This window comes from Azotobacter chroococcum (assembly GCF_002220155.1).
GTDB lineage: Bacteria > Pseudomonadota > Gammaproteobacteria > Pseudomonadales > Pseudomonadaceae > Azotobacter > Azotobacter chroococcum.
The window spans coordinates 675,791-791,133 of record NZ_CP011835.1; the positions used below are offsets into that span (position 1 = coordinate 675,791).

The 115,343-nt window shown below is 67.8% G+C and carries 94 protein-coding genes and 2 pseudogenes (2 of these 96 running past the window's edge); 57 read left to right on the plus strand and 39 right to left on the minus strand.

Features of this window, described 5'->3' with window-relative positions:
- Both thiI and typA read left to right on the plus strand, forming a co-directional pair.
- Positions 1-88: the 3' end of a tRNA uracil 4-sulfurtransferase ThiI gene (gene thiI / locus ACG10_RS03185; RefSeq protein WP_089167098.1), read on the plus strand. Its footprint begins 1,367 nt before the window's first position; only the last 88 of its 1,455 coding nucleotides appear in the window; the start codon falls outside the window, past its left edge; the stop codon is at positions 86-88.
- A gap of 143 nt (positions 89-231) precedes the next feature.
- Positions 232-2,052, plus strand: coding sequence for a translational GTPase TypA (gene typA / locus ACG10_RS03190; RefSeq protein ID WP_089167099.1), 1,821 nt, complete (start codon positions 232-234; stop codon positions 2,050-2,052).
- A 148-nt stretch (positions 2,053-2,200) separates the two neighbouring features.
- Here typA and ACG10_RS03195 read toward each other — a convergent pair whose 3' ends face one another.
- The 3 genes from ACG10_RS03195 to glpK form a co-directional block, all read right to left on the minus strand.
- On the minus strand, positions 2,201-2,638 hold the full coding sequence (locus ACG10_RS03195; protein WP_089167100.1) for a cache domain-containing protein: 438 nt from the start codon (positions 2,636-2,638) through the stop codon (positions 2,201-2,203).
- Positions 2,639-2,802: 164 nt separating this feature from the next.
- Complete coding sequence (gene glpD, locus ACG10_RS03200) at positions 2,803-4,335, minus strand: glycerol-3-phosphate dehydrogenase (protein ID WP_039801761.1); 1,533 nt, start codon at positions 4,333-4,335, stop codon at positions 2,803-2,805.
- Positions 4,336-4,352: 17 nt separating this feature from the next.
- Positions 4,353-5,867, minus strand: coding sequence for a glycerol kinase GlpK (gene glpK / locus ACG10_RS03205; RefSeq protein ID WP_089167101.1), 1,515 nt, complete (start codon positions 5,865-5,867; stop codon positions 4,353-4,355).
- A gap of 132 nt (positions 5,868-5,999) precedes the next feature.
- On the opposite strand from glpK, the pseudogene ACG10_RS03210 reads away from it, so the two are divergent.
- Positions 6,000-6,308 (plus strand): annotated as a pseudogene (locus ACG10_RS03210) (transposase); the annotation flags it as partial.
- Between the two features lie 58 nt (positions 6,309-6,366).
- Positions 6,367-7,502, plus strand: a protein-coding gene (locus ACG10_RS03215; RefSeq protein ID WP_232487178.1) for an IS630 family transposase whose coding sequence is annotated in 2 segments (ribosomal slippage) — positions 6,367-6,796 and positions 6,796-7,502 — 1,137 coding nt in all. Because the reading frame shifts where the segments join, the coding sequence is not laid out codon by codon here.
- 4 nt (positions 7,503-7,506) lie between these two features.
- Here ACG10_RS03215 and ACG10_RS03220 read toward each other — a convergent pair.
- On the minus strand, positions 7,507-7,824 hold the full coding sequence (locus tag ACG10_RS03220) for a hypothetical protein (RefSeq protein ID WP_089167102.1): 318 nt from the start codon (positions 7,822-7,824) through the stop codon (positions 7,507-7,509).
- Positions 7,825-8,147: 323 nt separating this feature from the next.
- On the opposite strand from ACG10_RS03220, the gene ACG10_RS03225 reads away from it, so the two are divergent.
- Both ACG10_RS03225 and ACG10_RS03230 read left to right on the plus strand, forming a co-directional pair.
- Positions 8,148-9,746 carry a choice-of-anchor I family protein gene (locus tag ACG10_RS03225; protein ID WP_089167103.1) on the plus strand — a complete coding sequence of 533 codons (1,599 nt, stop codon included), beginning with the start codon at positions 8,148-8,150 and terminating at the stop codon, positions 9,744-9,746.
- Positions 9,747-9,898: 152 nt separating this feature from the next.
- Complete coding sequence (locus ACG10_RS03230; protein WP_157731369.1) at positions 9,899-10,237, plus strand: hypothetical protein; 339 nt, start codon at positions 9,899-9,901, stop codon at positions 10,235-10,237.
- Between the two features lie 155 nt (positions 10,238-10,392).
- On the opposite strand, the gene ACG10_RS03235 is transcribed toward ACG10_RS03230, so the two are convergent.
- Positions 10,393-11,760, minus strand: coding sequence for an IS1182 family transposase (locus tag ACG10_RS03235; protein WP_089167105.1), 1,368 nt, complete (start codon positions 11,758-11,760; stop codon positions 10,393-10,395).
- A gap of 64 nt (positions 11,761-11,824) precedes the next feature.
- Complete coding sequence (locus ACG10_RS03240; protein WP_039801775.1) at positions 11,825-12,229, minus strand: YkgJ family cysteine cluster protein; 405 nt, start codon at positions 12,227-12,229, stop codon at positions 11,825-11,827.
- Between the two features lie 156 nt (positions 12,230-12,385).
- Here ACG10_RS03240 and ACG10_RS03245 point away from each other — a divergent pair, with 156 nt between their 5' ends.
- The 5 genes from ACG10_RS03245 (at position 12,386) to ACG10_RS03265 (ending at position 17,308) form a co-directional block, all read left to right on the plus strand.
- A complete protein-coding gene (locus tag ACG10_RS03245; RefSeq protein ID WP_089167106.1) occupies positions 12,386-14,833 on the plus strand; it encodes a glycogen/starch/alpha-glucan phosphorylase in 2,448 nt (815 codons plus the stop codon).
- A 124-nt stretch (positions 14,834-14,957) separates the two neighbouring features.
- Entirely contained in the window at positions 14,958-15,968 is a 1,011-nt protein-coding gene (locus tag ACG10_RS03250) for a class 1 fructose-bisphosphatase (RefSeq protein WP_089167107.1), read from the plus strand.
- 148 nt (positions 15,969-16,116) lie between these two features.
- Positions 16,117-16,371 (plus strand): outer membrane protein assembly factor BamE domain-containing protein, encoded by a 255-nt coding sequence (gene bamE, locus ACG10_RS03255; RefSeq protein WP_039801782.1) that lies wholly within the window; start codon positions 16,117-16,119, stop codon positions 16,369-16,371.
- Positions 16,368-16,946, plus strand: coding sequence for a lipocalin family protein (locus ACG10_RS03260; RefSeq protein ID WP_039801784.1), 579 nt, complete (start codon positions 16,368-16,370; stop codon positions 16,944-16,946). The genes bamE and ACG10_RS03260 overlap by 4 nt, the downstream gene beginning before the upstream one ends.
- Before the next feature lie 17 nt (positions 16,947-16,963).
- A complete protein-coding gene (locus ACG10_RS03265) occupies positions 16,964-17,308 on the plus strand; it encodes a cupin domain-containing protein (protein ID WP_089167108.1) in 345 nt (114 codons plus the stop codon).
- Here ACG10_RS03265 and ACG10_RS03270 read toward each other — a convergent pair.
- The 3 genes from ACG10_RS03270 to ACG10_RS03280 all read right to left on the minus strand — a co-directional run bounded on the left by ACG10_RS03270 (position 17,292) and on the right by ACG10_RS03280 (position 19,472).
- Complete coding sequence (locus ACG10_RS03270; protein WP_198319007.1) at positions 17,292-17,741, minus strand: thioesterase family protein; 450 nt, start codon at positions 17,739-17,741, stop codon at positions 17,292-17,294. The two genes, ACG10_RS03265 and ACG10_RS03270, sit on opposite strands and share 17 nt — an antisense overlap.
- 35 nt (positions 17,742-17,776) lie before the next feature.
- A complete protein-coding gene (locus ACG10_RS03275) occupies positions 17,777-18,766 on the minus strand; it encodes a ketopantoate reductase family protein (RefSeq protein WP_089167109.1) in 990 nt (329 codons plus the stop codon).
- A gap of 97 nt (positions 18,767-18,863) precedes the next feature.
- A complete protein-coding gene (locus ACG10_RS03280) occupies positions 18,864-19,472 on the minus strand; it encodes a DUF2238 domain-containing protein (RefSeq protein WP_089167110.1) in 609 nt (202 codons plus the stop codon).
- Positions 19,473-19,761: 289 nt separating this feature from the next.
- On the opposite strand from ACG10_RS03280, the gene pip reads away from it, so the two are divergent.
- Both pip and dtd read left to right on the plus strand, forming a co-directional pair.
- Positions 19,762-20,727 (plus strand): prolyl aminopeptidase, encoded by a 966-nt coding sequence (gene pip / locus ACG10_RS03285; protein WP_089167111.1) that lies wholly within the window; start codon positions 19,762-19,764, stop codon positions 20,725-20,727.
- The gene (gene dtd / locus ACG10_RS03290) at positions 20,727-21,164 is read left to right on the plus strand and encodes a D-aminoacyl-tRNA deacylase (protein WP_089167112.1); all 438 of its coding nucleotides are present in this window, start codon (positions 20,727-20,729) and stop codon (positions 21,162-21,164) included. Before pip ends, dtd begins: the two co-directional genes overlap by 1 nt.
- Here dtd and ACG10_RS03295 read toward each other — a convergent pair.
- Positions 21,127-21,582, minus strand: a complete 456-nt coding sequence (locus ACG10_RS03295) for a UPF0158 family protein (RefSeq protein WP_039801800.1) — start codon at positions 21,580-21,582, stop codon at positions 21,127-21,129. The genes dtd and ACG10_RS03295 overlap by 38 nt on opposite strands.
- Positions 21,583-21,758: 176 nt before the next feature.
- On the opposite strand from ACG10_RS03295, the pseudogene ACG10_RS23530 reads away from it, so the two are divergent.
- From ACG10_RS23530 to mdoH (ACG10_RS03315), 5 genes and pseudogenes are all read left to right on the plus strand, one after another.
- Positions 21,759-21,920 (plus strand): annotated as a pseudogene (locus tag ACG10_RS23530) (TerC family protein); the annotation flags it as partial.
- Positions 21,921-22,097: 177 nt separating this feature from the next.
- A complete protein-coding gene (locus ACG10_RS03300) occupies positions 22,098-23,672 on the plus strand; it encodes a glucan biosynthesis protein G (protein ID WP_269768808.1) in 1,575 nt (524 codons plus the stop codon).
- Positions 23,665-26,232: a glucans biosynthesis glucosyltransferase MdoH gene (mdoH, locus tag ACG10_RS03305; protein ID WP_089167113.1), complete on the plus strand. Its 2,568-nt coding sequence runs from the start codon at positions 23,665-23,667 to the stop codon at positions 26,230-26,232. Before ACG10_RS03300 ends, mdoH (ACG10_RS03305) begins: the two co-directional genes overlap by 8 nt.
- A gap of 334 nt (positions 26,233-26,566) precedes the next feature.
- Positions 26,567-28,120: a glucan biosynthesis protein G gene (locus ACG10_RS03310; protein ID WP_089167114.1), complete on the plus strand. Its 1,554-nt coding sequence runs from the start codon at positions 26,567-26,569 to the stop codon at positions 28,118-28,120.
- The gene (mdoH, locus tag ACG10_RS03315; protein WP_089167115.1) at positions 28,107-30,704 is read left to right on the plus strand and encodes a glucans biosynthesis glucosyltransferase MdoH; all 2,598 of its coding nucleotides are present in this window, start codon (positions 28,107-28,109) and stop codon (positions 30,702-30,704) included. Before ACG10_RS03310 ends, mdoH (ACG10_RS03315) begins: the two co-directional genes overlap by 14 nt.
- Positions 30,705-30,793: 89 nt before the next feature.
- On the opposite strand, the gene ACG10_RS03320 is transcribed toward mdoH (ACG10_RS03315), so the two are convergent.
- The 15 genes from ACG10_RS03320 to ACG10_RS03390 form a co-directional block, all read right to left on the minus strand.
- Positions 30,794-31,501, minus strand: a complete 708-nt coding sequence (locus ACG10_RS03320) for a 16S rRNA (uracil(1498)-N(3))-methyltransferase (protein ID WP_089167116.1) — start codon at positions 31,499-31,501, stop codon at positions 30,794-30,796.
- Positions 31,498-32,265, minus strand: coding sequence for a twin-arginine translocase subunit TatC (tatC, locus tag ACG10_RS03325; RefSeq protein ID WP_089167117.1), 768 nt, complete (start codon positions 32,263-32,265; stop codon positions 31,498-31,500). Before tatC ends, ACG10_RS03320 begins: the two co-directional genes overlap by 4 nt.
- Positions 32,262-32,603: a Sec-independent protein translocase protein TatB gene (gene tatB, locus ACG10_RS03330; RefSeq protein ID WP_039801819.1), complete on the minus strand. Its 342-nt coding sequence runs from the start codon at positions 32,601-32,603 to the stop codon at positions 32,262-32,264. Before tatB ends, tatC begins: the two co-directional genes overlap by 4 nt.
- A 2-nt stretch (positions 32,604-32,605) precedes the next feature.
- Positions 32,606-32,839: a twin-arginine translocase TatA/TatE family subunit gene (gene tatA, locus ACG10_RS03335; protein ID WP_039801821.1), complete on the minus strand. Its 234-nt coding sequence runs from the start codon at positions 32,837-32,839 to the stop codon at positions 32,606-32,608.
- Between the two features lie 50 nt (positions 32,840-32,889).
- Positions 32,890-33,222, minus strand: a complete 333-nt coding sequence (locus ACG10_RS03340) for a phosphoribosyl-ATP diphosphatase (RefSeq protein WP_039801825.1) — start codon at positions 33,220-33,222, stop codon at positions 32,890-32,892.
- Positions 33,215-33,616 carry a phosphoribosyl-AMP cyclohydrolase gene (gene hisI, locus ACG10_RS03345; protein ID WP_089167118.1) on the minus strand — a complete coding sequence of 134 codons (402 nt, stop codon included), beginning with the start codon at positions 33,614-33,616 and terminating at the stop codon, positions 33,215-33,217. The genes ACG10_RS03340 and hisI overlap by 8 nt, the downstream gene beginning before the upstream one ends.
- Positions 33,617-33,656: 40 nt before the next feature.
- A complete protein-coding gene (ubiB, locus tag ACG10_RS03350) occupies positions 33,657-35,264 on the minus strand; it encodes a ubiquinone biosynthesis regulatory protein kinase UbiB (protein WP_089167119.1) in 1,608 nt (535 codons plus the stop codon).
- The gene (locus tag ACG10_RS03355; RefSeq protein WP_089167120.1) at positions 35,261-35,884 is read right to left on the minus strand and encodes a ubiquinone biosynthesis accessory factor UbiJ; all 624 of its coding nucleotides are present in this window, start codon (positions 35,882-35,884) and stop codon (positions 35,261-35,263) included. The genes ubiB and ACG10_RS03355 overlap by 4 nt, the downstream gene beginning before the upstream one ends.
- Positions 35,884-36,654: a bifunctional demethylmenaquinone methyltransferase/2-methoxy-6-polyprenyl-1,4-benzoquinol methylase UbiE gene (gene ubiE / locus ACG10_RS03360; RefSeq protein WP_089167121.1), complete on the minus strand. Its 771-nt coding sequence runs from the start codon at positions 36,652-36,654 to the stop codon at positions 35,884-35,886. Before ubiE ends, ACG10_RS03355 begins: the two co-directional genes overlap by 1 nt.
- Positions 36,655-36,799: 145 nt before the next feature.
- On the minus strand, positions 36,800-37,174 hold the full coding sequence (locus ACG10_RS03365; RefSeq protein ID WP_089167122.1) for a gamma-butyrobetaine hydroxylase-like domain-containing protein: 375 nt from the start codon (positions 37,172-37,174) through the stop codon (positions 36,800-36,802).
- 83 nt (positions 37,175-37,257) lie between these two features.
- Complete coding sequence (gene hslU / locus ACG10_RS03370) at positions 37,258-38,598, minus strand: ATP-dependent protease ATPase subunit HslU (RefSeq protein ID WP_039801838.1); 1,341 nt, start codon at positions 38,596-38,598, stop codon at positions 37,258-37,260.
- 101 nt (positions 38,599-38,699) lie between these two features.
- Positions 38,700-39,227 (minus strand): ATP-dependent protease subunit HslV, encoded by a 528-nt coding sequence (gene hslV, locus ACG10_RS03375; protein WP_039801840.1) that lies wholly within the window; start codon positions 39,225-39,227, stop codon positions 38,700-38,702.
- A gap of 114 nt (positions 39,228-39,341) precedes the next feature.
- On the minus strand, positions 39,342-40,181 hold the full coding sequence (locus ACG10_RS03380) for an SPOR domain-containing protein (RefSeq protein WP_089167123.1): 840 nt from the start codon (positions 40,179-40,181) through the stop codon (positions 39,342-39,344).
- A gap of 22 nt (positions 40,182-40,203) precedes the next feature.
- Positions 40,204-41,943 (minus strand): arginine--tRNA ligase, encoded by a 1,740-nt coding sequence (gene argS, locus ACG10_RS03385; RefSeq protein ID WP_089167124.1) that lies wholly within the window; start codon positions 41,941-41,943, stop codon positions 40,204-40,206.
- A 151-nt stretch (positions 41,944-42,094) separates the two neighbouring features.
- Positions 42,095-44,314 carry a primosomal protein N' gene (locus ACG10_RS03390; protein WP_089167125.1) on the minus strand — a complete coding sequence of 740 codons (2,220 nt, stop codon included), beginning with the start codon at positions 44,312-44,314 and terminating at the stop codon, positions 42,095-42,097.
- Between the two features lie 174 nt (positions 44,315-44,488).
- Between ACG10_RS03390 and rpmE the strand changes: the two genes are divergently transcribed.
- From rpmE to ACG10_RS03410, 4 genes are all read left to right on the plus strand, one after another.
- Complete coding sequence (rpmE, locus tag ACG10_RS03395; RefSeq protein ID WP_039801850.1) at positions 44,489-44,701, plus strand: 50S ribosomal protein L31; 213 nt, start codon at positions 44,489-44,491, stop codon at positions 44,699-44,701.
- Between the two features lie 23 nt (positions 44,702-44,724).
- Positions 44,725-45,525, plus strand: a complete 801-nt coding sequence (locus tag ACG10_RS03400; RefSeq protein WP_198319008.1) for a thermonuclease family protein — start codon at positions 44,725-44,727, stop codon at positions 45,523-45,525.
- Entirely contained in the window at positions 45,522-46,955 is a 1,434-nt protein-coding gene (locus ACG10_RS03405) for a M48 family metalloprotease (RefSeq protein WP_089167126.1), read from the plus strand. Before ACG10_RS03400 ends, ACG10_RS03405 begins: the two co-directional genes overlap by 4 nt.
- 100 nt (positions 46,956-47,055) lie before the next feature.
- A complete protein-coding gene (locus tag ACG10_RS03410) occupies positions 47,056-48,324 on the plus strand; it encodes a malic enzyme-like NAD(P)-binding protein (protein ID WP_089167127.1) in 1,269 nt (422 codons plus the stop codon).
- A 59-nt stretch (positions 48,325-48,383) separates the two neighbouring features.
- Here the strand turns inward: ACG10_RS03410 and ACG10_RS03415 are convergent, their stop codons facing one another.
- A complete protein-coding gene (locus ACG10_RS03415) occupies positions 48,384-50,849 on the minus strand; it encodes a penicillin-binding protein 1A (protein WP_198319009.1) in 2,466 nt (821 codons plus the stop codon).
- Between the two features lie 180 nt (positions 50,850-51,029).
- Here ACG10_RS03415 and ACG10_RS03420 point away from each other — a divergent pair, with 180 nt between their 5' ends.
- From ACG10_RS03420 to hemE, 11 genes are all read left to right on the plus strand, one after another.
- A complete protein-coding gene (locus tag ACG10_RS03420; protein ID WP_089167129.1) occupies positions 51,030-52,094 on the plus strand; it encodes a pilus assembly protein PilM in 1,065 nt (354 codons plus the stop codon).
- Entirely contained in the window at positions 52,095-52,751 is a 657-nt protein-coding gene (locus tag ACG10_RS03425; RefSeq protein WP_089167130.1) for a PilN domain-containing protein, read from the plus strand.
- Entirely contained in the window at positions 52,748-53,371 is a 624-nt protein-coding gene (gene pilO, locus ACG10_RS03430; protein WP_089167131.1) for a type 4a pilus biogenesis protein PilO, read from the plus strand. Before ACG10_RS03425 ends, pilO begins: the two co-directional genes overlap by 4 nt.
- Complete coding sequence (pilP, locus tag ACG10_RS03435; RefSeq protein ID WP_089167132.1) at positions 53,368-53,892, plus strand: type 4a pilus biogenesis lipoprotein PilP; 525 nt, start codon at positions 53,368-53,370, stop codon at positions 53,890-53,892. Before pilO ends, pilP begins: the two co-directional genes overlap by 4 nt.
- A gap of 53 nt (positions 53,893-53,945) precedes the next feature.
- Positions 53,946-56,063, plus strand: coding sequence for a type IV pilus secretin PilQ family protein (gene pilQ, locus ACG10_RS03440; protein WP_198319010.1), 2,118 nt, complete (start codon positions 53,946-53,948; stop codon positions 56,061-56,063).
- A gap of 4 nt (positions 56,064-56,067) precedes the next feature.
- Positions 56,068-56,586, plus strand: a complete 519-nt coding sequence (gene aroK, locus ACG10_RS03445; RefSeq protein ID WP_089167134.1) for a shikimate kinase AroK — start codon at positions 56,068-56,070, stop codon at positions 56,584-56,586.
- Positions 56,587-56,637: 51 nt separating this feature from the next.
- Complete coding sequence (gene aroB / locus ACG10_RS03450; RefSeq protein ID WP_089167135.1) at positions 56,638-57,741, plus strand: 3-dehydroquinate synthase; 1,104 nt, start codon at positions 56,638-56,640, stop codon at positions 57,739-57,741.
- 7 nt (positions 57,742-57,748) lie between these two features.
- Complete coding sequence (locus ACG10_RS03455; protein WP_089167136.1) at positions 57,749-59,413, plus strand: AAA family ATPase; 1,665 nt, start codon at positions 57,749-57,751, stop codon at positions 59,411-59,413.
- Positions 59,414-59,611: 198 nt separating this feature from the next.
- Entirely contained in the window at positions 59,612-64,057 is a 4,446-nt protein-coding gene (gltB, locus tag ACG10_RS03460; protein WP_089167137.1) for a glutamate synthase large subunit, read from the plus strand.
- A 108-nt stretch (positions 64,058-64,165) separates the two neighbouring features.
- Positions 64,166-65,587 (plus strand): FAD-dependent oxidoreductase, encoded by a 1,422-nt coding sequence (locus ACG10_RS03465; RefSeq protein ID WP_089167138.1) that lies wholly within the window; start codon positions 64,166-64,168, stop codon positions 65,585-65,587.
- Positions 65,588-65,698: 111 nt separating this feature from the next.
- A complete protein-coding gene (hemE, locus tag ACG10_RS03470; protein WP_089167139.1) occupies positions 65,699-66,766 on the plus strand; it encodes a uroporphyrinogen decarboxylase in 1,068 nt (355 codons plus the stop codon).
- A gap of 130 nt (positions 66,767-66,896) precedes the next feature.
- Here hemE and ACG10_RS03475 read toward each other — a convergent pair whose 3' ends face one another.
- Positions 66,897-68,138: an MFS transporter gene (locus ACG10_RS03475; RefSeq protein WP_089167140.1), complete on the minus strand. Its 1,242-nt coding sequence runs from the start codon at positions 68,136-68,138 to the stop codon at positions 66,897-66,899.
- Positions 68,139-68,269: 131 nt separating this feature from the next.
- Between ACG10_RS03475 and ACG10_RS03480 the strand changes: the two genes are divergently transcribed.
- Both ACG10_RS03480 and ACG10_RS03485 read left to right on the plus strand, forming a co-directional pair.
- Positions 68,270-69,193: a LysR family transcriptional regulator gene (locus ACG10_RS03480; RefSeq protein ID WP_039801879.1), complete on the plus strand. Its 924-nt coding sequence runs from the start codon at positions 68,270-68,272 to the stop codon at positions 69,191-69,193.
- 69 nt (positions 69,194-69,262) lie between these two features.
- Entirely contained in the window at positions 69,263-70,033 is a 771-nt protein-coding gene (locus ACG10_RS03485; RefSeq protein WP_039801881.1) for a ParA family protein, read from the plus strand.
- 25 nt (positions 70,034-70,058) lie between these two features.
- Here ACG10_RS03485 and ACG10_RS03490 read toward each other — a convergent pair whose 3' ends face one another.
- From ACG10_RS03490 to ACG10_RS03500, 3 genes are all read right to left on the minus strand, one after another.
- Positions 70,059-70,874 (minus strand): universal stress protein, encoded by an 816-nt coding sequence (locus ACG10_RS03490; RefSeq protein ID WP_089167141.1) that lies wholly within the window; start codon positions 70,872-70,874, stop codon positions 70,059-70,061.
- A 102-nt stretch (positions 70,875-70,976) separates the two neighbouring features.
- Positions 70,977-71,411 (minus strand): thioredoxin TrxC, encoded by a 435-nt coding sequence (trxC, locus tag ACG10_RS03495; protein WP_089167142.1) that lies wholly within the window; start codon positions 71,409-71,411, stop codon positions 70,977-70,979.
- A gap of 103 nt (positions 71,412-71,514) precedes the next feature.
- Positions 71,515-72,492 (minus strand): sulfite exporter TauE/SafE family protein, encoded by a 978-nt coding sequence (locus tag ACG10_RS03500; protein WP_089167143.1) that lies wholly within the window; start codon positions 72,490-72,492, stop codon positions 71,515-71,517.
- A 192-nt stretch (positions 72,493-72,684) separates the two neighbouring features.
- Between ACG10_RS03500 and ACG10_RS03505 the strand changes: the two genes are divergently transcribed.
- A complete protein-coding gene (locus ACG10_RS03505; RefSeq protein WP_039801886.1) occupies positions 72,685-73,011 on the plus strand; it encodes a DnaJ family domain-containing protein in 327 nt (108 codons plus the stop codon).
- A gap of 10 nt (positions 73,012-73,021) precedes the next feature.
- Here the strand turns inward: ACG10_RS03505 and selO are convergent, their stop codons facing one another.
- The 5 genes from selO to ACG10_RS03530 form a co-directional block, all read right to left on the minus strand.
- A complete protein-coding gene (gene selO / locus ACG10_RS03510; protein ID WP_089167144.1) occupies positions 73,022-74,485 on the minus strand; it encodes a protein adenylyltransferase SelO in 1,464 nt (487 codons plus the stop codon).
- Positions 74,486-74,544: 59 nt separating this feature from the next.
- Complete coding sequence (gene mscK, locus ACG10_RS03515) at positions 74,545-77,901, minus strand: mechanosensitive channel MscK (RefSeq protein ID WP_089167145.1); 3,357 nt, start codon at positions 77,899-77,901, stop codon at positions 74,545-74,547.
- A gap of 82 nt (positions 77,902-77,983) precedes the next feature.
- Positions 77,984-79,732: a potassium/proton antiporter gene (locus ACG10_RS03520; RefSeq protein ID WP_089167146.1), complete on the minus strand. Its 1,749-nt coding sequence runs from the start codon at positions 79,730-79,732 to the stop codon at positions 77,984-77,986.
- 231 nt (positions 79,733-79,963) lie between these two features.
- On the minus strand, positions 79,964-80,179 hold the full coding sequence (locus ACG10_RS03525; protein ID WP_089167147.1) for a 2-hydroxymuconate tautomerase family protein: 216 nt from the start codon (positions 80,177-80,179) through the stop codon (positions 79,964-79,966).
- A complete protein-coding gene (locus ACG10_RS03530; RefSeq protein ID WP_089167148.1) occupies positions 80,167-81,372 on the minus strand; it encodes a YbfB/YjiJ family MFS transporter in 1,206 nt (401 codons plus the stop codon). Before ACG10_RS03530 ends, ACG10_RS03525 begins: the two co-directional genes overlap by 13 nt.
- A gap of 109 nt (positions 81,373-81,481) precedes the next feature.
- On the opposite strand from ACG10_RS03530, the gene ACG10_RS03535 reads away from it, so the two are divergent.
- Together ACG10_RS03535 and ACG10_RS03540 are read left to right on the plus strand one after the other, a co-directional pair.
- Positions 81,482-82,357 (plus strand): LysR substrate-binding domain-containing protein, encoded by an 876-nt coding sequence (locus ACG10_RS03535; protein ID WP_089167149.1) that lies wholly within the window; start codon positions 81,482-81,484, stop codon positions 82,355-82,357.
- A gap of 48 nt (positions 82,358-82,405) precedes the next feature.
- Positions 82,406-83,299, plus strand: coding sequence for a 23S rRNA (adenine(2030)-N(6))-methyltransferase RlmJ (locus tag ACG10_RS03540; RefSeq protein WP_089167150.1), 894 nt, complete (start codon positions 82,406-82,408; stop codon positions 83,297-83,299).
- 40 nt (positions 83,300-83,339) lie between these two features.
- On the opposite strand, the gene msrA is transcribed toward ACG10_RS03540, so the two are convergent.
- The 3 genes from msrA to aceE form a co-directional block, all read right to left on the minus strand.
- Complete coding sequence (gene msrA / locus ACG10_RS03545; RefSeq protein WP_089167151.1) at positions 83,340-83,990, minus strand: peptide-methionine (S)-S-oxide reductase MsrA; 651 nt, start codon at positions 83,988-83,990, stop codon at positions 83,340-83,342.
- A 128-nt stretch (positions 83,991-84,118) separates the two neighbouring features.
- Complete coding sequence (gene aceF / locus ACG10_RS03550) at positions 84,119-85,744, minus strand: dihydrolipoyllysine-residue acetyltransferase (protein WP_089167152.1); 1,626 nt, start codon at positions 85,742-85,744, stop codon at positions 84,119-84,121.
- An 11-nt stretch (positions 85,745-85,755) separates the two neighbouring features.
- The gene (aceE, locus tag ACG10_RS03555; RefSeq protein ID WP_089169784.1) at positions 85,756-88,404 is read right to left on the minus strand and encodes a pyruvate dehydrogenase (acetyl-transferring), homodimeric type; all 2,649 of its coding nucleotides are present in this window, start codon (positions 88,402-88,404) and stop codon (positions 85,756-85,758) included.
- Positions 88,405-88,643: 239 nt separating this feature from the next.
- On the opposite strand from aceE, the gene glnE reads away from it, so the two are divergent.
- The 14 genes from glnE to ACG10_RS03625 all read left to right on the plus strand — a co-directional run bounded on the left by glnE (position 88,644) and on the right by ACG10_RS03625 (position 107,206).
- A complete protein-coding gene (gene glnE, locus ACG10_RS03560; RefSeq protein WP_089167153.1) occupies positions 88,644-91,586 on the plus strand; it encodes a bifunctional [glutamate--ammonia ligase]-adenylyl-L-tyrosine phosphorylase/[glutamate--ammonia-ligase] adenylyltransferase in 2,943 nt (980 codons plus the stop codon).
- A gap of 101 nt (positions 91,587-91,687) precedes the next feature.
- Positions 91,688-92,611 carry a branched-chain amino acid transaminase gene (locus ACG10_RS03565; RefSeq protein ID WP_039801907.1) on the plus strand — a complete coding sequence of 308 codons (924 nt, stop codon included), beginning with the start codon at positions 91,688-91,690 and terminating at the stop codon, positions 92,609-92,611.
- Between the two features lie 167 nt (positions 92,612-92,778).
- Entirely contained in the window at positions 92,779-93,828 is a 1,050-nt protein-coding gene (gene waaF, locus ACG10_RS03570) for a lipopolysaccharide heptosyltransferase II (protein ID WP_089167154.1), read from the plus strand.
- Complete coding sequence (waaC, locus tag ACG10_RS03575; RefSeq protein ID WP_089167155.1) at positions 93,829-94,890, plus strand: lipopolysaccharide heptosyltransferase I; 1,062 nt, start codon at positions 93,829-93,831, stop codon at positions 94,888-94,890. It begins immediately after the preceding gene.
- A 70-nt stretch (positions 94,891-94,960) separates the two neighbouring features.
- Positions 94,961-96,085, plus strand: coding sequence for a glycosyltransferase family 4 protein (locus tag ACG10_RS03580; RefSeq protein WP_089167156.1), 1,125 nt, complete (start codon positions 94,961-94,963; stop codon positions 96,083-96,085).
- 91 nt (positions 96,086-96,176) lie between these two features.
- Positions 96,177-96,992: a lipopolysaccharide core heptose(I) kinase RfaP gene (rfaP, locus tag ACG10_RS03585; RefSeq protein WP_089167157.1), complete on the plus strand. Its 816-nt coding sequence runs from the start codon at positions 96,177-96,179 to the stop codon at positions 96,990-96,992.
- Entirely contained in the window at positions 96,989-97,726 is a 738-nt protein-coding gene (locus ACG10_RS03590; RefSeq protein WP_089167158.1) for a lipopolysaccharide kinase InaA family protein, read from the plus strand. The genes rfaP and ACG10_RS03590 overlap by 4 nt, the downstream gene beginning before the upstream one ends.
- A 76-nt stretch (positions 97,727-97,802) precedes the next feature.
- Positions 97,803-99,260: a lipopolysaccharide kinase InaA family protein gene (locus ACG10_RS03595; RefSeq protein WP_089167159.1), complete on the plus strand. Its 1,458-nt coding sequence runs from the start codon at positions 97,803-97,805 to the stop codon at positions 99,258-99,260.
- Positions 99,261-99,274: 14 nt separating this feature from the next.
- A complete protein-coding gene (locus tag ACG10_RS03600; RefSeq protein ID WP_089167160.1) occupies positions 99,275-101,029 on the plus strand; it encodes a carbamoyltransferase family protein in 1,755 nt (584 codons plus the stop codon).
- The gene (locus ACG10_RS03605; RefSeq protein WP_089167161.1) at positions 101,016-102,143 is read left to right on the plus strand and encodes a glycosyltransferase; all 1,128 of its coding nucleotides are present in this window, start codon (positions 101,016-101,018) and stop codon (positions 102,141-102,143) included. Before ACG10_RS03600 ends, ACG10_RS03605 begins: the two co-directional genes overlap by 14 nt.
- Before the next feature lie 4 nt (positions 102,144-102,147).
- Complete coding sequence (locus tag ACG10_RS03610; RefSeq protein ID WP_089167162.1) at positions 102,148-103,431, plus strand: capsule biosynthesis protein; 1,284 nt, start codon at positions 102,148-102,150, stop codon at positions 103,429-103,431.
- Between the two features lie 70 nt (positions 103,432-103,501).
- Entirely contained in the window at positions 103,502-104,605 is a 1,104-nt protein-coding gene (locus ACG10_RS03615; protein ID WP_089167163.1) for a capsular polysaccharide export protein, LipB/KpsS family, read from the plus strand.
- Positions 104,606-104,843: 238 nt separating this feature from the next.
- Positions 104,844-105,812 (plus strand): glycosyltransferase family 8 protein, encoded by a 969-nt coding sequence (locus ACG10_RS03620; RefSeq protein ID WP_232487179.1) that lies wholly within the window; start codon positions 104,844-104,846, stop codon positions 105,810-105,812.
- Positions 105,813-106,045: 233 nt separating this feature from the next.
- On the plus strand, positions 106,046-107,206 hold the full coding sequence (locus tag ACG10_RS03625; protein ID WP_232487180.1) for an O-antigen ligase family protein: 1,161 nt from the start codon (positions 106,046-106,048) through the stop codon (positions 107,204-107,206).
- Between the two features lie 31 nt (positions 107,207-107,237).
- Here the strand turns inward: ACG10_RS03625 and ACG10_RS03630 are convergent, their stop codons facing one another.
- Positions 107,238-107,888 (minus strand): protein kinase family protein, encoded by a 651-nt coding sequence (locus tag ACG10_RS03630; protein WP_089167166.1) that lies wholly within the window; start codon positions 107,886-107,888, stop codon positions 107,238-107,240.
- A 33-nt stretch (positions 107,889-107,921) separates the two neighbouring features.
- On the opposite strand from ACG10_RS03630, the gene msbA reads away from it, so the two are divergent.
- From msbA to ACG10_RS03655, 5 genes are all read left to right on the plus strand, one after another.
- A complete protein-coding gene (gene msbA, locus ACG10_RS03635) occupies positions 107,922-109,712 on the plus strand; it encodes a lipid A export permease/ATP-binding protein MsbA (protein ID WP_089167167.1) in 1,791 nt (596 codons plus the stop codon).
- The gene (locus ACG10_RS03640; RefSeq protein ID WP_089167168.1) at positions 109,712-110,608 is read left to right on the plus strand and encodes a GNAT family N-acetyltransferase; all 897 of its coding nucleotides are present in this window, start codon (positions 109,712-109,714) and stop codon (positions 110,606-110,608) included. The genes msbA and ACG10_RS03640 overlap by 1 nt, the downstream gene beginning before the upstream one ends.
- 4 nt (positions 110,609-110,612) lie before the next feature.
- Entirely contained in the window at positions 110,613-112,070 is a 1,458-nt protein-coding gene (locus ACG10_RS03645) for a PIG-L deacetylase family protein (protein ID WP_089167169.1), read from the plus strand.
- A gap of 34 nt (positions 112,071-112,104) precedes the next feature.
- The gene (gene hldE / locus ACG10_RS03650; RefSeq protein ID WP_089167170.1) at positions 112,105-113,529 is read left to right on the plus strand and encodes a bifunctional D-glycero-beta-D-manno-heptose-7-phosphate kinase/D-glycero-beta-D-manno-heptose 1-phosphate adenylyltransferase HldE; all 1,425 of its coding nucleotides are present in this window, start codon (positions 112,105-112,107) and stop codon (positions 113,527-113,529) included.
- Between the two features lie 93 nt (positions 113,530-113,622).
- Positions 113,623-115,343, plus strand: the 5' portion of a protein-coding gene (locus ACG10_RS03655) for an acyltransferase family protein (protein WP_232487181.1). 307 nt of this gene lie beyond the right edge of the window; only the first 1,721 of its 2,028 coding nucleotides appear in the window; the start codon lies at positions 113,623-113,625; the stop codon falls past the right edge of the window.

A 115,343-nucleotide genomic window follows, 5' to 3' on the forward strand; every position in this document is an offset into this window, starting at 1 on the left:
TTGCGACAAGGGTGTCATGAGCCGCCTGCATGCTCATCATCTGCTGAGTGAGGGGCATGCCAATGTGCGCGTTTATCGTCCGGCTTAAACAGCCCGGGCTGCTGGGTGGCAGCATTCGCCACCGCCCTCCCGACCGATAGCGGTCCGAGACGTCGTGGCCGGGCAGCCCGGCCAGCTTTCCTTCTTCCAGCTTCCAGCCTTCAGCTCGAAGCTTTCATAGAGATAGAACCTGTGATCGAAAATCTCCGCAACATCGCCATCATCGCCCACGTCGACCATGGCAAGACCACCCTCGTCGACAAGCTGCTCAAGCTCTCCGGCACCCTGGATCGCAAGGAAGCCGAAAGCGAGCGGGTGATGGACTCCAACGACCAGGAAAAAGAGCGCGGCATCACCATCCTGGCGAAGAACACCGCCATCGAGTGGAACGGCCACCACATCAACATCGTCGACACCCCCGGGCACGCCGACTTTGGCGGCGAGGTCGAGCGCGTGATGTCGATGGTCGACTCCGTGCTGCTGGTGGTCGACGCCCAGGACGGCCCGATGCCGCAGACCCGCTTCGTGACCCAGAAGGCGTTCAAGGCCGGTCTGCGTCCGATCGTCGTGGTCAACAAGATCGACCGTCCCGGCGCGCGTCCGGACTGGGTCATCGACCAGATCTTCGACCTCTTCGACAACCTCGGCGCCACCGAGGAGCAGCTCGACTTCCCGATCGTCTACGCCAGCGCCCTCAACGGCATCGCCGGCATGGATCACGAGAAGATGGACGACAACATGGATGCGCTGTTCCAGGCGATCCTCGACCACGTGCCGGCGCCCAAGGTGGACGTCGACGGTCCGTTCCAGATGCAGATCTCCCAGCTGGACTACAACAGCTTTCTCGGCGTGATCGGCATCGGCCGCATCGCCCGTGGCAAGATCAAGTCCAACACCCCGGTGGTGTCCATCGACGCCGTCGGCAACAAGCGCAACGGCCGCATCCTCAAGATCATGGGCCACCACGGTCTGCAGCGTGTCGAAGTGCCGGAAGCCCAGGCCGGCGACATCGTCTGCATCAGCGGTTTCGATCAGCTGTTCATCTCCGACACCCTGTGCGACCCGACCGCCGTCGAAGCCCTGCCGCCGCTGTCCGTCGACGAGCCGACCGTGAGCATGACCTTCCAGGTCAACGATTCGCCGTTCTGCGGCCGCGAAGGCAAGTTCGTCACCAGCCGCAACATCAAGGAGCGCCTGGAGAAGGAACTGCTGCACAACGTCGCCCTGCGCGTTCAGGACGGCGACAGCGCCGACAAGTTCAAGGTCTCCGGCCGCGGCGAGCTGCACCTCTCGGTGCTGATCGAGACCATGCGTCGCGAAGGCTTCGAACTGGCCATCTCCCGTCCGGAAGTGATCATCAAGGAAGTCGACGGCGAGAAGCAGGAGCCGTACGAGAACGTCACCATCGACATCGAGGAAGTCCACCAGGGTCCGGTGATGGAGCAGATGGGCCTGCGCAAGGGCGACCTGTCGAACATGGTGCCGGACGGCAAGGGCCGCATCCGCCTGGAATACACCGTTCCGGCGCGCGGCCTGATCGGCTTCCGCAACTCGTTCCTGACCATGACCTCGGGCAGCGGCATCCTCACCAGCACCTTTAGCCACTACGGCCCGCTCAAGCAGGGCGAAGTCGCCCACCGCCAGAACGGCGTGCTGGTCTCCATGGCCACCGGCAAGGCGCTGACCTACTCGCTGGAAACCCTGCAGGACCGCGGCAAGCTGTTCCTCGAGCCGGGCCAGGAAATCTACGAAGGCCAGCTGGCCGGCATCCACAGCCGCGACAACGATCTGGTGATCAACCCCACCAAGGGCAAGAAGCTCGACAACATGCGCGCTTCCGGCAAGGACGAGACCATCCAGCTGGTGCCGCCGATCAAGTTCACCCTGGAACAGGCGCTGGAATTCATCGACGACGACGAACTGGTCGAAGTGACGCCGAAGTCGATCCGCCTGCGCAAGAAGGTGCTGAACGAGAACGACCGCAAGCGTTACGAGCGCAGCAGCAAGATCTGATGCGCTGAGTGACCTGCAATGAAAAGCCCCGCCGGAGTGATCCGGCGGGGCTTTTTGCTTTTGGGTCATCCGCCTCCGACACCTGTTCGTGCATGCCGGATCAAGCGGCATGCAGGTTTGCGACAGGCGCGACGGCGAGGGCGGGGCCCTACTTGTAATAGCCGACCACGCACACCTGGTCGTCGGCCTTGGTCACGAAGGTGACTTTCTCGACCGGCGTATCGGTGCCCGGCCGCGGCCACATGTAGGCCACTTCGCTGATCTTGCCCGCTTCGGCCGTGGCGTAGATTTCCTCGCCCAGGGGCTTGCCCGCCTTGTCTTTCAGATCCTTCAGGCTCTGGCCGGTCAGCGTGGGATGCGCGGTGAAGTTGCCGTCCGGGCCACCGCAATAGGGATAGAGGTCGCGATCCTTGAAGCCGTCTTCGCCCTTGGTGAACTTCTCCAGGGCGGAGGCCTTGTCGGTCTCGACCGCCGCCACGGCCTTTTCGAGCATGGCCTTGGCTTCCTCGGCGGTGCCGAACTCGCCGGCCTGGGCGGTCAGGTGGATACCCGCAGTGCACAGCATTACCAGCAGGGTCTTGCGCATGAATGTCTTACGCCTCTTGTTCTTGTTATTTCATGGTTGTTTGAAGGCCACCGGGCGGCGACCTCGGCTCGATCCTAAGCCAGCCGGACGAGACCGATAAACTGCGACCATGGTCGTGCTGACGCTGCCGGCGGGGGTGTGCCTTGGCGTGTGGTCGTGCGGGCTCAGAGCGCCAGGACGCAGGTCTCCGACTGCCGGGTGGCGGTGTCCAGATAGCTGCGCAGCCGGTCCTGCTCCTCCTCGCTCAGGAACAGGCCGAGCTTGCTGCGCCGCCAGAGGATGTCCTCGGCCTCCCGTGCCCATTCCTGCCGGCACAGGTAGTCAACCTCGCGGGCATGCAGGGTGGCGCCGAAGTGTTCGCCGAGATCGGCGGGCTCCTCGACGCCCTCGAGCAGGCGCCAGGCGCGGCTGCCGTAGCTGCCGGCCCAGCGCCGGGCGAGTTTCGGGGCGAGCCAGGCGTGGCGCTGGCGCAACTGCTCGGCCAGGGTGCGGCTGTCGCTCATCTCTTCGCCGCCCGGCAGCGGCGCTGCGGCGGTCCAGCATGGGCCCATCTGCGGGAAGAAGGGCGCCAGCCGCTCCAGGGCCGCCTCGGCCAGCTTGCGGTAGGTGGTGAGCTTGCCACCGAACACCGACAGCAGCGGCGGCTCGCCCGGGCTGGCCGACAGCTCCAGGGTGTAGTCGCGGGTCACCGCCGAAGGATCGGTGGATTCGTCGTTGCACAGCGGCCGCACGCCGGAATAGCTGTGCAGGATGCTGGCCCGGCTCAGCTGGTGCTTGAAGTGGCGGTTAACCACCGCGAGCAGGTAGTCGGTTTCCTCCGTGCTGATCCGCACCTGCGCCGGATCGTCCCGGTATTCGCGGTCGGTGGTGCCGATCAAGGTGAAGTGCTCCAGATAGGGGATGGCGAAGACGATGCGCCGGTCCTCGTTCTGCAGGATGTAGGCATGCTCGCCCTCGTACAGCCGCGGCACGATCAGGTGGCTGCCCTGGATCAGGCGGATGCCGTAGGGGGCCTTCTGCTGCAGGCCGCTTTCGATGAAGCGCGCCACCCAGGGGCCGGCCGCGTTCACCAGCGCCCTGGCGCGGACCGAGAAGCTGCTGCCGTCGGCGCGCTCCAGCTGCAGGTTCCAGTGATCCTGGTGACGGCTGGCGGAGAGGCAGCGGGTGCGGGTCTGCACCTGGGCGCCGTGCTCGCGGGCGGCCATTGCATTGAGCACCACCAGGCGGGCGTCGTCGACCCAGCAGTCGGAATACTCGAAGCCGCGGCGGATCTCCGCCTTGAGCGGGCTGCGGGCGTCGAAGCGCAGGCCGCGCGAGCCCGGCAGCTTCTTGCGCTGGCCCAGGTGATCGTAGAGGAACAGGCCGGCGCGGATCATCCAGGCCGGGCGCAGGTGCGGACGGTGCGGCAGCACGAAGCGCAGCGGCTTGACGATGTGCGGGGCCTTGGCCAGCAGCACCTCGCGTTCGGCCAGCGCTTCGCGGACCAGACGGAATTCGTGGTGCTCGAGGTAGCGCAGGCCGCCATGGATCAGCTTGCTGCTGGCGGACGAGGTGTGCCGGGCGAGATCGTCCTGCTCGCAGAGAAACACCGACAGACCGCGGCCGGCCGCATCGGCGGCGATGCCCGCACCGTTGATGCCGCCGCCGATCACGGCGACATCGTAGTGCTCGGCATTGGAGGTATCGGAAGGGCTCATGCGGGGTGCCTCCGTGCTCAGTCGTCCTCGGTCCAGCGCCGGGTGCGCGCCACCGCCTTCTTCCAGCCGGCACTCAGCGCCCGGCGCTTCTCGTCGGGGCAGTCCGGCTCGAACACCCGCTCGATCCGCGCCTTGTCGCGCAGCTCGTCGAGGCCGCTCCAGAAGCCGGTGGCCAGGCCGGCCAGGTAGGCGGCGCCGAGCGCGGTGACTTCCTTCACCGCCGGGCGCTCGACCGGCGTGCCGAGCAGGTCGGCCTGGAACTGCATGAGGAAGTTGTTGCGCACCGCGCCGCCGTCCACGCGCAGCGACCTGAGCCGCTCGCCGGCATCGCGCTGCATGGCGTCGAGCACGTCGCAGGCCTGGAAGGCGATGGATTCGAGCGCCGCGCGGATCAGGTGGTCGGCCTTCACCCCGCGGGTCAGGCCGAACAGCGCGCCGCGCGCGTAGGGGTCCCAGTAGGGCGCGCCCAGGCCGGTGAAGGCCGGCACCAGGTAGACGCCGTTGCTGTCCTCGACCTTGGTGGCGAAGTATTCGGAGTCGAACGAGTCGTCGATCAGCCTGAGCTCGTCGCGCAACCACTGCACGGTGGAGCCGGCGTTGAAGATCGCCCCCTCCAGCGCATAGGCGACTTCCCCGCGCGGCCCGCAGGCGATGGTGGTGAGCAGTCCGTGGGCCGAGCGCACGGCCCTGGCGCCGGTGTTTATCAACAGGAAGCAGCCGGTGCCGTAGGTGTTCTTGCCCTGGCCGGGCTCCACGCACATGTGCCCGAACAGCGCGGCCTGCTGGTCCCCGGCGATGCCGGCGATCGGGATGCCGCCGTGCGCGTCGCCGCCGGCGATGCAGGCGTGGCCGTAGACCTCGGAAGAGGAGCGCACCTGCGGCAGCATTTCGCGCGGGATGTCCAGGGCCTCGAGCAGGCGCGTATCCCAGTCCAGCGCATGGATGTCGAAGAGCATGGTACGCGCGGCGTTGGTGTAGTCGGTGACGTGCACCCGGCCCTGGGTCATCTTCCAGACCAGCCAGGAGTCGATGGTGCCGAACAGCAGCTCGCCGCGCCGCGCCCGCTCGCGGCTGCCCTCGACGTGGTCGAGGAGCCACTTGATCTTGGTGGCGGAGAAATACGGGTCGATGACCAGACCGGTACGTTCCCGGACATATTCCTCCAAGCCGTCGCGCTTGAGCTCTTCGCAGATCGACGCGCTGCGCCGGCACTGCCAGACGATGGCGTTGTGGATCGGCCGGCCGCTCTGCTTGTCCCAGACCACCGTGGTCTCGCGCTGGTTGGTGATGCCGATGGCGGCCACCTGCCGCTGCTCGATCCCGGCCTGGGCCAGGGCCTCCACCAGGGTGGCGCTCTGCGTGGCCCAGATCTCCATGGGATCGTGCTCGACCCAGCCCGACTGCGGGTAGAGCTGCGTGAACTCGCGCTGCGCCACGCTGACGACATTGGCGTCGCGGTCGAGCACGATGGCCCGCGAACTGGTGGTGCCCTGGTCCAGGGCGACGATGTACTGCTTGTCGGTGCGGGGCATGACGCTGGCCCTCTGGAATGCGGGGTGGCCTCGGCCGCTTCGGTGCCGGCGGTCAGGTAGCGGGCAGCGCTGCGGTCGGGGGCATTAGGGAAAGGGTAGTTCGCGTCTGCGGGGTGGGGGGAAGTCGTTGAACGAGCCCCCGAGCTGATTGCTCAGCTGCCGTCCGCCGAGGTAATCGTGGCCGACAAGGGCCATGATAGTGAGCGCATCCGCGAACAGATCGAGGCGCAGGGCGCTCGATCGGTCATTCCCAGAAAACGCAACTCGATCAAGGGCAATGCCGATCTGGACCGGGGGCTGTATCGCTACCGGCATCTGGTCGAGAATGCCTTTGCGAGGCTGAAGCATTACCGTGCCGTGGCGTTCCGCTACGACCAGCTGAAGCGAAATTACGAGAGCATGGTAGCCATGGCTTGCGGATTCCTGTTGCTGCCCATGTAAAACGTCAACACCCCTAGTGTTATGACACAGCTAAATCTGCGTCATGCATAATGTCGGCATGGAACATTACAGAATCATCCTCAGTCCTCAAGAAAGAGCGCGGTTGCAAGAGCTGACAAGCAAAGGCAGGACCGCGGCAAGCCAAGTCATCAACGCCCTGATCCTGCTGGCCTGCGACCGCTCGCAAGACCAGGGGCCGCGCAAGACCAGTGCACAGATCGCCCAGATGCTGGGCGTGAGCCAACGCAAGATCGACAACCTCAAGCGGCGTTGCGTGCAGGAAGGTCTGGAGTCGGTGCTGGTGAGAAAGAAACCCCGGCGCGAATACGCCCGCAAGATCGACGGCGAACTCGAGGCACGCCTGATCGCCCTGAGCTGCAGACCTGCTCCCGAAGGTCATGCGCGCTGGACGCTCAAACTGCTGGCCGAGCGTGCGGTGGAGTTGGAATATGTGGACTCGCTGTCGTCGGAGACGGTGCGACGTGCCCTAAAAAAAACGAACTCAAGCCGTGGCGCAAGGTTGGCTGGGTGATCCCGCCAAAGGCCAGCGGGGAATTCGTGGCGGCCATGGAGCAGGTGCTGGATGTCTACAGTCGACCCTATGACGAAGGCCATCCGGTGGTCTGCATGGACGAAACGCCGCGGCAACTGATCCGCCAGGTGCGCGAGCCCCTCGAGACGGTACCGGGGCATCCCGGGCGCGAGGACTACGAGTACGAGCGCGCTGGCACCTGCAACGTCTTCGTAGCCTGTGAGCCGCTGGCCGGGCGGCGCATCGCCAAGGTCACCGAGTACAAGAAAAGGCAGGACTGGGCGCTGTTCCTGCAGGACATCGCCCAAGCCTGGTCCGGGGCCGAGCGCATCACGCTGGTGATGGACAACCTCAACACCCACAGTGCCGCCTCGCTGTACGAGACCTTTATGCCCGAGCAGGCCAAGGCCCTGAGAGATCGCTTCGAGTTCGTCTACACCCCCAAGCATGGCAGTTGGCTGAACATGGCCGAAATCGAGATCAACGTACTCGCCGGCCAGTGCCTGGACAGGCGCATCGACTCCCTCGAGCGGATGCGCAAGGAGGTCGCCGCATGGCAGCAACGCCGCAACCAGCTCGATGCCAAGATCAACTGGCAGTTCACCACCCAAGATGCGAGGGTCAAGCTACGCAGCCTATATCCGCAGATTGAAGTGTGTTGAGACACTAGTGGAAGTGGCGTTCGAAAAAGCGCGGGCTGCCGACCTTCAGCCGCTCCCGGTAGGCCGCGTCGATCAGGCCGCTGGCGAGGTCGCAATCCGCGATGCCGGCTGTGCCGATTTGCTCGATCTGCTCGGCCAGCCACGCCAGGATCTCCTCGCGCGCCAGGAGCGTCGGGCCGAAGGCTTCTTCGAGCCGGTCGGCCAGATTGGTGAGCCGGTAGAGCCGATAGATCTCTGTCGCAAGCTCTGCCGTTGCCCCTTGCATGACCTGGGCTTCTCGATAGTCGGCCAGCAGAGCGGCCAAGTCGTTTTCATCGTCCATTTTCCTGCTCCAACCTCAAGCGAGGTGATGGTTTCTGGCGGAATGGGGCGGTTTTCAAAGGGAGTGTTTCTCGCCGTCCGGACTGCTGGATCTCTGTCTGAGATGGCACTGCCAATGCAGTATGGGTGAAAAAGTCTGTACTGTTTTCACGAAATTTTCACAAGATATTATGCGGCATTCTCCTGCCTGGTCCGATGTGCCCGTGCTTTGAGGCCGAAGCGTCCACCCCACGCTGTCAACATGGCGGGCCGGCCGCCGTCCTGTCATGCGCCGGCAACCTCCCCGACCCATGCTGCGGCTTCCGTTCAGACAGGGAGTCGTACATGAAGTCGAAGATGCTTGCCGCCGTGCTGCTGGCGGTCGGGCTGGCCGGGCCGGTGCTTGCCGAGGTCCAGCCGCCGTTCATCCTCAGGCTGTCGCCCTTGGGGACTTTCCATTCCGGGCTGTTCGACCAGGCCGCCGCGGAGATCGTCGCCCACGATCCGCTCGGCCAGCGGCTGTTCGTGGTCAATGCCGCCAGCGGGCGGGTGGATGTGCTGGATATCCGCGATCCGGCGGCGCCGGCGCTGCTCTCCAGCATCGACCTGTCGGCCCACGGCGCGGCGGTGAACAGCGTCGCGCTGCACGGCGAACTGGTGGCGGCGGCGGTGGAGGCGCGCAGCAAGACCGATCCGGGCAAGGCGGTGTTCATGGACCGCGACGGCCGGGTGCTGGCCGCGGTCGAGGTAGGCGCGCTGCCGGACATGCTGACCTTCACCCCGGACGGCCGCCATGTGCTGGTGGCCAACGAGGGCGAGCCGAGCGACGACTACGGGATCGACCCCGAAGGCTCGGTGAGCATCATCGACCTGCCCGGCGACATCGCCCGGCTGACCCAGGACCAGGTGCGCAGCGCCGATTTCCGGCGCTTCGACAATGCCGAGCTGGACCCCTCGGTCCGCGTCTTCGGTCCCCATGCCAGCGTGGCCGAGGATCTGGAGCCGGAATACATCGCCGTGTCCCGGGATTCGCGGACGGCCTGGGTGAGCCTGCAGGAGGGCAACGCCGTCGCCGTGCTGGACATCCGCAGCGGCACCTTCAGCGCGCTGCACGGCCTTGGCTTCAAGGACCACAGTCTGCCCGGCAACGAGCTCGATGCCGGCGACCGCGACGGCAGGATCGACATCCGCAACTGGCCGGTGCTGGGCATGTACCAGCCGGACGCCATCGCCCGCTACGAGCACCGCGGACGCACCTACCTGGTGACCGCCAACGAGGGCGACGCCCGCGACTACGACGGCTACAGCGAGGTGGCGCGCCTCGGCAGTTCCGCCTATCCGCTGGACCCAGAGCGCTTTCCCGAGGCCGAGAGCCTCAAGCAGAACGCCAGCCTGGGCCGCCTGAACGTGTCCAGGGCCAGCGGTCTGAACCCGCAGACCGGGCGCTACGAGCGCATCCACGCCTTCGGCGGGCGCTCCTTCTCGATCTGGAGCGAGAACCTGGAGCAGGTCTGGGACAGCGGCGCCGACTTCGAGCGGATCACCGCCGAGGCCAATCCCGAGTTCTTCAACTCGAACCATACCGAGAACGGCCTCGACACCCGCAGCGACGACAAGGGCCCCGAGCCCGAGGGCCTGACCCTGGCCAGCCTGTGGGGACGGACCTATGCCTTCGTCGGCCTGGAGCGGGCCGGCGGGGTGATGGTCTACGACATCGACGATCCGCACGCGCCGGCCTTCGTGCAGTACCTCAACCGCCGCGACTTCCAGGCCGCGCCGGGCACGCCCGAGGCCGGCGACCTGGGGCCCGAGGGGCTGACGGTGATCGAGGCGGGCGCCAGCCCGATCCCCGGCGTGCCGCTGCTGGTGGTGGCCAACGAGGTCAGCGGCAGCACCACGCTGTTTCGCATCGACCGCGAGCCGCTGGGTGTGGCCGGGCGCTGAGCCGTCGCCCGGGTCGTTCGACGCCGGCGTGGAGGAAGTCGTTTCTTTAGCAAAATGCCATTATTTTGTAGCTATTTGCCAGTAGATTGCTGTCATTCTGCGGTCATCTTGTCTGCGCATGCTGCCGTCCAACTTCATGCAGAGAGCCGTCCATGAAACCGTCCATGCTTGCCGCCGCCGTGCTGGTGTTCGGCCTGGCCGCCCACCAGGCCATTGCCGGGAATCAATCGTCCCCGGGTTTCGAGATGCCGCTTGGGGAGATGTTCGCAGAAAGCCTGCCGCACGGGCCGGGCCGCAGCCCGGAGCGCGAGCCGCGGCGGGCAGGCGGCGCGGAGGAGGCCGGCGAGCCGGCAAGCCCGCTGTTCCAGGCCATCTACAGCGTCGGTGGACAGGCCTTGCCGGCCTGGAGCCAGGATCAGCGGTTGTTCGAGGGCAGTCCCGCCGACTCCGGGGCCGGCAGCGTCGCGGCCAGGCCGGCCTTCTTCTTCTGAACTTAGGGTCTGTTGACGTTTTGGCGTGAGCCGCCAGAACGTCAACAGACCCTAGCAGCCTGTCGGACTTGAGCGCCGCAGGCAGATAGAGCATCGGCTTTGCCAGAAATCAGGCAGTTTTGACCGACTTTCCCGGATTTAGGTCTGTTTTTTGCCTAATTCCCGATCTGTAGGCGCAATACGGCCATGCGCTTCAGGTTCCACGCCAGGCACACCAGAGCCCATTCACCGCTGACCTTGTCCAGACCGCGCAGCGAGAATTGCCGGAAGCCCAGCACCGCTTTGATGATGCCGAACACCGGTTCCACCGTTTGCTTGCGCAACGCATACAGCGCGCGGCCCGCTTGTGTTTGCAGCTTGTGTGTCATGCGCTGCGCCGGGCTCGCGTCGGCGGCCAGGGCCGGCGGTTCGGTGAAGCGGGCGCAAGGCGACGGGTGATGCTCCTCCCGCTTGACCGCCATCAGCGGCTCGATGCCACTCGCGGTGCAGGCGCTGGCATTGGCGGCACTGTAGTAGCCGCTGTCGGTCAGCAAGTGCTCGGGATTACCCAGGGCTTTGGGCAATTCGGCCAGTTGCGCCAGCATCGGCACGACTTGTTCCTTGTCGTTGCAGGCCTGGGTGACGGCCGACGCCACCACCCGCATGTTGGTCGTATCCACCGCCGCTTGGGCGTTGTAGGCCTGTTCGAAGCCGCCGCCCGACACGGGCATGATGCACGAGTCCGCATCGGTCAGATTGACCTGGTCTTTGGCCGTTGGCCCCGCGACCGGCGGCTTGGGCGGTTTGCCGCCCGGTTTTTTGCCGCGGGCTGCAGCCTTGGCCTCCCGCTGCGCCAGCTTGGCTTGATACTCGGTGTGTTCCCTGGCGAAGCGTACCTTGGCACGGGCTTCGATCTTGGCTTTCGCCTCGGCCATGGCCGCCAGGCGGGCTTCACGGCGGGCGATTTCCTCCGGCAGGCTCATGCCGCCCGGCATCGCCGACTGATCCGCCTGCTCGGCTAGATCGAGCAGCGAGCGCACTTCGGCCTTGAGCTGGCTTTCGAGCTGTTCGATATGGCCATGGGACAGCGCGCTGTGCCGCGAGGCGTTGGCGTGGATCCTGGTGCCGTCCAGGCTGATCGTACCCAAGCTGAGCAGGTGCATTTCCTGCGCCATCTGCAGCACCTGCACAAACAGACCGGCCAGTTCGTCAAGAAAGCGGCGGCGGAAGCTGGCCAGCGTATCGTGATCTGGGTAGGCGCCGGCGGCGATGAAGCGAAAGGCCACCGAGTCGTGGGTGGCGCGCTCGATCTTGCGGCTGGAAAACACGCCGGTGGCGTAGCCATAGATCAGCAGCGCCAACAGCATCGACGGGTGGTAGGCGGCGCTGCCGCGTCCGGCATAGGCCTTGGCCATGACACTGACATCAAGCCCCTCCACCACCTCCACGATGAAGCGTGCCAGATGATTCTCCGGCAGCCAGTCCTCGATGGAAGGCGGTAGCAAGTAGCTGGTGTGACGATCAACTGGGCGGAAACGGCTCATGCTGGGGCTCGCGGAAGGTCGGCAGCCATGATCGCAGAAAACCATGGGAAAGCCCGACAGGCTGCTAGCCCGGCTGCTTCGGCCGCCAGGCGCAGTAGCCCGGGCGCGGGCCGATCTGCGGGTGGTTGCGGCAGGTATCCGGACGCTGCTCGTAGCGGGTGCATAGGCGCGTGCGCGCATCGAGGTAGAGGCAGTCGCCGTTGCTGCGGCGGGCGAGGGTGAAGACTTCGTGCTTGTGGTTGAAGTGCTCGACGACGCCGGCCTTCATCAGCCGGCGGGCGACCTGCTTGGCCGGCTCGTCCTGCTCGAAGGCGTCGGCCAGGCCCAGGCGGATCAGGTCGGCCAGGCGCACCTCCACCGGCAGGGTGCAGCAGGTGGAGTGGCAGTCGCGGCACAGGCTCTGGCGGTACTTGACCCAGGTTTCCAGGCGGTCGGGGTCGGCGGCGGCGAGGATCGGTGGCTTTTTCATCGGTTCGGGGCATCGGCAAGGGGGGCGCGATGATAGCGGCAAATCCGCCTGGCGGCTTCGCTCGCTTTGTGCATGCTTGATCGGAGGGGCGTAGCGGATTGCGCCGTCGAGACTCGAGCCATTGTTCCGTCATTGCCGCCCAGCGAGGTTGCCGTCATGCCCGAGGTGTCGCCTGTTCCCGAAGAAGTCGCCGCGTTCCGCGCGCGTATCGTCGACAAGCTGAGGTATGCGGTGGGCAAGGACCCCGAGCACGCCGTCGGTTTCGACTGGTTCGAGGCCGTCGCCCTGGCCGCCCGCGACCATCTGGTGGAAACCTGGATGGACCACGCCAGCCGCACCTATCGCCAGGGCCGCAAGCGCGTCTACTACCTGTCCCTGGAGTTTCTCGTCGGCCGTCTCCTGCAGGCCACCCTGAACAACCTGGGCCTGCTCGAGGTCGCCCGCGCCGCGCTGGCCGAACTGGACGTCGATCTGGAGCGCATCCGCGAACTGGAGCCGGATGCGGCGCTGGGCAACGGCGGCCTCGGCCGGCTGGCGGCCTGCTTCATGGAAAGCATGGCGACCCTCGGCATCCCCGCCTACGGCTACGGCATCCGCTACGACTACGGGCTGTTCCGCCAGACCATCGTCGATGGCTGGCAGCAGGAGCAGACCGAGACCTGGCTGGAGTTCGGCAACCCCTGGGAGTTCGAGCGGCCCGAGGTCAGCTACCGGATCTGCTTCGGCGGCAGCGTGGTCTGCCGGGACGGCGAAAGCGGCCGGCAGTGCCATGTCTGGCAGCCGGGCGAGGAGATGCGCGCCATTGCCTACGACACGCCGATCGTCGGCTGGCGCCGGCACAGCGTGAACACCCTGCGCCTGTGGCGCGGGCGGGCGGAGACCGACCTGCACCTGGAACGCTTCAACGCCGGCGACCACCTCGGCGCGGTGGCCGAGTCGGTGCGCGCCGAGAGCATCTCGCGGGTGCTCTATCCGGCCGACGACACCCCGGCCGGCCAGGAACTGCGCCTGCGCCAGGAGTACTTCTTCGTCTCCGCCTCGCTGCAGGACCTGCTGCGCCGCCACCTCAAGCAGCGCGGCAGCCTGCTCGACCTGCCCGAGTACGCGGCCATCCAGCTCAACGACACCCACCCGTCGATCGCCGTGGCCGAGCTGATGCGCCTGCTGCTCGACGTCCACGGCCTGGACTGGGACAAGGCCTGGGAGCTGACCGTGGCGACCCTCTCCTACACCAACCACACGCTGCTGCCCGAGGCCCTGGAAAGCTGGCCGGTGGCGCTGATGGAGCGCCTGCTGCCGCGCCACATGCAGATCATCTACCTGATCAACGCCCAGCACATCGACCACCTGCGCGCCCAGGGCATGCACGACTTCGACCTGCTGCGGGCGGTGTCGCTGATCGAGGAGGAGCACGGCCGGCGGGTGCGCATGGGCAACCTGGCGTTCCTCGGCTCGCACAGCGTCAACGGCGTCTCGGCGCTGCACACCGAGCTGATGCGCAAGACCGTGTTCGCCCAGCTGCACCGTCTCTATCCGGAGCGGATCAGCAACAAGACCAACGGCATCACCTTCCGCCGCTGGCTCTACCAGAGCAATCCGCGACTCACCGCGCTGCTGGTCGATGCGCTCGGCGAGCCGCTGCTCGACGATCCCGAGCACCTGCTCGGCGGACTCGAGGCGCAGGCCGGGCAGAGCGCCTTCCATCAGCACTTCCGCACCCTGCGCCGGCACAACAAGGAGGTCCTCACCGCTCTGGTGCAGGACCGCCTGGGCATCGCCCTCGATCCCGAGGCGCTGTTTGACGTGCAGGTCAAGCGCATCCACGAGTACAAGCGGCAGTTGCTCAACCTGCTGCACTGCGTGGCGCTCTACCAGGCGATCCGCGACGAGCCGGGGGTGGACTGGGGGCCGCGGGTGAAGATTCTCGCCGGCAAGGCGGCGGCCAGCTATTACCAGGCCAAGCTGATCATCAAGCTGGCCAACGACATCGCCCGCACGGTGAACGGCGACCCGACGGTGCGCGGCCGTCTCAAGGTGGTGTTCCTGCCCAACTACAACGTCAGCCTGGCCGAGGCCATCATCCCCGCGGCGGACCTCTCCGAGCAGATCTCCACCGCCGGCATGGAGGCCTCCGGGACCAGCAACATGAAGTTCGCCCTCAACGGCGCGCTGACCATCGGCACCCTGGACGGCGCCAACGTGGAGATGAGCGAGCGGATCGGCAGCGAGCACATGTTCATCTTCGGCCTCGGCGCGCAGCAGGTGGAGGCGCGTCGGCGCTCCGGCGAGGTCGGCGGCGCGGCCGCCGTGGCCGCCTCGCCGCGGCTCTCCGAGGTGCTCACGGCGATCCGCAGCGGGGTCTTCTCGCCGGACGATCCGGGGCGCTACGCGGGGCTGGTCGACGGCCTGCTGCAGCACGACAACTTCATGGTCTGCGCCGACTTCGAGGCCTACTGGCAGGCCCAGCTCGAGGTCGACGCGCGCTGGCGCACGCCGGGCCAGTGGTGGCGCTCGGCGGTGCTGAACACCGCGCGGATGGGCTGGTTCTCCTCCGACCGCACCATCCGCGAATACGCCCGCGAGATCTGGCGGCTGCCGGAGTGATCCGGCCCGGCGCCGGAGGCGCAAGCGAAGCGCTGAACCTGCGCCGGCCGGTCCGGTCTGAGGGAGGCATCGCCCACCCAGTCGCGCTAAGATGCGCAGACTTTCCACCCCTGGAGCCATTTCCATGTCCCGTGTAACCCTGAGCCGCTACCTGATCGAGCAGACTCGCAGTCACAACACCCCGGCCGACCTGCGCTTCCTCATCGAGGTGGTGGCGCGTGCCTGCAAGGAAATCAGCCATGCGGTATCCAAAGGCGCGCTGGGCGGGGTGCTCGGCAGCATGGGTACCGAGAACGTGCAGGGCGAGGTGCAGAAGAAGCTCGACGTGATGTCCAACGAGATCCTGCTGGAGGCCAACGAGTGGGGCGGCCACCTGGCCGGCATGGCCTCCGAGGAGATGGACAACGCCTACCAGATCCCCGGCAAGTACCCGAAGGGCGCCTACCTGCTGGTATTCGACCCGCTGGACGGCTCCAGCAACATCGACGTCAACGTCTCGGTCGGCACCATCTTCTCCGTGCTGCGCTGCCCGGACCAGTACCTGAGCCAGAACGACAGCCTCGACGAGCAGGCCTTCCTCCAGCCGGGCACCAGGCAGGTGGCCGCCGGCTACGCCATCTACGGCCCGCAGACCATGCTCATGCTGACCCTCGGCAACGGCGTCAAGGGCTTCACCCTGGACCGCGAGCTGGGCGGCTTCGTGCTCACCCACGACAATCTGCGCGTGCCGGAGACCACCGCCGAGTTCGCCATCAACATGTCCAACCAGCGCCACTGGGAGCCGCCGGTCCAGCGTTACGTGGACGAACTGCTGGCCGGCAAGACCGGCCCGCTGGACAAGAACTACAACATGCGCTGGATCGCCTCGATGGTCGCCGACGTGCACCGCATCCTCACCCGCGGCGGCATCTTCATGTACCCGCGCGACGCCCGCGAGCCGGAGAAGCCCGGCAAGCTGCGCCTGATGTACGAGGCCAACCCGATGTCCTTCATCATCGAGCAGGCCGGCGGCGCCGCGACCAACGGCACCCAGCGCATCCTCGACCTCCAGCCCGAGTCCCTGCACCAGCGGGTGGCAGTGTTCCTCGGCTCGAAGGACGAGGTCGAGCGCATCACCCGCTATCATCAGGAGTGATCTTTGCCGCTGCCGTCGCCGGTCGGTGACGGCAGCGCTCCCGTCGTGGCCGGGGCGGCATTTCGCGCCGGCTTCCACGAAACGCCGATGTCATCCAGGGCGCTATCATGTCAGGCTTGTCGTTTCTCCCTTGCCAGGATGTCCATCGATGTTGCGCCGTTTCGCCCTGCTGTCCTTTTTCCTCCTCTTGGCCGCCTGCAACGACCGGCTCAGCCAGGAGAACTATGCCAGGCTCAAGCCCGGCATGACCCGTCCCGAAGTCGAGCAACTGCTCGGCAAACCCACCGAGTGCTCCGGGGCCTTCGGCTTCTCCAGCTGCACCTGGGGTGACCAGCAGAAATTCATCAGCATCCAGTACGGCGGCGACAAGGTGCTGCTGTTCTCCGGGCAGGGCCTGCGGTGAAACCGGCCGGGCCGTGGCGTGCGCTCGGCCTGGCCGGGCTCGGCCTGCTGCTCGGCGGCTGCGCCTTCTGGGGACGCGAGCCGCCGGCCACCGCCGGTGCGCTGGACCTCGAACGCTACCAGGGCACCTGGTACGAGCAGGCGCGCCTGCCGGTACCGTTCCAGAGCCGCTGCCTGCAATCCGAGGCGCATTACCGCCTGCTGCCCTCCGGCGGGCTGGCGGTGCTCAATCGCTGTCGCACGGCCGCTGGCGAATGGCTGGAGGCCAGCGGCACGGCCAGTCCGCTGGACAGGGGCCGCACCGACCGGCTCTGGGTGCGTTTCCACAACGTCTTCGGCTACGGTTTCCCGGTGCTGGCCGAGGGCGACTACTGGGTGCTGTACGTCGACCCGGACTACCGTCTCGCCCTGGTCGGCAGCCCCGACCGCGAATTCCTCTGGATACTCTCCCGCGAAACCACCATCGCCCCGCAGGAGCGTGAGCGCCTGCTGAGGCTGGCCCGCGAGCGGGGCTACGACCTCGAACTGCTGATCTGGCGGCCCGAAGACGAAGAGCCTTCGGTCGTCGCCCCCTGACGCCGCCAGGAGTCCTCATGCCGTCCCTTCAGAACCTCTTCCGGCCGCTGCCCGACGCCTCGGCGGGCGAATGCTTCGACGACCTGCTCAGCCTGCCCGGCTGCCGGGTCGAGCGCATCGTCTCCCAGGGGCAGGCCAGCCCGCCGGGTTTCTGGTACGACCAGGACTGGGACGAGTGGGTGCTGCTGCTGGCCGGCAGCGCGCTGCTGCGTCTGGAGAGCGAGCCGCAGCCCGTCGCCCTGGCGGTGGGCGACCACCTGCTGATTCCGGCCGGCGAGCGCCATCGCGTCGAGGCCACCGATCCGGCCGGCCCGACGGTCTGGCTGGCGGTGCATGTACCGGGCGCTACGGCAGGCGGTTGACCTCCGGGAAGCGCGCGGCGAAGGCCTCGGGGATCGGCACCACCTTGCCGGCGCCATAGTCGAAGAACACGAAGCCGTACTTGGCCAGGGCGATCAGGGCGCCGTCGGCCGGGCGGCTGACGCGGAACACGATGTCGCCGCCGTACTTGTTGAAGTCCGCCAGGCCGACCTCGAAGCGCAGCCGGTCGCGGGCATGGGCCTCGGCCTTGTAGAGGGTGGCGAGGTCGGTGACGATGATCCCGGGGCCGCTGGTTTCGGCGCCGCTGTCGTCGATGCCGTGGGCGAACAGGAAGCGCGAGCGCGCTTCGGAGAGCATCGAGACCAGCGCGTCGTTGCCCAGGTGGCGGGCGCCGTTGATGTCGCTGCCGCGCACGCTCATCTCGGTGCGGTAGCAGAAGCAGTGTGCGGGAAATTCCAGGTGCAGTCGGGCCATGGAGTGTTCTCGGGTCGGTGGATGGGTATTCGTGTCTAGCGGGGGCGTCCCCGGCTGCTGCAGAAGCGCGCCAGGGCGATGATCTCGCGGCTGCGCGGCAGCGCAATGTCCAGCTTGGCGGCCAGCTCGAGCACGGCGTCGCCGATGGCGGCCAGCTCCAGCGGGCGTCCCCGCGCATGGTCCTGCAGCATCGAGGTGCGCACCGCGCCCATGGCGGCGCCGCGGGCGAGAAAGCCCGGCGGGTCGAGCTCGACCCGTGCGCCGTAGGCGGCGGCGAGCAGCAGCCCCTCGTGCAGCAGATCGCAGACCAGCTCGTGCAGGTCGGGGCTGCTATAGACCTCTTCCAGGGTGGCGCCGCTGATCACCGACAGCGGGTTGGAGGTGAGGTTGGCGATGAGCTTGGTCCACAGCGCATCGCGGATGCGTTCGCTGGCGCGGGCCTCGATGCCGGCCGCCTCGATCAGCGCGCGCAGGCGCTCCAGGCGCTCGCTCGGGCGGTTGTCCGGCTCGCCGAAGACCATCCGCAGCGGGTTGCTGGTCACGGCCACGCCGGGCGCCGGCGACTCGACGGTGATGAACGCCACGCAGCCGATCAGCTGCGGCGGGGCCAGGCGCGCGGCGAGCCGTCCGCCGGGGTCGACCGCCTCGACGTGCTGCCCGGCGAAGCGTCCGCGCTCGCCGAGGAAGTACCACCAGGGCACGCCGTTGATCACCGGCACCACCAGGGTGTCGGCGCCGAGCAGCGGCTCGATGGCCGGCAGCAGCGCCGGCAGGTCGTGGGACTTGGTGCAGAGAAACAGCAGGTCCTGCGCGCCGAGCTCCGCGCCGTGGTCGCTGGCCGTCACCCTGGCGCAGTGGCTGCCCTGCCGGTCGGTCAGGCGCACGCCGTCGCGGCGCAGCGCCTCCAGGGTCGCGCCGCGGGCCAGCAGGCTGACGGCCCGGCCGCTGCAGGCCAGGCGTGCGGCCAGCGTGCAGCCGATGGCGCCGGCGCCGGCGATGCCGATGCGCGGGAAAGAAGCCTCCATGTTCCCCTCCTGTGGCGACGGCGCTGCCCGGGGCAACGCCATGAGTCCGCCTTGCCTCAAGCGTAGCCGTCAGCGGCGCTGGGGGAGAAGCCCCTCTTCAGGCTATCGTGCCCCGGCTTCGCCCGAACGGCCGGCGCAGCCCCAGCGCGGCGAGCGCGCCCAGCGTGGCCAGCCCGGCGTCCTTCTGGGCGTCCCATTCGTCGCCCTGGGTGCCGAGGAAGGCCGTGCCCAGTTCCGGGCTGACGATCAGCGTCGCGAGCATTTCCAGCTGCTCGTAGAGGCTGCTCATGGCCATCACCAGGCACAGGGCGAGGCCGTCCAGCCAGAGCCCGCGCAGGCCGGCGCGGCGCGCCAGCAACTCGCGCAACGGGCAGGCCAGCAGCAGGCCGAAGGCGCCGTGCACCACCCGGTCGTAGGGATTGCGGCCGAGCCCCAGGCTGTCGCGCAGCCAGTCGCCCAGTGGCGTTTCCGCGTAGGTGTAGTGGGCGCCGTAGAGGTGCATCGCGATGAACAGGGTGAACAGCCAGTAGGCGCCGAGGGAAAAGGCGAAGCGCCGGTGGGTGGCGAGCAGCAGGCCGGCGAAGAAGAACACCAGCAGGTTTTCCAGCAGCCAGTCCGAGCGGCTCAGCGGCTCGATGGCCGCCCACAGCCAGACCAGGGCGAGCAGGCCGGACATCAGGGCCAGCTGGCGCGGTGCTGTGTTCATCGACGGGCTCCTGCGGCGGGCGGGGCGGCCGAGCCGAGGCCGCCGGCGCTGCCGTGCAGGCTGGACAGGGCGTCGCGGATGCCGAGTTGGGCGATGTGCACGGCTGTTTTTCCCGGGCGGCCGTCGAAGCGACGCCTGGGATCAACCTTAGGCAGGGGCACGGCGCTCCGCAAAAGGCGTAGCGGCTGCCGGGAAATTTCGGCCGATCCGGCGCATACCCGCGCCCTTTTCGAGGCTATGATGCCGGCTACCCCGGGACGGATGGTCCTGTTCAGCCTTGGAGCAGAGCATGCAAACCTTGTATCCAGAGATCAAACCCTACGCCCGTTACCAGCTGGCGGTGGACCATCCCCATGAGCTGTATGTCGATGAGAGCGGCTCGCCGGACGGTCTGCCGGTGGTGTTCATCCACGGCGGTCCGGGCGCGGGCTGCGACAGCATGAGCCGGCGCTTCTTCGATCCCAACCTGTACCGCATCGTCACCTTCGACCAGCGCGGCTGCGGGCGCTCGACGCCCTACGCGAGCCTGGAGAACAACACCACCTGGGATCTGGTGGCGGACCTGGAGCGCATCCGTGAGCACCTGGGCATCGAGCAGTGGGTGCTGTTCGGCGGCTCCTGGGGCTCGACCCTGGCGCTGGCCTACGCCCAGACCCATCCGGAGCGGGTGATGGCGCTGATCCTGCGCGGGATCTTCCTGTGCCGTCCGCAGGACTTCCACTGGTTCTACCAGGAGGGCGCCAGCCGGCTGTTCCCGGACTACTGGCAGGACTACCTGGCGCCGATCCCGGTGGAGGAGCGCGGCGAGATGATGCAGGCCTACTACAAGCGCCTCACCGGGAGCGACGAGATCGCCCAGATGCAGGCGGCCAAGGCCTGGTCGGCCTGGGAGGGGCGCACCGCCACCCTGCGGCCGAATCCGGACGTGGTCGAGCGTTTCCACGAGCATGCCCTGTCGATCGCCCGCATCGAGTGCCACTACTTCGTCAACGATGCCTTCCTGGAGCCCGGCCAGCTGCTGCGCGACATGCCGAAGATCGCCCACCTGCCCGGGGTGATCGTGCATGGCCGCTACGATGCGGTCTGTCCGCTGGACAACGCCTGGGCGCTGCACCGCGCCTGGCCGAACAGCGAGCTGCAGATCGTCCGCGACGCCGGTCACGCGGCCGGCGAGCCGGGCATCACCGATGCCCTGGTGCGCGCCGCCGACGAGCTGGCCCAGCGTCTGCTCGGCGTGTCGCCCGAGGAGGCCTGATGAAGGCGCTGATCCAGCGGGTCGCGGCGGCCCGGGTGACGGTCGGCGGCGATACGCTCGGCGCCATCGGCCCGGGTCTGCTGGCGCTGGTCGGCATCGAACCGCAGGATGATGGGCAAAGCGTCGAGCGGATGCTGCACAGGCTGCTCAACTACCGGGTGTTCGCCGACGCCGAGGGGCGCATGAACCTGTCCCTGGCCCAGGTCGGCGGCGGCCTGCTGCTGGTCTCGCAGTTCACCCTCGCCGCCGATACCAGCAGTGGCCTGCGCCCGAGCTTCTCCAGTGCCGCGCCGCCGGCCCAGGGCCAGGCGCTGTTCGAGGCGCTGCTGGCGCTGGCCCGCGAGCGCCACCCGCAGGTCGCCAGCGGGCGCTTCGGCGCCCACATGCAGGTCGAACTGGTCAACGACGGCCCAGTGACCTTCCTGCTCGAGGCCTGAGTTCGCTCGCCGGCTCCAGACCGTTGTCCTCCAGCCACTCCAGGGCGTACTCGCGCAGCCGCCGCTGGCGGTAGAGGTGCCAGGCCTCGCGCATCCGCGGGAAGTGCTCCAGACCGTAGTCGAAGGTGCGCAGCGGCCGGCGCCCGCTCAGGGCGCGGCTGAGCAGCGGGTGCGCATGCGGGTCGGGCTGGGTGTAGAGGAACTCCTCGCGCATCGCCAGGCTCTTCGCGCCGGCGAGGGGCTCGATGGGCAGGTAGCGCTCGGGCTGTACGTGGTACTTCTCGGCGCTGCCCGGCAGCGGCGCCGCGGGGCCGACCGCGAGGATCTCGCCGGTGTCCAGGTCCAGGTAGTGATCGACGGCTTCGTCGCCTTCCAGGGCATTTTCCAGTCGCTCGAGGTCGATGGTCAGGGGAAGCATGGCGATCTCCGGCTGAGGGGGACGAAACCTCAGCTTAACGGTTGCCGGGCCGGGGGCGGCAAGGCCCGACGGGCGGCCGGCCACGCCGGTGTCTGTCTGTAGTTGCAGTTGCGCTCCTTCGCCTGATTTCGCCTTGCCCGGCCATCGCTCGCAACGTTTGCGCACAGCTTTCCCGGGTGCGCGTCCCGCACTTCGCCCGCGCCGCGATGATCCACCGCTTCGGCTACCTCAAGTACTCGCTGGCGCTGGTGTTCATCGGCGGGAAGATCTCCCAGCCGGTGATCCTCGGGCTGCGGCTCGGCGGAGTGCTGGTTTCCCTGGCGAAGACGGCCCGCTAACGGGCTGTCGGAACGGTATTTCTGCAAGGCGCTCAGGCTGTGCGTTCGCCTGCCGGGCAGACAAGCGGTTGCAGCAAGGCGGAACTCATCTCCTGGCACCCTGGTCCCACTCCCTACTGTCCGGTGCTGTCCTTGCAGGCAGCGTCTTCGTTTTTGTACTGGATAACAGGAGGATTCGTGGCTTTTCGCGCTGTTCTATCTGCATCACGCAACCACTGTTTGCATGGCCTGGTGTTGGCCGGGGCTCTCATCCTGACGCTGGAGCCCGCCCCGGTCTGGGCCTTCGGCTTCGACGACGTGGCCGAGAAGGCAAAGGGCCTGGCCGCGGAAAAGTTCGTCGCTCCCGCCAGCAACCTGCCTGCCGAGTTCGGCGAGATGAAGTTCGCCGACTACCAGCAGATCCGCTTCCGCCAGGACAAGGCCTACTGGTCGGACAAGAAGACGCCCTTCAAGCTGAGCTTTTACCACCAGGGCATGCACTTCAATACGCCGGTGAAGATTAACGAAGTCGCCGGCAACAGGGTCGCGGAAATCCCCTATGACCCCACGCGCTTCGACTTCGGCGGCCTGAAATTCGATCGCAACGCCACCAAGAATCTCGGCTACGCCGGCTTCCGCGTGCTCTATCCGATCAACGGTGCGGGCAAGCGCGACGAGATCACCACCTTCCTCGGCGCCAGCTATTTCCGCGTGGTCGGCAAGGGCCAGGCCTACGGCCTGTCCGCCCGTGGCCTGGCGATCGACACGGCGCAGCCGGCGGGCGAGGAATTTCCGCGCTTTCGCGAGTTCTGGATCGAGCAGCCGAAACCGCAGGACAAGCATCTGACGATCTTCGCCCTGCTCGACTCGCCGCGCGCCACCGGCGCCTACCGCTTCGTGCTGCACCCGGGCCGCGACGCGGTGGTCGACGTCCAGTCGCGGTTGTTCCTGCGCGACAAGGTCGGCAAGCTGGGCCTGGCGCCGCTGACCAGCATGTTCCTGTTCGGCGGCAACCAGCCTCCCGCACAGCCCAACTACCGTCCGGAGCTGCACGACTCCAGCGGTCTGCAGATCCATGCCGGCGATGACGAATGGATCTGGCGCCCGCTGAACAATCCGAAGCACCTGTCGGTGAGCAGCTACCGCGTGGAGAACCCGAAGGGCTTCGGCCTGCTGCAGCGCGGCCGCGAGTTCTCGCGCTACGAGGACCTGGACGACCGCTACGACCTGCGCCCGAGCGCCTGGGTCGAGCCGCAGGGCGACTGGGGCCCGGGCAGCGTGGAGCTGGTCGAGATCCCCACCCCGGACGAGACCAACGACAACATCGTCGCCTTCTGGAGTCCGGCCAGCCAGCCGGAGCCGGGCCAGCCGCTGGACCTGAGCTACCGCCTGCACTGGACCCGCGACGAGCCGGGGCTGCACGACCGGGATTCGGCCTGGGTCGAGCAGACCCTGCGCGCGGCGGGCGACGTGAAGCAGAAGAACCTGATCCGCCAGCCGGACGGCAGCACGGCGCTGGTGGTCGACTTCGAGGGGCCGGCGCTGAAGAAGCTGCCGCCGGATGCGCCGCTCGCCCCCCAGATCGGCGTCGACGGCAACGCCGAGGTGAAGGAGAACAGCCTGCGCTACAACCCGGCCACCAAGGGCTGGCGCCTGATGCTGCGGGTCAGTGTCAAGGACCCGAAGAAGCCGACGGAGATGCGCGTCGCGCTGGTCAACGGCAAGAAAACCCTCACCGAAACCTGGAGCTACCAGTTGCCCGCCAATGAATAATCCGACGCCCACCGAAGCTCTGCTGGCCGAATATCTCGAACATCTGCCGCTTGAGTCGCGGGAGCGCGAATGCCTGGCCGAGGCCGGCTCGCTCGCCGAACTGCACCGGCGGCTTGCCGGGGAGGTTCCGGCAGAGGTCGGCGATCCCGCCCTGGCCTCGGCCGCCCGGCGCCTGGAGCTGGGCGGCAGCGGCGAGCCGGACGAGGCCGGCAGGCCAGGCAGGGATGCCTGCGGCCGTCCCTGTCTGGAGGCGGCACCGCCGATCCGGCGCACCAGGGTCATCCCCGAGCCCTGGCGTACCAACCTGCTGGTGCGTGCCTGGCGCCGGCTCACCGGTCGCCGGAGCCCGCCCAGGCCGACCCGCGACCTGCCCAAGGCGCACTGGCAGCGGGTCGGCTCGCTGCGCCGGCTCATCCTGCTGCTGCTGATGCTGGGCCAGACCAGTCTGGCCACCTGGTACATGAAGGATATCCTGCCCTATCAGGGCTGGGCCTTCGTCGATCTCGCGGAGATCAGCCGGCAGAGCTGGCAGCAGAGCCTGCAGCAGGTATTGCCGTATGTCCTCCAGTTCGGCGTGCTGTCGCTCTTCACCATCCTCTTCTGCTGGGTCTCGGCCGGCTTCTGGACCGCCCTGATGGGCTTCTGGGAACTGCTCACCGGGCGCGACCGCTACCGCATCTCCGGCAGCAGCGTGAGCGACGAGCCGATCGCTGCCGAAGCGCGCACGGCCATCGTCATGCCGATCTGCAACGAGGACGTGGCACGGGTGTTCGCCGGCCTGCGGGCGACCTACGAGTCGCTGGCCGCCAGCGGCGAACTGGAGCGCTTCGACTTCTTCGTCCTCAGCGACAGCGGCTCGGCGGACATCGCCGCCACCGAGCAGCAGGCCTGGCTCGAGCTGTGCCGCGAGACCGGCGGCTCCGGACGCATCTTCTACCGCCGCCGGCGGCGCCGGGTGAAGCGCAAGAGCGGCAACATCGACGACTTCTGCCGACGCTGGGGCAGCCAGTACCGCTACATGGTGGTGATGGACGCCGACAGCGTGATGAGCGGCGAGTGCCTGACCAAGCTGGTGCGGCTGATGGAGGCCAACCCCGCGGCAGGGATCATCCAGACCGCGCCCAAGGCTTCGGGCATGGACACCCTCTACGCACGCATGCAGCAGTTCGCCACCCGCGTCTACGGCCCGCTGTTTACGGCCGGCCTGCACTTCTGGCAGCTCGGCGAGTCGCACTACTGGGGCCACAACGCGATCATCCGCATCAAGCCGTTCATCGAGCACTGCGCGCTGGCACCGCTGTCGGGCAAGGGGGCGTTCGCCGGGGCGATCCTTTCCCACGACTTCGTCGAGGCGGCGCTGATGCGCCGCGCCGGCTGGGGCGTGTGGATCGCCTACGACCTGCCGGGCAGCTACGAGGAGCTGCCGCCGAACCTGCTCGACGAGCTCAAGCGCGACCGCCGCTGGTGCCACGGCAACCTGATGAACTTCCGCCTGTTTCTGGTCAAGGGCATGCATCCGGTACACCGCGCGGTGTTTCTCACCGGGGTGATGTCCTACCTGTCGGCACCGCTGTGGTTCGCCTTCCTGGTGCTCTCCACCGCACTGCTGGCGGTGCATCAGTTGATGGAGCCGCAGTACTTCATGGCGCCAAGGCAGCTCTTTCCGATCTGGCCGCAATGGCACCCGGAACGTGCCATCGCGCTGTTCTCCACCACCCTGACCCTGCTGTTCCTGCCCAAGCTGCTCAGCGTGATCCTGATCTGGGCGAAGGGGGCCAGGGCCTATGGGGGCGTGTTCAAGGTGGCCTTGAGCATGCTGCTGGAGATGTTCTTCTCGATGCTGGTGGCGCCTGTACGCATGCTTTTTCACACCCGCTTCGTGATCGCCGCCTTCCTCGGCTGGTCGGTGCAATGGAAGTCGCCACAGCGCGACGACGATGCCACTACCTGGCGCGAGGCATTGCGTCGGCATGGCGGGCAGACCCTGCTCGGCATCGCCTGGGCGCTGCTGGTGGCCTGGCTGAACCCACGCTTCCTCTGGTGGCTGTCACCGATCCTGGGCTCACTGATACTGTCCATCCCGGTATCGGTGGTCACTAGCTGGGTCACATGGGGGCTGTGCTCGCGCCGTGGCAAGCTGTTTCTCATTCCCGAGGAGTATGCCCCCCCGCAGGAGTTGCGCGACACCGACGAGTACACCCTGGCGAACCGGCGGCGGGCGCTCGATGAGGGCTTCATCCGGGCAGCCGTCGATCCGCAGTTCAACGCCCTGGCCTGCGCCATGGGCACGGCGCGACACGGCACGGCCGGGGTGATCGAGACGCGGCGCCGCGAACGTGTGGAGCAGGCGCTGGCCGCCGGGCCGGAAGGGCTCGATGGCGAGACGCGTCTGGCCTTGCTGAGCGACCCGGTGGCCCTGTCGCGCCTGCACCTGCAGCTGTGGGAGGAGGGCCGGGAGAACTGGCTGGGGCCGTGGCGGCATGCTCGGAGTGTCCGGTGCCGCAGCCACGCGACCGGCGAGGCCACGCCGGAAGCCGCTGGAGTGCTGCTGGCGAGGTAGGGGCGGGCGCGCACCCATGACGCGGCTGCCGCGCGCCAGACTTGAGCGGCGCCTTGGTCGGGCGCCGGGTTTTTCCCGGTACTGTTGCTTCCTGCCAACCCTGGAAAATGCCAGCGGCTCCTATCCTGCCCGGCCGGACTTGCCGCCCGTCGCCTTTTCCATCGCCTTTTGAAGGATTTGGACAAGAATAGCTAACTATATGAATCTAAAGGAAAATCCGCTTATTTGCGGCTTTCCCTGCGCCCTGAGTTTTCTCTATTTTTTTCAATAGGTTAGAGTTGCCGGCCGACAGCCCCGTCCATTCCTCCTTTCAGCCATGCCCGAGCCTTGCGCAATGACGTCGATGATCGCTTCATGCCGCGGCCTGCTGCTGGTCGGTTCCGCCTGCCTGGCGCTGGGCGTCGCCCCAGCCTGGGGGCTCGGCTTCGACGAGGTGGCCGAGCGGGCGAGGCGCCTGGCCGGTGAGCCCTATGCCGCGCCGGTCAGCAACCTGCCGGCCGAATTCGCCAACATGGCCTTCGCCGACCACCAGCAGATCCGCTTCCGTGCCGAAAAGGCCTACTGGGCCGACGAGAAGACCCGCTTCAAGCTGGGCTTCCACCATCAGGGCATGCACTTCGCCACGCCGGTGCGCATCAACGAGGTGGTGGACGGCGATGTCCGGGAAATCGGCTACGATCCCGCGCGCTTCGATTTCGGCGCCCTGCGCGTCGATCCCAGGGTGGTGGAGCAGCTCGGCTACGCCGGCTTTCGCGTGCTCTATCCGATCAACCGGGCGGACAAGCAGGACGAGGTCGCCAGCTTCCTCGGCGCCAGCTATTTCCGGGTGGTCGGCCAGGGCCAGGTGTTCGGCCTTTCCGCCCGTGGCCTGGCGCTCGACACCGCGCTGCCCTCGGGCGAGGAGTTCCCGCGCTTTCGCGAGTTCTGGATCGAGCGCCCGAAACCGCAGGACCACCACCTGACGATCTTCGCCCTGCTCGACTCGCCGCGCGCCAGCGGCGCCTACCAGATGGTCCTGCATCCGGGCGGGGATACCCGCATGGACATCAAGGCCCGCCTCTACCTGCGCGGGCCTGTCGGCCGGCTGGGCCTGGCGCCGCTGACCAGCATGTTCCTGTTCGGCGACAACCAGCCGTCGCCGCAGGTCAACTTCCGTCCGAAGATCCACGACTCCAGCGGCCTCTTGATCCATGACGGCAATGGCGACTGGGTCTGGCGCCCGCTGCAGAACCCGCAGCAGCTGACGGTGACTCCCTACAGTCTGGAGAACCCGCGGGGCTTCGGTCTGCTGCAGCGCGGCCGCGAGTTCTCCGATTACGAGGACCTGGACGACCGCTACGACCTGCGCCCGAGCGCCTGGGTCGAGCCGCTGGGCCAGTGGGGACAGGGCAGCGTGGAGCTGGTGGAGATTCCCAGCCCGGACGAGACCAACGACAATATCGTCGCCTTCTGGCAACCGAAGGCCATGCCCAGGCCCGGTGAGCCGCTGGATTTCGCCTACCGGCTGCACTGGACCCGGAACGAGGCGGAACTGCACCCCGGAAGGGCGGCCTGGGTCCGGCAGACCCTGCGCTCGCGCGGGGAACTCCGGCGGCGCAATCTGGTCCGCCAGGCCGACGGCAGCACCCTGCTGCTGGTGGACTTCGAGGGGCCGGCGCTGCAGGCTCTGGCGCCGGATACGCCGCTCGCCAGCCAGGTCAGCGTCGATCACAACGGCGAATTGTTGGAGAACAGCCTGCGCTACCACCCGGCCATCCGGGGCTGGCGCCTCACCCTGCGTTTGAAAGTCAAGGACCCGCAGCGGCCGGTGGAGATGTACGCCGCACTGGTCAAGGGCGACCGACGCCTGACCGAAATCTGGAGCTACCAGTTGCATGCCAAAGAATAAACCGATTTCCCTCCGGGGCCCGCTGGACGAGTATCTGCGCCATCTGCCGCTGGCCGCGGCCGAGCGCGAGCGTCTGGCCGATGCCGGCTCGCTCGCCGAACTGCACCGCCGGCTGGCCGGAGCCCCGGCGGCTGCCGGCGATGCCGGCCTGGACTCGGCCGCCCGGCGCCTGGCCGGGGAGTACGGCGATGAGCTGGCGGCAGCCGGGGCGCTCGCTACGGACGCCGCCGGGAGGACCTGCCTGGCGGCCGCACCGCCGATCCGCCGCACCCCGGTCGTTCCCGAGCCCTGGGGGCTCAACCTGCTGCGCCGCGCCTGGCTCCGGCTCACCGGCCGTGCCGTCGCGCCGCCGCCGCCGCGCGACCTGCCGCCGGCGAGCTGGCAGCGGGTCGCCTCGCTGCGTCGGCTGGTCCTGCTGCTGCTGATGCTGGGGCCGACCGCCCTGGCCACCTGGTACATGCGCGATATCCTGCCGTGCTGCGACTGGTCCTTCTCCGAGTTCGCCCAGTTCGTCGAGGGGGGCCCGCCCAGCCCCTGGCACAGCCTGGGCACGGCGTTGCCCTATCTGCTCGAGGGCGGCGTGCTCGGCCTCTTCGCGCTGCTCTTCGGCTGGCTGTCCGCCGGCTTCTGGACGGCGGTGATGGGCTTCTGGGAGCTGCTGCGCGGGCGCGGCCGCCATTTCATTTCCGCCACCGGCCTCGGCTCGGCGCCGATTCCCGCCGAAGTGCGCACGGCCATCGTCATGCCGATCTGCAACGAGGACGTGGCGCGCGCCTTCGCCGGCCTGCGGGCGACCTACGAATCGCTGGCCGCCAGCGGCGAGCAGGCGCGCTTCGACTTCTTCATCCTCAGCGACAGCAGCTCGGCCGACATCGCTGCCGCCGAGCAGCAGGCCTGGCTCGAACTGTGCCGCGAGACCGGCGGCTTCGGACGCATCTTCTACCGCCGGCGGCGGCGGCGGGTGAAGCGCAAGAGCGGCAACATCGACGACTTCTGCCGGCGCTGGGGCAGCCAGTACCGCTACATGGTGGTGATGGACGCCGACAGCGTGATGAGCGGCGACTGCCTGACCGCCCTGGTGCGTCTCATGGAGGCCAATCCCGAGGCCGGGATCATCCAGACCGCGCCGAAGGCCTCGGGCCGCGACACCCTCTACGCGCGCATGCAGCAGTTCGCCACCCGCGTCTACGGCCCGCTGCTGACCGCCGGCATGCACTTCTGGCAGCTCGGCGAGTCGCACTACTGGGGACACAACGCGATCATCCGCATGCAGCCGTTCATCGAGCACTGCGCGCTGGCGCCGCTGCCGGGGCGCGGGGTGTTCGCCGGGGCGATCCTCTCCCACGACTTCGTCGAGGCCGCGCTGATGCGCCGCGCCGGCTGGGGCGTGTGGGTCGCCCACGACCTGCCGGGCAGCTACGAGGAGCTGCCGCCGAACCTGCTCGACGAGCTCAAGCGCGACCGCCGCTGGTGCCACGGCAACCTGATGAACTTCCGCCTGTTCCTGGTCCGCGGCATACATCCGGTACATCGCGCGGTGTTTCTCACCGGGGTGATGTCCTACCTGTCGGCACCGCTGTGGTTCGCCTTCCTGCTGCTCTCCACCGCGCTGATGGCGGCGCACCACCTGCTGATGCCGCAGGATGCCGCCAGTGCCTCGGGGCCGTTCCCGGTCTGGATGCCCTGGTATCCCCAGGAGGCCATGCTGCTGTTCTACAGCACCCTGGCGATGCTGCTGCTGCCCAAGCTGCTCAGCCTGGCGCTGGTTTGGGTCAAGGGCGCCGACGCCTATGGTGGGGTGATCCGGGTGACCCTGAGCGTGCTGCTGGAGATGGGCTGCTCCATCCTGCTGACGCCGGTGCGGATGTTCTTCCACAGCTGCTTCGTGGTCGGCGCCTTCCTCGGCCGCTCGGTGCAGTGGAAGTCGCCGCGCCGCGACGACGGCTCCACCTCCTGGGCCGAGGCGCTGCGCCGGCATGGCGTACAGACCCTGCTCGGGCTCGTCTGGGCACTGCTGGTGGCCTGGCTGAACCCGCGCTTCCTCTGGTGGCTGGCGCCGATCGTCGGCGCCCTGATGTTGTCCATTCCGGTGTCGGTGATTTCCAGCCGGGTCGGTTTGGGCCGGGGTCTGCGCGCGCTGAAGCTGTTCCTGATCCCCGAGGAGCACGACGCCCCGGCCGAGCTGCGCGCCACCGAGCGCTACACCCGGGAGAACCGCCGGCGCGCGAAGGACGGCGCCTTCGTGCGGGCGGTGGTCGATCCGCTGGGCAATGCCCTGGCCTGCGCCATGGCCACGGCACGCCACGGCCAGTCGCTGGCGATCGAGCGGCTGCGCGCGGAGCGCGTGACCCATGCCCTGGCCGTCGGCCCCGAGCGGCTCGACGAGCGGGCACGGCTGGCCCTGCTCGGCGATCCGGTGATCCTGGCGCGCCTGCACCGGCAGCTGTGGGAGGAGGGCTGGGAGAACTGGCTGGCGCCCTGGCGGCGCTCGCTGGGCGGCCTGTACCGCAGCAGCGGCCGGCCCCAGGCCGCGCCGAGCAGCGAGGCGAAACCGGCGGCCGACGGGGTGCTGCTGGCCGGCTAGGGGGAGCGGCGGGCGCTCCTGCGCCCGCCACGGCCCGTCCCTACGGGTTGCGCGGCAACGCGGCTCGCGGAGAGTAGTGTTAACAGGCCCTAGAACAGACGCGCGAGCAGCGCGGTCACCGCGGTTTCCACGCGCAGGATGCGCTCGCCCAGCTGCACCGGGGCGAGGCCGGCGGCCTGCAGCTTGTCCACCTCGTAGGGAATCCAGCCGCCCTCCGGGCCGATGGCCAGGGTCACCGGTCGTTCGACGGCGCGCGGGCAGGGCGGGAAGTCGCCGGGATGGCCGAGCAGGCCGAGGGTGCCGGCGGCGAGCTGCGGCAGGCGGTCCTCGACGAAGGGCTTGAAGCGCTTTTCGATCAGCACTTCCGGCAGCACGGTGTCGCGCGCCTGCTCCAGGCCGAGGATCAGCTGTTCGCGGATCGCTGCGGGCTCGAGGAGGGGGGTCTGCCAGAAGCTCTTCTCCACCCGGTAGCTGTTGAGCAGCACCAGCCGCGGCACGCCCATGGCGGCGACGGTCTGCAGCACGCGCCTGAGCATCTTCGGCCGTGGCAGGGCGAGCAGCAGGGTCAGCGGCAGCTTGGCCGGCGGTTCCCGGTCGAAGGCTACCTGCAGTTCGGCCTCCGCCGCCTCCAGGCGCAGCAGTCGGCCTTCGCCCATGGCCCCGCCCAGACGGCCGATGCGCAGGCCGTCGCCGGCCTCGGCGCGATGCACTTCCTGCAGGTGGCGCAGGCGGCGGTCGCGCAGGATCGCCCGGTCGGCGGCGACGAAGTCGGCGTCGTCGAGCAGCAGCAGGTTCACGGTTGCGACGGGCCGTCGGAGGCGGCCGGCTCCTCGCGGTGGCGGATGCGCGCGCCGAAGAACACGCCGATCTCGAACAGCAGCCACATGGGCACGGCGAGCAGGGTCTGGGAGAACACGTCTGGCGGGGTGAGGAGCATGCCGACCACGAAGCAGCCGACGATCACGTAGGGGCGACTGTTGCGCAGGCTTGCCACGTCGACGATGCCCACCCAGATCAGCAGGAAGGTCGCCACCGGCACCTCGAAGGCCACGCCGAAGGCGAAGAACAGGGTGAGCACGAAGTCCAGGTACTGGCCGATGTCGGTCATCATCGCCACGCCTTCCGGGGTCACGCTGGCGAAGAAGCCGAACATGATCGGGAAGACCACGAAGTAGGCGAAGGCCATGCCGGCATAGAAGAGCAGCACGCTGGAGGCCATCAGCGGCACGGCGATGCGTTTCTCGTGCTGGTACAGCCCCGGCGCGATGAAGCCCCAGACCTGGTGGAGGACCACCGGCATGGCGAGGAACAGCGAAACCATCAGGGTCAGCTTGAACGGCGCGAGGAACGGCGAGGCCACGCCGGTAGCGATCATGGTCGCGCCTTCCGGCAGGTAGGCGCGCAGGGGCGCCGAGACCAGGGCGTAGATGTCCTGGGCGAAGTAGAAGAGTGCGGCGAAGATCAGCAGCACTGCCGCCACGCTGCGCAGCAGGCGCGAGCGCAGCTCGGTCAGGTGCGCGACCAGGGGCATGTCCTGGTCGCTGTCCGGTCGGGCTGTCATGGGCTGGGCGTCTTGTCGGAGTGGGCGGCAGGGGAGGCCGGCTGAGGGGGCGTCGCAGGGCTGGCCGCGGTCTCGTCCGGCGCGCTCGGCGCCGGCGGCTGCAGGCTCTGCTTCATCTCCCGCTCCAGCTCGAGGATTCGCTCGTTATGCAGCTGGCGGCGAATCTCGTCGGCGCCGATCTCGCGCTCCACTTCCGTCTTGAGGGTATTGAAGCTGCGTTTCAGGCGGCCGATCCACAGCCCGGCCATGCGCGCGGCGACCGGCAGGCGCTCGGGGCCGAGTACCAGCAGGGCGACCAGGCCGACCAGCAGGAGTTCGCTGAAGCCGATGTCGAACATGCTCAGTCTTTCCTGGCCGGTTCCTCGACCTTGCGGGCCTGGGCCTCGATGGTCTGGCCTTTCTGCTCTTCGACGGGCGGCGCCTTGTTCTCCTCGTTATCCATCGACTTGCGGAAGCCCTTGATAGCATCACCCAGGTCCGAGCCAAGGCTCTTCAGGCGCTTGGTGCCGAACAGCATGACGACGATGAGCAGGATGATCAGAAGTTGCCAGATGCTGATACCGCCAAAACCCATGATGGTTCGCTCCGTAAAGACGTGAAGAAATTGCTGTGTCCCGGCCGTGCTCAGGACTTCGGCCGTGCGGCCTTTTCCGCATGCCCGGACAGGCCGAAGCGCCGCTCCAGTTCGTCGAGCACGGCCTGGGGATGCTGGCCGAGGGCGGCGAGCATGACCAAGCTGTGGAACCAGAGGTCGGCGGTCTCGTAGATCAGCTCGCTGCAGTCGCCGCTGGCGGCGGCGTCCTTGGCGGCGAGGATGGTTTCCACCGACTCCTCGCCGACCTTCTCGAGGATCTTGTTCAGACCCTTGTGGTACAGGCTGGCCACGTAGGAGCTGTCCGGGGCGGCGTTCTTGCGCGCCTCGAGCACTTCGGCCAGCTGGTTGAGGGTGTCACTCATGACGGTGTCCTGCATGGTAGATGGCGTCGGGGTCCTTGAGGATCGGCTCGACGACCTTCCAGGCGCCGTCTTCGAAAACGCGGTAGAAGCAGCTTTCACGGCCGGTGTGGCAGGCGATGCCGCCGAGCTGCTCGACCTGCAGGACGATCACGTCGGCGTCGCAGTCCAGGCGCACTTCGTGCACCTTCTGCACGTGGCCCGATTCCTCGCCTTTGCGCCAGAGCTTACCACGCGAGCGTGACCAGTAGATGGCGCGATTTTCCCGGACGGTCAGGGCCAGGGACTCGCGGTTCATCCAGGCCATCATCAGGATGCGCCCGGTCTTGTGATCCTGGGCGATGGCTGGTACCAGGCCATCGGCGTTCCAGTGAATCTCGTCCAGCCAGTCTTTCATATCCACTCCGTTGCGACGTGCGGGCGTCGCGACAACCGGGTCAGTCGGGGAAGCGCTGGCGGCGTACCAGCAGGTAGAGGCCGCTGGCGAGCATCAGCCAGCCCGGCCAGGCGTCCGCGGTGTTCAGCGGCGCCCGGCTGGCGAGCAGCACGCCGCCGGCCAGCAGGGCGGCGCCGAGCAGGCGCAGGATGTGCCGGTCGCGGGGCGGCGGGGCGCCGTGCGCCGGCCGGGCCATGCCTTCCAGTGCCGCGCGGGTCATCTGCGCCAGATGCGGCAGCTGTTCGAGCTGGCCCTGCAGGTTGTCGAGCATGGCCTTCGGGCTCATGCGCTTGCGCATCCAGCGCTCGAGGAAGGGCTTGGCGGTGGTCCACAGGTCCAGCTCCGGATAGAGCTGGCGGCCGAGCCCCTCGATGTTGAGCAGGGTCTTCTGCAGCAGCACCAGCTGCGGCTGGACCTCCATGTTGAAGCGCCGGGCGGTCTGGAACAGGCGCAGCAGCAGCTGGCCGAAGGAGATGTCCTTCAGCGGCTTCTCGAAGATCGGCTCGCAGACGGTGCGGATCGCCGCCTCGAATTCGTTGACCTGGGTGTCGGCCGGCACCCAGCCGGAGTCGATGTGCAGCTGCGCGACCTTGCGGTAGTCGCGCTTGAAGAAGGCCAGCAGGTTGCGCGCCAGGTAGTCCTGGTCCTGCGGCGTCAGGCTGCCGACGATGCCGCAGTCGATGGCGATGTACTGCGGATCCCAGGGCTGGCGGGTGCTGACGAAGATGTTGCCGGGATGCATGTCGGCATGGAAGAAGCTGTCGCGGAACACCTGGGTGAAGAAGATCTCCACGCCGCGCTCGGCGAGCAGCTTGAGGTCGGTGCCCTGATCGACGAGGGCGGACAGGTCGGTCACCGGCACGCCGTAGATGCGCTCCATCACCAGCACCTTGGGCCGGCACCACTCCCAGTGCACCTGCGGCACGTAGAGCAGCGGCGAGCGCTCGAAATTGCGCTTGAGCTGGCTGGCGTTGGCCGCCTCGCGGAGCAGGTCGAGCTCGTCGTAGATGGTCTTCTCGTAGTCGCCGACCACGTCCACCAGATGCAGGCGGCGGGCTTCGGTGGAGGCGCCCTCGGCCATCCGGGCGAACAGGTAGAGCCAGGCCAGGTCCTGGCGGATCACCGCCCTGAGGCCCGGGCGGACCACCTTGACCACCACCTCCTCGCCGCTCTTCAGCTGCGCCGCATGCACCTGGGCGACCGAGGCCGAGGCCAGCGGCTCGCTGTCGAAGCGGGCGAACACCTCGTCGACCCGGGCGCCGAGCTGTTCCTCGATCAGCGCCACGGACTGCTGCGGATCGAAGGGCGGCACGCGGTCCTGCAGCCAGACCAGCTCGTCGGCGATGTCCGGCGGCAGCAGATCGCGGCGGGTCGAGAGGATCTGCCCGAACTTGATGAAGATCGGCCCGAGGTCCTGCAGCGCGAGGCGCAGCCGGACGCCGCGCGGCTGGTCGCTCGGCGCGCGGGGAAACCAGCGCCACGGCAGGCAGTAGCCGAGCGCACGCAGCCACCAGGGCAGCAGTGGCAGGTCGAACAGCAGGTCGTCGAGGCGATAGCGGACGACGACGCTTTGGATGCGCAGCAGGCGGCGGACGGCGAGGAGCTTCATGCGTTGTCGCGGGGTTCCTGTGGGTGGGCGAGGCGGGCAAGGCGCGCCTCGAGGCGGTCCAGGACCAGCCTGAGGTCGTCGACTTCGGCGAAGCGGGCCTCGGCTTCGTGGCGGCCGACCAGGGTGCTCGACTCTTCGCCGAGGTAGTCGGCCAGGTCCTGGCGCAGGCTGGCCAGGCTCTGGCCGCTCCAGCGCGTGGCGTGCTGCAGGCTGCCGGCGAACAGCTGGGTGGCCACCGGGCCGAGCCAGCGCGACAGTTCGTATTCCCAGTCCAGCTCGAGATCCTCGAGGATCCCGGCGAGCGCCAGCAGGCTGGCACTGTCGCCTTCCAGGCGAACCTCGGGACTGTGCAGGATGGCGGTCTTCTGCCGGCTGGCGGCCAGGCGCAGCAGGCTCGCGGCGGGCGCGTGCAGGGTGCAGTCGGCCTCGCCCTGCCAGTGGCTGGCCAGACGCAGGCCGTCGGCGTTCGGCAGGATATGGAGGGTCAGCTCGGGCGCCGTGCAGCGCACCGCAATCACGCGGCCGCCCAGGCGCGCCAGGCGCGGCTGGGCGGTCCCGTCCAGGCGCAGCAGGCGGTTGAGTGCGTGCTCCGCACTCGCGAGCAGGGCCGTGCCGAGCATCAGGGCTTGAGACCGCGGTGCAGGGCGACGATGCCGCCGGTCATGTTGTGGTAGGTGACGCGCTCGAAGCCGGCCTCGACCATCATGCCCTTGAGGGTTTCCTGGTTCGGGTGCATGCGGATCGACTCGGCCAGGTAGCGGTAGCTGTCGGCGTCGTTGGTGATCAGCTTGCCGGCCAGCGGCATGAAGGCGAAGGAGTAGGCGTCGTAGGCCTTGCCGAGCAGGGCGTTGGACGGTTTGGAGAACTCCAGCACCAGCAGGCGGCCGCCCGGCTTCAGCACCCGCAGCATGGAGCGCAGGGCATCTTCCTTGTGGGTGACGTTGCGCAGGCCGAAGGCGATGGTGACCACGTCGAAGTGGTTGTCGGGAAACGGCAGCTTCTCGGCGTCGGCCTGGACGAAGCGCACGTTGCCGGCCACGCCCTTGTCGAGCAGGCGGTCGCGGCCGACCTTGAGCATCGAGGAGTTGATGTCGGCCAGCACCACTTCGCCGCTCTCGCCGACCAGGCGGGAGAACTGCCGGGTCAGGTCGCCGGTGCCGCCGGCGATGTCCAGCACCCGGTTGCCCCGGCGCACGCCGGACAGCTCGATGGTGAAGCGCTTCCACAGGCGGTGCAGGCCGCCGGAGAGCACGTCGTTCATCAGGTCGTACTTGGCTGCCACCGAGTGGAACACCTCGGCGACCTTCTGCGCCTTCTGGCTTTCCGGGACGTTCTGGTAACCGAAATGGGTGGTGGGTTCGGCCTCGCGGCCCTTGCGCGGATCGTTCATGTCGCTGGCACCGGAAAAATGTGCCGGCCATTCTAGGGGGTGTTGACGTTTTGGCATAGGCTCACGCCAAAACGTCAACACCCCCTGCTGCCTGCATCCATGCAGTCGAGGCGCCGAAGCCGGCGCGGGACGGCCGCGGCCCGCCTCAGAGCATCAGCCGGACCACCGACTCGTCCGGGTCGCGGGACTTGCCGGCGCGTTCCAGTTCGGCCAGGTACTCGACCCACAGGCGGTCGTGGTCGCGGGCCAGCTGGTAGAGATAGTCCCAGCTGTAGAGGCCGCTGTCGTGGCCGTCGTCGAAGATCAGCTTGAGGGCGTACTGGCCGACCGGCTCGACGCCGCTCAGGCCGACGCCGAGCTTGCCGTGCTGCAGCACGGGATTGCCGTGGCCGCGCACTTCCGCCGAGGGCGAGTACACGCGGAGGAACTCGGCGTCGAGGCGGTACTGCTCGTCGGGACCGTAGTGCAGCTCGAGGGTCTTCGAGGCCTTGTGCAGCTTGATGGCGGTGGGCAGGCGCATCGGTGGAACTCCGCAGGGTGAGGCGGCGAGCTGCAGGGTGGAAAGCGCTGCGCGGTTTTCCACCCTGCGACGGCGGGGATCGCTTACAGGATATAGCGCGACAGATCCTCGTCCTGGGCCAGTTCGCCGAGGTGGCTGTTGACGTAGGCGGCGTCGATCACGATCGGCCGGCCGCTGTGATCGGCGGCCAGGTCGGCGGCGCTGAAGGAAACCTCCTCCAGCAGGCGTTCGAGCAGGGTATGCAGGCGGCGCGCGCCGATGTTCTCGGTCTTCTCGTTGACCTGCCAGGCGATCTCGGCGATGCGCTTGATGCCATCCGCGGTGAATTCGATGTCCAGCCCTTCGGTCTTCAGCAGTTCGCTGTACTGTTCGGTCAGGGAGGCGTGGGGCTCGGTGAGGATGCGCTCGAAGTCCTCCGGAGTCAGCGCCTTGAGTTCGACGCGGATCGGCAGACGGCCCTGCAGCTCCGGCACCAGGTCGCTGGGCTTGGCGAGGTGGAAGGCGCCGGAGGCGATGAACAGGATGTGGTCGGTCTTGACCATGCCCAGCTTGGTGTTCACCGTGCAGCCCTCGATCAGCGGCAGCAGGTCGCGCTGCACGCCCTCGCGGGAGACATCGGCGCCGCCGACGTTGGCACGCTTGGCCACCTTGTCGATCTCGTCGATGAAGACGATGCCATTCTGCTCGACCGCCTCCAGGGCGCGGGCCTTCAGCTCCTCCTCGTTGACCAGGCGGGCTGCCTCCTCGTCGCGGACCAGCTTGAGCGCATCCTTGACCTTCAGCTTGTGGGTCTTCTTCTTGCCCTTGCCCATGCTGGAGAACAGGTTCTGCAGCTGGCTGGTCATCTCCTCCATGCCGGGCGGGGCCATGATCTCCACGCCGCCGGGCGCTTCGGTGATCTCGATGTCGATTTCCTTGTCGTCCAGCTGGCCCTCGCGCAGGCGCTTGCGGAACAGCTGGCGGGTGTTGGAGTCCTCGCGCGTCACCGGCTCGTCGCCGAACCCCTGGCGTGCCGGCGGCAGCAGGGCGTCGAGGATGCGCTCCTCGGCGGCGTCCTCGGCGCGGAAGCGCATCTTGTTCACCTCCTGCTCGCGCAGCATCTTCAGCGCGGCATCGGCCAGATCGCGGACGATCGACTCGACGTCGCGGCCGACGTAGCCGACCTCGGTGAACTTGGTCGCCTCGACCTTGATGAAGGGCGCGTTGGCCAGCTTGGCCAGGCGGCGGGCGATCTCGGTCTTGCCGACACCGGTCGGGCCGATCATCAGGATGTTCTTCGGCGTCACCTCGGCGCGCAGCTCGGCCGGCAGCTGCATGCGCCGCCAGCGGTTGCGCAGGGCGATGGCGACGGCGCGCTTGGCGTCGTCCTGGCCGACGATGTGGCGGTTGAGTTCGTGGACGATTTCGCGGGGCGTCATGGACATGGGTAGGGCTCGCTTCATGCGGAGGGCGTCGGGTCTGGGACCCCTCGCCACGGCGTTCTGTTCGATGGCCGCGAGGCTGCGGCCGGAGGGGCGGCGGACACTCAGTCGAGGTCCAGCTCCTCGATGGTCAGGTTCTGGTTGGTGAAGACGCAGATGCTGCCGGCGATGTTCAGTGCGGTCTCGGCGACCTCGCGGGCGGACAGGTCGGTGTGCAGCAGCAGCGCCTTCGCCGCGGCCTGCGCGTAGGGGCCGCCGGAACCCATGGCGATCAGGCTTTCCTCCGGTTCGACCACATCGCCGTTGCCGGTGATGATCAGCGAGGCGTCCTTGTTGGCCACCGCCAGCATGGCTTCCAGGCGGCTCAGCGTGCGGTCGGTGCGCCAGTCCTTGGCCAGCTCGACGGCGGCGCGGACCAGATGCCCTTGGTGTTTTTCCAGCTGCCCCTCGAAGCGCTCGAAGAGGGTGAAGGCGTCCGCGGTGGCGCCGGCGAACCCGGCCAGCACCTGGCCGTGATAGAGGCGGCGGACCTTCTTCGCGTTGCCCTTCATCACGGTGTTGCCGAGGGAAACCTGGCCGTCGCCGCCCATGACGACTTTGCCTTGGCGGCGGACTGAAACGATGGTGGTCAAGGGAGTCTCTCCACGCTGCGGGGCGAAAATGCCCGAGTGGAGCCTATATGGGGTGAAGGCGGGGAGATTTCAACGGCGCGGGTGGCCGGCCGCGGTGGGCAGCCGGCCGGGCGTTCAGCGCGTCTGGCGCTGCTGGGGCAGCACGTTGCGAAAACCGTCGCCGGCCAGCTGCTTCTGCGCCTGCTCCAGCTGCTGGCGGTTGGTGAAGGGGCCGGCCACCACGCGGTGCCAGGTTTCGCCGCGCACGGTGCCGACCTCGACGCGCACGCTCTGGCCGAGCAGGGCGATGCGCGCCCGGGCATCGTCCGCGTCGGCCTTGCTGCGGAACGAGCCGGCCTGCAGATAGTAGTGGGTGGTCGGCGCGGGCTTGGCCAGGGCCGGCGGCTTGGCGGTGACGGCGGGCGGCGTGCGGCCGTTGAGCAGGGCCTCGGCGCGGGCGGCATCCTGGGCCGGCGTCGGCTTGGGCTGCGGAGGCTGCTGCGTCGGGCGCTGTTGTGCCGGCGGTTTTGCCTGCGCCGTCTGCTGCTGGACGGCCGGCTGCGTCGGCTGTGCCGGCGGAAGCTGCTGCTGAGGCGGCAGCTGCGGTTGTGCTTGCTGCTGTGTCGGCGGCTGTTGCGCCGCCTGGGCTGGCGGCTGTACCGGCGGCTTCTGCGGCTGCGCCTGCGGTGGCGCCGGCTGTTGCTGTGCGTTCGGCGGCACCACGACTTCCGACTCCGGCAGCAGGGTGTAGAAGTCATACTTCGGCTTGTTCGGCTGCTGCGGCGCCGCCTTGCCCGGTGACTGCTCGGCAGTGTCGCGCTTGATCGCGTCGCTGCCGGGCTCGAGCTTGGTCAGAAACATCGCGAAGCCGCCGACGGCCAGGCCGCAGGCCAGCCAGAGCCAGCTCGGTATCTCTCGCCGGTGCGGCGGCGGGGTGCGGCTGGCGCCGCGCTTGGGGGCAGTGTTCTTTGCCATGCTGGTGGGTAAGTCCCTTTACTTACATGCGTTCCAGGGTTTCCAGGCCGAGCAGTTCCAGGCCCTGCCGGAGAGTGCGGCCGGTCAGCGCGGCCAGCAGCAGACGGCTCTGCTGGCGGGCCGGGGTGTCGGCAGCGAGGATCGGGCAGTTCTCGTAGAAGCTGGAGAACAGCCCGGCCAGATCATAGAGGTAGGCGCAGAGCAGGTGCGGCAGACCCTTCTCGGCGACGTTGCCGAGCACCTCGCCGAACTGCGCCAGCCGGGCGGCCAGTGCCTGCTCCTGGTCGGCCTCGAGGACCAGACTGCCGTCGATCTCGGCGAAGCCCTTGCCCAGCTTGCGGAACACGCTGGCCACGCGGGTGTAGGCGTAGAGCAGGTAGGGCGCGGTGTTGCCCTCGAAGCTCAGCATCAGCTCGAAGTTGAAGCTGTAGTCGCTGGTGCGGTGCTTGGACAGGTCGGCGTACTTCACCGCGCCGATGCCGACCGCGCGGGCGATGCTGCGCAGCTCGTCCTCGGGCAGGTCCGGGTTCTTGCCCTGGACCAGAGCGTAGGCGCGCTGTTCGGCCTCGTCGAGCAGGTCGATCAGCTTCACCGTGCCGCCGTCGCGGGTCTTGAACGGGCGGCCGTCGGCGCCGTTCATGGTGCCGAAGCCCATGTGCTCAAGGTCCGTGCCCTCGCGCACGAAGCCGGCGCGGCGCGCCGCCGCGAAGGCCATCTGGAAGTGCAGGGCCTGGCGCTGGTCGACGAAGTAGAGCACCCGGTCGGCCTCGAGCACCTTGCTGCGGTAGCGCATCGCGGCGAGGTCGGTGGTGGCGTAGAGATAGCCGCCGCCGGCCTTCTGCACGATCACCGGCAGCGGGTTGCCCTCGGCATTCTTGAACTCGTCGAGGAACACGCACTGGGCGCCGTCGCTCTCGGTCAACAGGCCCTTGTCGCGCAGGGCCTGGACGATGCCCGGCAGTTCGTCGTTGTAGGCGCTCTCGCCGCGGATGTCGTCCGCGCTCAGGCGCACGCCGAGGCGCTCGTAGACTTCCTGGCAGTGCGACAGGGAGATCTCGTTGAAGCGCTGCCACAGGCGCAGGCATTCCGCATCGCCGGCCTGCAGCTTGACCACCAGTTCGCGGGCGCGGTCGGCGAAGGCCTCGGATTCGTCGAAGCGCTTCTTCGCGGTGCGGTAGAACTGTTCGAGGTCGGCCAGCTCGCTCTCGGCGGAGGCCGGGTTCTCCTCCAGGTGGGCCAGCAGCATGCCGAACTGGGTGCCCCAGTCGCCGACGTGGTTCTGGCGGATCACGGTGTCGCCGAGGAACTCCAGCACCCGCGCCACGGCGTCGCCGATGATGGTCGAGCGCAGGTGGCCGACGTGCATCTCCTTGGCCAGGTTGGGCGAGGACAGGTCGACCACCACGCGCTGCAGGTCGCCGTGCTTGCGCACGCCGAGGCGCTCGTCGGCCAGCGCCCGCTGCAGGCGCTGGGCCAGGGCATCGCTGTTCTGGAAGAAGTTGAGAAAGCCCGGGCCGGCGATTTCCACCTTGCTGATCGAGGCACTGGCCGGCAACGCGGCGATCAGCTTCTCGGCCAGCTCGCGCGGCTTCAGCCCGGCCGGCTTGGCCAGCATCATGGCGATGTTGCTGGCGAAGTCGCCGTGGCTCTTGTCCTTGCTGTTTTCCACCTGGATCGCCGGCGTCAGGCCCGCGGGGAGCACGCCGTCATCGGTCAGGCGGGTCAGGGCTTGCTGGATCAGCTGGCGAATCGTGTCTTTCATGGTCTGCTCGTGGCCGCGGAGGGGCGCTGCACCGGGAAGGCGGGTTGTGAAAACCGGGCATTATCCGCGGCAGGGGCGGGCTTGCCAACCGCTGCGAGTCCGGGCGGCGGCCGTGCCGATCGACAGGCCGGCTGGCGCCAGAGCTCGTGTCTCAGTACAGGTCGACCGGGTCGACATCCAGCGACCAGCGTACCGTGCGGGCGCCGGGCAGCCGTTCGAGAACCGCCAGCCACGGCCCGAGCAGGCGGCGCAGCGGCGCACGGCTGGCGGCCTGCAGCAGCAGCTGGGCGCGGTAGCGGCCGGCGCGGCGCTCCATGGGCGCCGGCACCGGGCCGAGCAGCTCGATACCGGAGAGCTGCAGCGCGTCGAGCAGGTGCTGGGCCTCGGCGGCAGCCTGTTCGAGAAAGTCCTCGGCCTGGCCCGGCCGGTGCGCCTCGGCGCGCAGCAGGGCGAGGTGGGAGAAGGGCGGCAGGCCGGCGGCGCGGCGCTCTTCGAGGGCCTGCTCGGCAAAGGCCAGGTAGCCCTGTTCGGCGAGCTGGACCAGCAGCGGGTGGTCGGCCAGGTGGCTCTGGATGATCACCGTGCCCGGCTCTTCGGCACGCCCGGCGCGCCCGGCGACCTGCACGATCAGCTGGGCCATGCGCTCGCTGGCGCGGAAATCGGCGGAGAACAGGCCGCCATCGGCATCGAGGATCGCCACCAGGGTGACCCGCGGGAAGTGATGTCCCTTGGCGAGCATCTGCGTGCCGACCAGCAGGCAGGGTTCGCCGCGGTGGATGATGGCAAGCAGCCTGGGCAGTGCGTCCTTGCGCGCGGTGCTGTCGCGGTCGACGCGCAGCACCGGGTAGTCGGGAAACAGGATGGCCAGGCGCTCCTCGGTGCGCTCGGTGCCGGCGCCGACCGGGCGCAGGTCGACCCGGCCGCACTGCGGACAGGCGGTCGGCTGGCGCTCGACGTGGCCGCAGTGGTGGCAGCGCAGCTCGCGCTGGCGCTGGTGCAGGGTCATGCGCGCGTCGCAGCGCGGACACTGGGCGATCCAGCCGCAGTCGTGACACAGCAGGGTCGGCGCGAAGCCGCGGCGATTGAGGAACACCAGCACCTGCTGGCCGGCGGCGAGGGTGCGGGCGATGGCCTGCTGCAGGGGCGGGGAGATGCCGGCGTCGAGCGGACGGCTCTTCACGTCCAGGCGCAGGAAGCGCGGCGGGCGGGCGTGGCCGGCGCGCTGGCGGAGCTGGAGCAGGGCGTAGCGGCCGGTGTGGGCATTGTGCAGGCTCTCCAGTGAGGGCGTGGCGGAGCCGAGCAGGATCGGGATCTCCTCCTGCCGGGCGCGCACCACGGCGAGGTCGCGGGCGTGGTAGCGCAGGCCTTCCTGCTGCTTGTAGGAGGCGTCGTGCTCCTCGTCGACGATGATCAGGCCGGGGTGCTTGAGCGGGGTGAACAGCGCCGAGCGGGTGCCGATGACGATGTCCGCCTCGCCGTCGCGGGCCGCCAGCCAGGCGTCCAGGCGCTCGCGGTCGCCGATGCCGGAGTGGAGCAGGGCGATCCGTGCGTTGAAGCGGCGGGTGAAGCGCTCCAGGGTCTGCGGTCCGAGGTTGATTTCCGGGATCAGCACCAGTGCCTGCCGGCCGGCCTCGAGTACCTGGCGGATCAGCTGCAGATAGACCTCGGTCTTGCCGCTGCCGGTGACGCCGGCGAGGAGGAAGGCGTTGAAGCCGCCGAAGCCGGCGCGCACCGCCTCGAGCGCCTCGCGCTGTTCGTCGTTCAGCGGCAGTCCGGCCTGGAGCAGCCAGCTGCCGTGCCGTTCGCGGGGCGCGTGCTGGCGTGCCTCGGTGTGCAGCAGGCCCTTGGCCAGCAACAGGTCGAGGCTGGCCCTGTTCAGCTGCAGCTTGCCGAGCAGCGTCTGGGGCACGCCGTGGGGGTGCTGGGCGAGGACCTGCAGGGCTTCGCGCTGGCGCGGCGCGCGGGCCAGGCGCGGGTCGTCCGGGCGGGCGCCTTCGGCCAGATGCCACCAGCGCTCCTCGCGCCGCTCGGCCGGCTCGCCCTGGCGCAGCAGCGCCGGCAGGGCCCAGCCGAAGGTGTCGCCGAGGCTGTGCTGATAGTAGTGGGCCGTCCACCGGCACAGCCTGAGCAGGCTCGCCGGCAGCGCGGGCCTGGGATCGAGAAGCTCGAGGGCGGCCTTCAGTTTGTCGGCCGGCACCTCGCTGTGCCCGCTCAGCTCGACCAATACGCCGACCACCTCGCGGCGGCCGAAGGGTACGCGCAGGCGCACGCCCGGCTGCAGGAGGGCAGGTGGCACGCCAGGCGGCGCGCGGTAGTCGAACAGGCGGCGCAGTGGGGAGGGCAGGGCGAGGCGGAGGATCGGGGCGGGCACGCGGGCAGTCCTTGGCGGGGAGCAGCGATCTTAGCAGGCAACGAGATCGGTACGGCGACCAGCCGGCTTTGCGCGCTTGCATCAGGGCAGTGCTCTGGTATCATCCGCCGCCTGTTTCCGTACGGTGCCTGACATAGGGTCGGGTGGCGGTACGCCAGAGTCGAGGACTTTTCCATGAAAGCCGATATCCATCCGAATTACGTCGAGATCGAGGCGACCTGCAGCTGCGGGAACGTGATCAAGACCCGCTCCACCCTGGGCAAGAACCTCAGCATCGACGTGTGCTCCGAGTGCCATCCGTTCTATACCGGCAAGCAGAAGGTGCTCGACACCGGCGGCCGTATCGACCGCTTCAAGCAGCGTTTCGGTGTGTTCGGCGCCAAGTAAGCGCCGATGGCCAGGACGGCCTGATGGACTGTTTCGAGCTGCTGAAAAAGGCGCCCCTCGCGGGCGCCTTTTTCGTTTCCGTCGTCTGGGGATTTCCGGCCCAGGCGTTCTGTCCGGCACCGGGCACACTGTCGACCGCTCGCGTGGAGCAGGTGCTGGACGGCGATACCCTGCGCCTCGCCGACGGGCGCCGCGTGCGGCTGATCGGCCTCAATACGCCGGAGCGCGAACGCCGGGGACGGCCTGCCGAGCCTTTTGCCGAGGCGGCGCGCGAGCGCCTGCGGCAACTGGTGGCAGCCAACGATGGGTGGGTCGGCCTGCAGCCGGGGACTCAGGCCAGGGATCGCTATGGGCGCACCCTGGCCCATGCCTATGACGGGCGCGGGCGCAACTGGGAGGCGCAGCTGCTTGCCGAGGGGCTAGGCTATCAGGTGGCGATGGCGCCGAACGTGGCGCTGGCGGGCTGTCTGCAAGAGGCCGAGCGCCACGCGCGGGCGGTCGAGGCGGGGCTCTGGCGGCGCCCGGCCTGGAAGACGCCGGAGCAGTTGCAGCGTGGCGGCTTTGCCCTGATCCGCGCGCGGGTGAGTGGGGTCGAGCGCAATCGCGGCGGTCTGTGGATCGAGCTGGACGGGCCGCTGGTCCTGCGCATCGAGCCGGAACGGCTCGGCCTGTTCGACCTGCCCGCCCTGCAGCGCCTGCCGGGACGGCACATCGAGGCGCGCGGCTGGGTGGTCGACCACTCCCGTCGCGAGCGCATGGACAGGGGGCAGATGCACTGGATGCTGCCGCTGACCCATCCGCTGATGCTCGAGGTGCCGCCATGAGGCCATGTCTGGTCCTGTTGCTGCTGGGGTTGCTGGCAGGTTGCGCGACCAATCCGGTCAGCGGGCGCAGCGATTTCGTCATGCTGAGCGAGCGTCAGGAACTGGAGATCGGTCGTCGCCTCCACCCGCAGATCCTCGAGCAATATCCGCGCTATGCCGACGAGCGGCTGCAGGCCTATGTGCAGCAGGTCGGCGAGCGGGTCGCCCGCTACAGTCACCGCAGCGCCCTGGATTACCGCTTCACCGTGCTCGACTCGCCGGATCTGAACGCCTTCGCCTTGCCCGGCGGCTATGTCTACATCCATCGCGGCCTGCTGGCCTACCTCAATTCGGAGGCCGAGCTGGCGGCGGTGCTCGGTCACGAGGTCGGGCATGTCACGGCGCGCCACGGGGTGCGCCAGCAGAGCCAGGCGAGCGCCTGGAACATCGTCAGCCAGGTCATCGCCATCGGTACCGGGGTGGGCGCGGCGGGCGATCTGACCAGCATGCTCGGCAGTGCCCTGGTGCGCGGCTACGGGCGGGACATGGAGCTGGAGGCCGATGGCCTCGGCGCGCAGTATCTGGCGCGGGCCGGCTACGATTCCGAGGCGATGATCGCGGTGGTCAGGCTCTTGAAGAACCAGGAGGACTTTGCCCGCCAGGAGGCCGCCCAGCGCGGCGAGCCGCAGCCGGAGTCGGGTTATCACGGACTCTTCGACAGCCATCCGGACAATGATCGGCGCCTGCACGAGGTGGTCGGGTCTGCGCGGGGGCTGGTCGCGGTGCGCCAGGAGGTGAATCGGGAGGGCTTTCTCGAGCAGATCGAGGGCCTGCCCTTCGGCGATTCGGAGGCCTCGGGGGTGGTCCGCGGACAGGCCTTCTATCACGGCCCGCTGGACTTCACCCTGAGCTTTCCGCAGGGCTGGGCGCTGGTCAATCGGCCGGATGCGCTGGTCGGGCTGACGCCGGATCGCCAGGGGCTGATTGCCATGACCATGGAGCCCGTCGATCCGCAACTGGCGCCGGAGGCGTTCCTGCAGCAGCGCATCGGCGATCGCCGTCTGCTCGAGGGCAGACCCCTGCGCCAGCAGGGGCTGCAGGGGTATACCGGCCTCATGCCCGGTACCCCGGCCCGGCGGGTCGCGGTCCTGTACCGGGAGCGCCAGGCCTTCCTGTTCGTGGCGGCGCTCAAGGGCAAGTCCGGCCTGGGGGCGGCGGATGCTGACTTTCTGCGGGTGATTGGGAGTTTCCGGCCGCTGCAGGACGCCGAACGGAAGCTGACTCAGCCGTTGCGATTGCACCGGGTGCGGGTCGGCGAGGGGCAGCGGCTGGCCGGATTCAGTCAGGCCAGCGGGGTGGCGGAGGCATCCGTGATGCGCCTGCGGCTATTGAACAATCTTTATCCGGACCTTGAACCGCGTCCGGGAGACTGGCTGAAAATCTTATATTAGAGGCCTTGACATGCGGCGTTGAGTGCTATTGTTGGTGCTCGTCGTCTTGCCGTATGCTCATCCTGCAAGTCGCAACATAATAAAAATGGAAACTATAAATATGTCCGATCTCAAAACCGCCGCCCTCGAATACCACGCTCATCCGCGCCCCGGAAAGCTGAGCGTGGAACTGACCAAACCCACCCAAACTGCCCGCGACCTGTCGCTGGCCTACAGCCCCGGCGTCGCCGAGCCGGTACGAGAAATTGCCCGCGATCCCGAACTGGCCTACACCTACACCGGCAAGGGGAACCTGGTCGCCGTCATTTCCGACGGTACCGCGATCCTCGGCCTGGGCAATCTCGGCCCGCTGGCCTCCAAGCCGGTCATGGAAGGCAAGGGCGTGCTGTTCAAGCGCTTCGCCGGCGTCGACGTGTTCGACATCGAGGTCGACGCGGAGAGCCCGCAGGCCTTCATCGATACTGTCAAGCGCATTTCCATCACCTTCGGCGGCATCAACCTGGAGGACATCAAGGCGCCCGAGTGCTTCGAGATCGAGCGGGCCCTGATCGAACAGTGCGACATCCCGGTTTTCCATGACGACCAGCACGGCACCGCCATCGTCACCGCGGCCGGCATGCTCAATGCACTGGAAATCGCCGGCAAGAGCCTGCCGACTGCCAGGATCGCCTGTCTCGGTGCCGGTGCCGCGGCCATTTCCTGCATGCGCCTGCTGGTCAGCCTGGGCGCCAAGGTGGAGAACATCCACATGATCGACCGCCAGGGGGTCATCCATTCCGGGCGCGACGATCTGAACCAGTACAAGGCGGTGTTCGCCCACGAAACCGACAAGCGCACCCTGGCCGACGCCCTCGACGGCGCCGACGTCTTCGTCGGCCTGTCCGGCGCCAATCTGCTGAGCCCGGAAGACCTGCTGCGCATGGCGCCGAACCCGATCGTCTTCGCCTGTTCCAACCCGGATCCGGAGATCAAGCCGGAACTGGCGCATGCCACGCGCAGCGACGTGATCATGGCCACCGGTCGCTCCGACTACCCGAACCAGGTCAACAACGTGCTGGGCTTTCCCTTCATCTTCCGCGGCGCCCTGGACGTGCGCGCCACCCGCATCAACGAGGAGATGAAGATCGCTGCGGCCCACGCCCTGCGCGAGCTGGCCAGGCTGCCGGTGCCCAAGGAAGTCTGCGAGGCCTACGGGGTCTCCGGCCTGGAGTTCGGTCGCGAATACATCATTCCGAAGCCCATGGACCCGCGGCTGATCACGCTGGTTTCCGATGCCGTGGCCAGGGCCGCCATCGAGAGCGGCGTGGCCTCCCTGCCCTATCCGAAGCACTACCCGCTGCAGTCGGTGGATGCGGTGTTCAACGGCTGATCCGCAATTCTCCCAACAAAAAGGAACCCCGCCTCGAGCGGGGTTCCTTTTTGTTGGGCTCAGAACAGGTCGATCGGCGGAGCGGAATCTTTCGCCAGGCTGCCTTGGCTGGACTCCTCCTCGCTAGCCATGGGAGGCGGAGCCTCGTTCTTGAACAGCTCGAAGAAGGCTCCGGGGGTGCCGGGCGAGGCGATGCGGCCGCTGCTTGGGTTGATGCGCAGGGTCAGCAATCCTTCGGGTTCGGCCTGCAGGTGGGGCGGTTTGTCCTTCAGGGCGGCAGACATGAAGCCCATCCAGATCGGCAGGGCCACGGTGCTGCCGTATTCGTGGCTGCCCAAGCTTTCCGGCTGGTCGAAGCCGGCCCAGACAGTGGTGACGTAGTCGGCGTTGTAGCCGGAGAACCAGCTGTCCTTGGATTCGTTGGTGGTCCCGGTCTTGCCGGCCAGGTCGCTGCGCCCCATTTCCAGGGCGCGACGGGCCGTGCCGCGCTTGATCACATCCTGCAGCATGCTGGTCATGATGTAGGTGGTGCGGGCATCGACGATGCGCTCGGCAGCAATCGGCTCGGGCGCTGCGGGAGGCTGGCCGGCTGACGTCGGCTGGACATTCTCCGGAAGGTCGCCGCTGGTGGTGTCTGGTATTGAGTCCTCGGTGGCGGCCGACGTATTGACGAAGGCGCCGGGTGCCGGCTGCTCTCCTGGCACGCGGGGCGGATTGGCCTGATAGAGGAGCTTGCCGTCGCGGTCTTCGATGCGCTCGATCAGGTAAGGCTGGATGCGGTAACCGCCGTTGGCGAAGGTGCTCCAGCCGCCGGCGATTTCCAGCGGGGTCAGGTTGGCCGTGCCGAGCGCCAGGGACAGGTTGCGCGGCAGGTCCCGCTTGTCGAAGCCGAAGCGGCCGATATAGTCGAGGGTGTAGTCGATGCCCGTGCTTTGCAGCAGGCGAATCGACACCAGGTTGCGCGACTTGTACAGGGCCTCGCGCATGCGGATCGGGCCGAGGAAGGTGTTGGTGTCGTTCTTCGGGCGCCAGACCGTGTCCAGATATGGATCGACGAAGACGATCGGTGCGTCGTTGATCAGGCTGGCGGCGGTAAAGCCGCGATCCAGCGCCGCGCTGTAGATGAAGGGCTTGAAGCTCGAGCCGGGCTGCCGTTTGGCCTGGGCGGCACGATTGTAGTGGCTCTGCTCGAAGGAGAAGCCGCCCACCAGGGCGCGTATGGCTCCGTCCCGCGGATCCAGGGAAACCAGGGCGCTCTGGGCGGCGGGGATCTGGCTGAAGGCGAGGCTGCCGTCCTCCTGGCGCTGGACGCGGATCAGGTCGCCGATCTTGACCACCTGGCCCGGCTGCTGCGGTTTGGGACCCTGGCTGTCGGCGCTGATGAAGGGGCGAGCCCAGCTCATGCTCTCCCAGCTCACTTTTTCTTCGTTGCCGCTGCGCGTCAGGACATGGATGGCGCTGCTGCCGACCTGGGTGACGACGGCGGGCTCGAGGTTGTTGATGATGCGCCGCTTGTTCAGTTCCTCCAGCCAGGCGTCCCTGTTCGTGCCGGGCAGCCGAGCCTCGGGGCCACGGTAGCCATGGCGCCGGTCGTAGTCGAGCAGCCCCTGGCGCACGGCCATGCTGGCTGTCTCCTGCAGGTCGCTGGGAACCGTGGTGGTGACCCGAAATCCTTCGGTATAGGCATCGCTGCCATAGCGGCCGACCAGTTCGGCGCGGGCCATTTCGGCGATGTAGGGCGCATTCAGCTCGGGAGTGGCTACGTGATAGCTGGCTTCCGCAGGCTCGGCGAGGGCCTGCTGGTAGCTGGCCTCGTCGATGTGCCCGAGCTTGTGCATGCGCCCGAGGATCCAGTCGCGTCGCTCCTTGCTGCGTGCCGGATTGGCCAGCGGGTTGAAGCGCGACGGGGCTTTCGGCAGGCCGGCGATCATCGCCAGCTGCGCCAGACTCAGTTCGCGGATGGGCTTGCCGTAATAGACCTGGGCTGCGGCCTCGATGCCATAGGCGCGGTTGCCGAGGTAGATCTTGTTGACGTAGAGCTCGAGGATCTCCTCCTTGCTGAGTTCCCGCTCGATCTGCAGGGCAAGAAGGATTTCGTTGGCCTTGCGCGAGAAGCTCCGCTCGCTGGTCAGGAAGAAATTCTTCGCCACCTGCATGGTGATGGTGCTGCCCCCGGTCTGAATATGCCCGCTGCTCAATAATTGCGTGGCAGCGCGCATTAGGCTGGCAAGGTCGACGCCATAATGGCTGGCGAAATTATCGTCCTCCGCAGCCAGCAGGGCATGGATGAAGTCCGGGGGAATGTCTGCATAGCGGATGGGGGTGCGGCGCATTTCGCCAAACTCCGCAATCAGCTTGGCATCGCTGCTGTATATCCGCAGGGGGATCTGCAGCTGGATGGTGCGCAGCGATTCGGCCGACGGAAGGCTGGGTCCCAGATAGAGGAAGGCTCCGCTCAGACCGAGCAGCAGGCTGCTGAAAGTGGCGACGAAAGTCCAGCCGAAGAATTTAAGCAAACGCATCAAGGCCGCGGGGTTTCCAGATGAAAGAGGGACGGATTTTCAGGCGAGGCGAAAAGCGAAAAGCCGGTCACATTATATGCGGTTTTTCTGCTGGATAGCCATTTACGCTTCTGTCAAGCCTGTTATCTAATGCGCCATTACATAAATTGTCCGTAAGTTACGGATACAGCAAGGAAATTGGTTGTGCTAGGGCTCTTCAACAAGAAAGCGGGTTCATTACTGGGGATCGATATTAGTTCGACCACGGTCAAGCTTATCGAATTGAGTCGTTCAGGTAACCGTTACCGGGTAGAGGCCTACGCTGTCGAGCCGCTTCCTGCCAATGCCGTCGTCGAGAAGAACATTGTCGATCTCGATGGTGTCGGCCAGACCTTGAGCAAGGTGCTGGCCAAGGCCAAGACCGGAACCAGGAACGCGGCCGTGGCCGTGGCGGGTTCCGTGGTGATTACCAAGACCGTCGAGATGGATTCCGGGCTTTCCGAGGATGAAATGGAAACCCAGTTGAAGCTCGAGGCCGACCAATACATTCCCTATCCCCTCGAGGAAGTGGCGATCGACTTCGAGATCCAGGGGCCGCTGCCACGCAGCCCCGGACGCGCCGAGGTGCTGCTCGCCGCCTGCCGCAAGGAGAACGTCGAGGCCCGCGAGGCGGTGCTGGCACTGGCCGGCCTGACGGCCAAGGTCGTCGATGTCGAGGCCTATGCCATGGAGCGCGCCTGCGGCCTGCTGGTCGACCAACTGGGCGGCGATCCGGCGGGGTTGATCGTAGCTGTCGTCGATATCGGCGCGACCATGATGACGCTCAGCGTAATGCATCAAGGTCGCACCCTCTATACCCGCGAGCAGCTGTTCGGCGGCAAGCAGCTCACCGACGAAATCCAGCGCCGCTATGGCCTGTCCATGGCCGAAGCCGGTCTGGCCAAGAAGAAAGGCGGACTTCCAGCAGACTACGACAGCGAGGTTTTGCAGCCGTTCAAGGACGCTGTCGTACAGCAGGTTTCCCGTTCGCTGCAGTTCTTTTTCGCGGCGGGCCAGTACAACCAGGTCGACTACATCCTGCTGGCGGGAGGGACCTCTTCCCTGCCGGGACTTGATCAGCTGATCCAGCAGAAGACCGGGACCCGGACGCTGGTGGCCAACCCGTTTGCCGAGATGGCGTTGAGCCCCAAGGTGAATGCCTCGGCGCTGGTCAGCGATGCTCCAGCCATGATGGTTGCCTGCGGTCTGGCGATGAGGAGTTTCGATTAGATGGCGCGGATCAACCTTCTACCCTGGCGCGAGCAGCTTCGCGAGGAGCGTCGCCAGCGTTTTCTGGTCACGCTGGGGGCGGTGTTGCTGGTTGCTGGCGGCCTGGTTTTCCTGGGGGACCGATACCTGAATGCGAGCATCGAGGCGCAACGTGTGCGCAACGATTTCATTCGCAAGGAGATCGCCGTGCTCGATGCGCGGATCAAGGAAATCAGCGAGCTCAAGACCCGTCGCCAGCAATTGCTGGAGCGGATGAAGATCATTCAGGACCTGCAGGGCAATCGGCCGATCATCGGTCGGGTCTTCGATCAGTTGGTTCGCACTTTGCCCGATGGCGTGTATTTCACCTCCCTGAAGATGGCCGGCAAGAACATCGCTATCGAGGGGGCGGCCGAGTCCAACAACCGCGTCTCGAATCTGATGCGCAATCTGGATGGCTCCGAATGGCTCGAGGCGCCGAACCTGACGGCCGTGAAGGCCGTGACGGCCGGCGCCCTGGATCAGACCAACGTCTTTCAGTTGACCGTCCAGCAGGTGCGGCCGGGACAGGAGGATGAGGCGCAGGGCGCAGGGGGCGCGCAAACCGGAGCTGCCGCTGCTCGTGGCTCGGCGGCTGATCCGAAAGGTGCGCAGAAGAAAGAAGGAGCGCGGAAATGAATCTGTCCGAGTCCCTGGAAAGTTTGCGCAAGATCGACCTGTCCGACCTGGATCTGAACAACCTCGGATCATGGCCGGCACCAGTAAAGGTCATCACCTGCCTGCTGCTGCTGATCGGCGTTCTGGCATTGGGCTACAACTTCCATCTCAAGGATTTGCAGGAACAGCTCGAGCGGGTGCGCGGCGAAGAGGGCACCCTGAAGCAGCAGTTCGCCACCAAGGCCTTCCAGGCGGCGAACCTGGAGGCCTACAGGCGGCAGATGGCGGAGATGGAAACCTCCTTCGGTGTCCTGTTGCGACAGCTGCCGAGCGATACCGAGGTGCCGGGACTGCTCGAGGACATCACCCGTACCGGCTTGGGCAGTGGACTGGAGTTCGAGGAGATCAAACTTCTCCAGGAAGTTGCCCAGCAATTCTATATCGAATTGCCGATACAAATATCTGTAGTGGGCAGTTATCACGATCTGGCCACTTTTGTCAGCGGAGTCGCCAGTCTTCCGCGAATAGTCACATTGCATGACTTCGAAATAAAACCCGTGGCCTCGGGAGACAACACGAAGTTGCGCATGAAAATACTGGCCAAGACTTATCGCTATAACGACAAGGGACTGCAGAAATGAGGGGCGCCCGTCTAATTTGCATTGCGGCCCTTGTCGGACTTTCCGGTTGTAATGTCGGTAATGAGTTTCAGGATTTGCAGACCTATATGGACGAGGTTCGTGCGCGGCCCAAGGGAACGATCGAGCCGCTGCCGGAGTTTCAGCCCTACGAGGCCTTCACCTACAGTGCGGCAGCCATGCGCAGCCCATTCCAGCCACCGGTGAAAATCGACCTGGCCACCCAGCAGAGGGGCTCGAAGGACATCCGTCCGGATGAGAAGCGGGTCAGGCAGTATCTCGAGGGTTTCAACATCGAAGTCTTCGAGATGGTCGGCACGCTCTCCAACGGGGAGGGCGTGCAGGCCCTGATGCGCGGGGCGGGCGCTGTCCATCGGGTGAAGGTGGGCGACTATCTGGGGCGCAACCATGGTCGCATCGTCAAGATCAACGAGGCCTCCATCGATGTCGTGGAAATCGTTCCTGATGGCGAAGGCGGCTGGTTGGAGCGTCCGCGCAGCCTCACTTTGAAGGAGCGCTCGTGATGGGTGCATCCAGCATGAAGAAAAATTCCCGGTCTGCATTACGGAACCAGTCAATGAACAGCACCCTTTCGCGTCTTGGTATTTCAGTCCTGGCTGCCCTGCTGTCGCCGGAATTGTTGGCGGCCGACCTCAAGGCTCTGGATGTGGCCGCCCTGCCTGGCGATCGGGTCGAGCTCAAGTTGTCCTTCGACGAGCCCGTGCCGGCGCCGCGCGGCTATACCATCGAGCAGCCGGCCCGGATCGCCCTGGATCTGCCCGGTGTAGCCAACAAGCTGGGGACCCGGTATCGCGAGCTGGGCGTCGGCAATGCCCGCAGCGTCACCCTGGTCGAGGCGGGCGGCCGCACCCGGATGATCGTCAACCTGGCGAGCCTGTCGCCCTATAGCACGCGAGCCGAAGGCAACAACCTCTATGTGGTGATCGGCGAGTCGGCCGCCGCGCCCCGGCAGGCCGGCACTGCGCCGTCACCGGTCGTCACGGCGGCTCCGGTTCCGTCGGTCAAGCCCTATGCGCCGGCCGGCAAGACCGTCCAGGGCATCGACTTCCAGCGCGGCGAGCAGGGCGAAGGCAACGTTATCATCGATCTGTCGAGTCCGGGCATGAATCCCGATGTCCAGGAGCAGGGTGGCAAGATCCGCCTGGACTTCCCGGGTGCGCAGTTGCCGGAATCCCTGCGGGCACGTCTGGATGTCAAGGATTTCGCTACACCCGTGCAGTTCGTGAGTGCTTCGAGTGAGGGTGGCAAGGCCAGCATCCTGATTGAGCCGACCGGCATGTACGACTATCTGGTCTACCAGACCGACAACCGCCTGACCGTCAGCGTCAAGCCGCTGACCCAGGAAAATGTCGCCAAGCGCAATGCCGACCGCTTCGCCTATACCGGCGAGAAGCTGTCGCTGAACTTCCAGGATATCGATGTCCGCTCGGTCCTGCAGCTGATCGCCGACTTCACCAACCTCAACCTGGTGGCCAGCGACACCGTGCAGGGCAATATCACCCTGCGCCTGCAGAATGTGCCCTGGGACCAGGCGCTCGATCTGGTGCTCAAGACCAAGGGGCTGGACAAGCGCAAGGTCGGCAATGTCCTGCTGGTGGCGCCGGCCGACGAAATCGCGGCGCGCGAGCGTCAGGAGCTGGAGGCGCAGCAGCAGATCGCCGAGCTGGCCCCCCTGCGCCGCGAGCTGGTCCAGGTGAACTACGCCAAGGCAGCGGATATCGCCAAGCTGTTCCAATCGGTCACCAGCGGCGAAGAGGGTGAAGAGCAGCGCGGTTCCATCACCGTCGACGAGCGGACCAACAACATCATCGCCTACCAGACCCAGGAGCGTCTGGACGAGCTGCGACGGATCGTCGCCCAGCTGGACATTCCGGTGCGCCAGGTGATGATCGAGGCACGCATCGTCGAGGCCAATGTCGATTACGACAAGAGCCTGGGGGTGCGCTGGGGCGGCAGCTTCGTGAACGACCAGTGGAGCCTGTATGGCAAGGATGGTGCGCAATCCATCGATGACGGGCAGGTGTTTCTGCCTGGGACCGATCAGGTCGGCAACTTCACCCTGGAGGATGGCGTGGCGCCGGTCCCCTTCGTCGACATGGGCGTGGCGAACAGTACATCGGGCCTTGGCATCGGCTTCGTTTCCGACCACCTGATTCTCGACCTTCAACTGTCGGCCATGGAAAAGACCGGCAATGGAGAGGTCATTTCCCAGCCCAAGGTCCTCACTTCGGACAAGGAGACGGCGAAGATCCTGACCGGCGAGGAGATCCCCTACCAGGAGGCCAGCTCCAGCGGTGCGACCAGCACCTCCTTCAAGGAGGCGGCGCTGTCGCTGGAGGTGACGCCGCAGATCACCCCCGACAACCGCATCATCATGGAGGTGAAGGTGACCAAGGATCAGGCGGACTTCTCCAAGGCGATAGGCGGAGTGCCGCCGATCAACAAGAACGAGGTCAACGCCAAGGTGCTGATCGGCGACGGCGAAACCATCGTGATCGGCGGAGTCTTCTCCAATACCCAGGCCAAGTCCGTGGACAAGGTGCCCTTCCTCGGCGACCTGCCGTTCATCGGACGTCTGTTCCGCCGCGACGTGGTCGCCGACAGCAAATCCGAGCTGCTTGTTTTCCTGACTCCGCGTATTCTTAACAACCAGGCTATTGCGGTGAGTCGTTGAGTCAGTGCGAAATGTGATCCTCGTGGGCCCGATGGGCTCGGGCAAGAGCACCATCGGGCGTTTGCTTGCCAAAGAATTGCGGTTGACGTTCAAGGATTCCGACAAGGAAATCGAGCAGCGTACCGGCGCCGACATTCCCTGGATCTTCGACGTGGAAGGGGAGGCGGGCTTTCGCGAGCGCGAGCAGGCGATGATCGGGGAGCTTTGCGCCGATGACGGCATCGTGCTCGCCACGGGCGGCGGTGCCGTGCTGCGGCCCGAGAATCGCGTCGCCCTGCGCGCGGGCGGGCGAATCGTCTACCTGCATGCCTCGGTTGCCCAGCAACTGGAGCGCACGTCCCGCGACCGCAACCGTCCGCTGCTGCGCTCCGCCGATCCGGGGCGCGTGCTGAGCGATCTGATGCTCGTCCGGGACCCCTTGTACCGGGAGATTGCCGATCTGGTGGTGGAAACCGACGAGCGACCGCCGCGCATGGTCGTGGAAGAAATTCTCGATCGCCTGCACACGCTGCCGCCGCGGTAAAGCCGCACGCAACTGCGCTATCCTAGCGCCCTTTCCAAAGCGGGGGCTTTCATGCAGACGTTACAGGTTGATCTCGGCGAGCGCAGCTATCCCATCTATATTGGAGCCGATCTGCTCGGCCGGGCGGAATGCATCGTTCCGCACCTGGCCGGCCGCCAGGTGGCGATAGTCACCAACGAGACCGTCGCGCCACTCTATCTGGACAAGCTGGCGCGGGCGCTGTCCGGCTGCGATCTGACCCCCATCGTGCTGCCGGATGGCGAGGCCTTCAAAAACTGGGAAACCCTGCAGAAGATTTTCGACGGCCTGCTCGAGGCGCGGCACGACCGGCGTACCACCCTCATTGCCCTGGGCGGCGGGGTCATCGGCGACATGGCCGGATTTGCTGCCGCCTGCTATCAGCGCGGGGTCGACTTCATCCAGATTCCGACTACCCTGCTGTCCCAGGTGGATTCCTCGGTGGGGGGCAAGACCGGCATCAACCACCCGCTGGGCAAGAACATGATCGGCGCCTTCTATCAGCCGAAAGCCGTGGTGATCGACACCTCCACCCTGGCTACCCTGCCGGCGCGGGAGTTGTCTGCCGGGCTGGCCGAGGTGATCAAGTACGGCCTGATCTGCGACGAGCCCTTCCTGGGCTGGCTGGAGGCGCACATGGAGGCGCTTCGTGCGCTGGATGCGGCGGCCCTGACCGAGGCCATTGCCCGCTCCTGTGCGGCCAAGGCGCAGGTGGTCGGGGCCGACGAGCGTGAGACGGGAGTGCGTGCCACCCTGAACCTGGGACACACCTTCGGTCATGCCATCGAAACCCACATGGGCTACGGTTCCTGGCTGCATGGCGAGGCCGTGGCTGCGGGCACCGTCATGGCTCTGGAGATGTCCCGGCGCCTCGGTTGGATCGACGAGGCCGGACGCGATCGCAGCATCCGCCTGCTGCAGCGAGCAGGGCTGCCCGTGGAGCCGCCGGCGGAAATGACCGCAGGCGATTTCCTCAGGCACATGGCCGTCGACAAGAAGGTGCTGAGCGGCCAGCTGCGGCTGGTGCTGCTCAAGCGCCTGGGCGAAGCGGTGGTAACTGGAGATTTCCCGCGTGAGGCCTTGCAGGCTACCCTGGATACCGACTACCGGATGCTGATGGAACAGACCAGTCACTGAGAAAGCCATGACCAGTTTGCATGCAGATGAAGCTCTCCTGACCTACTACCAATTCAGTCACGACCCCTTTGCGCCGCGAACGCCGGGTTTCAAGTTCTTCCCGGCACAGCGCAAGCAGGTACTTGGCCAACTGCATCACCTTGCCCGCTACAGTCGCTTGCTGCTGGTGGTCAGCGGGCCGCTGGGCAGTGGCAAGACGCTTTTGCGGCAGGCTCTGGTGGCCAGCAGCAACAAGCAGTCGGTGCTATGCGTCGTGGTTTCCGCACGGGCCTCGGCGCGGGTCGATGGTTTGCTGCGGCAGATCGCCCTTGGGCTGGGGCTGGGGCATGCGGACGAGCAGTCGATCCTGGGCCAGGTCGAGCAACTGGCTGCCACGGGCCAGGAGCTCTACCTTCTGGTGGACGATGCGGAGTTGCTGGAGACGGCCGCCCTCGATGCCCTGCTGGCCCTGGCTGCAGGCACGGCCATGGGGCGGCCCCACGTGTTCCTGTTCGGCGAGCCGGAACTGGTGGCGCGCCTGCAGTCTCTGGCTGACGGCGAGGAGCGCTTCCATGTGCTGCGGCTGAATCCCTATGCGCTGAATGACACGCGCGAATATCTGGCACTGCGTCTGGAGGGGGCGGGCAGCGATATCGGGGTGTTCAGCGACGAGCAGATCGAGGCGATTCACCGCGAGTCCGGTGGCTGGCCGGGAGAAGTCAACCGGCTCGCCCGTGAGCTGCTGCATGAAGAGATGCAGTCCGGATACGCCGAGGACGACGACTCGCCGGGCCTGATCCTGCCGAAGAAGCATCTGTTGGCCCTGGCGGTGGTCGCCGTGGCCGTGGCTGCGGCCTGGTTCGTGCGCGGCGGAGCGGAAGGCGAGGCGCCGGTTGTGGCGCAGCAGTCGCTGGCGGAGGCGCCGAGCGCTCCGGCTGCCGAGCCGGCTGATGTTGTGCCCTCGCAGTCCGTGGCGGACGAAATCCAGCCGGTGCTGCGCGAGCCGCTGGCCCAGGCGGCGAGCGAGGCGGACGTCGCGGATGTCGGAATTGCCGGTCCGGCTGCGGTCGTGGCGGCCACCACTACTGCCGCGCTTGCGCCGAGCACGCAGGCTCCGGTCGCGCCGTCAGCGCCGGCGCCGAAGCCTGCGCTCAGGGCGCCTGCGGTGGTGCAGCCGGCTTCCCAGCCCCAGCCCAGGTCCGCTTCTCAGGCGCCGGCCGCCGCGAAGCCAGTCATGCCTTCCGCACCGGCTCCTGCGCCGCGGGTGGTTGCGAAGCCCGCGCCGGCTCCAGCGGCTGTAGCCCCCTCCCAGCAGGTGGCTGCGAAGCCAGCTCCAGCGGCAGCGGTTCCTACCCCGCAGGCGGCGCCGAAACCGGCGCTTCAGCCGGCTGCCGTCCAGGCCGGTGCGCCAGTGGGGGGGGCGCGCGCCCAGGCTGCTTCGCGCTACACCCTGCAGGTACTGGGCACGCGCTCGGAAAGTAGTGCGAAGGCCTTCGTGCGTGCCCAGGGGGCAGGTTACCGCTACTTCCGCAAGCTGCATCAGGGGCAGCCGCTGTTCGTGGTCACCTACGGCAGTTTCGCCAGTCGCGCCGAGGCGCAGGCGGCGATCAAGACTCTGCCGGCGGCGGTACAGTCGAGCAAGCCCTGGCCGCGTACCTTTGCCAGCATTCAGCAGGAGGCCGGCGTGCGCTGATATCGCTCTAACACGACAGGTTCGATTTATCTTTCAAGATCGCGACACCCTGCTACGAGAAAACGACTCGGGCGTTTGTGGTGTGTGGTCGGGTGTGCGACAATGGTCGCCCTTTTTGTCTGCCCGGCGGCGAGGCTGATCTCGGTCGCGCAGGCAAGCACTGTTTGAAAGCAAAGAATCTGCCCGGTGAGAGTGTCTATGAAAGCAGGTCTGTACCATCCTGAAGAATTCAAGGATAACTGCGGCTTCGGTCTGATTGCCCACATGCAAGGCGAGGCGAGTCATCACCTGCTGCAAACCGCCATTGAAGCGCTGACCTGCATGACCCACCGCGGCGGCATCAACGCCGACGGCAAGACCGGCGACGGTTGCGGCCTGCTGATGCAGAAGCCGGACGCCTTCCTGCGCGCCAAGGCGCAGGAGCACTTCGGCGCCGAGCTGTCCGGGCAGTATGCGGTCGGCATGATCTTCCTCAGCCAGGATGCCGGCAAAGCCGAAACGGCGCGCGCGCGCGTGAACGAGGAAATCGCCGCACAGGGTCTGACCCTGGTTGGCTGGCGCGAGGTGCCGGTGGATACCTCGGTGCTCGGTCCGCTGGCCTTGGAGCGTCTGCCGCGCATCGAGCAGGTGTTCGTCGCCGGCGATGGCCTTTCCGACCAGGAATTCACCATCAAGCTGTTCTTTACCCGCCGTCGCGCCGAAGTCGCCCTCAAGGATGACCCGGACTTCTACGTCTGCAGCCTGTCGCACAAGGACATCATCTACAAGGGCCTGATGATGCCCGCCGATCTGGCGCGCTTCTATCCGGACCTGGGCGACGAGCGCCTGGCCACGGCGATCTGCGTGTTCCACCAGCGCTTCTCCACCAACACCCTGCCGCGCTGGCCGCTGGCTCAGCCGTTCCGCTTCCTTGCCCATAACGGCGAGATCAACACCATCACCGGCAACCGCAACTGGGCCCAGGCGCGCCGCCTGAAGTTCACCAACGAGCTGCTGCCCGATCTGGAAGGCCTGGCGCCGCTGGTCAACCGGACCGGCTCCGACTCCTCGAGCATGGACAACATGCTCGAACTGCTGGTCACCGGCGGCATGGACCTGTTCCGCGGCCTGCGCATGATCATTCCGCCGGCCTGGCAGAACGTCGAGACCATGGACGCCGACCTGCGCGCCTTCTATGAATACAACTCCATGCACATGGAGCCCTGGGACGGCCCGGCCGGCGTGGTGCTGACTGACGGTCGCTACGCCGTCTGCCTGCTCGACCGCAACGGCCTGCGTCCGGCGCGCTGGGTGACCACCAGGAACGGCTACATCACCCTGGCCTCGGAAATCGGCGTGTGGAACTACGCGCCGGAGGACGTCATCGCCAAGGGCCGGGTCGGTCCGGGGCAGATCCTCGCCGTGGACACCGAAACCGGCGAGATCCTGCATACCGACGACATCGACAACCGCCTGAAGTCGCGCCACCCCTACAAGAAATGGCTGCGCCAGAACGCCCTGCGCATCCAGGCCAACCTGGACGAGAGCGAAGGCACCTCGGCCTACGACGCCGAGCAGCTCAAGCAGTACATGAAGATGTTCCAGGTCACCTTCGAGGAGCGTGACCAGGTGCTGCGGCCGCTCGCCGAGCAGGGCCAGGAGGCGGTCGGCTCGATGGGCGACGACACCCCCATGGCCGTGCTGTCCAAGCGCGTGCGCTCGACCTACGACTATTTCCGCCAGCAGTTCGCCCAGGTCACCAACCCGCCGATCGACCCGCTGCGCGAGTCCATCGTCATGTCCCTGGAAACCTGCCTGGGCGCCGAGCGCAACGTCTTCGAGGAAACCGCCGAGCACGCCAACCGGGCGATCCTGACCACGCCGGTGATCTCCCCGGCCAAGTGGCGCAGCATCATGAGCCTTGAGCGCGAAGGCTTCGAGCGGCATTTCATCGACCTCAACTACGACGAGGCGCTGGGGCTCGAAGCCGCGGTGCGCAACATCGCCGACCAGGCCGAGGAAGCGGTGCGCGGCGGCAAGGTGCTGCTGGTGCTGTCCGACCGCCACATCGCCCCCGGCAAGCTGCCGGCGCACGCCTCCTTCGCCGTCGGTGCGGTGCACCACCGCCTGGTCGAGAAGGGCCTGCGCTGCGACTGCAACATCCTGGTGGAAACCGCCACCGCCCGCGACCCGCACCACTTCGCCGTGCTGCTGGGCTTCGGCGCCACCGCGATCTATCCGTTCCTCGCCTACGAGGTGCTGGCCGACCTGATTCGTACCGGCGAAGTGCTGGGCGACATGGACGATGTGTTCAAGTACTACCGCAAGGGTATCTCCAAGGGTCTCTTGAAGATCCTCTCGAAGATGGGCATTTCCACCGTGGCTTCCTACCGCGGCGCCCAGCTGTTCGAGGCGGTCGGCCTGGCCGATGAAGTGGTCGGGCTGAGCTTCCGTGGCGTCGCCTCGCGCATCAAGGGCGCGCGCTTCGTCGACCTGGAGGCCGAGCAGAAGCTGCTGGCCGCCGAGGCCTGGAGCAAGCGCAAGCCGATCCAGCAGGGCGGCCTGCTGAAGTTCGTCTACGGTGGCGAATACCATGCCTACAACCCGGACGTGGTGAGCACCCTGCAGGCTGCCGTGCAGCAGGGCGACTACGCCAGGTTCAAGGAGTACAGCGCGCTGGTCGACCAGCGGCCGGTGTCGATGCTGCGTGACCTGCTCAAGGTCAGGGAGACCGCCCAGCCGCTGGCGCTGGACGAGGTCGAGCCGCTGGAAGCGATTCTCAAGCGCTTCGATTCCGCCGGCATCTCCCTCGGTGCGCTGTCGCCGGAGGCTCACGAGGCCCTGGCCGAGGCGATGAACCGCCTGGGCGCGCGCTCCAACTCCGGCGAGGGTGGTGAAGACCCGGCGCGCTACGGCACCGCCAAGAGCTCGAAGATCAAGCAGGTGGCCACCGGCCGTTTCGGCGTGACCCCCGAGTACCTGGTCAACGCCGAGGTGCTGCAGATCAAGGTGGCCCAGGGCGCCAAGCCCGGCGAGGGCGGCCAGCTGCCGGGCGGCAAGGTCAACGGCCTGATCGCCCGCCTGCGCTATGCGGTGCCCGGCGTGACCCTGATCTCGCCGCCGCCGCACCATGACATCTATTCCATCGAGGACCTGGCGCAGCTGATCTACGACCTCAAGCAGGTCAACCCGCAGGCGCTGGTCTCGGTGAAGCTGGTGGCCGAGCCGGGCGTCGGCACCATCGCCGCCGGTGTGGCCAAGGCCTATGCTGACCTGATCACCATCTCCGGCTACGACGGCGGCACCGGCGCCTCGCCGCTGACCTCCATCCGCTACGCCGGCAGCCCCTGGGAACTGGGCCTGGCCGAGGCGCACCAGACCCTGCGCGGCAACGACCTGCGCGGCAAGGTGCGGGTGCAGACCGATGGCGGCCTGAAGACCGGTCTCGACGTGATCAAGGCGGCCATTCTCGGCGCCGAGAGCTTCGGCTTCGGCACCGCGCCGATGATCGCCCTCGGCTGCAAGTACCTGCGCATCTGCCACCTGAACAACTGCGCCACCGGCGTGGCCACCCAGAACGACAAGCTGCGCAAGGAGCACTTCATCGGCACCGTGGACATGGTGGTGAACTTCTTCACCTATATTGCCGAAGAAACCCGCGAGTGGCTGGCCAGGCTGGGCGTGCGCAGCCTCGGCGAGCTGATCGGCCGCACCGACCTGCTCGAAGTGCTGCCGGGCGAGACCGCCAAGCAGGGCAACCTGGATCTGACCCCGCTGCTCGGCAGCGACCATATCCCGGCCGACAAGCCGCAGTTCTGCGAGGTGGAGAAGAACCCGCCGTTCGACCCGGGCCTGCTGGCCGAGAAGATGGTCGAGCAGGCCCTGCCGGCGATCAAGAGCAAGGCCGGCGGCGAGTTCGCGCTGGACATCTGCAACTGCGACCGCTCCATCGGCGCCCGGGTCTCCGGCGAGATCGCCAAGGTCCACGGCAACCGGGGCATGGTCGCGGCGCCGATCACCTTCCGCTTCAAGGGCACCGCGGGGCAGAGCTTCGGCGTGTGGAACGCCGGCGGCCTGAACCTCTACCTGGAGGGCGACGCCAACGACTACGTGGGCAAGGGCATGACCGGCGGCAAGCTGGTGATCACCCCGCCCCAGGGCAGCGCGTTCAAGAGCCAGGAGTCGGCCATCCTCGGCAACACCTGCCTGTACGGCGCCACCGGCGGCAAGCTGTTCGCCGCCGGTACCGCCGGCGAGCGCTTCGCCGTGCGCAACTCCGGTGCCCATGCCGTGGTGGAAGGCACCGGCGACCACTGCTGCGAATACATGACCGGCGGCTTCGTCTGCGTGCTGGGCCGGACCGGCTACAACTTCGGTTCCGGCATGACCGGCGGCTTCGCCTATGTGCTCGACCTGGACAACGGCTTCGTCGACCGGGTGAACCACGAACTGGTGGAAATGCAGCGGATCAGCGGGGAGTCCATGGAGGCTCATCGCAGCCACCTGCAGCAGGTGCTGGCCGAGTACGTGGCCGAGACCGGCAGCCAGTGGGGCGCCCACCTGCTGGAGAACCTGGACGACTACCTGCGCATGTTCTGGCTGGTCAAGCCGAAGGCGGCGAGCCTGAAGTCGCTGCTCTCCAGCACCCGGGCCAACCCGCAGTAAGCAGCTTCGGCCGCAGCCTCGCGCAAGGGCGTACGAGGCTACCGGCTCATCCTGATGTGTCTTGCAGCTGCAGCTTGAGGCTCGCAGCCGCTGTATAGAGGTTTTGAAATGACTGAACGTCTGAACAACGACTTCCAGTTCATCGAAGTCGGGCGCAAGGATCCGAAGAAGAAGCTGCTGCGTCAGCGCAAGCGGGAATTCGTCGAGATCTACGACCTGTTCAAGCCGCAGCAGGCCCAGGATCAGGCGCATCGCTGCCTCGGTTGCGGGAACCCCTACTGCGAGTGGAAGTGCCCGGTGCACAACTTCATCCCGAATTGGCTGAAGCTGGTTTCGGAGGGCAACATCCTCGCCGCCGCCGAACTGTCGCACCAGACCAACACCCTGCCGGAAGTCTGCGGCCGGGTCTGCCCGCAGGACCGCCTCTGCGAGGGCGCCTGCACCCTGAACGACGGCTTCGGTGCGGTGACCATCGGCTCGGTGGAGAAGTACATCACCGACACCGCCTTCGCCATGGGCTGGCGTCCCGACATGTCCAAGGTCACCCCGACCGGCAAGCGCGTCGCGATAGTCGGTGCCGGTCCGGCCGGCCTCGGCTGCGCCGACATTCTGGTGCGTAACGGGGTGACTCCGGTGGTGTTCGACCGCAACCCGGAAATCGGCGGCCTGCTGACCTTCGGCATCCCCGAGTTCAAGCTGGAGAAAAGCGTGCTGAGCCGCCGCCGCGAGGTGTTCGCCGGCATGGGCGTCGAGTTCCGCCTGAACACCGAGGTGGGCAAGGACGTGACCATGCAGCAGCTGCTCGACGAGTTCGACGCCGTGTTCATGGGCATGGGCACCTACACCTACATGAAGGGCGGCTTCCCCGGCGAGGACCTGCCGGGCGTGCACGACGCGCTGGACTTCCTGATCGCCAGCGTCAACCACAACCTCGGCTTCGAGAAGTCCGCGGAAGACTTCATCGACATGAAGGGCAAGAAGGTGGTGGTGCTGGGCGGCGGCGACACCGCCATGGACTGCAACCGCACCTCGATCCGCCAGGGCGCCAAGGGCGTGACCTGTGCCTACCGCCGCGACGAGGAGAACATGCCGGGTTCCCGTCGCGAAGTGAAGAACGCCAAGGAGGAGGGCGTGAAGTTCCTCTACAACCGCCAGCCCATCGCCATCGTCGGCGAGGACAAGGTGGAGGGCGTCAAGGTGGTCGAGACCCGTCTCGGCGAGCCGGATGCCCGCGGCCGACGCAGCCCCGAGCCGATCCCCGGCTCCGAGGAGATCCTCCCGGCCGATGCCGTGGTGATCGCCTTCGGCTTCCGTCCGAGCCCGGCGCCGTGGTTCGAGGAACTGCAGATCAAGACCGACAGCCAGGGCCGGGTGATCGCGCCGCTGCAGGACAACAGGTTCAAGCATCAGACCAGCAACCCGAAGATCTTCGCCGGCGGCGACATGGTGCGTGGCTCCGACCTGGTGGTCACGGCGATCTACGAAGGCCGCCAGGCGGCCGAGGGCATCCTCGACTACCTGGGCCTCTGAGACGGCCGCGGCACGCCGCAGACATCGGGCAGCAAGAAGGCACGGCACCCGCCGTGCCTTTTGCGTTGGGCTTTGCGAAAATGCCCGGCACTCTCTCGCTGGAACCCTGCCATGACTGTCCTGAAGAACGACCGCTTCCTCCGCGCCCTGCTCAAGCAACCCGTCGACGTCACTCCGGTGTGGATGATGCGCCAGGCTGGCCGCTACCTGCCGGAATACCGGGCGACCCGGGCCAAGGCGGGCGACTTCATGAGTCTGTGCATGAACCCCGCGCTGGCCTGCGAGGTGACCCTGCAGCCCCTGGACCGCTATCCGCAGCTGGATGCGGCGATCCTCTTCTCCGACATCCTCACGATTCCCGACGCCATGGGCCAGGGCCTGTACTTCGAAAGCGGCGAGGGGCCGCGCTTTCGCAAGGTGGTCTCCAGCCTGGCGGACATCGAGGCCCTGCCGGTGCCCGATCCCGAGCAGGATCTCGGCTACGTGATGGAGGCGGTGCGCACCATCCGCCGCGAGCTGAACGGCCGGGTGCCGCTGATCGGCTTCTCCGGCAGCCCCTGGACCCTGGCCACCTACATGGTCGAGGGTGGCTCGTCCAAGGACTTCCGCAAGTCCAAGGCGATGCTCTACGACAACCCGCAGGCCATGCACCTCCTGCTCGACAAGCTGGCCCGGGCGGTCACCAGCTATCTCAATGGACAGATCCTGGCCGGCGCCCAGGCGGTGCAGATCTTCGACTCCTGGGGCGGCAGCCTGTCGTCGGCGGCTTACCAGGAGTTCTCCCTGGCCTACATGAAAAGGATCATCGACGGCCTGCTCCGCGAGCACGAAGGCCGGCGCGTGCCGGTGATCCTCTTCACCAAGGGCGGCGGTCTGTGGCTGGAGGCCATGGCCGAGAGCGGCGCCGAGGCGCTGGGCCTGGACTGGACCTGCGACATCGGCAGCGCCCGCGCCCGCGTCGGCGACAGGGTCGCCCTGCAGGGCAACATGGACCCGAGCGTGCTCTATGCCAACCCGGCGGCGATCCGCGCCGAGGTGGCGCGCATTCTCGCCAGCTACGGCGAAGGCACGGGGCATGTGTTCAACCTCGGCCATGGCATCACCCCCGAGGTCGACCCGGCCCATGCCGGCGCCTTCTTCGAGGCGGTGCACGAGCTGTCGGCGCAGTATCACCGCTGAGCCATCTTTCCGTAGGCTGGGAAACGGCCGCAGGCCTTTCCCGCCATCGGTGCCCCAGACGGAAAAGCGCTGCGCGCGTTTTCCACCCTCTCAGGCCAGCCCGGCTGTGCGCTGCCGGGCAAGGCCTGTCTCAGGCGCTGGGCTGCTTCGGCGGCAGGCGCGACAGGTGCAGGGCCACCCCCAGGGCCAGGCTGAGCAGCGCGGCGATGAACAGGCCGACGCCCGTCCAGCCGCCGTGCTGCCAGAAGTAGCCGCCCGCCGTGCCGGCCACGCTGGAACCCACGTAGTAGCTGAACAGGTACAGCGACGAGGCCTGGCCGCGGGCCTGCAGGGCGCGGCGGCCGACCCAGCTGCTGGCCAGCGAATGGGCGGCGAAGAAGCCGAAGGCGAACAGCAGCATGCCGGCCAGGATCAGCCCCAGCGGGGCGCACAGGGTCAGCAGCACGCCGCCGAGCATCAGCAGGATCGCCGGCCAGAACACCCGGTGGCGGCCCAGGCGGTCGGCCAGCAGTCCGGCCTGGGTCGAGCTGTAGGTGCCCGACAGGTAGACCACCGAGAGCGTGCCGAGCAGGCTCATGCTGAGGTTGTAGGGCGGCTCGAGCAGGCGGTAGCCGATGTAGTTGAACAGGGTGACGAAGCCGCCCATCAGCAGGAAGGCCTCGAGAAACAGCCAGGGCAGGCCGCGGTCGGAGAGGTGCAGGCGCAGGCCGTGGGCCAGGTTGGCGAAGCTCAGCGGCGTCGCGCGGAAATGCCGCGAATCCGGCAGCAGGCGCCAGAACGCCAGTGCCGCGAGCAGCGCCAGAGCGCCGAGGGCGGCCAGCGCCGCCTGCCAGGAGAAGAAGTCCAGCAGCACGCCGCTGACCAGCCGGCCGCTCATCCCGCCCAAGGCGTTGCCGGAGATGTACAGGCCCATGGCCAGGCCCAGATGCTGGGGGTGGATCTCCTCGCTGAGGTAGGACATCGCCACCGCCACCAGGCCGCTGAGCGACAGGCCGACCAGTGCGCGCATCAGGAGCAGGGCATGCCAGTCGGGCATCAGCGGACCGAGCAGGGTGAACAGCGCCGCCGCGCAGAGCGCCGCGACCATCACCGGCTTGCGGCCGATGGCGTCGGACAGCGGGCCGGTGAGCAGCAGGCCGACGGCCAGGGTGATGGTCGAGATCGACAGCGCCAGGCTGCTCTGCGCCGCACTCAGGGCGAAGGCGGCGGAGAGCACCGGCAGCATCGGCTGCACGCAGTAGAGCAGGGCGAAGGTAGCGAAGCCGCCGGCGAACAGCGCCCAGTTGGTGCGGCGGAATTGCGCCGTGCCCTTTTCGATCAGGGGAACGGCTGCGCTGCAGGCGGGTACGGGCTGGGCGGCAAGGGTGTTCATCTCGACCTCGGTGCGGGCGATGGCCGGCCGGCGGTCCGGCGGGATGCCGCTCAGGATAGGTGAGGCGATATTCTCGATTCCAATATATTGTTCGACTGGTTTGATATGTCTTGCGAATCAATGGGGCCGCCATGGAACTCCGCCACCTGCGCTACTTCATCGCCGTCGCCGAGGAGCTGCACTTCGGCCGTGCCGCCGAACAGCTGGGCATTTCCCAGCCGCCCCTGAGCCAGCAGATCCAGGCAATGGAAGAGGAACTTGGCGTGCGCCTGTTCGAGCGCACCAACCGCCGGGTGGCGCTCAGCGAGGTCGGCCGGCTGTTCCTGCCCGAGGCGCGCCAGGTGCTGGCCCAGCTGGAGCAGGCGGTCGCCGTGGCCCGGCGCGCCCAGCGCGGCGAGCTGGGCGAGCTGAAGGTCGGCTTCACCTCTTCGGCGCCCTTTACCTCGACCATTCCACGGGCGATCCGCGCTTTTCGCCAGGCCTGTCCGGAGGTGCACCTGGACCTGCGCGAGCTGAGCAGCCGCGGGGTTGCCGAGGCGGTCCACGAGGGCCGGCTGCAGGTCGGGGTGCTGCGCCCGCTGGCGCCCCTGCCGGAGGAGCTGGTGGCCCTGGAGCTGTTCGCCGAGCCGCTGGTGGTGGTCCTGCCGGTCGGCCATCCGCTGGCCGGCGGCGCCGACGGGGTGCGTCTGGCGGAGTTGGGCGAGGAGCCCTTCGTGTTCTTTCCGCGCAGCTTCGGCACCGGGCTCTACGACCAGCTGCTCGAGCTGGCGCGAGCCGCCGGCTTCGTACCGCGCATCGTCCAGGAGGCCAGCGAGGCCATGACCCTGATCGGCCTGGTGGCCACCGGCCTGGGCGTCACCGTGCTGCCAGCCTCATTCAGCCGCATGCGCATCGACGGGGTGGTCTGCCGCACCTTGCTCGATCCCGGCGCCACTACCGCGGTGTGGCTGGTGCGCCGGCGGGATGAGGACTCGCCGCTGGTCCGGCGCTTCGCCGAGCTGCTCGAGCGGGAGGCGCGCGAGGCGCAGGCGCTGCGGGAGGCCACCAAGGGATAGGCGCACGCGCGTGCGGAAATGGGGTTAAATGCAGAGTCTGCAGCGAACAGGCCGGAAGGAGGGAGCGGTATGCGGCGCGTGGTGTTCAATCAGAAGGGCGGCGTCGGCAAGTCGAGCATCGCCTGCAACCTGGCGGCGGTGAGCGCGGCGGAAGGCTATCGCACCCTGCTGGTCGATCTCGACAGCCAGGCCAACTCCACCCACTACCTCAGCGGACTCTGCGGCGAGGCCATTCCGCTGGGCATCGCCGACTTCTTCAAGCAGGTCCTCGCCGGCGGGGTGGGCAAACGGCCGAAGGTCAAGGTGACCGAGACGCCCTTCGCCAACCTCGACCTGGTCACCGCCTCGGCCGAGCTGGCCAGCCTGCAGCCCAAGCTGGAGGCCAAGCACAAGATCACCCGCCTGCGCAAATTGCTCGACGAACTGGCCGAGGATTACGAGCGGATCTATCTGGACACCCCGCCGGCGCTGAACTTCTACACGGTTTCCGCGCTGATCGCCGCCGACCGCGTGCTGATTCCCTTCGACTGCGACAGCTTCTCGCGCCAGGCGCTGTACGGCCTGCTCGCCGAGATCGACGAGCTGCGCGAGGACCACAACGAGGATCTCAAGGTCGAGGGCATCGTGGTCAACCAGTTCCTGCCGCAGGCGGCGCTGCCGCAGCGCATGCTCGACGAGCTGATCGCCGAGGCGCTGCCGCTGCTGCCGGTGTACCTCGGCAGCTCGGTGAAGATGCGCGAGTCGCACCAGGCCTGCACGCCGCTGATCCACCTCGACCCGCGACACAAGCTGACCCGACAGTTCGTCGCGCTGCACGATCTGCTGGAGGCGGCCGACTGACTGTCGCGGAGTAGTCTCAAAGGCCCTAACGCACCACCAGCAGGTCGCAGGGCGGGTTGTCCAGGTAGTGACGGGTCAGGCTGCCGAGCAGCCGCTCGCTCAGCGCGTCGCGGCTGTGTCCGCCGAGGGCGAGCAGCTGCGCAGCCTGGTCGGCGAGCGCGGCATCCAGGCAGGCCTGGCGCTCGCCGCTCTGGAAGCTGTGGCTGAACTGCACGGCGCGCGGCGGCAGGGCGGTGAATTCGGCGCCGATGAAGCGCTCGAAGAGCGACTGCTGGAAGGCGCGCTCGTCCGGATTGTCCGCGGTACGGATGGTGGCGACCTCCTGCACGTGCAGGGCCTTGAGCTGTGCGCCGGGCGGCAGCAGCTGCCAGGCGGCGCGCAGGGCGCGGCTGGCGCAGGGGGAGAAGTCGATGGCGGCGAGGGCGCGCGCGTAGGGCGCGCCGGCCGGATCGACCGCCACCAGCACGGGAATCGGGCTGGCCTCGAGGATGCGTTCCTGGACGCTGCCGGCGAACCCCTGTGTCGGCTGCCGATGGTGGCTGCCGAGCACCAGCAGATCGCAGTTGCCGAGGCTGATGTACTGCAGGATGAGTTCGGCGGGGTGGGGCCCCACCTCCAGGCGCAGTTGCACGTCGAGTGGCGGCTGGCCCTGCAGATGGGTGGCCAGGGTCCGTTCCTCGGCGCTGCGCAGCCGGGCCAGCAGGGCCGGCGAGGGCTGGCTGGAGGCCACGTGCAGCAGGGTCAGGCGCGCTCGCAGTTGGCCGGCCAGCTGGATGGCGCGACGCAGGGCGATATCGGCTTCCGGGCTGAGATCGTGGGCGATCAGAATGTGCTTGACCATGGCGCTTCCTCCTGAGGGGGGACTCAGTCTGGCGGCAAGTCGGAAACAGGGCCTTGACTTGCGGCAAGCCCGCCGCCGCCGCGATGTGACGCCGGCGACGCTTCAGACGCCCTGCTGGCGCAGCCAGGCGAGCAGCTGCGGCAGCGGCAGGGCGCCGCTCTGGCGGGCGACTTCGCGGCCGTCCCGGAACAGGATCAGGCTGGGAATCGAGCGGATCCCCAGCTGTCCGGCCAGCTGCGGCTCGGCCTCGCTGTCCAGCTTGGCCAGGCGCACCCGTCCGCTCAGCTCCCGGGCGGCCTGCTCGAAGACCGGCGCGAAGGCCTTGCACGGCCCGCACCAGTCGGCCCAGACGTCCAGCAGCAGCGGCAGGTCGCCCCTGAGCTGGGCGGCGAAGCCGGCGGCGTCGACGGCGAAGGGGCTGCCGGGCAGCACGGGGCTCTTGCAGCGTCCGCAGCGCGGTGCCTCGTCCAGGCGCGCGGCGGGGAGGCGGTTGAGGCTGTGGCAATGCGGGCAGGGGATCAGCAGGGCGTCGGTCATGGCGGGCTCCGGAGGCGTTCGTTCCCTATCTGGAGCCGCGGGCGGGGAAATCAAGGGAGGCTGCCGCCGAGCGGACCCGGTGGCAGCGGAGGGGCTCCGTGCCTCAGGCCAGGCCGATATAGATGTTGTAAGCGCTGATCAGGGTGATCAGGCAGCCAACGATGGTCAGCAGGGTTCGGGCCGACAGCTTTTTGCACAGCATGGCGGCGAAGGGGGAGGCGAACAGGCCGCCGAACACCAGGCCGGCGACCAGCTTCCAGGTATCCGGCTGCCCGGCCAGCAGGATGAACGAGGTGGCGCTGGAAAGGGTCAGGAAGAACTCGGCGAAGTTGACCGAACCAATGGTGGTGCGCGGGTCGCTGCCGGAACCGAGCAGGCTGCTGGTGACCACCGGACCCCAGCCGCCGCCGCCGGCGGCATCGACGAAGCCACCGAACAGGGCCAGCTTGGCCACATGCTTGGGCGCCTTGCGCTGGATCACATGGCGGTACGCCTTGCTCAGGATGTACAGGCCCATCAGCAGCAGGTAGGCGGAAATGAAAGGCTTGAGCACCTTGCCGTCGAACTGGGTGATCAGCACCGCGCCGAGTACTGCGCCGATGACCCCTGGCAACAAGAGACGCAGAAACAGCGACTTGTTGACGTTGCCCAGCTTGACGTGAGCGATACCGGATAGCCCGGTGGTGAACACCTCGGCGATGTGTACGCTGGCGCTGGCCGCTGCCGGCGAGGCGCCGGCACTGAGCAGGAAGGTGGTGGCCGTGATGCCGTAAGCCATGCCCAGCGCGCCATCGATGATCTGCGCGAAGAAGCCAACGGCAACGGCGCTCCAGAAGGTCGGGCTGGCCAGGGTCTGCTCGATGATCTCCAGACCAGTGATGCCGCCGTTGTCGCCGAAGAACAGGCGCCAGGTGAGAAATACCACCAGCCCGGCCAGGATCAACGCGGCCGCCCACATGGCTGCGCGCAGGACGGGGTGGTTGTCCGGGTGCGAAACGAAGTCTTCTACGGGAGGTAATCCCAGTGCCTGGTGCTCCGCGTTGAGCAGACTTGGGCTGAGATCGAGATCGCGGATTTTCATGCAGTTGCGCCTGACAGTGGGTTGTAGAACAGGCAAAAGCGAGGCCGGCGCAAAAGATAAGCGGCTTTCCTTAGATAGTCTAAGAATGTTTGAGAAGGTTTATATGCAAAACAGGATTAAGTATGCCTGATTGCCTGCCTTGTCCGGCGTGCGGCATCCTGAGAACTTGTGGCACGTCCGGCAGGAGACCTCATGAAAGCACTGGACGACGAAATCGGCCGTCAGCTGGCCCGGGCGATCGCCGCCGGCCAGCTGCGCGGCGGAGCGGGCAAGCCGCTGGAGATCGACGAGGCCTGGCTGCAGACCCCGCCCGGGTTGCGCATGGCCTTCCAAGTTCTGAAGAGCGCCGGGGTGCAGCCCGCGGAGATGGAGCTGTTTCAGCGGCGCGCCAGCCTGCGCGCCGACCTGGCGGCCGCAGACGACGAGGCCACCCGCCTGCGCCTGCAGCGCCAGCTGGCCGAGCTGGAGCAGGACATCGCCTTCCGTCTGGAGGCGCTGCGCAGGCTGGGGCAGGGCTGAGTTCGTCGGCTCAGGACGAACAGCTGATCTCCAGGTGCTTGCCCCATTCCGGCGGGCGTTCGGCGTAGCGCTCCAGCCCCGGCTGTTCGCCGAAGGGGCGCGAGAGCACCGCATGCAGTTCGCGCACCGGGCCGTAGTCGCCCCGTTCCGCCGCCTCGATGGCCTGCTGGGCCAGGTAGTTGCGCAGGATGTACTTCGGGTTGACGGCGTGCATGCGCGCGCGCCGCGCCGCTTCGTCCGTCTCGCCCTCGCGGGCCAGGCGCGCCAGATGGTCCTCGGCCCAGGCGTCGAAGCCGGCCAGGTCGACGAAGTCCTCGCGCAGGCGCTGCAGGGCGATGGGTGCCGGGCTGTCGCCCAGCTCGCGAAAGAAGCGGCTGTAGTCCACCGCGCTGGCCTGCATCAGCTGCAGCAGGCGCTGCACCCGCTCGCGGTCGTCGGCTTCCGCGGTGGCGAGGCCGAGGCGGCGGCGCATCAGCTCCAGCCAGGCGCCGCGGAACAGCGGCAGGAAGCGCTTGAGGCTGTCCAGCAGGGTGTCCTTGTCGATGAACGGCGTCAGCGCCTGGGCCAGTGCGGAGAGGTTCCAGTGGGCGATCGGCACCTGGTTGTCGAAGGAGTAGCGCCCGGTGTCGTCGGAGTGGTTGCAGACGAAGCCCGGGTCGAAGTCGTCGAGGAAGGCGTAGGGGCCGAAGTCGAAGGTGATGCCGAGGATCGACATGTTGTCGGTGTTCATCACCCCGTGGCAGAAGCCGTAGGCCTGCCAGCGGGCGAGCAACGCGGCGGTGCGCTCCAGCACCCGGTCGAAGAAGGCGCGGTAGGGATCGGGCTGGGCGAGGCAGTCAGCGAAGTGCTCGGCGATGACATAGTCCAGCAGCTGGCGCAGCGCCTCGTGCTGGCGGCTGTAGTAGAAGAACTCGAAATGGCCGAAGCGCACGTGGCTCGGCGCCAGGCGCAGCAGCATGGCGGCGCGCTCCTCGGTTTCCCGCCACACGGGGGTGTCCGAGGCGGTCACGCAGAGCGCCCGCGAGCTGGGGATGCCGAGGGCGTGCAGGTGTTCGCTGGCGAGGAATTCGCGGATCGAGCTGCGCAGCACCGCGCGGCCGTCGCCCATCCGCGAGTAAGGGGTCTTGCCGGCGCCCTTGAGGTGCAGTTCCCAGCGCTCGCCGGCGGCGTTGACCGCCTCGCCGAGCAGCAGGCCGCGGCCGTCGCCGAGCTGGGGGTTGTAGAAGCCGAACTGGTGTCCGGAATAGACCATGGCGCGCGGCTCGGCGCCGGGCCAAGGCTGCTGTCCGGAACAGAATGCGACGAGCTGCGGGTCGTCGGCCGCGGCCGGCTCGAGATCGAGCAGTGCCAGTGCCGCCGGGCTCGCCACCACCAGCCGCGGCGCCGCGATGGGCAGCGGCGCCACGGCGGTGGAGAAGGCCTCGCCGAGGCGGGCGAAGCGGTTGTCGAGGGTGAGTTCGCTCAGGCGTTTCACGCTGTTCTTCCGGGGCTACCTGGGAGAACCCACCATAACACGCTCGCCCGCCGTCGGAATCAGGCCTGCCCGCCCGCCGCGGGCGGGGCGCTGGGTTTGATTGTCGCCGCGCCGAGGGCGGCCTGGAGTTCGCCGTTCTCGAGCTGCTGTTCCTGGCCCTTGGCGTTCTTGACGAACACCTCGACCTGGCGGAAGGCGATGTCGATGTGGTGCTCGCGGAACAGTTCGTCGATGCGCCGGTTGATCTCGTCGGTGGCGCGGCCGCGGTCGGCCAGTTCGCGCACGTGGATGATCAGGTCGTGGTCCAGGGTGCTCTCGCCGAAGGTCTGGAACAGCACCAGCGGCGGCGGCTCGCGCAGTACCCGCGGGTTCTCGTTGGCGGCCTGGTAGAGCAGTTCGCGCACCCGGTCCAGGTTCGAGCCGTAGCCGACGCCGACCTTGAGCACCAGGCGGGTGACGGTGTCGGCCAGGGTCCAGTTGGTCAGCTGGCTGGTGATGAAGGTCTTGTTCGGGACGATCACCACCTTGCGGTCGGCGTCGATGATGTGGGTGGCGCGGATGCGGATCTTGCTCACCGAGCCGCTGACGCCGCCGACGGTGACCAGGTCGCCGATGCGCACCGGGCGCTCGAAGAGGATGATCAGGCCGGAGATGAAGTTGGCGATGATCTCCTGCATGCCGAAGCCGATGCCCACCGAGAGCGCGGCGACCAGCCACTGCAGCTTGTCCCAACTGACCCCGAGGGTGGACAGGGCGCTGACGATGCCGAAGCCGAAGATCACGTAGTTGAGCAGGGTGGTGGTGGCATAGGCGCTGCCCTGGCCCAGGTTCAGCCGCGATAGGATGAGCATTTCCAGCAGGCCCGGCAGGTTGCGCGCCAGGACCACGGTGAGGGCGGCGATCAGCAGGGCGGCGAGGACGTCGCGCAGGCTGATCGGCACCAGGCTGGCGGTCGCGCCGCTTCCGCTGGTGAATTCGTAGAGGGTGACGTTGTCCAGGTAGTCGACCACCGTGATCAGGTCGGCCCAGACCCAGTACAGGACGCCGAGCAGCAGGCCGAACAGGGTCAGGCGGATCAGCCGCAGCGACTGCTGGTTGACCTGCTCGATATCCAGCGCCGGCTCCTCTACCGCTTCGCCGCTCTCGGCGCCGTCCGCCGCGGCGGCCTGGCGCTTGGCCAGCGCGCGCTGGTAGGCCAGGCGGCGTGCCGCCACCGCCAGGCCGCGCACCAGAGTGGCTTCCGCGACGACCCAGACCAGCAGCACATAGAGGCTTTCGACCAGACGATCGCCGAGGCGCAGGGCGGTGTAGTAGTAGCCGAGCGCCAGGCCGACGATCAGGCCGACCGGCAGCAGGGTGAACAGGATGCCGACCAGCAGGTTGAGGAACGAGGGTTTGTCCTTTTCCGGGCCGCGCAGCAGGAGCTTGCCGAGCATCCAGGCCAGCAGCGCGTAGCCGGAGAGCAGCACGAGGATGCCGAGCACGTCGTCGTCCAGGGCGCCCGGCTGGTTGCGGGCGAAGCCGATCACCCCGACCAGGGCCAGCACGACCAGGGTGAAGTGGCGGATCTGCCGGCGCAGGAAGGCGACCTGCGGTCTCGGCCAGCCGAAGTGCAGTTCGGCGACGCCGCCTTCGGCAAGGATCTTGTAGGTGCCGTAGAGCACCAGCCAGGCCAGCGCCATGTCGTTCAGCGCGGCCCCGAGGTAGGGGTTCTGGCCGCGGGCGTCCATCTGCAGGGTGTAGCCGCCGAGGGCGAGGAACAGGGTGCCGGGCAGGGCCAGCAGCAGGTTGAGGAGCAGTGCCTTGGGGGTATGCCGCTGGCTGTCGCGGCGGTAGTGGCCGATGTCGGCGTGCAGCGTGTCGAGCTTGCGGGTGATGGCGCCGCGCTGCCAGACCAGCACGCCGATCAGCAGCAGCAGCGGCAGGAAGACCCAGGGGCGTTGGATCAGGCCGGTGCCCAGATCCTTGAGAATGGTCGTCCACGAGGTGTCGGCGATCTGCTCCTGGAGACGCTGCGGGGCGGTCTTCAGCCAGTCCAGGTCGAGCGGCTTGTTGCTGGGAATCCAGAACAGCTGCTCTTCCAGGGTGGCCGCCATCTTTTTCGCGGTATCGAGCAGCTGCTTCTGGTTCAGCTGCAGGGTGATCGCCTCGTTGAGCAGGGCGTTGAGTTCGCGGTCGAGACGATCGATCAGCTCGCTGCGGCTGTTCACCAGCTCCAGCAGGGCGCTGCGCAGCGCCGGATCGGCCGGCGCTTCCCCTTCTGCCGTCTGCTTGGCCAGCAGGCGGTCGACATAGGCGGACGGATTGCCGATGTCGCTGCGCGTCTGGCCGAGTTCGAACTGGGAGAGACGGATGTCGCCGATCTCGTCGGTGAGACGGCCGTTGGTCTGCACCTGGGGCAGGGCGAGCTTCTGCTGGAGGAGGATCTTGGCCAGCAGCAGACTGCCGCGCAGGACCTCGATCTGCTCCTCAAGGGCCTGCTCGTTCTGGACGAGGCTGTCCAGGGTATGCTTGGTTTCCAGGTTCTGCCGGGTGCGCTCGTTGAGCTGGTCGGTGGTGCGCAGCAGGGTGTCGGACAGCTTCAGGTTGGCGGCGGTTTCCTTGGCCAGCAGGCTGTCGGAGCCGGCCGCGCTGGCATCGCGGGAGAGCGCGGCGAAGGTTTCCTCGGACATCGCCAGGCGTTTTTCGTTGATCACCGCCTGCATGGCGGCGATCTCCTGCGTCAGGCGCTGGATGCGCTCCTGCAGCAGGTCGCGCTGGCTGGCGCCCAGCTCCAGCAGCTGGCTGTTGCCGGCCAGCTCCTGGCGGCGCAGCGCGGTCTTGGCCTCCAGGGCGGCCAGTTCGGCCTCCAGCAGGCCGCGGCCTTCCGCGCTTAGCGCCTTGCCGTCCTGCTTGCCGCTCTTGAGCAGGGCGTTGATTTCCAGGGTGCGGGCCTGGTTCGCGGCGATTTCCGTCTGCGCCCGCTCCGGGCGGGTCTGCGAGCTGACCAGCAGGCTGTTGGCGTCGTTCAGCGCCTGCTGCCATTCGGCCAGCTGGGCGTTGCGGGCGGTCAGTTGGTCCATCAGCCGCGGCAGCGGGGTATTGCCGTTCGGCGGGCTCACCGGCTTCTGCGCGGCTTCCTTGAGGCTGGCCAGCTCGCGCTGGGCGGCCTTGGTCTGCTGCGGCGCGGCGGCCAGCTGGCGCTTGAGTTCGGTCATCGCCTGCCCGCTCTCCTGGAGGAGATCGAGCTGGATCAGGGTCTGCTCGAGCTGCTGCTTGACGGCGGCCTGTTCGGCCTCCGGCAGCTTGCGCTCGGCCAGCCCTTCCAGGCTGGTCTGCACGGCCTTGCGGCTGGGCGGCTCGGCGGCCTGCAGGCCGGGAATCTGGAGGCAGAGCGCGAGAAGAAGAACGCTGAACAGGGAACGCGAAACAGTCATGGCGTCTGGGTCTTTCGGCTGAAAAAGGCCCCAGTGTAGCAAACGATGCCTTTTTCGCACGCCCGTCCGACGAGCTCGCCTCTCAGAGGAACAGGGCCGGTCCCGAACGGCTGCCGTCCTCGGGGAACTTCAGGCCGACCTTGCACACCCGGTCGCCCTCCATGGCCGCCACGGTCCAGGTCATGCCGTTCCATTCCACGTGGTCGCCGACCACCGGATGGCCGCCGATCAGCCCGGCGATGAAGCGGCCGAGCGACTGCTGGCCGTCGATGCCGTCGAGCTTCAGGCCGTAGAGCGCCGCCAGGGCGCCCAGCTCGGCCTCGCCCTCGAGCACGAAGTCGCCGAAGAAGCGCAGGTCCTGGCCGCGCTGCGGCGGCTGGCTGAACAGCTTGCCGAGACTCGGCAGATCCTCCTCGTGACCGATCACGCAGAGCAGGTCGCCAACCTCCAGGCGGGTGCTGCCGGACGGGTGGAGCAGCTGCCGGCCGCGGAACAGCGCGGCGATGCGCGTGCCGTCGGGCATCTTCAGGTCGCGCAGGGCGGCGCCGATGCACCACTTGTTGGCGCTCAGGCGATAGATGAACAGCTCCCACTGGCTGGTGGGGTGGATCTGCAGGCCGGTCCGCGAGATCGGCGTGGGCGAGGGCGGCACCTCGACCCGGGCCTTGCGCGCCGCCCAGCCGAGGGTGGTGCCCTGCAGCAGCAGCGACACCAGCACGATGAAGAAGGCCACGTTGAAGTACAGGTTCGCCTGGGGCAGCCCGGCCATCAGCGGGAAGACCGCGAGGATCACCGGCACCGCGCCGCGCAGGCCGACCCAGGAGATGAACAGCCGCTCGCGCAGGTGGAAGTTGGGAAACGGCAGCAGGCCGAGGAACACCGACAGCGGGCGGGCGACGAGGATCATCCACAGCGACAGGCCCAGCGCCGGCAGGGCGATGGGCAGCAGGTCGCTGGGGGTGAGCAGCAGGCCGAGGACCAGGAACATGCCGATCTGGCTGATCCAGGCCAGGCCGTCGAACATGTGCAGGATGCCGTGGCGGTTGCGGATCGGCCGGTTGCCCATCAGCAGCCCGCAGACGTAGACGGCGAGGATGCCGCTGCCGCCGATCGCGCCGGCGAGGGCGTAGATCATGATGCCGCCGCTGACCGCCAGCAGCGGATAGAGGCCGTCGGCCACGTCGAGGCGGTTGATCAGTTGCAGCAGCAGCCAGCCGCCGGCCAGGCCGAGGGCGATGCCGATGCCGAACTGCTGCAGCAGGCTGACCAGTACGCCCCAGCCGGAGCCGACCTGCCCGGAGGCGAGCATGTCGATCAGCGTCACGGTGAGGAACACGGCCATCGGGTCGTTGCTGCCCGACTCGATTTCCAGGGTGGCGCCGACCCGCTCGTTGAGGCCCTTGCCGTTGAGCAGGTTGAACACCACCGCGGCATCGGTGGAGCCGACGATGGCGCCGATCAAGAGGCCCTGCAGCAGGCTGAGGTCGAACAGCCAGGCGGCGGCCAGTCCGGTCAGCCCGGAGGTGACCGCCACCCCCAGGGTGGCCAGCGACATCGCCGGCCAGAGCGCCACGCGGAAGGTGGCGACGCGGGTGCGCATGCCGCCGTCGAGGAGGATGATCGCCAGGGCCAGGTTGCTGACCAGGAAGGCCAGGGAGTAGTCGTCGAAGACGATGCCGCCGATGCCGTCGACCCCGGCGAGCATGCCGACGCCAAGGAAGATCACCAGGATCGGGATGCCGAGCCGGGTGGACAGGGAACTGAGCAGGATGCTGGAGCCCACCAGCAGCGCGCCGATCAGGAACAGGGTGTTGATGGTGGCGGCATCCAAATCGGGTCTCCTGGTCGGCCGGCGGAAGGACCCACGCATATATGCATTGGGCGTGCCAACGGATTAAAGCCGCTGCCTTGCCCGACTGTCAAAGGATATGTTCGGCGCTTTCGGAGGAGCGGGGAGGGCGTCTGTTCGGCCGCTTGCGGGCCTCTCGGGCAGGGGCTGGAAGCCGCTCTGCGGCATGCGCCGGCGGCCTGTCGACAGGGCCGGCCGGCGCGCCGTTCGGAGTTATTGCGGCGGCTGGCCTTCGCTGCGCCGGCGCTCGGTGACCGGGACGCCGCCGATGCCCCAGTTGTCGGTATCCACCTCGTCGATCACTACCACGGTGGTCGCCGGGTTCTTGCCCAGCACCTCGACGAGCAGCCGGGTGGCGCCTTCGATGAGCTGGCGTTTCTGTTCGGCGGTCGCGCCTTCGCGGGTGATCTTGATGTTCACGTAGGGCATTGCTGGATTTCCTTGTGCAGGAAGTGGACGGGAATCAGCCAGGTCCAGGCGAGCGCCCAGAGCAGGGCGCCGGCGCCGAGGGCGAAACTCTGGGTCAGGCTGCCGCCCTGGCCGACCCAGAGTCCGGCGAGCCAGGGGCCGAGCAGCTGGGCGCCGCCGTACAGGGCGATCAGCGCGGCGGACAGGCGCGGTCCCTGGTGCGGTTGCAGGCTGCGGGCCAGGCGCTGGGTCAGCAGCACGCTGCCGACGAAGGTCCCGCCCACCAGCAGGGCGCAGAGCAGCACGCCGCTCGCCCCCGGCCAGAGCAGCGGGGCGGCGGCGCCGAGGGCCTGCAGGGCGTAGCTGGCGAGCAGCGCGCGGCGGTCGCCGAGGCGCGCGCCGAGGTGGTTCCACAGCGGGATCGACAGCAGGCAGGCCAGCGCGGTCCAGCGCCAGGCGCCTTCGAGCAGCGGATCGCCGACCGGCAACTGCTCGCGGGCCAGGGTCGGCAGGAAGGTCATCGGCAGGATGTAGCCGAGACCGGCGCCGGCGTAGGCGAGAAACAGCGGCGTGCTGGCCCGGTCGAACAGCGCCGTGGCGGGTGCTGTGCCTTTTTCCGTGCCGCTCGCCGGGCGGGGCGGCAACTGCAGGCGGGCCAGCAGCCAGGCGCCGAGCAGGGCCAGCGGCACGGCCAGGGCGGCCATCGGCAGCCAGCGCTGCGCGCCGGCGAGCGAGGCGGCCGGCCAGTTGGCCAGGCCGTTGGAGAGCAGCAGGCCGGCGGCGAAGCCGAGGTAGACCAGGCCGCTCAGCCCGGCGCGCTGCCGGCTGGCCAGCCATTCGAGGACCAGCGCCGGGGCGAGGACGAACACCACGCCGTTGCTGATGCCGTTGGCCAGGCGCAGCACCAGCAGCAGCGCGTAGTCGCTGGCGAAGCATTGCGCCAGGGTGATGAGGGCGTTCAGCAGCAGCGCGAGGGGCAGGCCCAGGCGCAGCCGCGACGGAGTGTGGAGGACCAGGGCGAGCAGGGCGCCGAGCAGGTAGCCGACGTAGTTCCAGGTCGCCAGCTGCGAGCCCTGCTGCAGATCGACCAGGCCGTCGGCGAGAAAGTGCGGCAAGAGCGGGGTGAAGGCGAAACGGCCGAGGGCGTGCACCACCACCAGCGCGGCGCTGCCGCCGAGCAGGGCGAGAAGGATCTGACGGGGCTGAGCAGCCATGGGCAAGGCGCCTTCCGTGGTTTTTTGGCTACCTTAGCGATTGTCCGGATGTGACTGCCAGTGAAAAATACTGAAGCCAGTTTTCACTTTTTGTGTTGTCGAGGTGTCCATGTCCTCCTGGGAGCGGCTCAATCCCCAACTGCTGCGCCACTTTCTCGCGGTCAGTCGCGCTGGCTCGCTGATCGGCGCGGCCCAGCAGCTGCACTGCGTGCCGTCGAACGTCTCCGCGCGGCTGCGCCAGCTGGAGGCGCAGCTCGGCGTCGCGCTGTTCCAGCGCCAGGCGCAGCGCCTGCGCCTGACCCCGGCGGGAACCCGCCTGCTGCCCCATGCCGAGCGGCTGGAACAGCTCTGCCGGGCGGCCTGGAGCAGTGTTCAGGAGGATCTCTGGGCCGGCGAGCTGCGCCTGGGCTCGATGGAAACCACCGCCGCCGTGCGCCTGCCCGAGGTGCTGGCGGCCTTCCACCGGGAGGCGCCGCGGCTCGATCTGAGCCTGGTAACCGGCACCAGCGGCCATCTGCTCGGCGAGGTGCTCGTCGGGCGCCTGGACGCCGCGCTGATCGGCGGTCCCTACGAGGACCCGCGGTTGCACGGCGAAGTGTTGTGGCACGAGGAGCTGGTCCTGGTGCTTCCGGAAGGACAGACCCTGGAGTCCCTGGCGCAGGCGCCGGTGACCCTGCTCGGCTTTCCCAGCGGCTGTCACTACCGCGAGCGCCTGGAACGCTGGAGCGAGCGCCACCGCCTGCAGATCGGCGCGCGGCAGAGCTATGGCTCGATCGACGCGATCCTCGGCGGCGCCGCCGCCGGCATGGGCATCGGCCTGCTGCCGCGCAGCCTGCTGGAGCTGCATCCGCGCGGGCGGCTGGTGCGCTGGCAGCCGATCGAGGCCGACCTGGCGGCGGCGCCGACGCTGCTGGTGCGCCGTCGCGATGCGCCGGTGCACGGGGCGCTGGAGCGCCTGCTCGAATTGCTGCAGGCGACTGCTTGAGGCGGCCGGCAAGCGGGTAAACTGTGCGGCCCGAGGAGTCCGCCTGCCATGAACTACCGTCACGCCTTCCATGCCGGCAACCACGCCGACGTCCTGAAACACCTGGCCCTGGCCCGCCTGATCGCCCTGCTGGCGCGCAAGGAGGCCCCCTTCGCCTACCTCGACAGCCATGCCGGCGTCGGCCTCTACGATCTGCAGGGCGATGCCGCCAGCCGCACCGGCGAGTGGCTGGAGGGCATCGCCCGCCTGTGGGACGCGGCGGACCTGCCCGCGCCGGCCGCCGACTACCTGCGCGTGGTGCGCGAGCTGAACGCGGACGGCAGGCTGCGCCACTATCCCGGCTCGCCCGAGTTGGCGCGCCGCCTGACCCGCCCGCAGGATCGCCTGCTGCTCAACGAGAAGCACCCCGAGGACGGCCGCCTGCTCAAGGAGAACATGGCCGGCGACCGCCGCGTCGCGGTGCACCTGGGCGAGGGCTGGCATGTCCCGCGCGCTCTGCTGCCGGTGGCGGAGAAGCGCGCCCTGCTGCTGATCGACCCGCCCTTCGAGCAGGCCGACGAGCCGGAGCGCTGTGCCCAGGCGCTGCAGGAGGCCATCGGCCGGATGCGCCAGACGGTGGTGGCGATCTGGTACCCGATCAAGGACCTGCGCCAGCTCAGGCGTTTCTATCAGGATCTGCAGAAGAGCGGCGCGCCCACGCTGCTGCGCGCCGAACTCTACGTGCATCCGGCCGATGAGGCGCAGCGGCTGAACGGTTCGGGCCTGGCGATCGCCAATCCGCCGTGGGGGCTGGAGGAGGAGCTGCGCCAGCTGCTGCCCTGGCTGGCCGGGCGTCTGGCGCAGAGCCAGGGCGGCTGGCGGCTCGACTGGCTGATCGAGGAGCAGCCGGCCGCCGCCAAACCCGCCGTTCAGGCGGCCGGACGGAAGAGCCGCAAGCCGTAGGGCGAGTGCAACACGCCGTTGGTCTGCAGCCCCGCCGGTTTCAGGCCGGCGGCAGGCAGACGCCGGTGCCACCCAGCCCGCAGTAGCCGCCGGGGTTCTTCGCCAGGTACTGCTGGTGATAGTCCTCGGCATAGTAGAACGGCGGGGCGTCGGCGATTTCCGTGGTGACCGGGCCGTAGCCGGCCTTCGCCAGTTCCGCCTGGAAGCGCTCGCGGCTGGCCTCGGCGGCAGCGCGCTGGGCGGCGTCGAAGCAGTAGATCGCCGAACGGTACTGGGTGCCGATGTCGTTGCCCTGGCGCATGCCCTGGGTCGGGTTGTGGATTTCCCAGAAAGTCTTCAGCAGCGCCGGGTAATCGGTCTCCTGCGGATCGAACACCACCAGCACCACCTCGGTGTGCCCGGTCAGGCCGGAGCAGACCTCCTCGTAGGTCGGATTCGGCGTGAAGCCGCCGGCATAGCCGACCGCCGTGCTCCACACCCCCGGCTGCTGCCAGAAGCGCCGCTCGGCGCCCCAGAAGCAGCCGAGGCCGAACAGCGCCCGCTGCAGCCCGGCCGGGAAGGGCGGCTTCAGGGGGTGGCCGTTGACGTGGTGGGCCGCCGGCACCGGCATGGCCTCGGCGCGTCCGGGCAGCGCCTGGGCGGGATCGGGCAGGGCCAACTGGTGGGCGAGAATCTGCGAGCGCAGCACCATGGGGGTTCTCCTTGGAGTTCGACGAGGCTTCGCCGACTATCCTAGCGCGGAAATAAAAAAGCCCCGCCACAAGGGCGGGGCTGAAGATTAAAGAGCGTGCCGGGTTCGGCTCGCTCTTTAAGGGAAGCTCACAGCAGCATCGAGCGGATATCCGCCAGCAGGTCGCCGAGACGCTTGGTGAAGCGCGCCGCGGCGGCGCCGTTGATCACCCGGTGGTCGTAGGACAGCGACAGCGGCAGCATCAGGCGCGGCTGGAAGGCCTTGCCGTCCCACACCGGCTGCATGCTGGCCTTGGACACGCCGAGGATCGCCACTTCCGGCGCATTGACGATCGGCGTGAAGCCGGTGCCGCCAATGTGGCCGAGACTGGAGATGGTGAAGCAGGCGCCCTGCATGGCGTCGGCGCCGAGCTTCTTGGTGCGTGCCTTCTCCGCCAGTTCGGCGGCCTCGGCAGCCAGCTGCAGCAGGCTCTTCTGGTCGACGTTGCGGATCACCGGGACCAGCAGGCCGTCCGGCGTGTCCACGGCGAAGCCGATGTGCACGTACTTCTTGCGGATCACCGCCTGGCCGCTGGGGGCCAGGGAGCTGTTGAACTCCGGCAGCTCCCTGAGCAGGTAGGCGCAGGCCTTGAGCAGCAGCGGCAGCACGGTCAGCTTGACCCCGGCCTTCTCGGCGACGGCCTTCTGCGCGACGCGGAAGGCTTCCAGCTCGGTGATGTCGGCCGAGTCGAACTGGGTCACGTGCGGCACGTTCAGCCAGCTGCGGTGCAGGTTGGTGGCGCCAATCTGCATCAGGCGGCTCATCGCCACCTCTTCCACCTCGCCGTACTTGGCGAAGTCGACCGGCGGAATCGGCGGGATGCCGGCGCCACCGGCTGCGCCGGAAGCCGGCGCCTCCTTGGCCTTCTGCATCATCGCCTTGACGTAGACCTGCACGTCCTCCTTGAGGACACGACCGCGCGGGCCGCTGGCAGTCACTGCCGCCAGCTCGACGCCGAACTCGCGGGCCAGCTGGCGCACGGCCGGACCGGCATGCACCTTGGCGCCGTTGCGGGTCGGTGCGCCGACCGGTGCCGCGGCCGGGGCAGCTGCAAGCGGAGCGGCTGGCGCGGCGGCCGGCTGGGCCGGTGCTGCGGCGGGGGCCGGCGCGGCCGGTGCTGCTGCCGGAGCCGGCGCCGGCGCACCGCCGGCGGCGCGCAGGATGAGGATCAGGTCGCCGGTGCCGACTTCGTCGTTGAGGGCGATGGAGACGCTCTCCACCAGGCCGGCGGCCGGGGAGGGGATCTCCATGCTGGCCTTGTCCGACTCCAGCACGATCAGCGACTGCTCGGCCTGGACCTGGTCGCCGGCCTTGACCAGCAGCTCGATGACCTTCGCCTTGCCGGACGAGCCGATGTCGGGAACCCGGATCTCCTGGCTAACGGCCGCGGCGGGAGCCGCCGGTGCGGGGGCCTCGGCAGCCGGGGTCTCGGCGGTAGGGGCCGGCGCGGCGGGCGCGGCAGCCGGTGCGCCGGCAGCGGCAGCGGCGGCGGCTTCCAGCTCGATGATCGCGTCGCCTTCCTTGAGCTTGTCGCCCAGCTTGACGCTCACGCTCTTGACCTTCCCGGCCTTGGGGCTGGGGACTTCCATGCTGGCCTTGGCGGACTCCAGCACCACCAGCCCCTGCTCGACCTCGATGAGGTCGCCGACCTTGACCAGCAGCTCGATGACTTCCCCATCGCCGCCGATATCGGGTACGCGGATGATTTCGCTCACGATGGCTCTCCTCAGCAGTCCAGGGGGTTGCGCTTGTCGGGATCGATGCCGAACTTGACGATGGCCTCGGCGACCACCTTGGGTTCGATATCACCGCGATCGGCCAGCGCTTCCAGTGCGGCCAGCACCACCCAGTAGCGGTCCACCTCGAAGAAGTGACGCAGCTTCTTGCGGCTGTCGCTGCGGCCGAAGCCGTCGGTGCCGAGCACCTTGTATTCCTTGCTCGGGACCCACTGGCGGATCTGGTCGGCGAACAGCTTCATGTAGTCGCTGGAGGCCACCACCGGACCCTTGCGGCCGGTCAGGCATTGCTCGACGTAGCTCTGCTCCGGCTTCTGTCCCGGGTGCAGGCGGTTGCGGCGCTCCACGGCCAGGCCGTCACGGCGCAGCTCGTTGAAGCTGGTCACGCTCCATACGTCGGCGGCGATGTTGTAGTCCTCGCGGAGGATCTTCGCCGCTTCGCGCACTTCGCGCAGGATGGTGCCGCAGCCGAGCAGCTGGACGTGGTGCGCGGCGTCGCGCTTGTCCTCTTCCAGCAGGTACATGCCCTTGACGATGCCTTCCTCGACGCCTTCCGGCATGGCCGGCTGAGTGTAGGCCTCGTTCATCGCGGTGATGTAGTAGAAGACGTTCTGCTGCTCTTCGGTCATCTGGCGAATGCCGTCGCGGATGATCACCGCCATCTCGTAGGCATAGGTCGGATCGTAGGTGCGGCAGTTGGGGATGGTCGAGGCCATGATGTGGCTGTGACCGTCCTCGTGCTGCAGGCCTTCGCCGTTGAGCGTGGTGCGTCCGGCGGTACCGCCGATCAGGAAGCCGCGCGCCTGGCTGTCGCCGGCCGCCCAGGCCAGGTCGCCGATGCGCTGGAAGCCGAACATCGAGTAGAACACGTAGAACGGCAGCATCGGCTGGTTGTGGTTGCTGTAGGCGGTCGCCGCGGCGATCCAGCTGGACATGGCGCCGGCCTCGTTGATGCCTTCCTCGAGGATCTGGCCCTTCTTGTCCTCGCGGTAGAACATCACCTGGTCCTTGTCCACCGGCTCGTAGAGCTGGCCGACCGAGGAGTAGATGCCGAGCTGGCGGAACATGCCTTCCATGCCGAAGGTGCGTGCCTCGTCGGGGATGATCGGCACGATGCGCGAACCCAGCTCCTTGTCCTTGACCAGCTGTGCGAGGATCCGCACGAAGGCCATGGTGGTGGAGATTTCGCGGTCGCCGGTGCCGTCGAGGATCGCCTTGAGGGTGTCCAGCGGCGGGGTCGGGATGCTGATGCTCTTGCTGCGGCGCTGCGGGACGAAGCCGCCCAGGGCCTCGCGGCGGCTGCGCAGGTACTTCATCTCCGGGCTGTTCTCGTCCGGCCGGTAGAACGGCAGGGTTTCCAGCTCGTCGTCCTTCAGCGGGATGTCGAACTTGTCGCGGAAGAGCTTGAGGCTCTCGACATCCATCTTCTTCACGTTGTGGGCGATGTTCTTCGCCTCGCCGGCTCCGGTGCCGTAGCCCTTGATGGTCTTGGCGAGGATCACGCTCGGCTGGCCCTTGTGGTTGACCGCCTGGTGATAGGCGGCATAGACCTTGTAGGGGTCGTGGCCGCCGCGATTGAGTTTCCAGATGTCCTCGTCGGACATCTCCTTGACCATCTCCAGCAGCTCGGGACGGGCGCCGAAGAAATGTTCGCGGACGAAGGCGCCGTCTTTGGCCTTGTAGTTCTGGTAGTCGCCGTCGACCACCTCGTCCATGCGCTGCTGCAGCAGGCCGGCATGGTCCTTGGCGAACAGCGGGTCCCAGAAGCGGCCCCAGACCACCTTGTTGACGTTCCACTGGGCACCGCGGAACACGCCTTCGAGCTCCTGGATGATCTTGCCGTTACCGCGCACCGGGCCGTCGAGGCGCTGCAGGTTGCAGTTGATGACGAAGATCAGGTTGTCCAGCTTCTCGCGGCCGGCCAGGGCGATGGCGCCGAGGGATTCCGGCTCGTCGCACTCGCCGTCGCCCATGAAGCACCAGACTTTCTGCTTGCCGGGGGTGATGAAGCCGCGGTCTTCCAGGTACTTCATGAAGCGCGCCTGGTAGATCGCCTGGATCGGGCCCAGACCCATGGAGACGGTGGGGAACTGCCAGAAGTCCGGCATCAGGTGCGGGTGCGGGTAGGAGGACAGGCCGTTGCCGTCGACTTCCTGCCGGTAGTTCTGCAGCTGATCTTCGCTGAGGCGGCCTTCGAGGAAGGCGCGGGCGTAGACGCCGGGGGAGGCGTGGCCCTGGAAGTAGATCAGATCGCCGCCGTGTTCCGCGGTGGGCGCCTGAAAGAAATAGTTGAAACCGATATCGTAGAGGGTGGCGCTGGAGGCGAAGCTGGAGATGTGGCCGCCCAGGTCCGGGTCCTTCTTGTTCGCCCGCATGACAGTGGCCAGCGCGTTCCAGCGTACCAGGGAGCGGATGCGGCGCTCCATGAACAGGTCGCCGGGCATGGGCGCTTCGTGGGTCACCGGAATGGTGTTGCGGTAGGGCGTGGTGATCGCATAGGGCAGTTGGGTACCCGTACGGGTGGCCAGCTCACCCATCCGGGTCAGCAGATAGTGGGCGCGGTTTTCGCCTTCGTGATCGAGGACGGATTCGAGAGCGTCCAGCCACTCCTGGGTTTCGATGGGGTCAAGGTCTTGCATGTCTGGCATGTCTTGCTCCATAGCGGAAGGCTTCCTTGAGTCGGGAGCCTGGATGCGCGGCCGGCCTTATGGGCGACGGCGGGATTGTTGTTAGTGGTCGGCGGGTGATCCGACTGTCTTGTAGTTTTACTACAAAACAATGGCGCTTTCAGCCCCCCCCCAAGGATTTTTGTAAAATTACCCCGCGGGCCGGGACTCGAGCCGCTTGCGGACAGGCCCGGTCGAGACAGGAAACAAGCATGAGCCTACCTACGCTAGTCGCCCTTCCCCCTTCGCTGGAAACCCTGGCCAACCGCGCCCTGGCGGCGTTCGAGCCGGCCGCCGGTGCGCTCGGCGACGGCCCGGCGACGCCTTTTGCCGAGTGGCCGCCGGCGCGGCGCGCGGCCTTCGCGCGGGTCTGCGCGAACAGCGAGTTCGTCGCCGGGCAGGCGCTGCGCGATCCGGCGATGCTCCTGCAACTGGCCGACGGCGGCACCCTCGAGCGCTCCCTGGCGCCGGACGAGCTGCGCGGGCAGCTCGCCGCGCTGCTTGCCGAGTGCGGAGACGAGGAGGAGCTGGGCCGGCGGCTGCGGCGCTTCCGCAACCGCCAGCAGCTGCGCATCGTCTGGCGCGACATCAGCCGCCAGGCGGATCTGGTCGAGACCTGCCGCGACCTCTCCGAGCTCGCCGACGCCTGCATCGACCTGGCCTGTCAGTGGCTGCACGCGCGGCTCTGCGCGCAGTTCGGCACGCCGCTCGGGCGTCGCTCCCGGCTGCCGCAGCAGCTGGTGGTGCTCGGCATGGGCAAGCTGGGCGCCGGCGAGCTGAACCTGTCCTCGGACATCGACCTGATCTTCGCCTACCCCGAGGGCGGCGAGACGGAAGGGGAGCGGCGCAGCCTGGACAACCAGGAGTTCTTCGTCCGCCTCGGCCAGAAGCTGATCAAGGCGCTGGACGCCATCACCGTGGACGGCCAGGCCTTCCGCGTCGACATGCGCCTGCGCCCCTACGGCTCCAGCGGGCCGCTGGTCTACAGCTTCAACGCCATGGAGCAGTACTACCAGGACCAGGGACGCGACTGGGAGCGCTACGCGATGATCAAGGCGCGGGTGGTCGGCGGCGACCGCGAGGCCGGGCGCCAGCTCCTGGAGATGCTGCAGCCGTTCGTCTACCGGCGCTACCTGGACTTTTCCGCCATCGAGGCGCTGCGCGACATGAAGCAGCTGATCCGCCAGGAAGTGCGCCGCAAGGGCATGGCGGGCAACGTCAAGCTGGGCGCCGGCGGCATCCGCGAGGTGGAGTTCGTCGCCCAGGTGTTCCAGCTGATCCACGGCGGCCGCGACCGCAGCCTGCAGCAGCGGCCGCTGCTGACGGTGCTGGCCACCCTCGAGGGCCAGGGTTACCTGCCGCCGCCGGTGGTGACCGAACTGCGCGAGGGCTACGAGTTCCTGCGCTACACCGAGCATGCGCTGCAGGCCATCGCCGATCGCCAGACGCAGATGCTGCCCGATAACGAGCTCGACCGGGCGCGGGTCGCCTGCATGCTCGGCTGCGCCGACTGGGAGGCGTTCCTCGAGCGGCTGGCGCACTGGCGCGAGCGGGTCGACTGGCATTTTCGCCAGGTGATCGCCGCGCCCGGCGAGGACGAGGCGCCCGAGGAGCGGCCGGTCGACACCCAGTGGCTGCCGTTGTGGGAGAGCGCCGGCGACCAGGCGTCGGCCTGCCGGCAGTTGTCCGAGGCCGGCTTCGCCGATCCGCAACAGGTCTGCCAGCGTCTCGCGGCGCTGCGCGGCGGCACTCAGGTGCGCAGCATGCAGCGCCTCGGCCGCGAGCGCCTCGATGCCTTCATCCCGCAGCTGCTGGCCCTGGCGGTGGAGCAGGATGACCCCGATCTGGTGCTGGAGCGGGTGCTGCCGCTGGTCGAGGCGGTGGCGCGGCGCTCCGCCTATCTGGTGCTGCTCACCGAAAACCCCGGCGCCCTGCAGCGCCTGCTCGCCCTCTGCGCCGCCAGCCCGTGGGTCGCCGAGCAGATCACCCGCTTCCCGCTGCTGCTCGACCAGTTGCTCAACGAGGAGCGCCTGTACAGCCCGCCGCAGGAGGCGGAGCTGGCGGCCGAGCTGAACGCGCTGCTCTTGCGCATTCCCGAGGACGACCTGGAGCAGCAGATGGAGGCGCTGCGCCACTTCAAGCTGGCCCACCGGCTGCGCGTCGCCGCCTCGGAAATCGCCGGCACCCTGCCCTTGATGAAGGTCAGCGACTACCTGACCTGGCTGGCCGAGGCGATCCTCGACCAGGTGCTCACGCTCGCCTGGCGGCAGATGGTCGCCCGCCATGGCAACCCCAGGCGCGGCGACGGCAGCCCCTGCGACCTGGACTTCATCATCGTCGGCTACGGCAAGGTCGGCGGCATCGAGCTGGGCCACGGCTCGGACCTGGACCTGGTGTTCATCCACGATGGCGACCCGCAGGCCGAGACCGACGGCGCCAAGCCGATCGACGGCGCGCAGTTCTTCACCCGCCTGGGCCAGCGCATCGTCCACCTGCTCACCGCGCAGACGCCGTCCGGGCAGCTCTACGAGGTGGACATGCGCCTGCGTCCGAGCGGCAACGCAGGGCTTCTGGTCAGCTCGCTCGGCGCCTTCCAGCGCTATCAGGAGCATGAGGCCTGGACCTGGGAGCATCAGGCGCTGGTGCGCGCCCGGGTGCTGGTCGGCAGCCCGCGGCTGGCCGCCGCCTTCGAGCAGGTGCGCGCCCAGGTGCTGGCCCGTCCGCGCGAGCTGGACAACCTGCGCCGCGAGGTCGGCGAGATGCGCGCGAAGATGCGCGCCAACCTCGGCACCTCGAGCACGGCCGCCGGCACGGCGGAAAACGCCTTCGAGGCGGCGGTCCCCTTCAATCTCAAGCAGGATGCCGGCGGTATCGTCGATATCGAATTTATGGTGCAATATGCGGCCCTCGCCTGGTCGCACCAGCATCCAGAGCTGTTGCGCTACACCGACAACATCCGGATTCTGGACGGCCTCGCGCAGGCCGGCCTGCTGCCCTGCGACGAGGTTCGCCTGCTGCAGGAGGCCTACAAGGCCTATCGCGCCGCCGCCCACCGACTGGCCCTGCAGAAGCAGCCGGGCGTGGTGGGCGGCGATCAGTTCCAGGACGAACGTCGAGCGGTGATGCGGATCTGGCGGGAGCTGGGATTGAGCTGAGCGGGGCGCCTGCGGGGGCCTGCCGAATATAGGGGTGGCGCGGGGCGCCGCCCGGTCTGGTGTGTATTACGTAGCGAATTCTCTTGAGGAGCAGGCTAATTATGTCGATGGCCGACCGTGATGGTGTGATCTGGTACGACGGCGAACTGGTGCAGTGGCGCGACGCGACCACCCATGTGCTGACCCACAGCCTGCACTACGGGATGGGCGTGTTCGAAGGCGTGCGTGCCTACAACACCCCGCAGGGCACGGCGATCTTCCGTCTGCAGGCGCACACCGACCGCCTGTTCGACTCGGCGCACATCATGGGCATGAAGATCCCCTTCACCAGGGACGAGATCAACGAGGCGACCCGCGCCGCGGTGCGCGAGAACAAGCTGGACAGCGCCTACATCCGCCCGCTGGCCTTCTACGGCTCGGAAGGCATGGGCCTGCGCGCCAGCGGCCTGAAGGTCCGCGTCATCGTCGCCGCCTGGCACTGGGGCGCCTACATGGGCGAGGACGCGCTGGAGCAGGGCATCAAGATCCGCACCAGCTCCTTCACCCGCCATCACGTGAACATCACCATGACCCGCGCCAAGTCCAGCGGCGCCTACGTCAACTCCATGCTGGCCCTGCAGGAGGCGATCTCCGGCGGCGCCGACGAGGCCCTGCTGCTCGATCCGGAAGGCTACGTGGCCGAGGGTTCGGGGGAGAACATCTTCATCGTCAAGGACGGCGTGATCTACACCCCGGAAGTCACGGCCTGCCTGAACGGCATCACCCGCAACACGGTGCTGACCCTGGCCCGCGAGATGGGCGTCGAGATTGTCGAGAAGCGCATCACCCGCGACGAGGTGTACATCGCCGACGAGGCCTTCTTCACCGGCACCGCCGCCGAAGTCACGCCGATCCGCGAAGTGGACGGCCGGCAGATCGGTATCGGCCGCCGCGGCCCGCTCACCGAGAAGCTGCAGCGCGCCTACTTCGACCTGGTCACCGGCAAGACCGACGCCCATCCCGAGTGGCGTACCCTGGTCAAGTAAGCACGATGTAGGGTGGGTGGGGCGTAGGGCGGGTTAGGCCGCAGGCCGTAACCCGCCAACCGGCCCGCAGGGCCGGCAATCGGCAGATCGACCAGCGGATGCCCGAGGCATTCATGGCGGGTTACGCTGCTACGCAGCTAACCCGCCCTACGACCAGACGAACCCCTATGAATATCCTGATCATCGGTCCCAGCTGGGTCGGCGACATGGTGATGGCGCAGACCCTGTTCGTCTGCCTGAAGCAGCGCCATCCCGACTGCGAAATCGACGTGCTGGCGCCCGAGTGGAGCCGGCCGATCCTCGAACGCATGCCCGAGGTGCGCCGCGCGCTGAGCTTTCCGTTCGGCCATGGCGTGCTCGACCTCGCCGGCCGCCGCCGCATCGGCAAGTCCCTGGCCGGGCAGTACGACCAGGCGATCCTCCTGCCCAACTCGCTGAAGTCGGCGCTGGTGCCGTTCTTTGCCGGCATCCCCGAGCGCACCGGCTGGCGCGGCGAGATGCGTTACGTCCTGCTCAACGACATTCGCCGGCTGGACAAGGCGCGCTACCCGCTGATGATCGAGCGCTTCATGGCGCTCGCCTTCGAGCCCGGTGCCGAGCTGCCGCAACCCTATCCACGGCCGGCCCTGCGCATCGAGCCGCAGAGCCGTGCGGCGGCGTTGCAGAAGTTCGGTCTGCGCCTCGGCCGGCCGCTACTGGCGCTCTGTCCCGGCGCCGAGTTCGGCGAGGCCAAGCGCTGGCCGGCCGAGCACTACGCCGCCGTGGCCGAGGCCAAGCTGCGCGCCGGCTGGCAGGTCTGGCTGTTCGGTTCGAAGAACGACCATCCGGTCGGCGAGGCGATCCGCGCCGCCCTGGCGCCCGAGCTGCGCGAGGCGACGGCCAATCTGGCCGGGGAAACCAGCCTGGCCGAGGCGCTCGACCTGCTGTCCTGCGCCGACGCGGTGGTGTCCAACGACTCGGGGCTGATGCACGTGGCCGCCGCACTGGGCCGCCCGCTGGTGGCGGTGTACGGCTCCACCTCGCCGCAGTTCACCCCGCCCCTGGCCGAGCAGGTGGAAATCGTCCGCCTGGGCCTGGACTGCAGTCCCTGCTTCGAGCGCACCTGCCGCTTCGGCCACTACAACTGCCTGCGCGAGCTGGCACCGCAAGGGGTGCTGGACGCCCTGCAGCGCCTCGCCGGCGATCCTCTGCCCGACCCGCAGCCGCAGGAGCACTGAGTGCGCGTACTGCTGATCAAGACTTCCTCGCTGGGCGACGTCATCCATACCCTGCCGGCGCTGACCGACGCGGCGCGGGCGCTGCCCGGCATCCGCTTCGACTGGGTGGTGGAGGAGGGCTTCGCCGAGATTCCCGCCTGGCACCCGGCGGTGGAGCGGGTGATCCCGGTGGCCATCCGCCGCTGGCGCCGCAGCCTCTGGCAGGCGACGACCCGCGGCGAGTGGCGGCGCTTCCGGCAGAGCCTGGGGGACGACTACGATCTGGTGATCGACGCCCAGGGCCTCCTGAAAAGCGCCTGGCTGACCCGCTTCGGCGGCGCGCCGGTGGCCGGGCTGGATCGCCGCTCGGCGCGCGAGCCGCTGGCCAGTCTCTTCTACGGGCGCCGCCATCCCGTGCCCTGGGGCCAGCACGCGGTGGAGCGGGTGCGCCAGCTGTTCGCCCAGGCGCTGGGCTACTCCGTACCGGCGACGGTCGGCGACTACGGCCTGGACCGCAAGCGGCTGGCCGCACCGGCGGCTGCGCCCTACCTGCTGTTCCTGCACGGCACCACCTGGGACAGCAAGCACTGGCCGGAAAGCTACTGGCGCGAGCTGGCCGAACGCATGGCCGGCGAGGGCTGGGCGGTGCGCCTGCCCTGGGGCAATGCGGCGGAGCAGGCGCGCGCCGAGCGTATCGCCGAGGGGCTGGCGGCGGTCGAGGTGCTGCCCAGGACCAACCTCGCCGGCATCGCCGGGATTCTCGCCGGGGCCAGCGCCTGCGTGGCGGTGGACACCGGCCTCGGCCACCTGGCGGCGGCGCTGGACGTGCCGACCGTCTCTCTCTACGGCCCGACCGACCCGCGTCTGACCGGCGCCTATGGCCGTCACCAGCGCCATCTCACCAGCGACTATCCGGCCTGCGTGCCCTGCCTGCAGAAGACCTGCGGCTATCGGCCGACCGAGGAGGACCGCCGCCGGCTGGACCTGAGCCGCGAGCAGCCGGTGTGCTTCAGCCGCCTCGCCCCGCCGCGGGTGGCCGGCGAGCTGCAGGCGCTGCTGAACGAGGCGGCGTGCCGATGCTGAGCGGGCTGGCCCTTGCCGTCGCGCCGGCGCGCCCGGCGCCGATCCATGCTTTTGCCGACAGGACCTTCTGATGCAGCTGGCCTTCATCCTCTACAAGTACTTTCCCTTCGGCGGGCTGCAGCGCGATTTCATGCGCATCGCCTTGGAGTGCCAGCAGCGCGGGCACGCCATCCGCGTCTACAGCATGTTCTGGGAGGGCGAGATTCCGGCGGGCTTCGAGGTGCTGATCGCGCCGGTCAAGGCGCTGTTCAACCATGCCCGCAACGAGCGTTTCACCGCCTGGGTGCAGGCCGACCTGGCGCGCCGCCCGGTGGACCGGGTGATCGGCTTCAACAAGATGCCCGGACTGGATGTCTACTATGCCGCCGATCCCTGCTACGAGGACAAGGCGCAGACCCTGCGCAACCCGCTCTATCGCCTGTGGGGGCGCTACCGGCATTTCGCCGACTACGAGCGCGCGGTGTTCGCGCCGCAGTCGAAGACGCAGATCCTGATGATCTCCGAGGTGCAGCAGCCGCTGTTCGTCAAGCACTACGGCACCCCGGCGGAGCGCTTCCACCTGCTGCCGCCGGGGATCTCCGCCGACCGCCGCGCGCCGGCCAATGCGGGCGAGATCCGCGCCGACTTCCGCCGCGAGTTCGGCCTGGGCGGCGACGATCTGCTGCTGGTGCAGATCGGCTCCGGCTTCAAGACCAAGGGGCTGGACCGCAGCCTCAAGGCGCTCGCCGCGCTGCCCGCCGCGCTGAAGCAGCGCACTCGACTGATCGCCATCGGTCAGGATGACCCGCGGCCCTTCCAGTTGCAGGTCAAGGCGCTCGGCCTGTCGGAGAGGGTCGAGATCCTCAAGGGACGCAGCGACATTCCGCGCTTTCTGCTCGGCGCCGACCTGCTGATCCATCCGGCCTACAACGAGAACACCGGCACCGTGCTGCTCGAGGCGCTGGTCGCCGGGCTGCCGGTGCTGGTCACCGACGTCTGTGGCTATGCTCACTACATCGCCGAGGCCGGTTGCGGACAGGTGCTGCCCAGCCCGTTCGACCAGGAGCGCCTGAACCGGACGCTCGCCGATCTGCTCGAAGCCGACGACCGCCGCGCGCTCTGCCGGCGCAACGGCCTGGCCTACGCCGAAACCGCCGACCTCTATTCCATGCCGCAGCGGGCTGCCGACCTGATCCTGGCGGAGCAGGGCGAGTGAACGCCTCGCCGGGTGCAGGCGCCCGCGTGTCTGCGATATCGTGGTTCGCAGCAGATCGCCAGCACGCTGGCTCCTACAGGGATGTATGTCCATGCAGTTGATTCTCTCCGAACCCTTCAAGTCCCTCTGGGCCGGGCGCGATGCCTTCGCCGAGGTCGAGCGCCTGCAGGGCCAGGTCTACCGCGAGCTGGAGGCTCGCCGCACCCTGCGCGTCGTGGTGGCCGGGTGCGGCTACTTCGTCAAGATCCACCGCGGCATCGGCTGGGGCGAGATTCTCAAGAACCTGCTGACCGCCAGGGCGCCGGTGCTCGGCGCCGCCCAGGAGTGGCGGGCGCTCAGGCGCCTGACCGAAGCGGGGGTGCCGACCATGACGCCGGTGGCCTTCGGCGAGCGCGGCGGCAACCCGGCGCGCCAGCACTCCTTCCTGATCACCGAGGAACTGGCGCCGACCGTCAGCCTCGAGGATTTCTGCCTCGACTGGCCGAGCCGGCCGCCGGCGCCGCGCCTGAAGCGCGCGCTGATCGCCGAGGTGGCGCGACTGACCGCCGGCATGCACGCTGCCGGGGTCAATCACCGCGACTGCTATATCTGCCATTTCCTGCTGCACACCGACCGGCCGGTGGAGGCCGACAGCCTCAGGCTGTCGCTGATCGACCTGCACCGCGCGCAGACTCGCGCGCGCACGCCGCGGCGCTGGCGCGACAAGGACCTGGCCGCGCTGTACTTCTCGGCGCTGGACATCGGCCTGACCCGCCGTGACAAGCTGCGCTTCCTGCGCGGCTACTTCCGCCAGCCGCTGCGCCAGATACTGCGCGAGGAGGCTCGTCTGCTCGCCCGCCTGGAGGCCCAGGCCGGGCGCCTGCTGGCACGCTTCCAGCGCAAGGCGGCGGAGGGCAATCCGCTATGAGCGCCTGGCAGCTGTCCCCCGATCTGGACCCCGCGGCGGCACGGGCCTTCGCCAGCCTGGCGGCGGTGTTCGCCCTGGACGGCGAGCGGGTTTCCCGGGATCCGCTGTCCGACGTGATCCGCGTCGAGATCGCCGGCGAGCGCTACTACGTCAAGCGCTACCGCTCGGCGGGCAAGGGCCTGCGCCGCTATCTGGGGCGGCCGCGGGTCAAGGCCGAATGGCAGAACCTCAGGCGCTTCGCCAAGTGGGGCATCCCGACCGCCTCCCTGGCCGCCTGGGGGCTGGAGCGCAGCGGCGGGGCCTTCCTGTGCGGCGCGCTGATCACCCGCGAGCTGCCCGGCACCAAGGATCTGGCCCGGCTGGCCAGGGACGACGACCCGCGCCTGGGCGATCCGCGCTGGGTGGACGGCGTCAGCCGCCAGCTGGCCCGGGCGACCCGGACCATGCACGACCATCACTTCGTCCACAACGACCTGAAGTGGCGCAACCTGCTGGTCGACGGCGAGGGCCGGCTGTTCTTCATCGACTGCCCGGTAGGCGGCTTCTGGTGGGGCCAGTGGCTGCGCTGGCGGATCGTCAAGGACCTCGCCTGCCTGGACAAGGTGGCCAAGTACAAGCTGTCGCGCACCCAGCGCCTGCGCTTCTATCTGCAGTACCGCCGGCGCAGCCGGCTGAATGCCAGCGACAAGGTGCGCATCCGGCAGATCCTCAAGTATTTCGAGGGGCGCGAATGAGCGTGTGCATTGCCAGCGTGCTGCACACAGGGCATGGACGGCTGTCGAGGCGACAGCACGGAAAGGAGTGTCTCGCATGAATCTGCGCCAGTTGAAGAAGGCCGGCCGCCAGCCGGAGCTGCCGCTGCTCGTCGAGCTGGCCGATGCCGCCGGGCCGGCCAGCCTGCGTCTGGACAGCCTGCTGCGCGTGCTGCCGGGGCAGCGCTACGTCGGCCGCGGCGAGTGGCGCGGGCAGCGGGTGCTGGCCAAGCTCTTGGTCGGCGACAAGGCGGCACGGCATTTCCAGCGCGAGCTGAAGGGTGTGCACCTGCTCGCCGGTCAGCAGCAGACCACCCCGCGGCTGCTGGCCGACGGTCTGGTCGAGGGCGAAGGCGGCTGGCTGCTGTTCGACTATCTGGACGGTGCGCAAAGCCTGGCCGATGCCTGGCAGCGCGTCGAGCACGAGCCGCTGCTGTCGGACGGCCAGCAGGCGGTGCTCGGCGAGGCCCTGGCCGCGATCGCCGGTCTGCACGCCAGGGGACTGTGGCAGGCCGACATGCACCTGGACAACCTGCTGCGCCACGCGGGGCAGCTGCATGTAGTCGACGGCGGCGCGGTGCACGCGGAGACGCCCGGCCAGCCGCTGTCCCGCGAGCGGGTGCTGGAGAACCTCGGCGCCTTCTTCGCCCAGTTCCCGGTCGAGCTCGAGCCGTTCTTCGATGAACTGCTGGTGCACTACCTGCTGGCCAACGGCGAGCACGCCCTGCCGCTGGAGGCGCTGCTCAAGGAGGTGGCCCGGGTACGCCGCTGGCGGCTGCGCGACTTTGTCGCCAAGGTCGGCCGCGACTGCACGCTGTTCAGCGTGCGGCACGGGCCCATGGGGCTGCGCGCGCAGCGACGCGACAGCGAGGCGTTGTTGCGCCCGCTTCTGGCCGCCCCCGATGCGCTCATCGATCAGGGGCATCTCTACAAGACCGGCGGGGCCGCCACCGTGGCGCGGGTCGAGCTGTGCGGCCGGACCCTGGTCGTCAAGCGCTACAACATCAAGGGTTTCGCCCACTGGCTCAAGCGCTTCTGGCGCCCCAGTCGCGGCTGGCACAGCTGGGTCGCAGGCAATCGCCTGGCCTTTCTCGGCATTCCCACGCCGCGCCCGCTGGCGGTGCTGGAGCGGCGCTTCTGCGGCCTGCGCGGGCGCGCCTACCTGATTACCGAATACTGCGACGGGCAGGATATACTCGCGCGTTTTCAGCCGTATCAGGACGGCGCTCCGCCGGAAGAGGAACTGCTGGCGCTGGAGCGGCTGTTCGCCGCCCTGCTGCGCGAGCGCATCAGCCATGGCGACCTGAAGGGTAACAACCTGCTCTGGCAGGACGGCCACTGGCTGCTGATCGACCTGGATGCGCTGGAGCAGCATCACGGCGCCGCCCGCTTCGAGCGCGCCTTCGCCGAGGACCGCGCGCGCTTTTTGCGCAACTGGCCGGCCGACTCGGCGCTGCACCGGCTGCTCGACCAACGCTTACCGCGGGCAGCGGATGCCCGCACCACCGAAGAGTAAAGAGGCTAGACCCTGTGGCACTGACGATTCTCGGCCTTTCCGGCGCCCTCAGTCACGATCCTTCCGCCGCCCTGTACATCGACGGCAAGCTGGTCGCGGCCGCCGAAGAAGAGCGCTTCGTGCGCGACAAGCACGCGAAGAACCGCATGCCCTACGAGTCGGCCAAGTTCTGCCTGGAGCAGGCCGGGGTCAAGCCTTCCGACGTCGACGTGGTGGCCATTCCCTTCGCGCCGATCAGCCTGTTCGACAAGGCCCGCTGGCACTACGCCAGGCGCTACTGGTACGCCCCGGACCGGGCGCTGGACGCCATCCTGACGGGCAACCGCCGTTACAAGCGCTACCGCACGCGCATCCAGTGGTGCCTGCAGCAGCTCGGCTTCGACCTGAAGAAGGTCCGGATCGAGGCGGTCGAGCACCACCTGGCCCACGCTTCCAGCGCCTACCACTGCGCGGGCTTCCAGGAAAAGACCGCGATCCTCGGCATCGACGGCAAGGGCGAGTACGCCACCACCTTCTTCGGCTGGGGCGAGAACGGCCGGATCCACAAGATCAAGGAGTTCTACGACCCGGATTCGCTCGGCGGTCTGTACGGCGCGATCACCGAGTACCTCGGCTTCGAGATGCTCGACGGCGAGTTCAAGGTGATGGGCATGGCGCCCTACGGCGACGCCGCCCGCTACGACTTCTCGCGGCTGGCCAAATTCGAGAACGGCGAGCTGACCATCAATACCGACTACGCCAACGTCATCGGTTTCCGCCGCTACAAGGACAAGGGCAAGGGCTACTACTTCTCGCCCAAACTGATCGAGTGGCTGGGGCCCAGGCGCGAGGGCGACGTCGCCGACGAGCCCTACATCCACTACGCCGCCAGCATGCAGGCGTTGTTCGAGAAGCTGGCGCTGCAGATGATGGACTACTACCTCGGCGACATCATCCGCGAGACCGGGCGGATCGCCTTCTCCGGCGGCTGCGCGCTGAACGTCAAGCTGAACCAGAAGATCATCGCCCGCCCGGAGGTCAAGGAGCTGTTCGTCCAGCCGGCCTCCGGCGATGCCGGCACCGCGGTCGGCGCCGCGGCCTATGTCTCGCACCAGCGCGGTGTGCCGGTGGAGAAGATGGAGCACGTCTACCTCGGCCCGTCCTACTCCAACGAGGAAGTGATCGCCGCCTGCGCCAGGCACCCGCAGAAGCCCGTCTGGAAACAGATCGACAACGTCGAGCAACGTATCGCGAAAATCATGGTCGACGGCCATCCGGTGGCCTGGTTCCAGGGCCGCATGGAGTTCGGCCCGCGCGCCCTCGGCGGGCGCTCGATCATCGGCTGCCCGAGCGTGCCGGGCGTCGCCGACCGGATCAACGAGCAGATCAAGTTCCGCGAGCGCTGGCGGCCGTTCTGCCCGTCGATGCTCGACACCGTGGCGCCGCAGATGCTCAAGGTCGATCACCCGTCGCCGTTCATGACCTTCACCTTCGAGGTCAACGAGGAGTGGAAGGACCGCGTGCCGGAGGTCGTCCACGAGGACGGCACCTCCCGCGCCCAGGTGCTCGAGCGCCGCTTCAACCCGCGCTGGTACGACCTGATGAAGGAGCTGGAAAGCCTCACCGGCAACGGCGTGTCGCTGAACACTTCGCTGAACCGCCGCGGCGAACCGATGATCTGCTCGCCGACCGATGCGCTGAACATGTTTTACGGCTCGGACCTGCGCTACCTGATCATGCAGGACATCCTGGTGGTCAAGGACGGGATGGACTGGTATGACGCGGTCTGAAGGGCCTCGGGTGCTGCAGTTCTGCCACGGCTACGACGGTCCCTTCCTCGACTGCGCCCGGCAGTACGCGCAGCTGTTCGCCGGCACGCCGTACCAGGTCACCACCGTCTACCTGACCGGTGAGCCCAGCATCGAGGCGGAGCAGGGCAGCGCCTCCGACGAGGTGATCTTCCTCGGCTACGACAGCCAGGAGGTGCGCGGCCTCAAGCTCGCCGCCATCCGCGCGCTGAAGCGCATCCTGCACGGGCGCGATTTCCGCCTGTGCATCGCCCACCGCTTCAAGCCGGCCTACGTCGCCCTGCTGGCCAGCGACCTGCCGGTGATCGCCGTGCACCATGCCTTCGACGACTACCGGCGGCTGTCGCGGCGGCTGTTCGCCGCCTGCTTTCGCCGGCGCCTGAGCCTGCTCGGCGTATCGGATGCGGTGCGCGACGACATGCGCGCCTGCCTGCCGTCCTGGCCGGCCGGGTGCATCGAGACCCTCTACAACCGCATCGATGTGCAGGCCCTCAAGGCCACTCAGGTGGATCGCCAGGCGGCCCGCCAGGCGCTCGGGCTGCCGGCGGACGCCTGGATCGTCGGCAATGTCGGCCGGCTGCACCCGGACAAGGACCAGGTCACCCTGCTGCGCGGCTTCGCCGAGGCGCTGCCGCAGCTGCCCGCGGGCAGCCTGCTGGCGATCCTCGGCAGCGGCCGGCTCGAGGCCGAGCTGAAGGCCCTGGCCGGCAGCCTGGGCATCGCCGGGCAGGTGCGCTTTCTCGGCCAGATTCCCGAGGCGCGGCGCTACTTCCGGGCCTTCGACGTCTTCGCCCTGAGTTCCGACCACGAACCCTTCGGCATGGTGCTGCTGGAGGCGATGGTCGCCGGCGTGCCGCTGATCGCCACCGACTGCGGTGGCGGCCGGGAGGTGGTCGAGGGTGTCGGCACGCTGTTTCCGCTGGGCGATGCGGCGGCACTGGCCGCAGGGCTGGTGCGCCTCGCCGGCCTCGACGAGGCCGCCCGCGCCGCCTGCGCGCAGGCCATGGAGCGACGCCTGCAGGAGCGCTTCTCCGACCAGGCGGTGGCCCGGCGCTTCTGGGCGCTGCCGATGACCGCCCCCTTCGTGCTGGACTGACCTCATGGCCGAACCCGTTCGCATCGACCCGCCGGCCGAAGGCGCCTGGGCGCGCAAGGCCCGCATGCTGGATCGCTATCGCTGGCGGGTGCTGCGCGAGCGCCACGCCTGGCCGGGTGCTGCGCTGCGTTTCGGCCGCGAGGTGCTGCTCGACCTGATATTCGGCGTACGGGCGCATCTTGGCCTGTCGAAAGCCAGCCGTGAAAGCGAGTCCTGCGACTTCCTGCTGCTGCAGGGCGCGCCCAAGGTGATTCCGCTGCAGCGCAAGAAGCACCTGATCGCGGCCCTGCGCGGTGCCGGCCATCACCTGGTCGAGATCGCCCAGGAAGATCCGCAGGCGGTCATCGCCGGGCGCCTGCTGGCGCGCCCGCCGCAGCCGGTGCCGCTGCGCTATTTCGGCTACGCCGCCTACGCCGAGTGGCTGGTCGAGCACTACGATCCCCGCCTGCTGATCAACGACCGCAACGGCAGCCTGTGCAGCCCCTTCCTGCGCCTGTCGCTCAACCGTCGCGGCCGTCCGCTGGTGCACCTGGCCCACGCCACCACCCTGGAGAACTCGCGGCGTCTGGGCATGACCGACTACGACTACTACTTCCTGTTCGGCCAGAGTTCGCTGGACGCGCTGCGCGAGCGGCCCCTGCGCTTCGGCAGCACCCAGGCGGTGCTGTCCGGCTCGCACATGGTCGACCGCGCCTACGACCTGCCGCCGGCCGAGGCGGCGCTGCGCACCCTGCTGATCCTCGGGGTGGGGCCTGACAAGGAGAAGGAGGCCGGCTACCGGCGCACCTATGCGCTGCTCCGGGACTGGGCTGCGGACAATCCGCACTACCGGGTGCTGGTCAAGGCCCATCCGCGCAGCCAGGTGCCGTTCTGGCAGGAGGCGGCCGCGCAGCACGCCCACATCGAGGTTCTGCCGGCCGGCTGCAGCCTGGCCGAGGCCCTCGGTCGGGCCAGCGTGGTGGTCAACATCATGTCCAACGCGGTGGTCGAGGCGGCGCTGGCGCGGCGGCCCATCGTCTACTGCAATCTGGGCGGCGAGCGGGATATCTTTGCCCAAGAGCGTTTCTTCGGCGAGGCGGTGAGCTCGCTGGAAGGGCTGCGCCAGCGGCTGCTGGATATCGAGCGCGACTATGCCCGGCATGTGGGCCAGGCCCGGGCCTTCGCCCATCATCACCTGGCATGGGGCGTGGAGGGCCTGGAGACGACCCATCGTCTGCTCGAGGCTCTGCTCGCCGGTGCAGGATTGCCCGGGGACGTCGGGCACTGCGAGTTGCCGGAACGCTTGTAGGAATGCTTCTTTCATCTTCTTGGGCCCGCGCCGATGACGGCGGGAGCGGGCAGGACTGGTCGGATCTGCCATGAGTTACTTCCTGTTCTTCTCTCTGGCCAAGCACCAGAGCCTGTATTTCCAGCGCCTGCTGGACGAGACCGAACTGCGCGGTCGGGTGGTGGTTCCCGGGAGCCTGCCCTGGCCGCGACCCTGGCAGCTGCCGGCCATCGCCGGGCGCATCGACTGGGTACGTCTGATCGAGGCCAAGTGTCAGGAGCGTCGTGTCAAGCGCAAGGAGGAAGGCCGGTTCTATCGCCTGCTGCTGCGCCTGGAGTTGCTCTGGATGGCCCTGCGCCTCCAGGCGCTGCTGGCGCGCGAGCGGCCGACGGCGGTGGTCATGTGGAACGGCTCGCACCGCTATTGCCAGCTGCTGCTGGCCCTGTTGCCGGAGGGCTGTCGCACCTTCTTCTTCGAGAACGGCCTGCTGCCCGGCACCACGACCCTCGACCCCAGGGGCGTCAATTTCCACAACTCGGTGCCGCGCGATGCCGACTTCTACCGGCGCTACGCAGCCGCCCAAGGCGGCGAGCCGAGTGGCGAGATCACCCTGATCCCGCGCAAGCCGCGCAACACCGGCCTGACGCCCATCGAGCTGCCGGCGCGCTATGTGTTCATCCCCTTCCAGGACGACCGCGATACCCAGGTGCGGCTGTTCTCGCCCTGGGTCGGCGACATGCGCCAGCTGTTCGCCCTGGGTGAGCGGCTGGCGGCCGAGACGGACCTCTCCGTGGTGTTCAAGGAGCATCCGTCCAGCCGCGAGACTTATCCTGAACTGCATCGGCGCACCCACGAGCGACTGCTGTTCGCCAACGGCAACAGCACCCAGGAGCTGATCGAGGGTAGCCAGTTCGTCGTCACCCTGAACTCGACCGTGGGCCTGGAGAGCATCCTGCTGGGCAAGCCGGTGGTCACCCTGGGGCAGGCGTTCTTCAACGTCGAAGGGGTGGTCATGCACGCGGACTCGGCGGACGAGCTGGTGCGCATCGCCCGGCAGTTCCCCGACTGGCCCCTGGACCAGGCGCTGCGAAAGAGCTTCCTGCATTATCTGAAGAATGAGTATTGTGTACCGGGGCGCTGGCAGGATGCCAATGCCGAGCATTTGCAGGACGTTGCGCGCAGAATGCAGGCCTGAGGCTTTTGAACTTGTCAGAAACGATATTGCTGCCTTTCCATGCGCTGCCCGGAGCTTTCCGCGGCGGCCTTTCCCCGCGGCCCGGACGCCCCGGGCCTGAATATGCTCTCCTGGTCGGCGGGCGAATGGATGCAGGGCCTTGTCTTGCTGTCCGTGCCGGCTGGCACCGGTCTGCCGGCGAACGGCCCGGCCTGCCAGGGCACGTTTCGCTCCGGGGGAAAGCATGTCTGCAACCCGCTTGAAGCATGTCGACACGCTCCATGTCGCCTTTGGGGTGGACGAGAAGTACCTGCACCCCATGGGTGTCACCATCGCTTCGATCGTCGAGAGCAATCCCGGGCTGGAGCTGGTCTTCCATGTGTTCATTGCCCGCATCTCGCCGGCCAGCCGGACCCGCCTGGAGCAACTGGAGCACCTTTGCGGCCGGCCGGTGCACCTGCATCTCGTCGATGAGCTGGCAGAGATCAAGGACCCCGGAGGCGGCAAGGGACAGGCCCACATCTCCAAGGCCGCCTACATCCGGCTGCTGATCCCCGAGGCTCTGCAGGATGTCACGGAGCGGGTGCTCTATCTCGATGCGGATATTCTGTGCACCGGGGAGATCTCCGAGTTGCCGCAGCTGGATCTCGGCGCGAGCATCGCCGCCGTGGTTCGCGACGCCGGGGCCAGGTCCAAGCGGGCCGGTCTGGAGCGAAAAGGGTTTGCTCTTGCGGATTACTTTAATTCCGGCGTCCTGTATATCGACATTCCCCGCTGGATCGCCTCCGGGATATCGGAGCGGGCTCTGGAGAAGATTGTCGATCCGGCCCTGAATCTCAGGTACTCCGACCAGGACGCCCTCAATATCGTGCTCGATGGACAGGCGTGCTTCATCGACAGGGGCTGGAACCACCAATACGGGCTCACCGGCAAGCTGAAGAAGGGCAAGGCCGAGATGGATGTCCCGCCGAGCACGAGGTTCGTGCACTTCATCGGCCCGATGAAGCCATGGCGGAACTGGAATCCCCACCAGTCGAAGGAGTTGTTTCTCAAGTACCAGGCGCTCACGCCCTGGGCCGGGGTTGCCCTCGACGAGGGCTTCACGCCCCGGGAGATCTACGTCTATTCGAGGTTCATGTACCGGCTCATGTTCCGCCAGGGGCGCTGGCTGAGTGGGCTGCTCTGGTACGGCCGGTTCCTGCGCTGGAAGCATGGCCCGAGCGCATGAGCGGCCTCCCGGTTTCGTGACATTGGTTGAAAGGGTCTGATGGAGCATCCCGTCATGATGCCCCACGCTGTGGGATGATGGGCCTGCTCCAGTGTGCGGGGCGGGAGTTGCCCGCATGAGTGCATGATTTCCAAAGATGATCGAATGGAGTCGCTGTGATTTCTACTCAACGCCTGGCCCCGTTGTCGCGGTTCGCCAGTGCCTGGCCGTATCTTCTGGGGGCCGGCCTTTTCGTGCAACTGACCGGCCTGGTGTTCAACAACGATGGCAGCCGTTACGCCACCCAGACCTATCTGCTGCTGTTTGTGCCCGCACTGTTTCTCCTGCTGGCCCGGCGCTTCTCCCCGGACATCTGGCGCCAGTGGCCGGCGCGCATCCTGCTGGCCCTGTCCGCCTGGGTGCTGCTCAGCGGCTGGTTGAATCCCGGTGCGGCGGAGGATCCCGGTCACTGGTTCAAGATCGTCGGGCTGGTGCTGATTTACCTGTTCGCGGTGGCCAGTCTGGCCAGGCGGCCGAGCCTCCTGTGCGGCCTGCTGGTCGCCGCCGTGGCCGTGGCCGCGCTCTTCGCCTGGCTGACGCTCTACTATCAGTTCGGCGTGCTGGACAAGCCGCTGGACTACCGCGTACTGCGCTTCACCGGTCGCCTGAGCGAACTGGGCTGGAAGGGCTTCGCGGATCTGGATCATCCCATCGTCGCCGGTCTGTACTACGGGGTCTTCGCCGTGCTGGCGACCGGATTGCTGGTTGGCCTTCCGGTCCGTCCCTGGCAGGCAGCCTTGTTGGCCCTGGGTATGCTGGGGTTGCTCGCCTACATCCTGCTCACCTTCTCCCGCGGCGCCTGGTTCGCCACGGCGGCCGGCGGCCTCGTCATGCTCCTGCTGTTTCCCAACGCCAGGTCGAAGGCCTTGCTGGGCAGCGGGGCTCTGCTGCTGCTGGTCGCCCTGTTCGTCTTCTGGCCGGAAATCCAGCATGAGCGGCAGGTAGGGCTGAGCAACCGCGACTTGATCTGGGATGCTTGGGGCGAGCGCTTTTCCGGATTCTGGCTGTTGGGAGCGGGCGCCGGGGCTGATTTCGAGTTTGTTTTTCCGCCGCCTATCAACTTCAGCGTCAAGCATGCCCACAGCCTCTATCTGCAGTTCTGGTACGAGTACGGCCTGCCGGGCATCCTGCTGCTGGTCGTGCTGCTCGCGAGTCTCGTGTGGAAGGGCTGGACCTGCCGGGCGGAGCCTCTGGCGCGGCTCGGGCTGGGGCTGCTGGCGTTCGCCATGGTGGCGATGGTTTCGGATATCTATGCCATCTTCCACCGCCCCAGCCCCTATTGGGTGGTGTTCTGGTTCCCGGTCGGCATCCTGCTGGGGGTACGGCGTCCGTCTTCCGCGGGCGAGACGGCCTGAACCCGCGGGAGCCGGGCCATGTTCGTCGGCGCTATTTCGCTTTGCCGGTCGTGGCGAGTGCAGGGGGGCTGGCCGGGCTACGGGCCGGATGGCGATACAGTTCGCACAGCGCGTCGAAGGGGAAGTCGGTCAGCTTGCGCCGCTCCAGATAGCGGCGCAGATGGCCGAGGTTGCGCTTCACCTGCCAGGCACTGAGCGCGCCTTGCCGGCAGCGCAGGTCGAGGATGTCGATCAGGCCGAACTGGCCGTCGGGCATGCGGATGATGTTGCCCAGGTGCAGGGAGCGGAAGTAGATCCCGCGCTCGTGCAGGTGGCGGATGAAGCCCGCCAGGGCCGGCAGCAGTTCGGTGATCCGTTGCGGCTCCTGGCGGTAAAGCTGTTCCACCGAGATGCCCGGCAGCGGGCGGTAGAGGCAGCCGCTCAGGCCCGCCGCGCGATCCAGCCAGAATGTCTCGATGACCTGCAGCGTGCGGATGTCGCGCTGGCCGAGTTCCCCGGCGTTGCGGCAGAAGCGCCGGGCGGCGGGCTGCAGGCGGGCGAGCAGGGGATGGCGGCGGGTGTGGAAGATCTTCAGGAAGCGCCCGTCGTCCAGGGCCACGACCTTGGGGCCGCGTGCGTCCTTTTCCAGGACACGGCCGCTTTCCAGCCATTTTTCCAGCTCTTGCGCTGATACAATCCGCATCCTGTTCCTCAATCGATGTTCGAGGCTCGCCGTATGGCCAACCCTGTCCAGCAATCCAGCCTGAAAGTCTATCTGCGGTTGCTGAGGTACGTTCTGCCCTATGCGAAGGCTTTCGCCTTGAGCATCGTGGGGTTCCTGCTGTTCGCCTCGAGCCAGCCGCTGCTGGCGGAAATGCTCAAGTACTTCCTGGATGGCCTGGAGGGTTCCGGCGAGGCCATGTTGCTGGGTATCCCGCTGCTCTATGGCGTGCCCTTGCTGATTGTACTCATTGCCCTCTACCAGGGCATAGGCTCCTTCCTCGGCAACTACTACCTGGCCAAGGTCGCGCGCGGCGTGGTGCACGACCTGCGCTGCGCCCTCTTCGACAACCTGCTGACCCTGCCCAACCGCTATTTCGACACCCACAACTCCGGCCACCTGATCTCCCGGATCACCTACAACGTGACCATGGTGACGGGCGCGGCGACCGATGCGATCAAGGTGGTGATCCGCGAGGGGCTCACCGTTGTTTTCCTGTTCGGCTACCTGCTCCTCAGCAACTGGAGGCTGACCCTGCTGCTGGTGGTGCTGCTGCCGATCATCGCGCTGATGGTGACTGCGGCCAGCAAGCGCTTTCGCAAGCAGAGCCGGAAGATCCAGGACGCCATGGGCGACGTCACCCATGTCGCCTCGGAAACCATCCAGGGCTATCGGGTGGTGCGCAGCTTCGGCGGCGAGTCCTACGAGCAGAGGCGCTTCCACAAGGCCAGCGCCCTCAACATGAACCGCAGCCTGAGCATGACCCGCACCCAGGCGGTCTACACGCCGCTGCTGCAGCTGGTCATCTACAGCGGCATGGCCGTGCTCATGTACATGGTGCTCTACCTGCGCGGCGACGCCTCGGCGGGCGATCTGATCGCCTACATCACTGCGGCCGGCATGCTGCCCAAGCCGATCCGCCAGCTGTCCGAGGTCAGCGCCACCATCCAGAAGGGCCTGGCGGCGGCCGACAGCATCTTCGCCCAGCTGGACGAGGAGGCCGAGGTCGACCGGGGGCATGTCGAGCGCGAGCGGGTCGCCGGCCGCCTCGAGGTTCGCGACCTGAGCTTCAGCTATCCCGGCAGCGACCGGCCGGTGCTCGGCGGGATCAGCTTCAGTGTCGAGCCGGGACAGATGGTCGCGCTGGTCGGCCGTTCCGGCAGCGGCAAGTCGACCCTGGCCAACCTGATCCCGCGCTTCTACCAGCATCAGGAGGGGCAGATCCTGCTCGACGGCGTCGCCATCGAGGACTACAGCCTGCGCAATCTGCGCCGGCACATCGCCCTGGTGACCCAGCAGGTGACCCTGTTCAACGACAGCGTGGCCAGCAACATCGCCTATGGCGACCTGGCCGGCGCGCCGCGCGAGGCCATCGAGCAGGCCGCCGAGGCCGCCTACGCCCGGGAGTTCGTCGACAGGCTGCCACAGGGCTTCGATACCGAAGTGGGGGAGAACGGCGTGACCCTCTCCGGCGGCCAGCGCCAGCGCTTGGCTATCGCCCGGGCACTGCTCAAGGATGCGCCGCTGCTGATCCTCGACGAGGCCACCTCGGCCCTCGACACCGAGTCCGAGCGGCATATCCAGGCCGCCCTGGATCGCGTCATGCAAGGGCGCACCACGCTGGTCATCGCCCACCGCCTGTCGACCATCGAGAAGGCCGACCTTATCCTGGTGATGGATGAGGGGCACATCGTCGAGCGCGGCACCCATGCCGAGCTGCTGGCGCTCGGCGGGCACTACGCGCGCCTGCACTCCAGACAATTCAAGGAAACCGATGAAATGCTTTCTGTAACAGGGGATGCCTGATGTTGCAGTTGTTGCGTGGCTGGCGTGAGCGTGGCTGGAACGCCATCGACCAAACGGCCTATGCAGAGGCCTGGAGCCGCCATGGCGGCAGCGTGGCGACCCATCCCGCGTTCGTCGAGCGGCTGTCCGCCCTGGCGGAAATGCCTGTCCGTTACTTGGGCTGGGAGCAGGATGGCGAGCTGCTGGCCGCCGTGCCCTGCTGGGGACGCCATCTGGCGCTGTCCAAGGACGTGCTGAAGCAGGCCGGCAAGCGCCGTCTGTTCGACCTGGGCAATGCCGAGGTGATCCTGCCGATCGCCGAGAACGCCTGCGTACCCGTGCGCCAGCAGATGAGCTACATCTCCGAGCTGAACCACGGGCGCATCGCGAACCTGCGCGAGCAACCCGAGCAGTTGGCCATGGCCCGCCCGCCGGAGAACTACAAGGGGCGTTACCGCTACAACCTGCGCCGCGACCTGCGCCTGCTGCAGGAGGCCGGCGGTCATCTGCGGCCGATCGGCGAGGTGGCGCCTGCCGAGCGCGCCGCCATCTACGCGGAGCTGTTCGAGCGCCGCTGGAAGTTCGAGGTGCCGGGCAAGCCTCGCCTGGCCGAGGTGTTCGAGCTGATGAACGAGTTCATGGCCGGCCAGGTGGTGTTTCTCGGGGAGCGGCCCATCGCCATCCAGATCCTCTACCGGGTCGAGTCGCCCAAGTGGGTCTCCTACGAGTACATCAACGGCGGCTTCGATCCCGATTGCGACAAGCTGGCCCCCGGCAGCGTGCTCACCTTCGTCAATACCCAGGACGCCTGGGCCGAGGCGCGGGCCAAGGACAAGCAGCTGCGCTATTCCTTTGGCCGCGCCGACCGTGAATACAAGGACCTCTGGTGCCACCGGGTGCCGGTCTATCAGGTCTGACGCCATGACAGCCCGCAAGCAGCAGTTGCTGAAGCGCCATCGCCGGCACAAGCGCCTTTTCATGCTGACCGCCCTGATGGCGCTGGTCCTGCTCGGCCTGCTGGTCGCCTGGTGGCTGGTGCCGCTGTTGCTGGTGCTGGGTTGGGTCGCCCACGAGGCCTGGTTCGCCGATCATCTGTTCTATCGTCCGCAGGATGATTACCGCTACGCTTTTCCGCCCGATGCCCTGGCCCTGCCGGCGCGCCTGGAGGAGGGCAGGCTGGTGGTTGAGGGCGATATCGGTGCGGCCGAGACCCTGATCCTCGAGGTGCGCGTCAGCGCCGGCCGGCTCGGGCGGCTGTTCGATCCGCAGGTGTGGATCGGCGACGACCGCCAGGATTTCGAGCGCGGCGTGGACGGGCTGCGCTACCTGAACCTGTCCGGTCAGCAGGCGGCGCTGCGTACCGGACACCTGTGCATTCGCGGGCGCTTCTGCAGCCTGGCCGGCAGTGCCACCCTGCATGCGCTGACCAACCCGGATTACGCCGAACGGCGCCTGCTGGTTATCGCCCCCCATGCCGACGACGCCGAACTGGCGGCCTTCGGCCTGTACAGCCGGGCGCGGGATGTCGCCATCGTCACCCTGACCCAGGGCGAGATCGAGGCCAGGCGCTACCGGCGTCTCGGTCTCGACCCGGCGGCCGCGGCGCGCCTCAAGGGCCGTCTGCGCAGCTGGGACAGTCTGGCGGTGCCGCTGTGGGGCGGCGTGCCGCAGAGTCGTTGCGTGCAGCTCGGCTACTACTGCCTGCAGCTGCCGGCGATGGCCGCCGAGCCGCAGCGGCCGTTCGGCTCGCGGGAATCCGGCGAGACCGACACCCGCAGCGTGCGCCGGCACAACCCGCTGAGCCTGCCCGGCGATGCCGAGGGTGCGCCGACCTGGCACAACCTGGTCGCCGACTTGCGCGCGCTGCTTGAGCACTTTCGCCCCGAGGTGGTGGTGACGCCGCATCCCGAGCTGGATCCGCATGCCGACCACATGGCCGCCACCCGTGCCCTGCTCGAAGCGGCTGCCGGCAGCGCCTGGCGTCCCGAGACCCTGCTGCTCTACGCCAACCACCTGCACGACAACGACCGCTGGCCGATGGGCCCGGCCGGGGACGGCATCGCCCTGCCGCCGGCCATCGAGCCCTTGCCGGTCGACGGCCTGTGGAGTCCGGGCCTTGACGCTGAAACCCGCCTGGACAAGGCCGCAGCGCTGGCCATGCAGCATGACCTGCAGGCGCCGCTGCCGCTGAAGAAGCGCCTGCGCCGGCTGATTCAGCAGGCCCTCGCCGGGCGCCGCTGGCCGGCCACCGGGGCCGACGAGTTCTTCCGCAAGGCGGTGCGGCGGCACGAGCTGTTCTGGGTGCGCCCCTGCACGGCCGCCGTAGCGGACAGCTGCGCCCATGGCCTGCGGCAGGCAGCTAGACAGCGCATGCTATGATCGCCGCCGATTTTCATACTTCCGTGGAGACTCCATGAAGCTGTCCATGCCCCGTTTCGAGCGCTCTCCCGTGCTGGTGGTCGGCGATGTCATGCTCGACCGCTACTGGCATGGCTGCACCACGCGGATTTCCCCGGAGGCGCCGGTGCCGGTGGTCAAGGTCGAACAGATGGAGGACCGCCCGGGCGGGGCGGCCAACGTCGCGCTGAACATCGCCGCGCTGGGGGGCTCGGCCACCCTGGTCGGGGTGACCGGTGCCGACGAGGCGGCCGACAGCCTGGCCCAGAGCCTGGCGTCGGCCGGCGTGGACGTGCATTTCCAGCGCATCGCCAGCCAGCCGACCATCGTCAAGCTCAGGGTCTTGAGCCGCCACCAGCAACTGCTGCGCATGGACTTCGAGCAGCCCTTCGCCACCGACGCCGCGGCCCTGGCCGCCGAGGTCGAGGGCCTGCTCGACGGGATCCGGGTGCTGGTGCTCTCCGACTACGGCAAGGGTGCGTTGCAGAATCATCAGGTACTGATCCAGGCGGCGCGCGCCCGTGGCATTCCGGTGCTGGCCGATCCCAAGGGCAAGGACTTCACCATCTACCGCGGTGCCGATCTGATCACCCCGAACCTGGCCGAATTCGAGAACATCGCCGGTCGCTGCGCCGACGAGGCCGAGCTGGTGGCCAAGGGCGCCCGGCTGATGGCCGAGCTCGAGCTCGGCGCGCTGCTGGTGACCCGTGGCGAGCACGGCATGACCCTGCTGCGCCCCGGCCATCCGGCGCTGCACCTGCCGGCGCGGGCGCGCGAGGTGTTCGACGTCACCGGCGCCGGCGACACGGTGATCTCCACTCTGGCCGCGGCGCTGGCCGCCGGCGAGGAGCTGCCGCAGGCGGTGGCGCTCGCCAACCTGGCGGCCGGCATCGTGGTCGGCAAGCTGGGCACCGCGGCGATCAGCGCCCCCGAGCTGCGCCGTGCGGTGCAGCGCGAGCAGGGCTCGGAGCGCGGCGTGCTGGGCCTCGAGCAGCTCCTGCTGGCCATCGAGGACGCCCGCGCCCAGGGCGAGAAGATCGTCTTCACCAATGGCTGCTTCGATATCCTCCACGCCGGCCACGTGACCTATCTGGAGCAGGCCCGAGCCCAGGGCGACCGGCTGATCGTGGCGGTCAACGACGACGCCTCGGTGACCCGTCTGAAGGGCCCGGGCCGGCCGATCAATTCGGTGGACCGGCGTATGGCGGTGCTCGCCGGGCTCGGTGCGGTGGACTGGGTGGTGAGCTTCGCCGAGGACACCCCCGAACGCCTGCTCGAGCAGATCCGTCCGGACGTGCTGGTCAAGGGCGGCGACTACGGCGTCGATCAGGTGGTCGGCGCCGACCTCGTCCGCGCCCATGGCGGTGAGGTGAGGGTGCTGGGGCTGGTGGAGAATAGTTCCACTACCGGTATCGTCGAGAAAATCCGCCGGCAGCCATAAGCGCGAAAAACTCATCTTTCAAATCCGTCGCGCCCAAGCGCCTGCACTGCTTCGCCTGGGCATTGCGATCCGCAAGTTCCTGTGGGGAAGAGGGTGTCGCACAGCATTTCTGCATCGACCACCGGGGCCAATGAGTTCCGCCGTGACATCAATGGACTACGCGCCTGGGCCGTGATGGCCGTGGTGCTGTATCACTTCGGGATTGCTGGTTTCGGCGGCGGTTTTGTCGGCGTCGATGTGTTCTTCGTCATCTCCGGCTTCCTGATGAGTGGCATCATCGGCAAGGGCTTGCAGCGGGGCGATTTTTCCCTGTGGGAGTTCTACCTGGCCCGTGCCCGGCGGATTCTTCCGGCCCTGATCGTGCTGGCGGCGGTGCTGCTGGCGGTCGGCTGGTTCTTCCTGATGCCCAAGGAGTACGAGACGCTCGGTGGGCATGCCCGGCGGACCCTGCTCTTTGCCTCCAACCTGAGTTACCTGCAGGAGTCCGGCTATTTCGATGACGACGCCCACGAGAAGTGGCTTCTGCATAGCTGGTCGCTGTCCGTGGAGTGGCAGTTCTATCTTCTGCTGCCCGTACTCCTGCTGGCCGTCTGGCGGTTGTTTCCGGGCCGGCGGGCAATGGTCCTGGTCCATGTCCCGTTATTGCTCGCCTCCTTTGGCGTCTGCGTCGCACTGACTCTGAGCGAGCCGCCCAAAGCCTTCTACCTGCTGCAGTCGCGGGCATGGGAGTTTCTGGCCGGAGGTCTGCTTTTCCTGTTTGGCGAGAACCTGAGGCTTTCCGCGCGCACCAGGCTCGGTTTGGAATGGCTTGGCCTGCTCTCGATTGTCTCTGCCGTCGTCTTTCTCGACTCGTCGAGTCTCTGGCCGGGCTGGCTGGCACTGGTGCCCTGCATCGGGGCCCTGTCGGTACTGCTGGCGCAGCGCGGGGATTCGCCCTGGACCGGCAACGCTGTAGCCCAGTGGCTTGGCACCCGCTCGTACTCCATCTACCTGTGGCATTGGCCGCTGGTCGCCGGCCTTGCCTATTGCGAGAGGCTGGACAGCCCGGCCTGGGTCCTGTCTGCTCTCTTCGCAACCCTACTGCTTGGCCAGCTTTCCTATGCCTTGATCGAGGTCCCGGCACGGCGTGGCCTGTACGGGTTGGCGCCTCGATGGGCGGCTGCCGCTGTGGCGCTGGCGGTTTTTCCAGTGGCGCTGGCGGCTCATTGGGTACGCATCGATGGTTTCCCGGAAAGATTGCCTGAGGCTGTTGGTAAGATCGAGGCGCAGATACACAATCGTAACCCGCGACGCAGTGAGTGTTTAGCCAAGGACAAGGGATGCATTTTCGGCGGTGAATCAATTCGGGCGCTGATAATCGGCGACAGTCATGCCGACTCAGTAGTGACGGCGGCACAGGCCGCGTTGCCCGATCCGCAGTGGCAAGGAATTTATTACCGAGCCGTGACGGGATGTTTGCTGCTGTTTAGCGCGAGAAATATCGATGAGAAAGAGCCGGGCCCTCCTTGCCTGCGTCTGAACTCGGATTTAAATAAAGGTCTTGAGACAGTCATGCCTGGCCTGCCGATCATCATAGTCAATCGGACCTCCATGTATGCTTTGGGAACTAATGAAAAAGTACGAGGGCAGAAGCCGGACAGGCCCTTTGTATTTTTTTCCACCCCTCCAGATCGGGCTTCGCCCGAATATCTGGATGAGTTCCGCCAGCACTATGTCGCGATGGCTTGTGCGATCAGCAAACATCGTCCGTTGTTTTTATTGAGGCCCATCCCCGAGATGGGGATAGATGTGCCGCGTGCCATGGGTAAGGCGAT

Coding starts and splice junctions, on each gene's coding strand:
- tatC (WP_089167117.1), bottom strand. CDS start 32,265: ATGACAGCCCGACCGGACAGCGACCAGGACATGCCCCTGGTCGCGCAC.
- mdoH (WP_089167115.1), top strand. CDS start 28,107: ATGCCAAAGAATAAACCGATTTCCCTCCGGGGCCCGCTGGACGAGTAT.
- tatA (WP_039801821.1), bottom strand. CDS start 32,839: ATGGGTTTTGGCGGTATCAGCATCTGGCAACTTCTGATCATCCTGCTC.
- glpK (WP_089167101.1), bottom strand. CDS start 5,867: ATGCCCCGCACCGACAAGCAGTACATCGTCGCCCTGGACCAGGGCACC.
- ACG10_RS03265 (WP_089167108.1), top strand. CDS start 16,964: ATGCCGTCCCTTCAGAACCTCTTCCGGCCGCTGCCCGACGCCTCGGCG.
- ACG10_RS03465 (WP_089167138.1), top strand. CDS start 64,166: ATGACTGAACGTCTGAACAACGACTTCCAGTTCATCGAAGTCGGGCGC.
- pilO (WP_089167131.1), top strand. CDS start 52,748: ATGAATCTGTCCGAGTCCCTGGAAAGTTTGCGCAAGATCGACCTGTCC.
- ACG10_RS03630 (WP_089167166.1), bottom strand. CDS start 107,888: ATGCGGATTGTATCAGCGCAAGAGCTGGAAAAATGGCTGGAAAGCGGC.
- dtd (WP_089167112.1), top strand. CDS start 20,727: ATGAAGGCGCTGATCCAGCGGGTCGCGGCGGCCCGGGTGACGGTCGGC.
- ACG10_RS03280 (WP_089167110.1), bottom strand. CDS start 19,472: ATGAACACAGCACCGCGCCAGCTGGCCCTGATGTCCGGCCTGCTCGCC.
- hisI (WP_089167118.1), bottom strand. CDS start 33,616: ATGAAAGACTGGCTGGACGAGATTCACTGGAACGCCGATGGCCTGGTA.
- ACG10_RS03525 (WP_089167147.1), bottom strand. CDS start 80,179: ATGCCCTACGTGAACATCAAGATCACCCGCGAAGGCGCGACCGCCGAA.
- ACG10_RS03295 (WP_039801800.1), bottom strand. CDS start 21,582: ATGCTTCCCCTGACCATCGACCTCGAGCGACTGGAAAATGCCCTGGAA.
- hldE (WP_089167170.1), top strand. CDS start 112,105: ATGAAGCTGTCCATGCCCCGTTTCGAGCGCTCTCCCGTGCTGGTGGTC.
- ACG10_RS03485 (WP_039801881.1), top strand. CDS start 69,263: ATGCGGCGCGTGGTGTTCAATCAGAAGGGCGGCGTCGGCAAGTCGAGC.
- mscK (WP_089167145.1), bottom strand. CDS start 77,901: ATGACTGTTTCGCGTTCCCTGTTCAGCGTTCTTCTTCTCGCGCTCTGC.
- trxC (WP_089167142.1), bottom strand. CDS start 71,411: ATGACCGACGCCCTGCTGATCCCCTGCCCGCATTGCCACAGCCTCAAC.
- ACG10_RS03640 (WP_089167168.1), top strand. CDS start 109,712: ATGTTGCAGTTGTTGCGTGGCTGGCGTGAGCGTGGCTGGAACGCCATC.
- ACG10_RS03535 (WP_089167149.1), top strand. CDS start 81,482: ATGTCCTCCTGGGAGCGGCTCAATCCCCAACTGCTGCGCCACTTTCTC.
- glpD (WP_039801761.1), bottom strand. CDS start 4,335: ATGAGCCCTTCCGATACCTCCAATGCCGAGCACTACGATGTCGCCGTG.
- ACG10_RS03355 (WP_089167120.1), bottom strand. CDS start 35,884: ATGCTCGGCACGGCCCTGCTCGCGAGTGCGGAGCACGCACTCAACCGC.
- ACG10_RS03275 (WP_089167109.1), bottom strand. CDS start 18,766: ATGGAGGCTTCTTTCCCGCGCATCGGCATCGCCGGCGCCGGCGCCATC.
- ACG10_RS03400 (WP_198319008.1), top strand. CDS start 44,725: ATGGACTGTTTCGAGCTGCTGAAAAAGGCGCCCCTCGCGGGCGCCTTT.
- ACG10_RS03590 (WP_089167158.1), top strand. CDS start 96,989: ATGAGCGCCTGGCAGCTGTCCCCCGATCTGGACCCCGCGGCGGCACGG.
- ACG10_RS03530 (WP_089167148.1), bottom strand. CDS start 81,372: ATGGCTGCTCAGCCCCGTCAGATCCTTCTCGCCCTGCTCGGCGGCAGC.
- bamE (WP_039801782.1), top strand. CDS start 16,117: ATGTTGCGCCGTTTCGCCCTGCTGTCCTTTTTCCTCCTCTTGGCCGCC.
- mdoH (WP_089167113.1), top strand. CDS start 23,665: ATGAATAATCCGACGCCCACCGAAGCTCTGCTGGCCGAATATCTCGAA.
- pip (WP_089167111.1), top strand. CDS start 19,762: ATGCAAACCTTGTATCCAGAGATCAAACCCTACGCCCGTTACCAGCTG.
- waaF (WP_089167154.1), top strand. CDS start 92,779: ATGAATATCCTGATCATCGGTCCCAGCTGGGTCGGCGACATGGTGATG.
- ACG10_RS03580 (WP_089167156.1), top strand. CDS start 94,961: ATGCAGCTGGCCTTCATCCTCTACAAGTACTTTCCCTTCGGCGGGCTG.
- pilP (WP_089167132.1), top strand. CDS start 53,368: ATGAGGGGCGCCCGTCTAATTTGCATTGCGGCCCTTGTCGGACTTTCC.
- ACG10_RS03340 (WP_039801825.1), bottom strand. CDS start 33,222: ATGAGTGACACCCTCAACCAGCTGGCCGAAGTGCTCGAGGCGCGCAAG.
- ubiB (WP_089167119.1), bottom strand. CDS start 35,264: ATGAAGCTCCTCGCCGTCCGCCGCCTGCTGCGCATCCAAAGCGTCGTC.
- ACG10_RS03405 (WP_089167126.1), top strand. CDS start 45,522: ATGAGGCCATGTCTGGTCCTGTTGCTGCTGGGGTTGCTGGCAGGTTGC.
- ubiE (WP_089167121.1), bottom strand. CDS start 36,654: ATGAACGATCCGCGCAAGGGCCGCGAGGCCGAACCCACCACCCATTTC.
- ACG10_RS03505 (WP_039801886.1), top strand. CDS start 72,685: ATGAAAGCACTGGACGACGAAATCGGCCGTCAGCTGGCCCGGGCGATC.
- ACG10_RS03235 (WP_089167105.1), bottom strand. CDS start 11,760: ATGAGCCGTTTCCGCCCAGTTGATCGTCACACCAGCTACTTGCTACCG.
- ACG10_RS03615 (WP_089167163.1), top strand. CDS start 103,502: ATGAGTTACTTCCTGTTCTTCTCTCTGGCCAAGCACCAGAGCCTGTAT.
- ACG10_RS03500 (WP_089167143.1), bottom strand. CDS start 72,492: ATGAAAATCCGCGATCTCGATCTCAGCCCAAGTCTGCTCAACGCGGAG.
- ACG10_RS03455 (WP_089167136.1), top strand. CDS start 57,749: ATGACCAGTTTGCATGCAGATGAAGCTCTCCTGACCTACTACCAATTC.
- ACG10_RS03490 (WP_089167141.1), bottom strand. CDS start 70,874: ATGGTCAAGCACATTCTGATCGCCCACGATCTCAGCCCGGAAGCCGAT.
- ACG10_RS03245 (WP_089167106.1), top strand. CDS start 12,386: ATGCCCGAGGTGTCGCCTGTTCCCGAAGAAGTCGCCGCGTTCCGCGCG.
- ACG10_RS03565 (WP_039801907.1), top strand. CDS start 91,688: ATGTCGATGGCCGACCGTGATGGTGTGATCTGGTACGACGGCGAACTG.
- gltB (WP_089167137.1), top strand. CDS start 59,612: ATGAAAGCAGGTCTGTACCATCCTGAAGAATTCAAGGATAACTGCGGC.
- ACG10_RS03480 (WP_039801879.1), top strand. CDS start 68,270: ATGGAACTCCGCCACCTGCGCTACTTCATCGCCGTCGCCGAGGAGCTG.
- ACG10_RS03220 (WP_089167102.1), bottom strand. CDS start 7,824: ATGGACGATGAAAACGACTTGGCCGCTCTGCTGGCCGACTATCGAGAA.
- ACG10_RS03195 (WP_089167100.1), bottom strand. CDS start 2,638: ATGCGCAAGACCCTGCTGGTAATGCTGTGCACTGCGGGTATCCACCTG.
- ACG10_RS03410 (WP_089167127.1), top strand. CDS start 47,056: ATGTCCGATCTCAAAACCGCCGCCCTCGAATACCACGCTCATCCGCGC.
- argS (WP_089167124.1), bottom strand. CDS start 41,943: ATGAAAGACACGATTCGCCAGCTGATCCAGCAAGCCCTGACCCGCCTG.
- glnE (WP_089167153.1), top strand. CDS start 88,644: ATGAGCCTACCTACGCTAGTCGCCCTTCCCCCTTCGCTGGAAACCCTG.
- aroB (WP_089167135.1), top strand. CDS start 56,638: ATGCAGACGTTACAGGTTGATCTCGGCGAGCGCAGCTATCCCATCTAT.
- pilQ (WP_198319010.1), top strand. CDS start 53,946: ATGAACAGCACCCTTTCGCGTCTTGGTATTTCAGTCCTGGCTGCCCTG.
- tatB (WP_039801819.1), bottom strand. CDS start 32,603: ATGTTCGACATCGGCTTCAGCGAACTCCTGCTGGTCGGCCTGGTCGCC.
- ACG10_RS03270 (WP_198319007.1), bottom strand. CDS start 17,741: ATGGCCCGACTGCACCTGGAATTTCCCGCACACTGCTTCTGCTACCGC.
- ACG10_RS03230 (WP_157731369.1), top strand. CDS start 9,899: ATGAAACCGTCCATGCTTGCCGCCGCCGTGCTGGTGTTCGGCCTGGCC.
- ACG10_RS03365 (WP_089167122.1), bottom strand. CDS start 37,174: ATGCGCCTGCCCACCGCCATCAAGCTGCACAAGGCCTCGAAGACCCTC.
- msrA (WP_089167151.1), bottom strand. CDS start 83,990: ATGGTGCTGCGCTCGCAGATTCTCGCCCACCAGTTGGCCCTGCCCGAT.
- ACG10_RS03250 (WP_089167107.1), top strand. CDS start 14,958: ATGTCCCGTGTAACCCTGAGCCGCTACCTGATCGAGCAGACTCGCAGT.
- aceE (WP_089169784.1), bottom strand. CDS start 88,404: ATGCAAGACCTTGACCCCATCGAAACCCAGGAGTGGCTGGACGCTCTC.
- ACG10_RS03240 (WP_039801775.1), bottom strand. CDS start 12,229: ATGAAAAAGCCACCGATCCTCGCCGCCGCCGACCCCGACCGCCTGGAA.
- ACG10_RS03540 (WP_089167150.1), top strand. CDS start 82,406: ATGAACTACCGTCACGCCTTCCATGCCGGCAACCACGCCGACGTCCTG.
- hslU (WP_039801838.1), bottom strand. CDS start 38,598: ATGTCCATGACGCCCCGCGAAATCGTCCACGAACTCAACCGCCACATC.
- rfaP (WP_089167157.1), top strand. CDS start 96,177: ATGCAGTTGATTCTCTCCGAACCCTTCAAGTCCCTCTGGGCCGGGCGC.
- rpmE (WP_039801850.1), top strand. CDS start 44,489: ATGAAAGCCGATATCCATCCGAATTACGTCGAGATCGAGGCGACCTGC.
- ACG10_RS03610 (WP_089167162.1), top strand. CDS start 102,148: ATGGCCGAACCCGTTCGCATCGACCCGCCGGCCGAAGGCGCCTGGGCG.
- ACG10_RS03475 (WP_089167140.1), bottom strand. CDS start 68,138: ATGAACACCCTTGCCGCCCAGCCCGTACCCGCCTGCAGCGCAGCCGTT.
- ACG10_RS03425 (WP_089167130.1), top strand. CDS start 52,095: ATGGCGCGGATCAACCTTCTACCCTGGCGCGAGCAGCTTCGCGAGGAG.
- hemE (WP_089167139.1), top strand. CDS start 65,699: ATGACTGTCCTGAAGAACGACCGCTTCCTCCGCGCCCTGCTCAAGCAA.
- ACG10_RS03380 (WP_089167123.1), bottom strand. CDS start 40,181: ATGGCAAAGAACACTGCCCCCAAGCGCGGCGCCAGCCGCACCCCGCCG.
- msbA (WP_089167167.1), top strand. CDS start 107,922: ATGGCCAACCCTGTCCAGCAATCCAGCCTGAAAGTCTATCTGCGGTTG.
- ACG10_RS03595 (WP_089167159.1), top strand. CDS start 97,803: ATGAATCTGCGCCAGTTGAAGAAGGCCGGCCGCCAGCCGGAGCTGCCG.
- ACG10_RS03225 (WP_089167103.1), top strand. CDS start 8,148: ATGAAGTCGAAGATGCTTGCCGCCGTGCTGCTGGCGGTCGGGCTGGCC.
- ACG10_RS03645 (WP_089167169.1), top strand. CDS start 110,613: ATGACAGCCCGCAAGCAGCAGTTGCTGAAGCGCCATCGCCGGCACAAG.
- ACG10_RS03310 (WP_089167114.1), top strand. CDS start 26,567: ATGACGTCGATGATCGCTTCATGCCGCGGCCTGCTGCTGGTCGGTTCC.
- ACG10_RS03605 (WP_089167161.1), top strand. CDS start 101,016: ATGACGCGGTCTGAAGGGCCTCGGGTGCTGCAGTTCTGCCACGGCTAC.